Annotated in this window: 101 protein-coding genes and 1 pseudogene (1 of these 102 cut by a window edge); 64 read left to right on the top strand and 38 right to left on the bottom strand. The window is 61.3% G+C overall.

Annotated elements, in window-relative coordinates; genetic code table 11:
• Positions 1 to 277: 277 nt before the first annotated feature.
• Both FHK92_RS06025 and FHK92_RS06030 read right to left on the bottom strand, forming a co-directional pair.
• Positions 278 to 1771: a CoA-acylating methylmalonate-semialdehyde dehydrogenase gene (locus FHK92_RS06025; RefSeq protein WP_181287272.1), complete on the bottom strand. Its 1494-nt coding sequence runs from the start codon at positions 1769 to 1771 to the stop codon at positions 278 to 280.
• 60 nt (positions 1772 to 1831) lie between these two features.
• Positions 1832 to 3181 (bottom strand): aspartate aminotransferase family protein, encoded by a 1350-nt coding sequence (locus FHK92_RS06030; RefSeq protein WP_181287273.1) that lies wholly within the window; start codon positions 3179 to 3181, stop codon positions 1832 to 1834.
• Between the two features lie 122 nt (positions 3182 to 3303).
• Here FHK92_RS06030 and FHK92_RS06035 point away from each other — a divergent pair, with 122 nt between their 5' ends.
• From FHK92_RS06035 to FHK92_RS06055, 5 genes are all read left to right on the top strand, one after another.
• Positions 3304 to 4224: a LysR family transcriptional regulator gene (locus tag FHK92_RS06035; RefSeq protein WP_181287274.1), complete on the top strand. Its 921-nt coding sequence runs from the start codon at positions 3304 to 3306 to the stop codon at positions 4222 to 4224.
• Positions 4225 to 4329: 105 nt separating this feature from the next.
• Complete coding sequence (locus FHK92_RS06040) at positions 4330 to 4980, top strand: TetR/AcrR family transcriptional regulator (protein ID WP_181287275.1); 651 nt, start codon at positions 4330 to 4332, stop codon at positions 4978 to 4980.
• A gap of 6 nt (positions 4981 to 4986) precedes the next feature.
• The gene (locus FHK92_RS06045; RefSeq protein WP_181287276.1) at positions 4987 to 5577 is read left to right on the top strand and encodes an IMPACT family protein; all 591 of its coding nucleotides are present in this window, start codon (positions 4987 to 4989) and stop codon (positions 5575 to 5577) included.
• A gap of 429 nt (positions 5578 to 6006) precedes the next feature.
• A complete protein-coding gene (locus tag FHK92_RS06050; protein WP_181287277.1) occupies positions 6007 to 6693 on the top strand; it encodes an SDR family oxidoreductase in 687 nt (228 codons plus the stop codon).
• A gap of 155 nt (positions 6694 to 6848) precedes the next feature.
• A complete protein-coding gene (locus tag FHK92_RS06055; RefSeq protein ID WP_181287278.1) occupies positions 6849 to 8207 on the top strand; it encodes an 8-oxoguanine deaminase in 1359 nt (452 codons plus the stop codon).
• Between the two features lie 121 nt (positions 8208 to 8328).
• On the opposite strand, the gene FHK92_RS06060 is transcribed toward FHK92_RS06055, so the two are convergent.
• Positions 8329 to 9420, bottom strand: a complete 1092-nt coding sequence (locus tag FHK92_RS06060) for a calcium:proton antiporter (RefSeq protein WP_181287279.1) — start codon at positions 9418 to 9420, stop codon at positions 8329 to 8331.
• 199 nt (positions 9421 to 9619) lie between these two features.
• Here FHK92_RS06060 and FHK92_RS06065 point away from each other — a divergent pair, with 199 nt between their 5' ends.
• Entirely contained in the window at positions 9620 to 10573 is a 954-nt protein-coding gene (locus tag FHK92_RS06065; protein WP_030138058.1) for an adenosine deaminase, read from the top strand.
• Between the two features lie 117 nt (positions 10574 to 10690).
• On the opposite strand, the gene FHK92_RS06070 is transcribed toward FHK92_RS06065, so the two are convergent.
• The gene (locus FHK92_RS06070) at positions 10691 to 12073 is read right to left on the bottom strand and encodes an MFS transporter (protein ID WP_181287280.1); all 1383 of its coding nucleotides are present in this window, start codon (positions 12071 to 12073) and stop codon (positions 10691 to 10693) included.
• Between the two features lie 86 nt (positions 12074 to 12159).
• Complete coding sequence (locus FHK92_RS06075; RefSeq protein ID WP_181287281.1) at positions 12160 to 12894, bottom strand: ArsR/SmtB family transcription factor; 735 nt, start codon at positions 12892 to 12894, stop codon at positions 12160 to 12162.
• 399 nt (positions 12895 to 13293) lie between these two features.
• Here FHK92_RS06075 and FHK92_RS06080 point away from each other — a divergent pair, with 399 nt between their 5' ends.
• Entirely contained in the window at positions 13294 to 14307 is a 1014-nt protein-coding gene (locus FHK92_RS06080; protein WP_181287282.1) for a zinc-binding alcohol dehydrogenase family protein, read from the top strand.
• A gap of 156 nt (positions 14308 to 14463) precedes the next feature.
• Entirely contained in the window at positions 14464 to 14634 is a 171-nt protein-coding gene (locus FHK92_RS06085) for a hypothetical protein (RefSeq protein ID WP_181287283.1), read from the top strand.
• A gap of 1 nt (position 14635) precedes the next feature.
• On the opposite strand, the gene FHK92_RS06090 is transcribed toward FHK92_RS06085, so the two are convergent.
• On the bottom strand, positions 14636 to 15838 hold the full coding sequence (locus FHK92_RS06090; RefSeq protein WP_181287284.1) for a multidrug effflux MFS transporter: 1203 nt from the start codon (positions 15836 to 15838) through the stop codon (positions 14636 to 14638).
• 95 nt (positions 15839 to 15933) lie between these two features.
• The gene (locus tag FHK92_RS06095) at positions 15934 to 16131 is read right to left on the bottom strand and encodes a heavy-metal-associated domain-containing protein (protein WP_181287285.1); all 198 of its coding nucleotides are present in this window, start codon (positions 16129 to 16131) and stop codon (positions 15934 to 15936) included.
• Positions 16132 to 16278: 147 nt separating this feature from the next.
• On the opposite strand from FHK92_RS06095, the gene FHK92_RS06100 reads away from it, so the two are divergent.
• From FHK92_RS06100 to cueR, 3 genes are all read left to right on the top strand, one after another.
• Entirely contained in the window at positions 16279 to 16662 is a 384-nt protein-coding gene (locus FHK92_RS06100; RefSeq protein ID WP_181287286.1) for a hypothetical protein, read from the top strand.
• A gap of 193 nt (positions 16663 to 16855) precedes the next feature.
• On the top strand, positions 16856 to 19249 hold the full coding sequence (locus FHK92_RS06105; protein WP_181287287.1) for a heavy metal translocating P-type ATPase: 2394 nt from the start codon (positions 16856 to 16858) through the stop codon (positions 19247 to 19249).
• Positions 19246 to 19644, top strand: a complete 399-nt coding sequence (cueR, locus tag FHK92_RS06110; protein WP_181287288.1) for a Cu(I)-responsive transcriptional regulator — start codon at positions 19246 to 19248, stop codon at positions 19642 to 19644. The genes FHK92_RS06105 and cueR overlap by 4 nt, the downstream gene beginning before the upstream one ends.
• A gap of 180 nt (positions 19645 to 19824) precedes the next feature.
• On the opposite strand, the gene FHK92_RS06115 is transcribed toward cueR, so the two are convergent.
• Both FHK92_RS06115 and FHK92_RS06120 read right to left on the bottom strand, forming a co-directional pair.
• Positions 19825 to 20718, bottom strand: coding sequence for a PA4780 family RIO1-like protein kinase (locus tag FHK92_RS06115; protein ID WP_181287289.1), 894 nt, complete (start codon positions 20716 to 20718; stop codon positions 19825 to 19827).
• 209 nt (positions 20719 to 20927) lie between these two features.
• Positions 20928 to 21719 (bottom strand): AraC family transcriptional regulator, encoded by a 792-nt coding sequence (locus FHK92_RS06120; RefSeq protein WP_181287290.1) that lies wholly within the window; start codon positions 21717 to 21719, stop codon positions 20928 to 20930.
• 79 nt (positions 21720 to 21798) lie between these two features.
• Here FHK92_RS06120 and FHK92_RS06125 point away from each other — a divergent pair, with 79 nt between their 5' ends.
• Positions 21799 to 22827, top strand: a complete 1029-nt coding sequence (locus tag FHK92_RS06125; protein ID WP_181287291.1) for a bile acid:sodium symporter family protein — start codon at positions 21799 to 21801, stop codon at positions 22825 to 22827.
• Here FHK92_RS06125 and FHK92_RS06130 read toward each other — a convergent pair.
• Complete coding sequence (locus FHK92_RS06130; RefSeq protein WP_181287292.1) at positions 22814 to 24091, bottom strand: acetyl-CoA C-acetyltransferase; 1278 nt, start codon at positions 24089 to 24091, stop codon at positions 22814 to 22816. The two genes, FHK92_RS06125 and FHK92_RS06130, sit on opposite strands and share 14 nt — an antisense overlap.
• Positions 24092 to 24237: 146 nt before the next feature.
• Here FHK92_RS06130 and FHK92_RS06135 point away from each other — a divergent pair, with 146 nt between their 5' ends.
• Positions 24238 to 25590, top strand: coding sequence for a 3-oxoacyl-ACP reductase (locus FHK92_RS06135; RefSeq protein WP_181287293.1), 1353 nt, complete (start codon positions 24238 to 24240; stop codon positions 25588 to 25590).
• A 2-nt stretch (positions 25591 to 25592) separates the two neighbouring features.
• Complete coding sequence (locus FHK92_RS06140) at positions 25593 to 26447, top strand: MaoC family dehydratase (RefSeq protein WP_181287294.1); 855 nt, start codon at positions 25593 to 25595, stop codon at positions 26445 to 26447.
• Positions 26448 to 26564: 117 nt separating this feature from the next.
• On the opposite strand, the gene FHK92_RS06145 is transcribed toward FHK92_RS06140, so the two are convergent.
• From FHK92_RS06145 to FHK92_RS06160, 4 genes are read right to left on the bottom strand one after another with little or no spacing between them, the layout of a single operon-like run.
• Entirely contained in the window at positions 26565 to 27122 is a 558-nt protein-coding gene (locus FHK92_RS06145) for a DUF4136 domain-containing protein (protein ID WP_181287295.1), read from the bottom strand.
• A 20-nt stretch (positions 27123 to 27142) separates the two neighbouring features.
• Positions 27143 to 27751, bottom strand: a complete 609-nt coding sequence (locus FHK92_RS06150) for a DUF4136 domain-containing protein (RefSeq protein ID WP_181287296.1) — start codon at positions 27749 to 27751, stop codon at positions 27143 to 27145.
• 24 nt (positions 27752 to 27775) lie between these two features.
• Complete coding sequence (locus FHK92_RS06155) at positions 27776 to 28525, bottom strand: methyltransferase (protein ID WP_181287297.1); 750 nt, start codon at positions 28523 to 28525, stop codon at positions 27776 to 27778.
• Entirely contained in the window at positions 28518 to 28826 is a 309-nt protein-coding gene (locus FHK92_RS06160; RefSeq protein ID WP_181287298.1) for a MazG-like family protein, read from the bottom strand. Before FHK92_RS06160 ends, FHK92_RS06155 begins: the two co-directional genes overlap by 8 nt.
• A 165-nt stretch (positions 28827 to 28991) precedes the next feature.
• Between FHK92_RS06160 and FHK92_RS06165 the strand changes: the two genes are divergently transcribed.
• Entirely contained in the window at positions 28992 to 29285 is a 294-nt protein-coding gene (locus tag FHK92_RS06165; protein WP_030138039.1) for a hypothetical protein, read from the top strand.
• Positions 29286 to 29481: 196 nt separating this feature from the next.
• Positions 29482 to 30831, top strand: a complete 1350-nt coding sequence (locus FHK92_RS06170) for an MATE family efflux transporter (RefSeq protein WP_181287299.1) — start codon at positions 29482 to 29484, stop codon at positions 30829 to 30831.
• A 3-nt stretch (positions 30832 to 30834) separates the two neighbouring features.
• On the opposite strand, the gene FHK92_RS06175 is transcribed toward FHK92_RS06170, so the two are convergent.
• The 6 genes from FHK92_RS06175 to FHK92_RS06200 all read right to left on the bottom strand — a co-directional run bounded on the left by FHK92_RS06175 (position 30835) and on the right by FHK92_RS06200 (position 37461).
• Positions 30835 to 31632, bottom strand: a complete 798-nt coding sequence (locus FHK92_RS06175) for a DUF4123 domain-containing protein (protein WP_181287300.1) — start codon at positions 31630 to 31632, stop codon at positions 30835 to 30837.
• Entirely contained in the window at positions 31629 to 32936 is a 1308-nt protein-coding gene (locus tag FHK92_RS06180; RefSeq protein ID WP_181287301.1) for a contractile injection system protein, VgrG/Pvc8 family, read from the bottom strand. The genes FHK92_RS06175 and FHK92_RS06180 overlap by 4 nt, the downstream gene beginning before the upstream one ends.
• Before the next feature lie 229 nt (positions 32937 to 33165).
• A complete protein-coding gene (gene speA, locus FHK92_RS06185) occupies positions 33166 to 35079 on the bottom strand; it encodes an arginine decarboxylase (protein WP_181287302.1) in 1914 nt (637 codons plus the stop codon).
• A 210-nt stretch (positions 35080 to 35289) separates the two neighbouring features.
• The gene (locus FHK92_RS06190; RefSeq protein WP_181287303.1) at positions 35290 to 35661 is read right to left on the bottom strand and encodes a translation initiation factor Sui1; all 372 of its coding nucleotides are present in this window, start codon (positions 35659 to 35661) and stop codon (positions 35290 to 35292) included.
• A gap of 171 nt (positions 35662 to 35832) precedes the next feature.
• Complete coding sequence (locus tag FHK92_RS06195) at positions 35833 to 36390, bottom strand: NUDIX hydrolase (RefSeq protein WP_181287304.1); 558 nt, start codon at positions 36388 to 36390, stop codon at positions 35833 to 35835.
• A gap of 3 nt (positions 36391 to 36393) precedes the next feature.
• Positions 36394 to 37461, bottom strand: coding sequence for a DUF2333 family protein (locus tag FHK92_RS06200; protein WP_030138032.1), 1068 nt, complete (start codon positions 37459 to 37461; stop codon positions 36394 to 36396).
• Positions 37462 to 37889: 428 nt separating this feature from the next.
• On the opposite strand from FHK92_RS06200, the gene FHK92_RS06205 reads away from it, so the two are divergent.
• From FHK92_RS06205 to accC, 5 genes and pseudogenes are all read left to right on the top strand, one after another.
• A complete protein-coding gene (locus tag FHK92_RS06205; RefSeq protein ID WP_181287305.1) occupies positions 37890 to 39560 on the top strand; it encodes a GGDEF domain-containing response regulator in 1671 nt (556 codons plus the stop codon).
• Positions 39561 to 41052: 1492 nt separating this feature from the next.
• Positions 41053 to 41559: pseudogene (locus FHK92_RS28100) on the top strand (methyl-accepting chemotaxis protein); the annotation flags it as partial.
• 421 nt (positions 41560 to 41980) lie between these two features.
• On the top strand, positions 41981 to 42433 hold the full coding sequence (aroQ, locus tag FHK92_RS06215) for a type II 3-dehydroquinate dehydratase (RefSeq protein ID WP_018605716.1): 453 nt from the start codon (positions 41981 to 41983) through the stop codon (positions 42431 to 42433).
• Between the two features lie 48 nt (positions 42434 to 42481).
• Positions 42482 to 42946, top strand: coding sequence for an acetyl-CoA carboxylase biotin carboxyl carrier protein (gene accB, locus FHK92_RS06220; protein WP_053118072.1), 465 nt, complete (start codon positions 42482 to 42484; stop codon positions 42944 to 42946).
• 17 nt (positions 42947 to 42963) lie between these two features.
• Positions 42964 to 44319 (top strand): acetyl-CoA carboxylase biotin carboxylase subunit, encoded by a 1356-nt coding sequence (gene accC / locus FHK92_RS06225; protein WP_181287307.1) that lies wholly within the window; start codon positions 42964 to 42966, stop codon positions 44317 to 44319.
• Between the two features lie 81 nt (positions 44320 to 44400).
• Here accC and FHK92_RS06230 read toward each other — a convergent pair whose 3' ends face one another.
• Complete coding sequence (locus FHK92_RS06230) at positions 44401 to 48390, bottom strand: dermonecrotic toxin domain-containing protein (RefSeq protein ID WP_181287308.1); 3990 nt, start codon at positions 48388 to 48390, stop codon at positions 44401 to 44403.
• A gap of 205 nt (positions 48391 to 48595) precedes the next feature.
• Here FHK92_RS06230 and prmA point away from each other — a divergent pair, with 205 nt between their 5' ends.
• From prmA to FHK92_RS06270, 8 genes are all read left to right on the top strand, one after another.
• A complete protein-coding gene (gene prmA, locus FHK92_RS06235; protein WP_181287309.1) occupies positions 48596 to 49474 on the top strand; it encodes a 50S ribosomal protein L11 methyltransferase in 879 nt (292 codons plus the stop codon).
• A 30-nt stretch (positions 49475 to 49504) separates the two neighbouring features.
• Entirely contained in the window at positions 49505 to 50731 is a 1227-nt protein-coding gene (locus tag FHK92_RS06240; protein WP_181287310.1) for a DUF3426 domain-containing protein, read from the top strand.
• Positions 50732 to 50916: 185 nt separating this feature from the next.
• Positions 50917 to 51924 (top strand): tRNA dihydrouridine synthase DusB, encoded by a 1008-nt coding sequence (dusB, locus tag FHK92_RS06245; protein WP_181287311.1) that lies wholly within the window; start codon positions 50917 to 50919, stop codon positions 51922 to 51924.
• Entirely contained in the window at positions 51921 to 52241 is a 321-nt protein-coding gene (fis, locus tag FHK92_RS06250; RefSeq protein WP_025211617.1) for a DNA-binding transcriptional regulator Fis, read from the top strand. Before dusB ends, fis begins: the two co-directional genes overlap by 4 nt.
• 83 nt (positions 52242 to 52324) lie before the next feature.
• On the top strand, positions 52325 to 53932 hold the full coding sequence (gene purH, locus FHK92_RS06255; RefSeq protein WP_181287312.1) for a bifunctional phosphoribosylaminoimidazolecarboxamide formyltransferase/IMP cyclohydrolase: 1608 nt from the start codon (positions 52325 to 52327) through the stop codon (positions 53930 to 53932).
• 148 nt (positions 53933 to 54080) lie between these two features.
• A complete protein-coding gene (gene purD, locus FHK92_RS06260; RefSeq protein WP_181287313.1) occupies positions 54081 to 55373 on the top strand; it encodes a phosphoribosylamine--glycine ligase in 1293 nt (430 codons plus the stop codon).
• Between the two features lie 102 nt (positions 55374 to 55475).
• Complete coding sequence (locus FHK92_RS06265; RefSeq protein WP_181287314.1) at positions 55476 to 58250, top strand: hybrid sensor histidine kinase/response regulator; 2775 nt, start codon at positions 55476 to 55478, stop codon at positions 58248 to 58250.
• Positions 58251 to 58313: 63 nt separating this feature from the next.
• Entirely contained in the window at positions 58314 to 58910 is a 597-nt protein-coding gene (locus FHK92_RS06270; protein WP_181287315.1) for a MarC family protein, read from the top strand.
• Positions 58911 to 58914: 4 nt separating this feature from the next.
• Here FHK92_RS06270 and FHK92_RS06275 read toward each other — a convergent pair whose 3' ends face one another.
• A complete protein-coding gene (locus FHK92_RS06275) occupies positions 58915 to 59739 on the bottom strand; it encodes a hypothetical protein (protein WP_181287316.1) in 825 nt (274 codons plus the stop codon).
• Between the two features lie 227 nt (positions 59740 to 59966).
• Between FHK92_RS06275 and FHK92_RS06280 the strand changes: the two genes are divergently transcribed.
• Positions 59967 to 60617 carry a hypothetical protein gene (locus FHK92_RS06280; protein WP_181287317.1) on the top strand — a complete coding sequence of 217 codons (651 nt, stop codon included), beginning with the start codon at positions 59967 to 59969 and terminating at the stop codon, positions 60615 to 60617.
• A 66-nt stretch (positions 60618 to 60683) separates the two neighbouring features.
• Here the strand turns inward: FHK92_RS06280 and FHK92_RS06285 are convergent, their stop codons facing one another.
• The 5 genes from FHK92_RS06285 to cobG form a co-directional block, all read right to left on the bottom strand.
• Positions 60684 to 67760 (bottom strand): TcdA/TcdB pore-forming domain-containing protein, encoded by a 7077-nt coding sequence (locus tag FHK92_RS06285; protein ID WP_181287318.1) that lies wholly within the window; start codon positions 67758 to 67760, stop codon positions 60684 to 60686.
• A gap of 373 nt (positions 67761 to 68133) precedes the next feature.
• Positions 68134 to 69834 carry a precorrin-3B C(17)-methyltransferase gene (gene cobJ, locus FHK92_RS06290; RefSeq protein ID WP_181287319.1) on the bottom strand — a complete coding sequence of 567 codons (1701 nt, stop codon included), beginning with the start codon at positions 69832 to 69834 and terminating at the stop codon, positions 68134 to 68136.
• Positions 69831 to 70562, bottom strand: a complete 732-nt coding sequence (locus tag FHK92_RS06295; protein WP_181287402.1) for a precorrin-2 C(20)-methyltransferase — start codon at positions 70560 to 70562, stop codon at positions 69831 to 69833. Before FHK92_RS06295 ends, cobJ begins: the two co-directional genes overlap by 4 nt.
• Positions 70562 to 71188 (bottom strand): precorrin-8X methylmutase, encoded by a 627-nt coding sequence (locus FHK92_RS06300; protein ID WP_030138016.1) that lies wholly within the window; start codon positions 71186 to 71188, stop codon positions 70562 to 70564. The genes FHK92_RS06295 and FHK92_RS06300 overlap by 1 nt, the downstream gene beginning before the upstream one ends.
• Complete coding sequence (cobG, locus tag FHK92_RS06305) at positions 71181 to 72500, bottom strand: precorrin-3B synthase (protein ID WP_181287320.1); 1320 nt, start codon at positions 72498 to 72500, stop codon at positions 71181 to 71183. Before cobG ends, FHK92_RS06300 begins: the two co-directional genes overlap by 8 nt.
• 415 nt (positions 72501 to 72915) lie before the next feature.
• On the opposite strand from cobG, the gene cbiE reads away from it, so the two are divergent.
• The 24 genes from cbiE to ureC all read left to right on the top strand — a co-directional run bounded on the left by cbiE (position 72916) and on the right by ureC (position 95600).
• Positions 72916 to 74127 carry a precorrin-6y C5,15-methyltransferase (decarboxylating) subunit CbiE gene (cbiE, locus tag FHK92_RS06310; protein ID WP_181287321.1) on the top strand — a complete coding sequence of 404 codons (1212 nt, stop codon included), beginning with the start codon at positions 72916 to 72918 and terminating at the stop codon, positions 74125 to 74127.
• A complete protein-coding gene (locus tag FHK92_RS06315; RefSeq protein ID WP_181287322.1) occupies positions 74120 to 75217 on the top strand; it encodes a cobalt-precorrin-5B (C(1))-methyltransferase in 1098 nt (365 codons plus the stop codon). Before cbiE ends, FHK92_RS06315 begins: the two co-directional genes overlap by 8 nt.
• A gap of 11 nt (positions 75218 to 75228) precedes the next feature.
• On the top strand, positions 75229 to 75951 hold the full coding sequence (locus tag FHK92_RS06320; RefSeq protein ID WP_181287403.1) for a cobalt-precorrin-6A reductase: 723 nt from the start codon (positions 75229 to 75231) through the stop codon (positions 75949 to 75951).
• A 59-nt stretch (positions 75952 to 76010) separates the two neighbouring features.
• Positions 76011 to 76346: a type II toxin-antitoxin system RelE/ParE family toxin gene (locus tag FHK92_RS06325; RefSeq protein ID WP_181287323.1), complete on the top strand. Its 336-nt coding sequence runs from the start codon at positions 76011 to 76013 to the stop codon at positions 76344 to 76346.
• Positions 76347 to 76350: 4 nt separating this feature from the next.
• On the top strand, positions 76351 to 76674 hold the full coding sequence (locus FHK92_RS06330) for a helix-turn-helix domain-containing transcriptional regulator (protein ID WP_181287324.1): 324 nt from the start codon (positions 76351 to 76353) through the stop codon (positions 76672 to 76674).
• 190 nt (positions 76675 to 76864) lie between these two features.
• Positions 76865 to 77263: a DUF2946 domain-containing protein gene (locus FHK92_RS06335; RefSeq protein WP_181287325.1), complete on the top strand. Its 399-nt coding sequence runs from the start codon at positions 76865 to 76867 to the stop codon at positions 77261 to 77263.
• A 46-nt stretch (positions 77264 to 77309) separates the two neighbouring features.
• Positions 77310 to 77789: a copper chaperone PCu(A)C gene (locus FHK92_RS06340; protein ID WP_181287326.1), complete on the top strand. Its 480-nt coding sequence runs from the start codon at positions 77310 to 77312 to the stop codon at positions 77787 to 77789.
• Positions 77790 to 77843: 54 nt separating this feature from the next.
• On the top strand, positions 77844 to 78233 hold the full coding sequence (locus tag FHK92_RS06345; protein WP_181287404.1) for a DUF2946 domain-containing protein: 390 nt from the start codon (positions 77844 to 77846) through the stop codon (positions 78231 to 78233).
• Positions 78234 to 78316: 83 nt separating this feature from the next.
• Complete coding sequence (locus FHK92_RS06350; RefSeq protein ID WP_181287327.1) at positions 78317 to 80443, top strand: TonB-dependent copper receptor; 2127 nt, start codon at positions 78317 to 78319, stop codon at positions 80441 to 80443.
• 192 nt (positions 80444 to 80635) lie between these two features.
• The gene (locus tag FHK92_RS06355; RefSeq protein WP_181287328.1) at positions 80636 to 82015 is read left to right on the top strand and encodes a PepSY-associated TM helix domain-containing protein; all 1380 of its coding nucleotides are present in this window, start codon (positions 80636 to 80638) and stop codon (positions 82013 to 82015) included.
• Positions 82016 to 82217: 202 nt separating this feature from the next.
• A complete protein-coding gene (locus tag FHK92_RS06360) occupies positions 82218 to 83006 on the top strand; it encodes an ABC transporter ATP-binding protein (protein WP_181287329.1) in 789 nt (262 codons plus the stop codon).
• Positions 83003 to 83950: an ABC transporter substrate-binding protein gene (locus tag FHK92_RS06365; RefSeq protein ID WP_181287330.1), complete on the top strand. Its 948-nt coding sequence runs from the start codon at positions 83003 to 83005 to the stop codon at positions 83948 to 83950. Before FHK92_RS06360 ends, FHK92_RS06365 begins: the two co-directional genes overlap by 4 nt.
• Complete coding sequence (locus FHK92_RS06370) at positions 83947 to 84957, top strand: FecCD family ABC transporter permease (protein ID WP_181287331.1); 1011 nt, start codon at positions 83947 to 83949, stop codon at positions 84955 to 84957. The genes FHK92_RS06365 and FHK92_RS06370 overlap by 4 nt, the downstream gene beginning before the upstream one ends.
• Before the next feature lie 383 nt (positions 84958 to 85340).
• On the top strand, positions 85341 to 86606 hold the full coding sequence (gene urtA, locus FHK92_RS06375) for an urea ABC transporter substrate-binding protein (RefSeq protein ID WP_181287332.1): 1266 nt from the start codon (positions 85341 to 85343) through the stop codon (positions 86604 to 86606).
• A 165-nt stretch (positions 86607 to 86771) separates the two neighbouring features.
• Positions 86772 to 88274: an urea ABC transporter permease subunit UrtB gene (urtB, locus tag FHK92_RS06380; RefSeq protein ID WP_181287333.1), complete on the top strand. Its 1503-nt coding sequence runs from the start codon at positions 86772 to 86774 to the stop codon at positions 88272 to 88274.
• Entirely contained in the window at positions 88274 to 89353 is a 1080-nt protein-coding gene (urtC, locus tag FHK92_RS06385) for an urea ABC transporter permease subunit UrtC (RefSeq protein WP_181287334.1), read from the top strand. Before urtB ends, urtC begins: the two co-directional genes overlap by 1 nt.
• Positions 89350 to 90210, top strand: coding sequence for an urea ABC transporter ATP-binding protein UrtD (urtD, locus tag FHK92_RS06390; RefSeq protein ID WP_181287335.1), 861 nt, complete (start codon positions 89350 to 89352; stop codon positions 90208 to 90210). Before urtC ends, urtD begins: the two co-directional genes overlap by 4 nt.
• Positions 90211 to 90346: 136 nt before the next feature.
• Positions 90347 to 91045, top strand: coding sequence for an urea ABC transporter ATP-binding subunit UrtE (gene urtE, locus FHK92_RS06395; protein ID WP_181287336.1), 699 nt, complete (start codon positions 90347 to 90349; stop codon positions 91043 to 91045).
• A 30-nt stretch (positions 91046 to 91075) separates the two neighbouring features.
• Positions 91076 to 91918 (top strand): urease accessory protein UreD, encoded by an 843-nt coding sequence (locus FHK92_RS06400; RefSeq protein ID WP_181287337.1) that lies wholly within the window; start codon positions 91076 to 91078, stop codon positions 91916 to 91918.
• Positions 91919 to 92070: 152 nt separating this feature from the next.
• Positions 92071 to 92373, top strand: a complete 303-nt coding sequence (ureA, locus tag FHK92_RS06405) for an urease subunit gamma (protein WP_003197350.1) — start codon at positions 92071 to 92073, stop codon at positions 92371 to 92373.
• A 9-nt stretch (positions 92374 to 92382) separates the two neighbouring features.
• The gene (locus tag FHK92_RS06410; protein ID WP_181287338.1) at positions 92383 to 92916 is read left to right on the top strand and encodes a GNAT family N-acetyltransferase; all 534 of its coding nucleotides are present in this window, start codon (positions 92383 to 92385) and stop codon (positions 92914 to 92916) included.
• 5 nt (positions 92917 to 92921) lie between these two features.
• Positions 92922 to 93455, top strand: coding sequence for a GNAT family N-acetyltransferase (locus tag FHK92_RS06415; protein ID WP_181287339.1), 534 nt, complete (start codon positions 92922 to 92924; stop codon positions 93453 to 93455).
• A complete protein-coding gene (locus tag FHK92_RS06420) occupies positions 93452 to 93757 on the top strand; it encodes an urease subunit beta (RefSeq protein ID WP_181287341.1) in 306 nt (101 codons plus the stop codon). Before FHK92_RS06415 ends, FHK92_RS06420 begins: the two co-directional genes overlap by 4 nt.
• 142 nt (positions 93758 to 93899) lie before the next feature.
• Positions 93900 to 95600 (top strand): urease subunit alpha, encoded by a 1701-nt coding sequence (gene ureC / locus FHK92_RS06425; protein WP_181287342.1) that lies wholly within the window; start codon positions 93900 to 93902, stop codon positions 95598 to 95600.
• Positions 95601 to 95774: 174 nt separating this feature from the next.
• Here ureC and FHK92_RS06430 read toward each other — a convergent pair whose 3' ends face one another.
• Complete coding sequence (locus FHK92_RS06430) at positions 95775 to 96074, bottom strand: chaperone modulator CbpM (RefSeq protein ID WP_181287343.1); 300 nt, start codon at positions 96072 to 96074, stop codon at positions 95775 to 95777.
• Positions 96075 to 96127: 53 nt separating this feature from the next.
• Positions 96128 to 97066, bottom strand: a complete 939-nt coding sequence (locus FHK92_RS06435) for a DnaJ C-terminal domain-containing protein (RefSeq protein WP_181287345.1) — start codon at positions 97064 to 97066, stop codon at positions 96128 to 96130.
• A gap of 294 nt (positions 97067 to 97360) precedes the next feature.
• Here FHK92_RS06435 and FHK92_RS06440 point away from each other — a divergent pair, with 294 nt between their 5' ends.
• Positions 97361 to 98635, top strand: coding sequence for an Hsp70 family protein (locus FHK92_RS06440; protein WP_181287346.1), 1275 nt, complete (start codon positions 97361 to 97363; stop codon positions 98633 to 98635).
• Positions 98636 to 98770: 135 nt separating this feature from the next.
• On the opposite strand, the gene FHK92_RS06445 is transcribed toward FHK92_RS06440, so the two are convergent.
• The 4 genes from FHK92_RS06445 to FHK92_RS06460 all read right to left on the bottom strand — a co-directional run bounded on the left by FHK92_RS06445 (position 98771) and on the right by FHK92_RS06460 (position 102181).
• A complete protein-coding gene (locus FHK92_RS06445; RefSeq protein WP_030140118.1) occupies positions 98771 to 99784 on the bottom strand; it encodes an AI-2E family transporter in 1014 nt (337 codons plus the stop codon).
• 234 nt (positions 99785 to 100018) lie between these two features.
• Positions 100019 to 100318, bottom strand: coding sequence for a PsiF family protein (locus FHK92_RS06450; RefSeq protein WP_181287347.1), 300 nt, complete (start codon positions 100316 to 100318; stop codon positions 100019 to 100021).
• A gap of 231 nt (positions 100319 to 100549) precedes the next feature.
• Positions 100550 to 101440, bottom strand: a complete 891-nt coding sequence (locus tag FHK92_RS06455) for an esterase/lipase family protein (protein WP_181287349.1) — start codon at positions 101438 to 101440, stop codon at positions 100550 to 100552.
• A 102-nt stretch (positions 101441 to 101542) separates the two neighbouring features.
• Entirely contained in the window at positions 101543 to 102181 is a 639-nt protein-coding gene (locus FHK92_RS06460) for an FMN-dependent NADH-azoreductase (protein ID WP_181287350.1), read from the bottom strand.
• Between the two features lie 128 nt (positions 102182 to 102309).
• Here FHK92_RS06460 and FHK92_RS06465 point away from each other — a divergent pair, with 128 nt between their 5' ends.
• A complete protein-coding gene (locus FHK92_RS06465) occupies positions 102310 to 103251 on the top strand; it encodes a LysR substrate-binding domain-containing protein (protein WP_181287351.1) in 942 nt (313 codons plus the stop codon).
• 57 nt (positions 103252 to 103308) lie between these two features.
• Positions 103309 to 103839 (top strand): ferritin-like domain-containing protein, encoded by a 531-nt coding sequence (locus FHK92_RS06470; protein ID WP_030140123.1) that lies wholly within the window; start codon positions 103309 to 103311, stop codon positions 103837 to 103839.
• Positions 103840 to 103965: 126 nt separating this feature from the next.
• On the opposite strand, the gene FHK92_RS06475 is transcribed toward FHK92_RS06470, so the two are convergent.
• Entirely contained in the window at positions 103966 to 106041 is a 2076-nt protein-coding gene (locus tag FHK92_RS06475) for an AsmA family protein (protein ID WP_181287353.1), read from the bottom strand.
• A 390-nt stretch (positions 106042 to 106431) separates the two neighbouring features.
• Between FHK92_RS06475 and FHK92_RS06480 the strand changes: the two genes are divergently transcribed.
• From FHK92_RS06480 to FHK92_RS06510, 7 genes are all read left to right on the top strand, one after another.
• On the top strand, positions 106432 to 106941 hold the full coding sequence (locus FHK92_RS06480) for a hypothetical protein (protein WP_181287354.1): 510 nt from the start codon (positions 106432 to 106434) through the stop codon (positions 106939 to 106941).
• A 155-nt stretch (positions 106942 to 107096) separates the two neighbouring features.
• The gene (locus FHK92_RS06485) at positions 107097 to 107729 is read left to right on the top strand and encodes a TetR family transcriptional regulator (protein WP_181287356.1); all 633 of its coding nucleotides are present in this window, start codon (positions 107097 to 107099) and stop codon (positions 107727 to 107729) included.
• A 268-nt stretch (positions 107730 to 107997) separates the two neighbouring features.
• The gene (ureE, locus tag FHK92_RS06490; protein WP_181287357.1) at positions 107998 to 108498 is read left to right on the top strand and encodes an urease accessory protein UreE; all 501 of its coding nucleotides are present in this window, start codon (positions 107998 to 108000) and stop codon (positions 108496 to 108498) included.
• Positions 108495 to 109169, top strand: a complete 675-nt coding sequence (locus tag FHK92_RS06495; RefSeq protein WP_181287359.1) for an urease accessory protein UreF — start codon at positions 108495 to 108497, stop codon at positions 109167 to 109169. The genes ureE and FHK92_RS06495 overlap by 4 nt, the downstream gene beginning before the upstream one ends.
• 9 nt (positions 109170 to 109178) lie before the next feature.
• Positions 109179 to 109793, top strand: a complete 615-nt coding sequence (ureG, locus tag FHK92_RS06500) for an urease accessory protein UreG (protein WP_181287361.1) — start codon at positions 109179 to 109181, stop codon at positions 109791 to 109793.
• Between the two features lie 33 nt (positions 109794 to 109826).
• The gene (locus FHK92_RS06505; protein ID WP_181287362.1) at positions 109827 to 110399 is read left to right on the top strand and encodes a HupE/UreJ family protein; all 573 of its coding nucleotides are present in this window, start codon (positions 109827 to 109829) and stop codon (positions 110397 to 110399) included.
• A gap of 224 nt (positions 110400 to 110623) precedes the next feature.
• Complete coding sequence (locus FHK92_RS06510) at positions 110624 to 111757, top strand: AGE family epimerase/isomerase (protein ID WP_181287364.1); 1134 nt, start codon at positions 110624 to 110626, stop codon at positions 111755 to 111757.
• 125 nt (positions 111758 to 111882) lie between these two features.
• Here FHK92_RS06510 and FHK92_RS06515 read toward each other — a convergent pair whose 3' ends face one another.
• From FHK92_RS06515 to livM, 4 genes are all read right to left on the bottom strand, one after another.
• On the bottom strand, positions 111883 to 112647 hold the full coding sequence (locus tag FHK92_RS06515; protein WP_072412002.1) for an SDR family oxidoreductase: 765 nt from the start codon (positions 112645 to 112647) through the stop codon (positions 111883 to 111885).
• 849 nt (positions 112648 to 113496) lie between these two features.
• Positions 113497 to 114213, bottom strand: coding sequence for an ABC transporter ATP-binding protein (locus FHK92_RS06520; protein ID WP_181287365.1), 717 nt, complete (start codon positions 114211 to 114213; stop codon positions 113497 to 113499).
• Positions 114210 to 115082 (bottom strand): ABC transporter ATP-binding protein, encoded by an 873-nt coding sequence (locus tag FHK92_RS06525; protein WP_057448281.1) that lies wholly within the window; start codon positions 115080 to 115082, stop codon positions 114210 to 114212. The genes FHK92_RS06520 and FHK92_RS06525 overlap by 4 nt, the downstream gene beginning before the upstream one ends.
• Positions 115079 to 115097: the 3' end of a high-affinity branched-chain amino acid ABC transporter permease LivM gene (gene livM, locus FHK92_RS06530; protein WP_181287366.1), read on the bottom strand. The gene runs 1262 nt beyond the window's last position; 19 of the gene's 1281 nt are visible here — the last part of the coding sequence; its start codon lies beyond the right edge, outside the window — the gene reads right to left on this strand; its stop codon occupies positions 115079 to 115081. Before livM ends, FHK92_RS06525 begins: the two co-directional genes overlap by 4 nt.

A 115097-nucleotide genomic window follows, 5' to 3' on the forward strand; every position in this document is an offset into this window, starting at 1 on the left:
TTCGACCGAGAAGATCGAATCGCCGATAGAGCCAAACAACACCGCTCTATCAACTCCTTCAGCGCTTCGATGAACTGAAGCACCTGACCTATCGAAACCTACTTAACTCATTGAAACTCAAGGAGTTTTCCGTTTCGACTGCGCCGGAAGTGGGGCGAATTATAGACATCCAGAATCTGCCGTCAACCGTTATTTTCATAATTCTGTCATATCAGTCAAAAAGCCCCTGTAAACGCAGAAGCCGACACCCAAGGGCGCCGGCTTCTTCATTTATCAATTACAGACTGGGGAATGCGAACTGTGAAGCCTCATGGCTTGCACGCTGCGGCCAGCGCTGGGTAATCGCCTTGCGACGGGTGTAGAAGCGCACTCCATCCGGGCCGTAGGCATGCAGGTCGCCAAACAGCGAACGCTTCCAACCGCCAAAGCTGTGATAAGCAACAGGCACTGGCAATGGAACGTTGACGCCTACCATGCCGACTTCAATCTCATCACAGAACAACCGCGCAGCCTCGCCGTCACGGGTAAAGATGCAGGTGCCGTTGCCATACTCGTGATCGTTGATCAGTTGCATCGCCTCTTCCAAGCTGTTGACCCGGACAATACACAGTACCGGCCCGAAGATTTCTTCTTTATAGATGCGCATCTCGGGTGTCACGCGATCGAACAGACAGCCGCCCAGGAAAAAACCTTCCTCATGCCCGGCCACACTCAAGCCGCGACCGTCGACAATCAGCGAGGCCCCCGCTGATACGCCGTCTTCTATATAGCCACTGACCTTGTCGCGATGCTGGCCAGTAACAAGCGGCCCCATGTCCAGCCCACACGAAGTCCCCGCACCAATCTTCAGTGCCTTGATCTGAGGCACCAACTTGGCCACCAGCGCATCCGCCACCTGATCACCGACACACACCGCCACCGAAATCGCCATGCAACGTTCGCCGCACGAACCGTACGCGGCGCCCATCAACGCGCTGACGGCGTTGTCCAGGTCAGCATCAGGCATCAGCACCGCATGGTTCTTCGCCCCACCCAATGCCTGCACACGCTTACCGCGGCGAGTACCCTCGGCATAGATGTATTCGGCAATCGGCGTCGATCCGACAAAACTCAGCGCTTTCACTTCCGGTGCCTCGATCAATGCGTCCACCGCCGTCTTGTCACCGTGGACCACGCTCAACACACCCTTGGGCAAACCGACTTCCAGCAACAACTGGGCGATCAACAATGTCGAACTCGGATCGCGCTCGGAAGGCTTGAGGATGAAGCAGTTGCCACAGACGATAGCCAGTGGATACATCCACAACGGCACCATCGCCGGGAAGTTGAACGGCGTGATACCCGCCACGACACCCAAAGGCTGGAAGTCTGACCAAGCGTCAATATTGGGTCCTACGTTGCGACTGTATTCGCCCTTCAGGATTTCCGGCGCGGCACAGGCAAACTCGACGTTTTCAATACCGCGCTTGAGCTCACCGGCGGCATCTTCCAGAGTCTTGCCATGTTCTTCGCTGATCAACTGTGCGATGCGCGACTCGTTCTGCTCCAGCAACTGCTTGAAACGAAACATGACCTGGGCGCGCTTCGCCGCCGGCGTATTGCGCCAGGCCGGAAAAGCCGCCTTCGCAGCGTCAATGGCGTGTTGAATGGTTGCCCGATCCGCCAACGGCACCTTATGGATCGCCTGTCCGGTGGAGGGGTTGAACACATCGGCGGTGCGCGCGCTGTCGTTCAACAGTTCGCCGTTGATCAAATGGGGGATGAGGCTCATGGGGGCTCCAGACAAATCGGTCACCGGACGCCCAAAGGGGCGTCCTTATATGAAGAGGAATCAGTCGACTTTGTTCAGCACTTCGCCAACCGCATCGAACAGTCGATCAAGGTCCTGCGGCTTGCTGTTGAACGTTGGCCCGAACTGCAGCGTGTCACCGCCGAATCGCACATAGAACCCAGCCTTCCACAGCGCCATGCCCGCCTCGAATGGGCGAACGATCGCGTCGCCATCGCGCGGTGCAATCTGGATCGCGCCAGCAAGACCAAAGTTGCGAATGTCGATGACGTTTTTCGAGCCCTTCAAACCATGCAAGGCGTTTTCAAAATGCGGCGCGACTTCGGCCACGCTCTGTACCAGGTTTTCTTTCTGCAACAGGTCCAGGGCCGCCAAGCCTGCCGCGCACGCCACCGGATGCGCCGAATACGTATAGCCATGGGGAAATTCCACCGCGTACTCGGGCGTCGGCTGGCTCATGAAGGTCTGATAGATTTCGGAACTGGCAATCACTGCCCCCATCGGAATCGCGCCATTCGTGACTTGCTTGGCGATACACATCAGGTCCGGCGTCACACCGAAACTGTCAGCGCCAAACATCGAACCGGTACGACCAAAACCCGTAATCACTTCGTCAAATACCAGCAGGATGTTGTGCTGATCGCAGATTTCCCGCAGGCGCTTGAGATATCCCTCTGGCGGCACCAGGACCCCGGCGGACCCTGCCATAGGTTCGACAAACACCGCGGCGATATTCGAAGCGTCGTGCAGTTCGATCAGCTTCAACAGTTCATCGGCCAAGGCGATGCCACCCTCCTTCGGCATGCCACGGGAGAACGCATTGCCAGCAAGCAGGGTGTGGGGCAAATGATCGACATCCATCATGGCCTGGCCGAACAACTTGCGGTTACCGCTGACGCCGCCCAGGCTGGTGCCGGCGATGTTCACGCCGTGATAACCGCGGGCCCGGCCGATCATCTTGGTCTTGGTGGCCTGCCCCTTGAGGCGCCAGTAAGCGCGAACCATCTTCACAGCGGTATCGGCGCATTCGGACCCTGAGTCGGTAAAGAACACATGGTTGAGGTTGCCCGGGGTCAGGCCGGTGATTTTTTCCGCCAACTGAAACGACAGCGGATGACCGTATTGGAAACCCGGCGAGTAATCGAGGGTGCCCAATTGCTTGGCGACCGCTTCCTGGATTTCTTTGCGGGTGTGCCCGGCGCCGCATGTCCACAATCCCGACAGCGAATCGTAGACCTTGCGCCCCTTGTCGTCCGTCAGCCAACTGCCTTCGGCGGCGACGATCAGCCGGGGGTCGCGTTGGAAATTGCGATTGGCCGTGTAAGGCATCCAGTGGGCATCCAGCTTGAGCTGGCTGGCCAGGGAACCGACAGCGTGTTCGGGCATGTTCATCGACAAAACCTCGCAAGACATAAGCGATATGAAATCAGAAGCGTTCTTGCGGCTAAGTTGCCACGACGATAAAGTCGGTGAAATCCAGCTTTTCTAACCTTCAGTCAGCGGATCACTAAACTATGAGCGTTCGTCGTCCCGATCCGCTGGCCCAAGTCAGCGACTTCGATATCCGCTTGCTGCGGATCTTTCGCAGCGTGGTGGAATGCGGTGGTTTTTCAGCCGCCGAAACGGTGCTTGGCATCGGCCGCTCGGCCATCAGCCAGCAGATGAACGATCTTGAACAACGCCTTGGGCTGCGCTTGTGCCAGCGTGGCCGTGCGGGTTTTTCACTGACCGAAGAAGGCCGTGAGGTCTATCAATCTGCCCTGCAACTATTAAGTGCGCTGGAAAGTTTCCGCACCGAGGTGAACGGTCTTCACCAACATCTGCGCGGTGAACTGACCATCGGCTTGACGGACAACCTGGTCACCCTGCCCCACATGCGCATCACCCACGCATTGGCCCAGTTGAAAGAACGCGGGCCGGACGTGCAGATCCAGATTCGCATGATCGCCCCCAACGAAGTCGAGCAAGGCGTGCTGGATGGTCGCCTGCATGTCGGCGTGGTTCCCCAGGCCAGTGCGCTTTCCGGGCTTGAATACCAACCGCTCTACAGTGAACGTTCACTGCTGTATTGCGCCGTAGGGCACCCGCTGTTTTATGTAGATGACCAGCAACTGGAAGACGCCCGCCTTAATAGCCAGGACGCCATCGCGCCGACGTTCCGTTTGCCGGCCGACATCCAGGCCCATTACCAGGCGCTGAACTGCACCGCCAGCGCATCCGATCGCGAAGGCATGGCGTTCCTGATCCTGACCGGCCGTTATATCGGTTATCTGCCGGACCACTATGCCAATCTCTGGGTTCAGCAAGGACGGTTGCGAGCCCTCAAGCCCTTGGCGCGCTTCTACGACCTGAGCCTGGCGTCGGTCACGCGAAAGGGACGTCGTCCGCACTTGGTGCTGGAAAGTTTTCTCGAAAGCCTGGCGGCAACACGCTGATTCTCCGCCACCGCATGGCTTTTATAGCCGTACCACTTGTCGGATCGGCGCCGGTGCGCTATGAACGCATTTGCCCGCCCCCACAGACCCAGCCCGGAAATGTCCATGACCTTTGAAGTTCCCGCCCATGGTGGCAAGCCTACCGGCCGCATTCGTCAACAGAACGAAGAGACCATCCTCAGGGCCGCCGAGGATGAGTTTGCCCGTCACGGTTTCAAGGGCACCAGCATGAATACCATCGCCTTGAAGGCCGGATTGCCCAAGGCGAACTTGCATTACTACTTCACCAACAAGCTCGGGCTCTATGTGGCGGTGCTGAGCAACATCATCGAGTTATGGGACAGCACGTTCAATTCCCTGACAGCCAACGACGATCCGGCAGAAGCATTGACCCGGTATATTCGCGCCAAAATGGAGTTCTCGCGCCGCCAACCCCAGGCGTCGCGGATCTTTGCCATGGAAGTGATCAGCGGTGGCGAGTGCCTAAGCGAGTATTTCAACCAGGACTATCGCACTTGGTTCAAGGGCCGGGCGGCTGTTTTCCAGGCCTGGATCGATGCGGGCAAAATGGACCCGGTCGATCCAGAGCACCTCATCTTCCTGCTCTGGGGCAGCACCCAGCATTATGCTGACTTCGCCACCCAGATCTGCCGCGTGACCGGTCGCAGCAGGCTGACCAAGCAAGACATGATCGACGCCGGCGACAACCTCATCCGTATCATTCTCAAAGGCTGCGGCCTGACACCGGACCTCTAGGATTACATGCCTTATACCCTCGTCGGATTTTGCGAATACCGTGAAGAGATTCGCAAAAGCCGTTTCATTACCCTCGCCGCGCCCATCACCAGCCCTGCCGAAGCCCAGGCCTTTATCGAGCAGCACAGCGACCTCGATGCCACCCACAATTGCTGGGCATGGAAACTCGGTGACCAATATCGCAGCAGCGACGATGGCGAACCGGGCGGGACTGCCGGGCGTCCGATCCTGGCAGCCATCCAGGCCCAGGCCTGCGACCAGGTCGTAGTGCTGGTCATTCGCTGGTACGGCGGAATCCAACTGGGTACCGGTGGGTTGGCCCGGGCCTACGGCGGCGGAGCAAACAAATGCCTGCAAAACGCTGAGAAAGTTGAATTGATCAGCCGCGTGTCGCTGCACTGTGTTTGCGGGTTCGCGGAGCTGGCCCTTGTAAAACTGCGCACAGCCGAATGCGCTGGCGTGGTGAATGCCGAGCGCTTCACTGCCAATGGTGTGGAACTTCAATTAGCGGTGGGCGAAGAACACATCGAAACCTTGCAGGCGCGGCTGGCCGACCTGAGTCGCGGGCAGATACGCCTGGAGCGTGAAACCCCATGATGTATGTCCTCGACTTGCCCACATGCGCTGTGCACCCGCTTGTGGATAACCTGGGCGCATCGTGCTGTAACCCTTCTGTCATGCGGCTTTCAGAGGTTTGCTCATCTTTCGTACAGGGAAATCAAGATTGTCCAAATCCACACCAAAAACAAATGGTTGCGGCGCTTTATCACCTTTAGGAGAAAGCCGCACAGGGCTTATGCCTGACGATAAAGCTTGCACACAATTACTGTGGAGCAACCTGTGGATAACCCGTTCATGGCTACGGCATCCCCAAGAGCAGCATGCCTCGCAGCCGCTTGTTCATTTTTTAACCAGGCGTTACGGGCCAGCATGGGCAAATCCGACGCGTGGCGTCGCACGTTGAAACAACGGCTCAAGAAACGCTGTCCATTAAATCCGTGACTTTTTCTTCTCAAGGAAGCACTCATGAATTCGGCAAAAAAAGCATTGATCATCGGCGCGTCCCGAGGCCTGGGCCTTGGCTTGGTGAAGACGCTTCTGAGTGATGGCTGGCAGGTAACCGCCACCGTGCGCAACCCGCAAGGTGCAGAGACCTTGAAAGCGCTGGGTCCGGTACGCGTCGAGAAGCTCGACATGGACGACCAGCAAGCCGTCATCGCCCTGAGCCAGCAGCTCAAAGGCGAAACCTTTGATCTGCTTTTCGTCAATGCAGGCGTCAAGGGCCCCGCGAACCAGAGCCCGGGCGGCGCGACGCTGGCGGAGGTCGGCCAGTTGTTTTTCACCAACGCTGTGGCCCCGATCAACCTGGCTCAGCGTTTCGTCGGGCAAATCCGCGAAGGCAGCGGCGTATTGGCCTTCATGAGTTCCGTGCTGGGCAGCGTCACCATGCCCGACGCGCCGGAACTGGCGCTGTATAAGGCAAGCAAAGCCGCGCTCAATTCGATGACCAACAGTTTTGTCAGCCAATTGGACGGGCAGTCATTGACCGTGTTGTCGCTGCATCCGGGTTGGGTGAAAACCGATATGGGCGGGGAAGATGCGCAAATCGATGTGGAGACCAGCACCCGCGGACTGATCGATCAGGTCAATGCCTTCGCCGGCAAGGGCGGGCATCACTTCGTCAATTACAGAGGCGAGACGATTCCCTGGTAAACACCGCTCCCACAGTAGAACTTAACTGGGCACTGGAAATGCGTCCGGCAACCTGAGTAAACTCCAAACCGCGCCCTCCACGGCGCCCCTGGATCAGCAGACAGGGCATCACTGAGCTGGCTAACCTGAACCCATTTTCAGAGGAGCCGGCCACCATGCCTGCGACCCGTACCTGGTTGAAAAACCCCCTCGCCATTTTTACCGCCAACGATCTCGATGCCCGTGGTGGCCTGGTGCTGCAGGACGGCGTGATCGTCGAGCTGCTGGGAGTCGGCCAGCAACCTGCCCGGCCGTGCGACAATATTTTCGATGCCCGCGAGCACGTCATCCTGCCAGGACTGATCAACACCCATCATCATTTCTACCAGACCCTGACCCGCGCCTGGGCGCCTGTGGTCAATCAGCCGCTGTTCCCATGGCTGAAGACGCTTTACCCGATATGGGCGCGACTCACTCCGGAAAAGCTCGCCCTGGCCAGCAAAGTGGCACTCACCGAGCTGTTGCTGTCGGGCTGCACGACGGCGGCTGACCACCACTACCTGTTTCCGCAAGGGCTGGAAAACGCGATCGACGTGCAAGTGCAAAGCGTCCGCGAGCTAGGCATGCGCGCGATGTTGACCCGCGGTTCGATGAGCCTTGGCGAGGCCGACGGAGGCTTGCCGCCGCAGCAGACCGTGCAGCAGGGACAAGTGATTCTCGACGACAGCCAGCGGCTGATCGCTCAATACCATGAACGCGGTGCGGGTGCGCAAATCCAGATTGCCCTGGCGCCGTGTTCACCGTTTTCGGTCACGACCGAAATCATGAGCGCCAGCGCCGAGCTCGCCGAAGAGCTCGATGTACGCCTGCACACACACCTCGCCGAAACCCTCGATGAAGAAGATTTCTGCCTGCAGCGATTCGGCCTGCGCACCGTGGACTACCTGGACAGTGTCGGTTGGCTCGGCCCTCGCACCTGGCTGGCCCACGGCATTCACTTCAACCCGGATGAGATCAGCCGCCTCGGCGCCGCCGGTACCGGCATCTGCCACTGCCCGAGTTCGAACATGCGCCTGGCCTCCGGCATTTGCCCTACGCTTGAATTGACGGCCGCCGGCGCACCGCTTGGCCTGGGCGTGGACGGCTCGGCGTCCAACGACGCTTCGAACATGATCCTTGAAACCCGCCAGGCGCTGTACATCCAACGCCTGCGCTATGGCGCCCAAGCGATCACCCCGGAACGGGTGTTGGGCTGGGCAACACGAGGGTCGGCGCAGCTGCTGGGACGCAGCGACATCGGCGAACTGGCGGTGGGCAAACAGGCCGACCTGGCGCTGTTCAAGCTCGATGAGTTGCGCTTCTCCGGCAGCCACGACCCGATCTCGGCCCTGCTGCTGTGCGGGGCGGATCGGGCGGATCGGGTGATGATCGCCGGTGAATGGCGAGTAATCGACGGACAGGTCGAGGGCCTGGATCTGAAAGGGTTGATCGCCGATCACAGCCAGGCGGCGCGGGAGTTGATCGCGGGAATCTGACGCGCCACTAATCCCGCTGTGGGAGCGAGCTTGCTCGCGATATCGGCCTGACATTCAACATTGATGTTGACTGACCCGGCGCTATCGCGAGCAAGCTCGCTCCCACAGGAACTATGAAAAATTAAAGACCCAGCAACGACAACATCACAAACGTCGAAAACAACACGAAGTGGGTCATGCCCTCGATGGCGTTGGTTTCGCCGTCGTTGAGGTTGATGGCGCTGACGATCAAGGTGATGAAGATCATCACCGTCTGCACCGGGGTCATTGCCATCTGGAATGGCTGGCCGGTGTAGAGTGCCATCGCCTCCATCACCGGCACGGTCAGGATCACGGTGGACAGCGACGCCCCCAGCGCGATATTGACCACCGACTGCATGCGATTGGCCAGGGCTGCCCGCAGCGCAGTGAGAATTTCCGGCGCGGCGGAGATGGCCGCCACCAGGATCGCCGTGACAACCGGTGGGGCGCCTGAGCCCTCCAGCCCCAAGTCGATGGCCTTGGACATGATCTCGGCGAGCGCACCGATCACGATCACACCAAACACCAGCGCACCGATGGAAAAGGCCAGGCTGATGGGTTTTGGCTCGGTTTCCACCGGCTCTTTCCTGCGGCGTTTTTCCGGGTAGCTGTAGCTGAAGAAATAACTGTGGGGCCCCACTTGCATGCGCAGGAACAGGGCATACAGCACCATCATCGCGCCGATGGTAAACGCCGAATAGGTTTTCCAGCTTTCCCGAGGAATGAACTCCGGCACCACCATCGATACCCCCATGGCGGTGAGGATCATCACACTGTAGGTCCGCGCCGAATCGTCGTTGTAAACCTGCTCGCCATGCTTGAGCCCGCCCATCAGCGCCGCGAGGCCGAGAATACCGTTGATGTCGAGCATGACCGCCGAATAAATCGTGTCGCGTACCAGGGTCGGCGACGCCTCGTTGCTCATCATGATCGCCAGGATCACCACCTCCACCAGCACCGCCGACAAAGTCAGGATCATGGTGCCGTAGGGATCGCCCACTTTTTCCGCGAGCAATTCCGCGTGATGGGCAACACGCATGGAGGCTGCGACGATAAAACCAATCAGCACCAAGCCGCCAACCAACGCAACGAGCTGCCCGCTGCCCAGCAGCCAATGCTCGAGCGGGTAAGCGGCGAACGCGGCGAGCAGGGCCAGCAAAAGCAGTTTTTCTTGCTTGATCAACGAGAGCATCGTGAGCCTATAACCATGGACGGGTCATGAGCTACTAGACTGTGACGGACCGGGAACGTTTCGTCCGAATGTGGCGTATCCGTTGCTCGAAGATTATTGCCGGGACGAGGTCGTAGTGGATCAGCCGGTCAGGTTTTACTCAGACATCGGCGCCCGCCCCTGTAGAATGCCGCCATCGATTCGCTGATGAGAAAAGAACATGTACGACTGGCTGAACGCCTTGCCCAAGGCCGAACTGCATCTGCACCTGGAAGGTTCGCTGGAGCCCGAACTGCTGTTCGCCCTGGCTGAACGCAACAAGATCGCCCTGCCGTGGAATGACGTGGACACCCTGCGCCAAGCCTACGCCTTCAACAATCTGCAAGAATTTCTCGACCTCTATTACCAAGGCGCCGATGTGCTGCGCACTTCCCAGGATTTTTATGACCTGACCTGGGCTTACCTGCTGCGCTGCAAGGCGCAGAACGTGATCCACACCGAACCGTTCTTCGATCCGCAGACGCACACCGATCGCGGGATTCCATTCGAAGTGGTGCTCAACGGCATCGCCGCCGCGCTCAAGGACGGTGAGCAGCAACTGGGTATTACCAGCGGCCTGATCCTGAGTTTCCTGCGTCACCTTAGCGAGGAACAAGCCGAAAAAACTCTCGACCAGGCACTGCCGTTCCGCGACGCATTCGTCGCCGTCGGCCTGGACAGTTCCGAAATGGGCCATCCACCGAGCAAATTCCAGCGGGTATTCGACCGCGCTCGCAACGAAGGCTTCCTGACCGTCGCCCACGCGGGTGAGGAAGGCCCGCCCGAGTACATCTGGGAAGCCCTCGACCTGCTGAAGATCCAGCGCATCGATCATGGTGTGCGCGCCATCGAAGATGAGCGGTTGATGCAACGAATCATTGACGAGCAGATTCCGCTGACGGTGTGCCCGCTGTCCAACACCAAGCTGTGCGTATTCGACGACATGTCTCAGCACAACATCCTCGACATGCTCGAGCGCGGTGTGAAGGTCACGGTGAACTCCGATGATCCTGCCTATTTCGGCGGCTACGTCACCGAGAACTTCCACGCATTGCACACACATCTGGGCATGACCCAGGACCAGGCCAAGCGGCTTGCGCAAAACAGCCTGGATGCGCGGCTGGTAAAACCTTAAGCCCGGTGATGCCCCCATGTGGGAGCGAGCCTGCTCGCGAAGGCGATTGATCAGTCAGCATTAATGTTGAATGTCGGACCGCTATCGCGAGCAAGCTCGCTCCCACAAGGGATGTGTTTAGTCAGCGACGCTCGCTTCGCTTAGCTCCTCCAGCGTCTTGCCTCGCGTCTCCATTCCAAACAGCCAGACCACGCCCGCCGCCACGGCAAAGCACAAGGCACCCAGGGCGAACACGCCACCCTGGCCGGTGATGGGAAAAACCAGCCCGGTGACCAGGGGGCCCAGCAGCGAACCGATGCGACCGACCGCCGAGGCAAAGCCTGATCCCGTGGCCCGCGCCGAGGTGGGGTACAACTCAGGCGTATAGGTGTAGAGCACTGCCCACATGCCGAACAGGAAGAACTGCATCAGCAGTCCGGTGCCGACCAGCAGGCCAACGTTGCCGCCAAATACCGCGCTCTGGCCATACAGGAACGCCATGCCCCCACCACCGAGCAGAGTGATGACGCATACCGGCTTGCGCCCCCAGCGCTCCACCAGCCAGGCCGCCATCAGGAAACCGGGAATCCCGCCCAGGGAAATCAGCACGGTGTAATAGACCGACTGCGTCACCGCGAACCCGGATTGCTGCAGCAACGCACTGAGCCAGGACGTCAAGCCATAGAACCCAAGCAACGCAAAGAACCAGACGCTCCAGATCATCATCGTGCGTTGGCGATATAGAGGAGACCAGATCTGCACCAGGGCGGAAAAAAAATTGCCCGGTTGGGTCGCCAGTTTCGGCAGACGGATTGGCTCGGGCAGTTCCTGACGTCCCAGCGAGGCCCGGACCTTCTCTTCGATCCGTTGAAGCACGGCATCCGCTTCATCGCCTCGCCCGGCCTGTTCAAGCCAACGCGGTGACTCCGGGATGAAAAAGCGAATCACCAGGACAAAAACGGCCGGCACCGCCAGCACCAGGAAGATGTCACGCCAGCCGACCACCGGCAGCAAGAAGTACGACAGCACACCGGCAGCCACGAAACCCAAGGGCCAGAAGCCGTCCATCAACGCAATGTAGCGCCCGCGACGCTTTGCCGGGATCAGCTCCGAAAGCATGGATTGGGCAATCGGAAACTCCATGCCCATGCCGATGCCCAGCAGTATGCGAAACAGTATCAGTGCTTCGATGTCCTGAGCGGTGGAGCACAGATAACTGGCAAGCCCCCACAACACGATGCTCCACTGGAACACCGGCTTGCGGCCGAAACGATCGGCCAGCATGCCTGACAGCGACGCCCCCAGCACCATGCCGAAGAAGCTGGAACTGGCCAGCAACCCGGCCTGGGCGGTGCTCAGGCCAAACTCGGTTTTGATCGAGCCCAGCAGGAACGTCATCATGGCCAAGTCCATGGAGTCAAAGAAAAACGCCAGGGCAATGATGATGAAAATGACCCGGTGATAGCCGCTGATGGGCAGCCGTTCCAGGCGCTCAGCCGCGCTGTAGACGTGAGTGTCCATTTACCTTCCCCCAATCCGATAGATCCCCGGACCGAGTGTGCGCGAACCGCGCCGGCGACGATTGCTGATTACGACCTGTCTTAGCGCTAGAGCGCCATTTCCAAGTCTTCCTGCCTGGCGAAACGATGAATTTCCTGCTGACCTAGAGCCGTCACCTGCAACGCCCTGGAATCATTAGGCAAGCTCAGCCAGCCCGATTGCATGAAAAGTTGCAGCAATCCGGCCCCCAAGGCGCCCCCCAGGTGTGGGCGACGCTCACTCCAGTCGGGGCAGGCGCACGCGGTGCGAGCGTTGCGATGGGCCAGTGCCTGGATGAACAAGCCGCGCCCGGCGAACTCGTTAGAGCCCTTGTGGGTAACGATCACTCGCTGCTCGCATTGCTCGAGCCAACCGGAATCCAACAGTCGCTGATACAGATCCGCCGCCAACATGCCGCCCAGATGATCATCGCAAAGCCTTGCCCGCATTAGCGAGACGGGGGCCGTCGGCGCTTTGGTCGGCATGAGACCGCGTTTGAGAACCTCTGGAACCTGGCGCGGTGTACTTGCCAGGGTTGCGCTCGCCAAGGCCTCGACAGCGGCACCGATCTCGGGGGCTGCCAGGCGAAAAAACCGTTTGCGGCCCCGGGTCTCGACCTTCAACAGCCCACCGGAGCACAACCGCCCGAGATGGGCGTTGGCCGAGGATGGCGATAATCCGGCCAGCAATGCCAACTCATCAGCCTGTCGGGCCGTACCGTCCATTAATGCCCACATCATTGCGCTGCGCTTGGGGTCAGCCAGCAGCGTGGCGATCTGGCTGATGCAAGGTGCATGTTCCATGTATTCACTCCCTGTTGAATCATTCGTCTATCGCTCTGGAGGCATATTGGCCCCGGACCTCAGGTACCGCCCGGACGAACGGCATGCCGGCTTGTGCCGCAGCCATGTATCAGCGGAGTCGGCAGGACCCAGCACCGTTGAAACCGCGCCGATACGTGCGGCCGCTAGTATAAGCGTGTGGCTCACGGTTTCCTGTCCTCCGGAAACCTTTGGAGGCGATAGTTCCTGAGGGAAAAATCTCTATTTGCCAGCGACTATTGCCCGGTAACGTCCCTTGAGCGAAAACAGCGCCTTTGATTATCAAAAAATCATTGAAAGAGCCTGTTGTTACAGGCGCTTTCATCCAGGCCATCAATAGCTAAACATGGGCGCCATCGAATTCATTCACGGAGCCACCTCATGAAAGCCATCGCGTATTACCAATCGTTGTCCATCACCGATCCAACATCGCTGCAGGACATCGACCTGCCCGCCCCCATCGCCGGCCCTCGGGATCTGCTCGTGGAAGTCAAAGCCATTTCCGTCAACCCTGTCGACACCAAGGTCCGCCAGAACGTGCAGCCCGAAGGGGGAGCCGCCAAGGTGCTGGGCTGGGACGTGGCCGGCGTAGTCAAGGCAGTGGGCAGCGAAGTCACTTTGTTCAAGGCCGGTGACAAGGTGTTCTACGCAGGCTCGATTGCCCGGGCAGGCGGCAATAGCGAATTGCATGTGGTGGATGAACGCATCGTTGGCCACATGCCGAAGACCCTCGGTTTCGCCGAAGCGGCCGCGCTGCCGCTGACCGCCATCACCGCTTGGGAATTGCTCTTCGATCGCCTGCAAATAAAGGAAGGCCAGAGCAACCAGGAGCAAAGCCTGCTGATCGTCGGCGCCGCCGGTGGCGTGGGTTCGATCCTGACGCAACTGGCCAGCCAGCTCACCGGCTTGAAAGTGATTGGCACCGCCTCCCGGCCGCAGACGCAGGAATGGGTGCGCGGCCTGGGTGCCGATCTAGTGATCGACCACAGCCAGCCACTGAGCGAAGCACTCAACAAAGCGGGCCAGCCCCAAGTGACCCACGTGGCCAGCCTGACCCAGACCGACCAGCATCTGGATCAACTGGTCGAGGCCCTGGCACCGCAAGGCAAACTGGCGCTGATCGATGATCCAAAGTCGCTGGACGTGACCAAGCTCAAGCGCAAGAGCCTGTCGTTGCATTGGGAGTTCATGTACACCCGTTCCCTGTTCGAGACGGCTGACATGCTTGAGCAGCATAAACTGCTCAATCGCGTAGCCGAGCTGATCGACGCAGGCACGCTGAAGACAACGGTTGGCGAGCACTTCGGCACCATCAATGCCGCCAACCTGCGCCGGGCTCACGCCTTGCTTGAAAGTGGAAAGGCCAAGGGCAAGATCGTGCTCGAAGGGTTCTGATCAACCTGGCTTGTCGATCGTGGCGAGGGATTTGCTCCCTCGTCACAAAAAAGCTGCACCGTCAGTCCGACAATTGACCGTTGTCACAATTGCGCTTGCATTCCGGTCTACACTCGAGGCCTTTGCAACGCAGTCTTTTACGTGAGGAGGTCAGCAATGAAGATCCTGATAAAAGAAGTGGCAAAATCGCAATGGCAAGTGCGCCTTGACCAGCACGTCGTGACTTTTCGCACCGAGGCCGAAGCCCAGGCTTTCGCCACCACCCTGCAAGCGCGTATTCACGCACCGCATCATTTCCCCGAATATCAGCAGCGCGCGGCTGGATGAATCATTCCTGCCGACCCGCCTGAGCAAGCGCCCGGGCGTTTTGCAAACGGCGGGTCAGCATCGCGGCGCTCACCACCAATAACCCACACAGGCTGATGACGATTGCCATCGGCACGGCCGTGCCGTCATGCAATGCCGCCACCAGCGCAGCGGCCCCTGCGGCGACGGAAAACTGCAGGCATCCCAACATGGCCGAAGCACTCCCCGCCCGGGCGCCCTGCCCGTTCATGGCGCAGGCCGAGGCATTGGGAATGATGCAACCCAGGCTGGCGATGCAGATGAACAACGGAATCAACAACGGCCATAAGCGCTCCGGCTGCAAGGCGCTGACGGCCAACAGACTGAGCCCGGCAAGCCAATACACCCATACCGCACGCGCCAGCAGGAATGCCGGGCCGCGCTTGGACAACAGCCGGGCATTGACCTGAGCCACGAGTATGAAACCCGCCGCGTTCGTGCCGAACAGCCAGCCGAAATGCTCAGCGGGGACGCCGTAGAGCTTGATGAAGACGAACGGTGAACCCGCGATGTAGGCGAACATCCCGGCGATCGCGATGCCTCCCGTCAGGGCATGACCGAGGAAGACCGAGTCTGTCAGAAGACGACCGTATTGGCGCAACGCGCCGGATAACGGTTGGCGGGGCACATGATCCGGCAGGCTTTCCGGCAGCCACAAGGCAACCGCGGTGGCTGCCAGTGCGCTGAATAACGTCAGGCCCACGAATATCGATTGCCACCCGTACAGGTTCACAAGCAAGCCGCCCAGCATCGGTGCAAGGATTGGCGCCAGCCCCATCACCAGCATCAACTGCGAGAACACCTTGGCCGAACCCACCGCGTCGCATTTGTCGCTGACCACTGCCCGCGAGATCACCATCCCGGCACAACCGCCCAGGGCCTGGACGAAGCGGGCGCCGATCAGCCATTCGAGGCTCGGCGCATAGGCGCAGGCCAAGGACGCCACGGTAAACAAGCCGACCCCCGTCAGCAGCGGGATGCGCCGCCCAAAGCGATCCGCCACCGGCCCATAGGCCAACTGTCCGAGGGACAGCCCTAGAAAATACGCCGCCAAGGTCAATTGGATATGTTTTTCGTCGGTGCCAAAGGCCGTGGCCATCGCCGGGAAGGCGGGCAAATAGAAATCGATCGCCAAGGGACCGAAAGCGCTCAAGGCGCCAAGAATCAGAATGGTACGAAGGTTCATCAGGCGTCCAGTTCAAGCGTCAGTCGGCAGCCCAACAGTCTAGCCGGGCCGCGCACGCTTGAACATTCCGATAGGTCGCTAACGATTAAAAAACTTCAGGCAGGACTGACTTCGTACCCCTCCTCCTTGATTGCCGCGATCAGGGTATCGGTCGGCAACGCACTTTCGACCTTGACGGTCTTGCTGCCGAGATCAATCTCAACCTCGGCTTGCGAATCCTTGGCGTGGAGCGCTTGGGTGATGGCCTTGACGCAATGTCCGCAAGACATGCCCTGAACGTTGAAGATTTGCATGAAATGACTCCTTGGGATTGGGTTGCCCGCAGTTTCAAGCTTGCCATCATGGCAAGGTCAAGTTTTGCCATAAACTGCCGGGCTGGCAATCGGCGCCGCGCTCGGCCAAGCTGCACTTATCAAAGATTTCACACCGGAGGTTCAGCCATGCGCTGGTCAGCGTTCAGCCTGTTTTGCATGCTCGGTTTTTCAGCAGTAGTCCCCCAGGCATCGGCGGCCGGCGAAGACTACGGCGTGCTGATCATTTCCCGCGAGCGCCTGGAAGTGGCGACATCCTGCGAAATCGGCATTTATATCCAGGACCAACTCACCGCCCGGCTGTTTCAAGAGGACAGCACGTCCTTCAATCTGCCGCCGGGCCGGTTCTCCTTGCGGCTGAAGTTGCTACCCGGCCAGGCGCCAGGTTGCAATCCAGGCATGCTCGCCCCCGGGTCGCAGGAGATTACGCTCAAGGCCGGCGACGTTCTGAAATACCGCATCGCGATGAATGACCAAGGCATGTACCTCAAGCAGGCTGGGCTCGGTTACTGAGCTTCTGGTTGCCCCCTGTGGGAGCGAGCTTGCTCGCGATAGCGATAGATCAGCCGACAGATCTGTTGACGGGTACACCGCTATCGCGAGCAAGCTCGCTCCCACATGATTGTTTCTGATTTCTCGATGGCGCTTGACCTTGCCAGCATGGCAAGGTTGAACCTGTAGTCATCCACTACAGGGAGCCTGACCCATGTCCGAATCCACTACCTTCGATCTGCCAATCTCCGGCATGACCTGCGCCAGCTGCGCCGGACGGGTCGAGCGAGCGTTGAGCAAAGTCACCGGTGCCAGCGCCGTCAGCGTGAACCTGGCGACCGAACAGGCACGAATCCAGGCCCCGGCGGACAGCCTGCCGGCGCTGATGCGAGCCGTTGAACAGGCCGGCTACAGCGTCCCTGTCCAAACCATGGAGCTGAGCATTGAAGGCATGACCTGCGCGTCCTGTGTCGGTCGTATCGAACGGGCGCTGGGTAAAATCGCCGGAGTGAACCGAGTCAGCGTCAACCTCGCCAACGAGCGGGCGCACCTCGAACTGCTCGGACACGTTGATCCACAAACACTCATCGATGCGGTCAAGCGCGCCGGCTACGACGCCGGTGTGTGGCAGGCCGAGACGCCTGAAAAAAACCAAACCGATCACCTGCACCGCGAGCGGCTGGCCTTGCTGATGGCGATCCTGCTGTCCATCCCGCTGGTCCTGCCGATGCTGTTGCAGCCGTTCGGCGTCCACTGGATGCTCCCAGCCTGGGTGCAATTCGCGTTGGCGACGCCGGTGCAGTTCATTTTCGGGGCGCGTTTTTACGTCGCGGCTTTCAAGGCAGTTCGCGCCGGAGCCGGGAACATGGACCTGCTGGTCGCCCTGGGAACCAGCGCCGGCTATGGCTTGAGCCTCTACGAATGGGCGATTGCCCAGCCCGGCAGCATGCCGCACTTGTATTTCGAAGCCTCGGCCGTGGTGATCGCCCTGGTATTGCTTGGCAAATATCTGGAAAGCCGCGCCAAACGACAAACCGCCAGCGCCATTCGCGCCCTCGAAGCCTTGCGGCCGGAGCGTGCAATCCAAGTGATTGACGGCGAAGAACGGGACGTCGCCATCAGCGCCCTGCGCTTGGATGACCTGGTGTTGGTCAAGCCCGGCGAACGTTTCCCGGTGGACGGAGAGGTGATCGAAGGCCAGAGCCATGCCGACGAGGCGCTGATCAGCGGCGAAAGCCTGCCCGTGCCCAAGCAGCCCGGCGATAAAGTCACCGGCGGCGCGATCAACGGTGAAGGCCGCTTACTGGTGCGCACCCAGGCCCTGGGCGCCGAGACGGTCCTGGCGCGCATTATCCGCCTGGTGGAAGACGCCCAGGCAGCCAAGGCGCCCATCCAGAAGCTGGTGGATAAAGTCAGCCAGGTATTCGTGCCGGTCGTATTGATCCTGGCCCTCGCCACGTTGATTGGCTGGTGGCTGTACGGGGCACCGCTGGAAACCGCGTTGATCAATGCGGTCGCCGTGCTGGTGATCGCCTGCCCATGCGCCCTGGGCCTGGCGACGCCGACGGCGATCATGGCCGGTACCGGCGTGGCCGCCCGCCATGGAATTCTGATCAAGGATGCCGAGGCGTTGGAGCGCGCTCATGAAGTCAGCACGGTGGTCTTCGACAAGACCGGGACCCTGACGTCCGGAACGCCGCGCATCGCTCATCTGGCCGCCCTCGATGGAAACGAAGAAACCCTGCTGAGCTTGGCCGGTGCCTTGCAACGCGGCAGCGAGCATCCCTTGGCCAAAGCGGTGCTGGACGCCTGCACGGAGCATGGCTTGACCGTACCGGCCATCAGCGATAGTCAGTCCCTGACAGGGCGCGGCATTTCCGGCAGCCTCGACGGACGCCGCCTGGCCTTGGGTAATCAACGTCTGCTGGAGGAGCTGGGCCTGACGCCCGGTTCGCTGGAACAATCGGCGCAAGCCTGGGAAGCCGAAGGCCGAACCCTGTCCTGGTTGATCGAACAAGGCGCCACTCCTCGGGTCCTGGGGCTGTTCGCCTTTGGCGATACCCTGAAGCCCGGCGCCAGCGCCGCCGTGCAGGCGTTGAATCAACGCCATATCGCCAGCCACTTGCTCACCGGGGACAACCGTGGGAGTGCCCAGGTGGTCGCTCAAGCGCTGGGGATCGCCAATGTCCACGCGCAAGTGTTGCCGGCTGATAAATCCGCCATTGTCCAAGCATTGAAAAAGAACGCCGTGGTGGCCATGGTCGGCGACGGCATCAATGACGCCCCAGCGCTGGCCGCCGCTGATATCGGCATTGCCATGGGCGGCGGCACGGACGTGGCGATGCACGCCGCCGGCATCACGCTGATGCGCGGTGATCCTCGGCTGGTGCCGGCGGCATTGGATATCAGTCGCAAGACCTACGCAAAGATCCGCCAGAATCTTTTCTGGGCCTTCGTCTACAACCTGATCGGCATCCCGCTGGCAGCCTTCGGCTGGCTCAATCCGGTACTGGCCGGCGCAGCGATGGCGCTGTCCAGCGTCAGCGTGGTGAGCAATGCATTATTGTTGAAGTTCTGGACACCCAAGCACTTGGAGGACAAGCGATGAACATCGGCCAAGCGGCCCGCCAGAGCGGCCTTAGCGCGAAGATGATCCGGTATTACGAATCCATCGGCCTGCTCAGGGCGGCGCATCGCACCGACAGCGGCTACCGCATCTACAGCGGCGATGACTTGCATACGCTGGCGTTCATCAAGCGCTCCCGGGACCTGGGCTTTTCATTGGAGGAAGTCGGTAAGTTGCTGGCGCTCTGGCAAGACCGCGAACGCGCCAGCGCCGACGTCAAGGCGCTCGCTCGACAACATATCGACGAGTTGAACCAGAAAATCCGCGAACTGGCGGAACTGCGCGACACCCTTCAGGAGCTGGTGGAACATTGCCAGGGCGATCATCGTCCCGACTGCCCGATTCTCAAGGAGTTGGCGTCGGGATGCTGTAATTAAAGTTCATCATTGCGGCCGTGTGGGAGCGAGCTTGCTCGCGATGACGGCAGCCCCTTCGACATCGATGCAAGCTGATCCACCGCTATCGCGAGCAAGCTCGCTCCCACAGGGTTGAGCTTCCCCACAGGCTGGGGCTGGCCATTAAAAAACCCGGCCTGGGCCGGGTTTCTGGTCAACCGATCACTGCATCCAAGGCGGAGGCGGTTCCTCGGTCTTGCCTGGCGGCGCATCATCGGCAGCGCGTACAGCTTGGCGTCGTTCCTCGTCCAGGCGCGCGGCCTCGATCTCGCGCATGATCCCGCCAACATCCGCCAACTCTTCCGGCTCGTCGAACTCTCCGGTCAACACACTGCCCGGATGCAAGGTGCCGGCTTCATACAACGCCCACATCTCCTTGGCGTAGCGGGTGCGTTTCAGCTCCGGCGCAAACCGACCGAAGTAGGACGCCATGTTGCCAACGTCCCGCTCCAGCATGCTGAAGGCGTGGTTGTTGCCCGCAGCATCCACCGCTTGCGGCAAATCGATGATGACCGGGCCTGTCGGCGTGAGCAGGACGTTGAACTCCGACAGGTCGCCATGCACCAGACCGGTACACAGCATCAAGACGATCTGGGAAATCAGATAGGCGTGGTACTCACGAGCCTGATCCGGCTCCAGCACCACATCGTTCAGGCGCGGCGCGGCATCGCCATATTCGTCGGCCACCAGCTCCATCAGCAGCACGCCTTCCAGGAAGTCGTAAGGCTTGGGTACTCGAACGCCAGCGCCAGCCAACCGAAACAGCGCAGCGACTTCAGCGTTCTGCCAGGCATCTTCGGTTTCCTTGCGCCCGAACTTCGAGCCTTTCGCCATCGCGCGGGCCTGGCGGCTGTTACGGACCTTGCGACCTTCCTGGTATTCGGCCGCCTGGCGAAAACTTCGCTTGTTCGCCTCCTTGTAGACCTTGGCGCAACGCAGCTCGTTGCCGCAGCGCACCACATAAACAGCTGCTTCTTTACCACTCATGAGAGGGCGCAGCACCTCGTCGACCAGACCGTCCTCGATCAGGGGTTCAATGCGTTTTGGAGTCTTCATCAGCTTTTATTCTGGGTCCTTTATTACCAAACACGCGAATGACAGGTCGTTATACGGCAATCCACTCTTTACGGGGAGGGGTTCCGACCTATGAACCCTGAATGCACACAATGTGCCGGATCAGCTCAGCCGAGCCAAATCATAACCGAGACTGGATATGACGCCGTTCAGAGCGCCGGCGGGCTTCGGCGAAGCGAGCAAACCACCGGTCAGTGCTTGAACAACTCGCCCGGGGTAAAACCGAACAGGCCCTTGAATGCCGCAATAAAGGCTGACGTCGAATCATAGCCACAGGACAACGCCGCGCTGGTCACGCTATCGCCCTTTTCCAGTGAGCCCAGGGAAGACAGCAGCCGCATGCGCTGGCGCCAGGCGCGAAAACTCAGGCCGGTTTCCCGCTGGAACAATCGCATCACGGTTTTCTCCGACGTGCCCAAGCGGGCAGCCCAGGCGTGTAGCGTCACGTTGGCTTCGGGCTGTGCGATCAACTCGCTGCACAGCTCCAGCAGGCGCGCGTGTCGGGGCAGTGGCAGGGAAAAACCCACTTCCGGCAGCGCTGCCAGTTGATCCAGCAGCACCTGGACCAGGCGCGCCTCCTCAGTATCGCCCTGTGGATAGGTGGCGGGAAATTGGCAGAAGACCTTGATCAGCTCCCGCGCCAGCGGGGTGACTTCCAAGACCCGACAGCGCACCTCGGCCCACTGGCAAGCCTGGCGATGTACATAAAGACTGCGCATTTCCGCGCGGGTAGACGTCACGACCTGGTGCTCAAGATCGGCCGGGATCCAGATGCCCCGTTGCGGCGGCGCAAAGAAACTACCCTCGGCGGTGTGCACGCCCAGCACACCGCTGATGGCGTAGGAAAATTGCACCCAATCGTGACGATGAGCCTGGGTCCACGAACCCGCGTTCAGGCTTTCAACCCGGGCATAGAGTGGCCGGGGCAGTTCCGACAGGTCGGGAATGCGTCGCTCAAGCTGCAGGTGTCCGTTAGTCGGCATTGATTGGCCTTATATCGCAAGACGACTGTGTTGAGCGACGTTAGGCTAAGTCGACTTCTCTTACAACTTGCGGTGCCCTATGCACATCTTCAGACACCTCAAACGCATGGTGACCGACTGGTTCCTGTGCGGCATGTTGCTCGCCACGCTGCTGGCGTATTTCTTCCCCCGCTTTGGCGCCTCGGGTGGCGCGATGCATGCGGAATGGGTCGTGAACATCGGTATCTTCGTGGTGTTTTTCCTCCATGGGGTCAACCTGTCCGGCGAACAGATCCGCCACGGTCTGAGGAACACGCGGCTGCACCTGATGGTGCAAGGTTTTACCTTCGCAGTGTTTCCGTTGATCTGGCTGATCAGCGAATGGACGTTGGGCAGCCACGTGCCGTCGCTGTTGATGCTGGGGTTCTTTTATCTGTGCGCCCTGCCTTCGACCATCTCTTCATCGGTGGCCCTGACCGGCAGCGCGGGAGGCAACGTGCCGGCGGCGATTCTCAACGCCAGCCTGTCCAGTGTGCTGGGGATTTTCCTGACACCGCTGCTGGTCAGTTTCGTGGTGGGCAGCGGTGCCGGCGGCATCGACCTGGGCTCGACACTGCTCGACCTGTGCCTGATGCTGTTGCTGCCGCTGGTGCTCGGGCAGTTCCTGCGGCGTTGGTTAGCCGGCTTTTTCGCCCGATACAAGCGCTACACCAGCGTCATCGACAAACTGGTCATCCTGCTGCTGGTCTACGCGGCGTTCTGCAATTCCATGGTTTCGGGGATCTGGCAGCAACAAGGCAATGGCGTGCTGTTCAGCGCCGTGCTCGGCAGCGCGGTTTTGCTGGCGATCATTCTCTGGATGACCACCCGCACCGCGCGTGCGTTGCGGTTCAGCAATGCCGATGAAATTGCCGCGGTGTTCTGCGCAAGCAAGAAATCCCTGGCCGCCGGGGTGCCGATGGCGGCGTTGATTTTTGGCAACAACCCCGGCCTTGGGCTGATCCTGTTGCCGATCATGATCTATCACCCACTGCAACTGATCGTCTGTTCGATCCTTGCCGAGCGGTACGTCAGCCGTCAGCGCGCCCAGGTCGCTCGACAAAACGAGGCCATCGTCAGCGCTCGATAATCACCGTGACGCCTTGGCCGGCGGCGGCGCAGATGGATATGAGCCCCCGGCCCTTCCCCGCCGCGTCCAGCAATTTCGCCAGGTTGGCGACGATGCGCCCGCCGGTGGCGGCAAATGGATGTCCGGCGGCCAGCGAACTGCCTTTCACATTCAACCGGCTGCGGTCGATGGCGCCCAGCGGCGCATCAAGACCCAGTCGGGTCTTGCAGTAGTCGGGGTCCTCCCAAGCCTTCAACGTGCACAGCACTTGGGCGGCGAATGCTTCGTGGATTTCGTAGTAATCAAAATCCTGCAACGTCAGGCCATTGCGTGCCAGCAACCGCGGCACGGCATAGACCGGCGCCATCAGCAGGCCTTCGGCGCCGTTGACGAAATCCACCGCAGCGGTTTCACCGTCACGCAAGTAAGCCAGGATCGGCAGCCCGCGAGCCTTGGCCCATTCTTCACTGCCCAACAGCACCAGCGAGGCGCCGTCGGTCAGCGGCGTCGAGTTACCCGCCGTCATCGTCCCCTTGGCGCTTTTCTCGAAGGCTGGCTTGAGGGAGGCGAGTTTTTCCAGGGTCAGGTCCGGACGCAGGTTGTTATCGCGGGTCAGGCCGAGAAACGGCGTCATCAAGTCGTTATGCCAACCTTCGGCGTAGGAAGCGGCCATTTTCTGATGACTTTCCAAGGCCAACTGATCCTGTTCTTCCCTGGGAATCTGCCAGGTCTGCGCCATCAATTCGCAGTGTTGGCCCATGTTCAGGCCGGTGCGCGGTTCGTTGATGCGTGGCAGGTCGGGGATCAGGTGCCGAGGGCGTAACTGGAGGAAGGTCTTGATCTTGTCGGCGGTGTTCCTGGCCCGATTGGCTTGCAGCAGGATCTTGCGCAGCCCTTCATTGACCGCGATAGGCGCGTCGGAAGTGGTGTCGACGCCGCCGGCGATGGCGCTGTCGATCTGGCCCAGGGCGATTTTATTGGCCACGAGCAGTACGGTTTCCAGACCCGTGCCGCAAGCCTGTTGTACGTCATACGCAGGTGTGCTCGGCGACAGGCGCGAGCCCAGCACGCATTCGCGCGTCAGGTTCATGTCCCGGGAAAACTTAAGCACCGCACCGGCGGCCATTTCGCCGATGTGCACACCGTGCAGGTTGTAGCGCTCGATCAAACCTTCAAGCGCGGCCGTCAGCATCGCCTGGTTGCTGGCGGTGGCATAGGGCCCGTTGGAACGGGCGAAAGGAATGCGGTTACCACCAATGATCGCAACGCGGCGTAGCTGTGCCATGAAGAACTCCCCTGTATGCGCGAAAGGTGCGAATTAAGCCTGCTGTAACATGCCCAGCCACAAGCTTAGGCTTTAAACCCGGCGATCGAACGACTGATTGCCAAACATGGTCCACACTTGGAACCTCATCAGCCGGAGTGTGTTCCATGTCAGACCGTTACATAGACTTCGCCAATTCGCCCATTGGCCTGCGTCTGGTTGGCGCTCTGGGCTTGCCATCACCGGTGCGCCTGGAGCGCTGGCAAGCCGGGCGGTTGCGACCGATCGAGGGCGCCCTGTTGCTGGGCGGCGGTCCCCTGACCGAACAGGTCGGCACGTTCGCCAAGCGCCTGACCGATGCGATCTTCATCTACGGGGGCGAACCAACACTGGCGACCGAGTGGATTCCCGGCCACGGCCCGAAAATCAAGGCAGTGGTGTACGACGCCAGCCATCTGGTGCAGGTTGATCAGCTCAAACAGTTGCGCGAATTTTTCCAGCCATTGATGAAAAATCTCGACCACAGCGCCCATGTCGTCATCCTCGGCCGCGCCCCGGAAAACTTCGATGATCCGTTTGCCGCCAGCGCCCAGCGCGCCCTGGAAGGCTTCAGCCGCTCCCTGGCCAAGGAACTTCGCTACGGTGGCACGCTGCAGTTGCTGTACGTAGGCGAAGGTGCCGAAGCGCAGTTGGAGGGAGCGCTGCGGTTTTTCCTGTCGCCCAAGAGCGCCTACGTTTCCGGACAGGTGATTCGCCTCAAGGCCTGTGGGACACAGGTCCAGGATTGGACCCGACCGTTGACTGGGCTGAAAGCGCTGGTCACCGGCGCCGCACGCGGCATCGGCGCCTCGATTGCCGAAACCCTCGCCCGCGACGGCGCCGATGTGATCCTGCTGGACGTGCCACAGGCCAAGGCCGACCTCGACGCCTTGGCCGCACGCTTGAGCGGGCGCAGCGTAACGCTGGACATCTGCGCTGAGGGCGCCGCTGCGCAATTGATCGAACACCTGCCCGACGGTGTCGATATCGTGGTGCATAACGCGGGCATCACGCGCGACAAGACCCTGGCGAACATGACCCCGGAATTCTGGGACGCCGTGCTGGCGGTCAACCTCAATGCACCACAAGTCCTGACCAAGGCGCTGCTCGACAGCGGCACCCTTCGGGACAATGGCCGGGTCGTCTTGCTGGCCTCCATCAGCGGCATCGCCGGCAATCGCGGCCAGACCAACTATGCCGCGAGCAAGGCTGGGCTGATCGGCCTCGCGCAGGCCTGGGCACCCATGCTTCAATCGCGGGGAATCAGCATCAATGCCGTGGCGCCAGGGTTCATTGAAACGCGCATGACCGCCGACATCCCCTTCGCTCTGCGTGAAGCCGGACGGCGCATGAGTTCCCTGGGCCAGGGCGGCTTGCCCCAGGATGTCGCCGAAGCGGTGGCCTGGCTCGCGCAACCGGGTACGGGCGCCGTGACCGGACAGGCGCTGCGGGTCTGCGGGCAAAGCCTGTTGGGGGCGTGAGCATGACGATCCAATGGCATGAAATAAACACCGCACCGTCGATGTCCGGGCTGTACGCCAAGGCCGCGACACGCCGCAAGATAACCGGCACGATCCTGCCTGACCTCGGGCTGCGCCAGGTGATCCAGGTCGACCCGCAACGCCTGGCGGCGTATCGCAAGGTCTGTGGCTTCGCCGAAAGCGGGTTGCTGCCACCGACCTATCCCCATGTCCTGGCGTTCGCCCTGCAAATGCAGTTGCTGACCGCCCGGGAGTTCCCGTTCCCCTTGCTGGGACTGGTTCACCTGAACAACCGCATCCGTGTGCTGCGGCCCATGGGCGGCGTCAGCCAGGTGCGAGCCAGCGTCAACGTCGAAAACCTGCAACCTCACGCCAAGGGTGCGGTGTTCGATTTGGTGACCCGTATCGAAGATCAGTTGGGACCACTGTGGGAAGCCGAGAGCCAGATGCTGTGCAAAGGTGTCCAGCTCGATGGTGCGCTGGTCGAGGAGCCGCCGTCCTCGCCCCTCGATTTGACCGAGGTGGCGCCCTGGACAGCGCCCGCGGACATTGGCCGGCAATACGCCAAGGTCTCCGGCGACTACAACCCGATCCACCTGAGCGGCGCCAGCGCCCGTTTGTTCGGCTTCCCCACCGCCATCGCCCATGGGCTGTGGAACAAGGCGCGGGCCCTGGCGGCGCTGGATGACCATTTGCCCGAGGCCAACATCGAAATCGACGTAACCTTCAAGAAACCGGTGCGCCTGCCCAGCGAGGTGACATTGCTGGCGAGTGCGGCGGGGTCAAACGGGCATTTGCGACTGGAGGGGGCTGGAGCGCTGGAGCATATGCAGGGAAGCTGGCAGCCGGTTGCCTGAAAAGTCCCCGCCATCCTGTGGGAGCGAGCTTGCTCGCGATGACGGCGGCACATTCAACACATGTGCAAACCGATCCATCGCCATCGCGAGCAAGCTCGCTCCCACACGGTTCTTCATTCAGCGCGGTGGGTAGTTGGACAAAATCCGCCCCACCGTCTCACGCACCTTCGTGCTGCGTTCCGCCGGGTTGGGCGAATCGCTGAGCAACTGCTCGTCGCTGCCACGCCACACCAGCTTGCCGTCCTTGCCATCAAGCAGGTCGATCTGCACCGTGGCAACCTTGTAGCTGACATTGCGGGTCTCGTTGTACATCGGCCCGCCCCAATAGCCATTCCACGGGCCACCCCAACCGCCGCCATAGTTTGTCGTCACTTGTTGCTGACGGTCTTCGACGATCAGATAGGCCTGGACCTGCATGTCGCCCCGAGCACCCGCCTGCGCCGGACGCAAACCGCGCTGGTCAAGCTGCTCGGCGACCGCCTGGCGGATCCGCTGCTCAGTCAGATCGCTCTTGATACGCGGGTCATCCGGACGGTATTGCAGGGCCGGTTCTTTCCAGCTCCAACTGCGGTAGGCCGCGAAATCCCGACTGGTGTCGAAGTCGTGATTGACCTGGCTATTGGCGCAGGCGCCGAGCAGCAGGACAAGGGCAAACGGAACAAGACAGCGAAACATGGTTTTTCTCCGTTGCGTAATCAACTGGGAGGGTAAGCCGACATGGCCTTTTCCACGGCTTCACGAATGGCATCGGTGCGCTCGCTTTGGTGGCCCCGCTGATTGGCCTCGGCACTGGCGCTCCACACCGGCTGGCCGTTGCGGGCGTCGAACAGATCCACTCGGACCACCACGACTTGCTCCTGATAAGTACGCACCACCGGAACGGTGTTGTACATGCCGTAACCCGGTCCATAACGGTTGTAACCGCCGTAGTATCCCGAGTCGTAATCGTCCCGGACCTGACGGATGCGGGTCTCCAGGCGCAGCTCGGCACTGACGAAGAGGTCCGCGGGGCGGCTGTCATGCAGTGGACGCAATCCACGTTGGTCCAAGGCATCGCTCACCGCTTCGGCCACCTGGGCCGAATCCGCCCAGGCGGTGCCCGGTGGCAGCCGGCCGTTGAGCCAGGCCCAGCTGCGATAGCGTCCATAATCACGGGGCGGCGCGGGGTAAGCGCTGCGATCGAACACGGTGGCGGCTTCGGGTGGTGCCGGCGGCAATGGATTGGACGTGGCGACGTACGGGTTGCTGCCCTGGCAGGCTGCGAGTCCGAGGCATAACGCCAATAATCCTGAACGACCTTTCATTTCGCTCTCCGATGGCTCTTCAGGTCAGAGCGGCCGACACACCCAGTGTAGATAACGTCCCAAACCGGCAAAGGCCGGATGGCGACGGTGGGCCAGTTCCATTTCCAACAGCTGCGCAAGCTCCACGCGTCCTTGGAACTCCACGGGCATATAGTCATGAAAAACCCGCACGCCACTTTGGCTTTCGACCTGCCACAGGTCTTCAAGTTGCGCCGCCAATTCCCGAGGATCAAGGGGTTGTTGCGGCGTCAGGCTTTGTTTTTCACCGGCCATGTCGTTTTTGCGCAGCTTGCGAAAATGGCCTTTGAGCAGGTTGCGATAGATCAGCGCGTCACGGTTGTAGAAGGCCAAAGACAACCGGCCCCCAGGCTTCGTGAGCTGATGCAGCACCGGCAGGATCGCGTGGGGCTCGGCCAGCCATTCGAGCACCGCGTGGCACAGCACCAGATCGTAAGGCTCGGTGAGCTGGCCAAGCAGATCCTGCCACGGCGCCTGGATGAACGTTGCGTGCTGGCCGGCCTCGGCGAAGCGTTGGCGGGCGCCTTCGAGCATGGGTTCGGCCGGCTCGGCCAAGGTGACCTGATGACCGCGCTCGGCCAGCCACAGCGACATATGGCCCAGGCCCGCGCCGATGTCCAATACGCGCAGCGGCCGCTCCGGCAGGCTTTCCAGCAAATCGGCCTGGAGCACGGCTAGGCGGATCGCCCCCTTGGCCCCGCCATAGATCTTTTCCGCGAAGCGCGTGGCGAGCTGGTCGAAATGACGGTCACTCATGGGCGAACCGCCGCTCGCTGTCGGCCAGCTTGCTGCGTACCACGGCGTCCATGTCCAAGCCCAACTCACTGCACAGCAGCAACAGGTACAACACGATGTCACCCACCTCTTGACCCGCGTGGGCCAGCTTATCCGCCGACAACTGCCGCGATTGGTCCTCGGTCAGCCATTGGAAAATCTCGACCAGCTCAGCCATCTCTACGCTGGCGGCCATGGCAAGGTTCTTCGGGCTGTGGAATTGCCGCCAGTCGTTACGGTCACGGATGGCGTGCAGGCGTTCGGTCAGTTCAACAAGGTTCATCGGGCTCTCCTGAATGCGCATAGCTTCGGGGGGATGAAGGGGGAAAGGCAAGCGTCTCGGTACGAAGCGGCGAATTGCCTCATAATCGAACGATCGCAGCCGGCGCAGCTCCTACAATCAGAAGCCAACGGCTCGATTTCGGTTCCTCTTCATCAGGATGCACACATGCAGGCAGAAAGCTTTTTCGAATGGCTCGGCCAGGCGCTCGGTTCGGTGATCCGTTTCATCGTCGACCTGCTCAGCGGCCTGTTCAACACCTTGGCCAATGCGGGCGGCAATTTTGTCGACGGACTATCCCGCACGCTGGGCATGGACACCTCGATCATCAGCATCGTCGCGCTGATCCTCGGGCTGATGCTGCTGTACTCGGCGATCCGCGCCTTCATGCGCGCGTCGATCGTCATGGGCATCATCTGGCTGGTGCTGGGGTTGTGGTTGTTGAGTTGGATCATTCACTAAAGTCTCCAGCGTCCCCTTGCCTGACACACCCCGTGGCGAGGGAGCTTGCTCCCGTTGGACTGCGCAGCAGTCCCCCCAAAAGCAGGGCCGCTACGCGCCCCAGTGGGAGCAAGCTCCCTCGCCACAATGAATCCAAGTTCCGCAGGGAACGATCAAACAATAACCCGCTACAATCGCGCTCCATCAAGGAGCCCGCATGTCCAACCTGATCGCCGACTGGCGCGACCGCCTCACCCATCGCCGGGTCTGGGCGCTCGCCGCACCGATGATTCTCTCCAACATTTCCGTGCCGTTGGTAGCGCTGGTCGACAGCACCGTCATCGGCCACTTGCCCCATGCCCATCAACTGGGCGCGGTGGCGGTCGGCGCAAGTCTGTATACGGTCCTGGCGTGGGCCATGGGTTTTTTGCGCATGGGCTCCACCGGGTTCGCCGCCCAGGCCGCCGGGCGTGGTGACGGTGCGGCGTTGCGACAGGTCTTGCTGCAAGGATTGCTGCTGGCGATGGGGCTGGCGGTGATGCTCGGGGCTGTCGGGGTGCCCTTGAGCAATGTGGCGCTGCATTTCATGCAGCCGTCGGCCGAACTCAATCAACTGACCCGGGATTTCTTCCACACCCGCCTCTTCGGTTTGCCTGCGGCCCTGGCCAGTTACGCACTGGTCGGATGGTTCCTTGGTGCCCAGAACGCACGGGCGCCGCTGGCGATCCTGTTGGTGACCAACCTGGTGAACATCGCCCTTAACCTCTGGTTCGTGATTGGCCTGGACTGGGGTGTGGTCGGTTCGGCCCGGGCGTCGGTGATTGCCGAGTGGACCGGCGCGCTGGTCGGCCTGGCCCTGGCGCGCAATACACTGCGCGCCTGGCCGGGACAAATAGCCTGGGCAGCCTTGGGCTTGTGGAAAAGCTGGCAGCCGCTGTTGGCGGTGAACCGGGACATTTTCATTCGCAGCCTGGTGCTGCAATCGGTGTTTTTCCTGATCACGGTGCAGGGCGCGCGCCTGGGGGACGCAACCGTGGCGGCCAACGCCCTGTTGCTGAACGGCCTGCTGCTGACCGCCCACGCGCTGGATGGCCTGGCCCATGCTGTCGAAGCGCTGTGCGGCCACGCTATCGGCGCCCGCGATCGCCTGGCCTTGCGCCGTTCCCTGGTGGTCGCTTGCGGCTGGTCCTTGATCGCCAGCGTGGGGTTTGCCCTGCTGTTCCTGCTCGCCGGCCATTTGTTCATCGACCTGCAAACCAACATCGCCGTTGTTCGCGACACCGCCTACCGTTACCTGCCTTACCTGGCGGCCCTACCACTGATTGCGGTCTGGAGCTATTTGCTCGACGGGCTGTTCATCGGCGCCACCCGCGCTCGGGAAATGCGCAACGGCATGCTCCTGACCTTGTTGCTCGCGCTGCCGTTCGCCTGGGTTTTGCAAGGTTTGGGCAATCACGGGTTGTGGATCACCTTCCTACTGTTCATGTCATTGCGTAGCCTGACCCTGGGTACCGTCGCCTGGCGCTTGCAACGCAGTGACGGCTGGCTCGAACCCCGCAGCACATGAGGTTCAGCGATGCTTGCCCTGCCATAGCCGTCGCAGATGATCGAGACGTTCGCGCTGCGACTCACCCGGCAGGTTCGATACTGGCCGCGCGTCAGGGTATTGCAAGCGCAGCCACAGCCAGCCATCGAGCACAGCCTGTTCGCTGAAGCCAAGGGCCAAGCCTTGCTGCAGATAGCCCCAGAGCAACCAATAGTCACGCCCCGTGGAGCGCGACCATCGCCAGACGTGACGCTCCAGCAGACACACCTGCAACTTGCCCTGCTGCCTGTCGCTAAGCCCCTGTTCATTTTCCAGCGCCGACACCGGCAGCCCGGGGTTGGAGAGTTGTTGCCAGCCCTGACACCCCATCGACCAATCAGCCCAGGTGCCGCCGAACCAGCGCAGCTGGTTGATCGGCCCCAGCCAGCGGCTGAGTTCCCGGGGATCGCAACCATCGAAGAAATAGCTGGCGGTATGGGGGTTGTAGTAACTCAACAAGGCTTTGTGATGCAGGCCCAGCGTCACCGTCAACATCCTTCGAAGGTGCATCAGGAGATGCTCGGCGGGCGTGGCGGTGACTAACAGCAAACCCGGCCAGGATCGCGCATCCAGATGACACAGGCTGGCCAGGGCGGGCGATCGCCGCAAATCCACCAACAGCGGACCGTGCATTCGCAACGCATGAAATTCTGTGCCTTCGAACAAGGCAAAGTGCCTGGCCTCCGAAAACTGTGCCCGCAGGAGCTGCGCAGCGTCGGGGGTCTGCGGCACATCGAGCAATAGCCATTGAGGCGCGGAGCCAGGCATGACGGCGGCATTCATGGCGCCGCGCCCGTGATCATGCGACAGGTACATATCGACTGGGTACAGGGGCTGAAGCGCCCGCCTCCGGGCAGTAGGCAGAGCAGGATCAGTGGCTCGCCCTTCTGGATCGCGCAGAGCAACGGCGAATCGACGTCGGGCAGCAAGGGCAGTTCTTCCAACGTTTCGCTCGGAAGCAAGTCGCTGGCAGTCGCCGCGCTGGCGGGGAAACCGAGGAACGCACTGATCAAAGGACGATCCGGATCGCCTTCGATAAAGCTCACCAACACCTCGACGCCCTCGCGGATACCCTCCACCGCACACGCTGCCAGCTCCGGTGCCAAGGGCAACCAGCAGTGACTGGGGCTGGCCCCTTCTCCCTGATAAACCCAGTCGAACTGCACCGCCACCCGCCCGGCCAGCTGTTCCGCCGGTGCCTCGACGTCCACCACCCATCCACGTTGCCGACTCACCATGACAGGTTTTTCGGGAACCCTGCTCGCCACGAACGGCAACCCCCACGGGGCGGCTCGAAACTGGTTGCTGTACGCCCCGCCCTGTCCCCGATGTTCAACCTCGGTCAATAACCAACGCTGGTTCCACTCTTCATAGGGATGCGCCGTCAACGACAGGATCTGGCCGCCGTACAGATGTCTCAAATCGCTGCTTCCACGCGCGACGTGCCTTCTCGAAGCGTCGATATCGACCCTGAACGCATGCACTGCCGAAGCCTGTATTTCACTGCTGTAAACAGCTTTGCCAGCAGGAACAGCGCCGCCCACGGTATCGGCGAACACCACGCCGTGTCCGTCTCGGCCCTGCTCGAAATGAAAATGAATGCCCGCTTGGGCGCACACCCGCTGGAGAAATTGCAGGTCGGATTCACGATATTGGGTACAGAAATCCTGCACGGGATAGTCGCAACTCAGGTCCAGGCAAACGTCGCGGCCGTTGATGCCGTGTTCCTTGAGCACTTGGCGGATAATTTGCGGCACCGAGCGTGCATTGAACACGCGCTGGCTGAAGCGCAGTGCAAGGCATGCCAGCTTCGGCCCGATACGCACACGGCAACCGCTGCCATGTCGGTCTTGCACGAGTTCATGAAGCTGCCCGTGAATGCCTCGACCGGGAGCGCCAAAACTCAACCAGACGCTTCGGTACAACAGACTCGCCAAATCCAGGGCCGGGTCGCCGGTCAGCACCTGAGCCTCAAAAACGAAGGGCTCGCTGATGGCTTCACTGCCCGTGAAGGCCACGACGACGAAGGGTTCAGGCAGACCGGCTATCTCCAGACGAAATGACTGCTCGCAGGCTGGATCGGACATCGGCGTTTCTCTACAGGAGGGGCGACCGGGCATTCTCGCTGAGAGCTTTGGTCGAGTAGAGAGCTCAAGGACAAATTAGGAAAGGGACTACAGGAAATAAGGACCCCGCCCGGTCAAACGCATCAAAGTACGTAGCCGAATACGCGAAAAATCCTTCCCACGCAAAACAAAATGGCGAGGAAGCACGCTCCCTCGCCATATTCAATAACGCAACCGCTGCACGGTCCTGTCAGGAAGACAGATACGACGAACGCGTCAGTCCCAGGCGCAGCGCATCCAGGAATTGCGTGCGCTCGGCGGCGGTGATACGGGCACTGGCGCACTTGTCGCGGTAGTGCGTCATCAACTCCTCCGGCGACAGGTGCACGTAGCGCAGCATGTCTTCGATGGTGTCGTGGGTTTCGATACCGGCGTGGTAAACACTGCCGTCGGCGTTCTGGTAGATGTTCACCGAGTCGGTGTCGCCGAAGAGGTTGTGCATGTCGCCGAGAATTTCCTGGTAGGCACCCACCAGGAAAATACCCAGCAGATAATCTTCACCCGGATTGAGCGAGTGGACCGGCAAGCTGGTCTCGATGCTCTGTTCGTCGACGTACTGCTTGATCTTGCCGTCGGAGTCGCAGGTCAGGTCTTGCAGCACGGCACGGCGCAATGGCTCTTCGTCAAGGCGATGCAACGGCAGGATCGGCAACACTTGGCCGATGGCCCATGTGTCCGGCAGGCTCTGGAATACCGAGAAGTTGCAGATGTACTTGTCGGCCAGCTTGTCATTGAGCTCGTCCAGCACCTGGCGGTGCGAGCGCTGACGGGCCTTCAGCGAGTTGTGCAGGCGGCGGCACACCGCAAAGTAGCACTGCTCGGCCAGGGCTTTTTCCGCCAGGGTCAGCTTGCCGTCGGCGTACTGGGCAGCCACGTCGCTCATGTAGTGGGTGGCGCGCCAGTAGGTCTCGGTGACCATCTCGATGTCAGTCGGGCCCAGCAGGTCTACCAGCCATTGCACGGTTTCCGGCAGGCTTTCCTTGTTTTCGATCACCGGCACGTCATCGTGATGTTTCTCGACGTCGGTCACCTGCACCACCAGCATGGCGTGGTGGGCAGTCAGCGAGCGGCCACTTTCGGAGAAAATGTGCGGATGCGGCAGGCTCTGCGCATCGCAGAACTCCTTGAGCATGCCCACTACGACACCGGCGTAATCATCCATGTCGTAGTTGATCGAGCTGGCGTTGCGCGAGTGCGTCCCGTCGTAGTCCACGCCCAGGCCGCCGCCGACGTCGATGTGATCCACCGGCAGGCCAAGGTTGCGCAGCTCGCCGTAGTAACGGATCGCTTCCTTGAAGCCATGCTGGTAGTCCGCCAGGTTGGCGATCTGCGAACCCATGTGGAAATGCAGCAGGCGAATACCCTGGTCCAGGCCGGCGGCGCGGAAGCGCTCGACCACCGAGAGCAATTGCGCGGCCGACAAGCCGAACTTGGATTTCTCGCCACCGGTATCGGCCCACTTGCTCGACGCCAGGGACGACAGGCGCACCCTCAGGCCAACCTGTGGCTTGACCTTGAGCGACGCGGCTTCTTCGATCACCAGGCCGACTTCGGATTCTTTTTCAATCACGATGAAGACATTGTGGCCGAGCTTCTGGCCCATCAGCGCGAGGCGGATGAACTCACGGTCCTTGTAGCCGTTGCAGACGATGGTCCCGCCCTTCGGCGCCAGGGCCAGCACGGCCAGCAGCTCGGGCTTCGAGCCAGCCTCAAGGCCGATGGAGACGTTCTGGGTCGCGATGATGTTCTCGATCACCGCTTCCTGCTGGTTCACCTTGATCGGGTAAAGCGCGGTGTACTGGCTCTGGTATTCCAGGCGCGCGATGTTGCTGTCGAACGCGCCGGTGAGCTGACGCACCCGGTCTTGCAAGATATCCGGGAAGCGCACCAGCAACGGCAGCGAAAGGCCGCTCTGGCGCAACTGATCGACTTGCTCATACAGATCGATGGGCGAGCTGTCGGGGCCGTTCGGACGGACTTCGACGCGACCGGCGTCGTTGATCGCGAAATACCCGGCCCCCCAATGGCGAATCCCGTAAACACTGCGGCTGTCCGCAACTGTCCATTGGCTGCCATCGTCTTTGCGTGTGCGTCGTACGGACATCGAAGTCCCCTATAAAGAAGTCAAAAAGCACCATCCGATCGGAGGCTGGCGCAGTCTAGAGAATGGAAATGACGATTTGCCTGTAAGCAAGGTAGACCCTGCCCGCAGCGCTGAGTTTAAAACCCGTTCAGAACAGGCTCTGTGAAAACCATGCGGGCGACTGGCGAACCGGGGGTTCGGATCAAGCCGGGGTGGTTTTCACAGAGGCTGCTAGCCGCCGGATTTCTTAGCCTTGAAGCCGTGTTTGGTGAGTTCCGCCAGCAGCAGCTCGACGTGATCGCCCTGGATCTCGATGACGCCGTCCTTCAGCGCGCCACCCGTGCCGCAGCGTTTCTTCAACGTCGTCGCCAGCTCTTTGAGGGCGTCTTCGGCCAGCGGCACGCCAGTAATCGTAGTCACTGTCTTGCCACCGCGACCTTTGCTTTCGCGGCGCACGCGCGCGATGCCGTCGCCGACGGGAACGGCGGTCTGTTTGCAGATGCAGGCATCCACCGGTTGGCGGCAATCAGGGCAATGACGACCGGCGTCGGTAGAAAATACCAGGCCGCCCAGGGCGGCGAAGGATGCGGCTTTTTTGGCCACCGGCAATCCTCTTGGGAGGACAAAGACTGGTCGAGGGGCGAAAGTGCCTCGACCGCGAAGCCCCACTCAGGCAGGGGCAGCGCAACTGGGCCGAACGATGTCGGCCAAGCTTGAAAAGTCGCGCAGTGTAACGACAAAAAGGCGACTTGCTAAGGGCCAATCGGCGCCAATTTACAGCTTCTTTGCGACACCGCCCTCCCGGGCTCGCAAATAACGTCCGAGCGCTGCCAGGGAGTCCGGGCAATAAGGCTTGTAGCGGATTTCCTCCAGCACCTGTTCGACGGGCAGGAAACGCGCCTCCAGCACCTCTTCCGGCTGCAGGATCAACGGACCGTCCCACACTGCCGAAAACGCCGAGCACCACAGGCGACTGCCGGTGTCCTCGAAATAGAAATGGTCATGGGCAACCAATTCCACACCGCTCACACCCAGTTCCTCTTCGAGTTCACGGGCTGCCGACTCGGCGTACGTCTCGTGCGCCTGCACCATGCCACCCGCTGCAACGTCCCAATAGCCGGGATAAATGGCTTTGCTCAGCGTCCTGCGATGAACGCACAGCTCACCGGCCGAATTGAACAGCATGATGTAGGTGCCGCGTCCGATCAGGCCGCGCTCGCGCAAGTCCGAACGCACCAGGCTGCCGAGCAGGTTGTCATGCTCATCGACCCAAGCGATCAGCTCGGCATCCGAGGCCGCTCGGTGAGCGTCCTCCCGAGTGCTTTCGTCCATCGGTCAGCCCTGGTTCAGCAATTGCCGCAGGTCAATCACCGCCGCATTGGCACGGGAAATATAGTTGGCCATGACCAGCGAATGGTTCGCCAACACACCGAAACCGCTGCCATTGAGGATCATCGGACTCCAGACCGGCTCTTGCGAGGCTTCCAGCTCGCGAATGATCTGCCGCACGCTGACCGTGGCGTTTTTCTTCGCCAATACATCAGCGAAGTCCACTTCAATGGCGCGCAGCAAATGGGACAGCGCCCAGGCCTGGCCGCGTGCTTCGTAGAACACGTTATCGATTTGCAGCCATGGCGTCTCGACCACTTCTTCATCCACCTGCGGTACCTGACCTGGAGCCGGGACCTCGGTTTTCAGCGAAGTGTTGAGTTTCACCCGACCCACGCTGGCGGACAGCCGCTGGGACAGCGAGCCCAGACGAGTGCCGACATCGCCCAGCCAGTTGTTCAGGTTGTCGGCGCGGGCATAGAACAAAGCGCTTTTTTGTGCCGGATCGGAGAGACGCGCCTGATAACGGCTAAGGGAATTGATGCCTTCCTGGTACTCGGATTCACTGGAGGGCAGTACCCAGCTGCGGTTGTCGAAGTTGAAGCGCGGCTCGGCCTTGGCAAGGTCGGCGTCCTCTGCGGACTGTGATTGGGAACGGGCAAAATCCTTGCGCAGGGCACGGCTCAAATCGCGAACCTGAACCAGGACGCCGTATTCCCAACTCGGCATGTTGTCCATCCACAGGCCTGGGGGGAAACGGTCGTTGGAAATATAGCCGCCCTGCTTGGTCAGCAGGGTTCCGGCCACGGTCTTGAGGGTTTCGACGGTGGTGTAGCCCACCACCATTTGCTTGCCATCCTTCTCGGCCGCTGCCTGGGCATTCTGCTGCACCGGAAACAGCGCCGGCTCCTGGCTCCAATACCAGCCCACCGCAATGGTTACCAGCAGATACAAACCAATGAGCGTGGCCAGTGCCCGGCTGAAAAACAGCCCGCCCAGGTAGCTGCGGGTGTCCGATTTCGGCTCGGCGGCGCGTTCAGGCGCGCTGCCCGCGCGGTTTTTCCAGTCCAGCATGGCGATGTCCCTTCAATCACTTGAGTTCACGGTTCGACCACAACCTTACATCAACGTGCCTTGGCCGGCATCCGTCGTTGGGCTTATCGGAGAATTGCCACCAGCAGGCCAGGCGACTTCTAAGGGTTTCCCTTAACTGCGCCGGCCGAGAATTCGGAGCGGTCCTATCCACAAACACCCAACGTGCGGACGGATCAGGGCTTTTTAAACAACGAAACCGGCATGCGAATTGGATCCAAAGAAACCGCTACATCCCTTGTTTTACGGACGTTCACGGACAGCGGAGAGCCGATTGAAAACCGCTCGGTCAGAAACTGAATGGCTTCTCTTGGCAGTTTATTGACGTACGACACTCATGTAAGGGAAAAGAGGTGCTAGCATAGAGCCACCAGTCGATCTCAGCATGCCCCCTAACTAGTAGTCAGGATATGACCGAGTCAGAAGACCCCAGCCGTGAGCGCCTCAAGCACCACTTTGCCCAGCGGGTAATTCACCAGGCTCGCCAGATCCTCGAGATATGGCAGCGCCTGCAACGCAGCGAGTGGTCGAGTAACGACCTTTCCGAGCTCAGCGAAGCCAATTTGCGCCTGCTGCGCTTTGCCGAGCGTTTCGAACAGCCCGAGCACTGCCAGCTTGCCCAAGGCATCAGCCAGTCGCTGCAGGCAGTGGACGCCAATCGTGGACGCCTCAGTAGCCACCTGATCACCGAGATCAATCGCTTGATGCAGCGCCTGTCACGCACCGGCCTGCGCCATGGCGACCAGCTCGAGCAAACCTTCCTGCCGCCGCTGCGCAAGCCGATCTACGTGATGCTGCAAGACCACGACCGCGCTGAACGGCTGGCCAAGCAATTGGAATTCTTCGGCCTCACCGCCCAGGCGCTGGACAGTGTCGCGGCGTTCCGGGCTTCGATGATCGAGCGCCTGCCCGCGGCGATCGTCATGGATGTGGATTTCAGCGGCCCCGGCGCAGGCCTGACATTAGCGGCCCAAGCCCAGGAAGGGCTCGACCAGGCCATTCCACTGCTGTTCTTCAGCCTGCTTGAAACCGATACGCCCACCCGCCTGGCAGCGGTGCGCGCCGGCGGCCAGGAATTTCTCACCGGCACGCTCGAAGCCTCGAGCCTGTTGGAAAAGATCGAAGTGCTGACCTGCGTTGCCCAGTACGAACCCTATAAAGTGCTGATCATCGATGACTCCCGTGCCCAGGCCTTGCACACCGAGCGCCTGCTCAACAGCGCCGGCATCGTCACCCGCACGCTCATCGAGCCGATCCAGGCCATGGCCGAACTGGCGGACTTCCAGCCCGACCTGATAATCCTCGACATGTACATGCCCGCCTGCACCGGCACGGAACTGGCCAAGGTGATTCGCCACAACGACCGTTATGTCAGCGTGCCGATCATTTACCTGTCCGCCGAAGACGACCTGGACAAGCAGCTCGACGCCATGAGCGAAGGCGGCGATGACTTCCTGACCAAACCGATCAAGCCCCGGCACCTGATCACCACGGTGCGCAACCGCGCTGCCCGGGCGCGCAATCTCAAGGCGCGGATGGTCCGCGACAGCCTCACCGGCCTTTATAACCACACCCACATCTTGCAACTGCTCGAAGACTGCAGCTTCCGCGCGCGCCGCGAAGGCAAGCCCCTGAGCTTCGCCATGCTGGACATCGACCATTTCAAGCGAGTCAATGACAGCCATGGCCACCCCATGGGCGACCGGGTGATCAAGAGCCTGGCGCTGTTCCTCAAGCAGCGCCTGCGCAAGACCGATTTCATCGGACGCTACGGCGGCGAAGAGTTCGCCATCGTCATGCCCGATACCGACATCGACGCGGCCTGCAAGGTGCTGGATGAAATCCGCCAGCGCTTTGCCGAAATCCATTACCCGGCCCAACCGCAAGACCTGTGGTGCACCTTCAGCGCCGGGGTGGTGGAGATGAGCGAGGAGTCCGACAGCCTGATGATGGCCAGCCAGGCAGACGAAGCCCTGTATCGCGCCAAGCACGCGGGGCGCAACCGGGTACAGAGCGCCAGGCAATCAAAGCAAAGTGCCACTTTTTCATCGGAATCCAATGATTCGGTCATAAACGTGTAACGCAGACGCAATAACTTCAGGCACTTACGATTCTGCCCCCGGTAGACCCTTGATGCGCCTGAAGCTGCTGACCAATCTCAACACCCTTCTTTTAGTTGCCGTGTGCCTTGGCCTTGGCGCCACCCTTTGGTGGTCGCAGGTCGCCTTGGAACGTCCGTATCTGCTGATGGAGCGCTACCTCGGCCTGTCGCGGCAGTTCCAGGGCGAAGTGGCACGCAACATCGAGGATTACCTGGCCAGCGGCGACGCCCTGCGCCTCAGCGCGGCCACCCAAGCGCTGGAAAACCTGCAAAAAGAGCTGGACCAGTTCCCGCCGGACCTGGCCAAGACCCTGCGCCCGAGCCTGGCGAACCTCGATAGCTTCAGCAAGACCGACCTGCTGGCCGCCGGAAAATTGGCCGGCGATCCCCAGGCCCTGTTGTTGCAGGCCGAACGGGAACTGAGCGCCAGCCTCGATCAACTGGCCCAGTACGCCAACGGCACGCCAGCGTATCTGCCGCCGCTGTTCGCCGCGTCGCAACATCTTGGCCGGCTGTCCCTCGCCCGAGACAAACTCGTCAGCAGCGGACGCAGCGAATTGGCCGCCGATGTCGAGCGGGAACTGGCGAGTATCCGCGCCCAGGCCCAACTGCTCGATAGCCTGCCATTGCTAGGCGTCACCGCCAGCAGCGAATCGGGCAGCGATGATTTCGCCGCCATGATGGGTTTGGAGTCTCAGGAAAAGGCCGCTACCGAAGACGCCGGTATCGCGCTCAAGCGTGAGCTCAACAGCCTGCTCGGGCGTTACCCTGCGGAATTGGCCCGCACCCGCGAATTGATTCAGAAACGCACGGAACTGAGCGATGCCTCGCATTTGAAAACCACCGATGTGCAACAAGCAATCGACGCCATGGAGCCTGCGGTGCGCGCCCAGCACGGACGGATCCAAGGCGAAGTACGCATGATCCAAGGCCTGATGATTGGCCTGATCCTGCTGATCGCACTGCTCATCGATACCCTGCAGCGGCGCCTGGCCCGGACGTTGACCCGCCTCGCTCCGGCCTTATCGACCTGGGCAGAGGGAGATTTCAGCGGCGATATCCATGTGGGCGCCAGCAACCGTGAACTGAAGGATATCGAAGCCTCTCTCAACCGCCTGCGGGCTTATCTGGTGGACCTGGTGGGCGCCATCCGCCAGAACGCCGAACAGGTGGCAGGCAGCAGCCGCGCCTTGGCCGAACTGAGCGGCGAGCTGCACAGCGGCGCCGAACACCAGGCGGGCGATACCGCGCTGATTCGTGACTCCCTCAGCGAACTAGAGGCGACCATCCAGCAGGTGGCCGGCGATGCCAGCCAGGCCGCAGATGCCAGTCGCAGCGCCGGGAACGCCGTGGAGCACGGCCAGAAAGTCATCGGCCTGAGCCTCGCCGGCCTCCATGCGCTGGTGGGCGAGGTGCAAGGCAATGCGCAGATGATCGAACAACTGGCCGAGGAGTCGGCGACCATTGGCGGTGTGCTGACCGTCATCCGCTCGATTGCCGACCAGACCAACCTGCTGGCCCTCAACGCCGCCATCGAAGCCGCCCGCGCCGGGGAAATGGGTCGGGGCTTTGCGGTGGTGGCCGAGGAAGTCCGCTCCCTGGCCCAACGCACGGCTGGCGCCACCTCGGAAATCCAGGCGCTGATCGCCCGCTTGCAACTGGCCGCGCGCCAATCGGTGGACGGCATGCGTGCCCAAGTCGAGCATGCCGAAGCCACCGCCAACCAGGCACAAGCAGCCGACGGCGCGCTGGACACCATTGTCGGCGCCATCCAGACCATTGCCGATACGGCCGTGCGCATCGCCGATGTCACCGCCCAGCAAAGCGACGCCGTCAGCGAGATCCGCGATCACAGCGAGCGGATACATCAATTGGGTGGCGACAATCTGCAGCGCATCGGCCAGGGCCGAGAACAAGGCGACAACCTGCTGGTGCTCGGCGGACGGCTGCACACGGCGGTGCAAGCGTTTCGGGTTTAACTCCAACAATCACCCAGGACCCACTGTAGAAGCGAGCCTGCTCGCGAAAGCGGTGTGTCAGATTGCATCGATGTCGAATCTGCCGCCGTCTTCGCGAGCAAGCTCGCTCCCACAGGGTTTGGTGGTGTTCTCAGATGTTGCGTGCTGCCTAAGTCCATTGTAGGAGCGAGCTTGCTCGCGAAAGCGGTGGGTCAGCTTGCCTCTATGTCGGATGTACCGCCGTCTTCGCGAGCGGGCTCGCTCCCACAGGGTCCGGCGCCAGTTTTCCGAGCGCGGGTGACCGGATCCATGGGCATGGTCACAAATTTCGCGCAAACATCGGTCAACGTGCCGGCTATTGCCGAGAACTGGACAGTCATAAAGGCTTTGCGGCATAGTCTCCGGGTTCTGACACCTGCTCACGGATAACAAGGAACAGCAGATGGCGACCCTATTGGTCCTGCACGGACCCAACCTGAACCTGCTGGGCACCCGCGAACCGGGCGTCTACGGCGCGGTGACACTGGCCCAGATCAACCAGGACCTGGAGCAGCGGGCCCGCAACGCCGGCCACCATTTGCTCTATCTGCAAAGCAACGCCGAATACGAATTGATCGACCGCATCCATGCCGCGCGCGGCGAAGGGGTGGACTTCATTTTGATCAATCCAGCAGCTTTTACACACACAAGTGTCGCATTACGTGACGCGCTGCTGGCGGTGAGCATCCCATTCATCGAAGTGCATTTGTCCAACGTGCACAAACGCGAACCTTTCCGCCATCACTCCTACTTTTCAGATGTAGCGGTGGGAGTGATCTGCGGCCTTGGCGCCAGCGGTTACCGACTGGCCCTGGAGGCCGCTCTAGAGCAGCTTGAAAAACAGGCAACAGCTTGAACAACAAGCGTTAAACGCCCCTGACCGACCCTTGGGAGTTGATGATTCATGGATATCCGTAAAGTTAAGAAATTGATCGAATTGCTGGAAGAGTCCGGTATCGACGAGCTCGAGATCAAGGAAGGCGAAGAGTCCGTACGCATCAGCCGCCACAGCAAGACCCCGGCCCAGCAGTTCTATGCACCGGCCCCGATGCAAGCCCCGGCTGCCGCGCCTGCTCCGGCAGCCGCGCCAGTAGCCGCTGCAGCGCCAGCCGCACCTGCGGCGCCAACGCTGAACGGCACCGTGGCCCGTTCGCCAATGGTGGGCACGTTCTATCGCAAGTCCTCGCCATCCTCGCCGTCCTTCGTTGAAGTCGGCCAGACCGTGAAGAAAGGCGACACCCTGTGCATCGTCGAAGCCATGAAGATGATGAACCACATCGAAGCTGAAACCAGCGGTGTGATCGAATCCATCCTCGTCGAAGACGGCCAGCCGGTTGAGTACGACCAACCGCTGTTCACCATCGTTTGAACCGCGGAGAGCCTTTGATGACTGCGAAGTTGGAAAAAGTTCTGATCGCTAACCGCGGTGAGATCGCCCTGCGGATTCTGCGTGCCTGCAAAGAGATGGGCATCAAGACCGTCGCCGTTTACTCCAAGGCCGACAAAGAACTGATGCACCTGGGCCTGGCGGACGAATCCGTCTGCATCGGTCCGGCGTCGGCTGCGCACTCCTACCTGCACATCCCGGCGATCATCGCCGCGGCCGAAGTGACCGGTGCCACCGCCATTCACCCTGGCTACGGTTTCCTGGCGGAAAACGCCGACTTCGCCGAACAGGTCGAAAACTCCGGTTTTGCCTTCATTGGTCCGAAAGCCGAAACCATCCGCCTGATGGGCGACAAGGTTTCCGCCAAGCACGCCATGATCGCTGCCGGCGTGCCGACCGTTCCGGGCTCCGACGGCCCGCTGCCTGAAGACGAAGAAACCGCGTTGCGCATCGGTCGCGAAGTTGGTTATCCGGTGATCATCAAGGCCGCTGGCGGCGGCGGTGGTCGCGGTATGCGTGTGGTGCACAAGGAAGAAGACCTGATTTCCTCGGCCAAACTGACCCGCTCCGAAGCAGGCGCGGCGTTCGGCAACCCGATGGTGTATCTGGAAAAATTCCTGACCAACCCACGTCACGTCGAAGTCCAGGTATTGTCCGACGGTCAAGGCCATGCCATCCACCTGGGCGACCGCGATTGCTCGCTGCAACGCCGTCACCAGAAGGTCCTCGAAGAAGCACCGGCACCGGGCATCGACGAGCAGGCTCGCGAGGAAGTCCTGGCGCGTTGCGTCAAGGCTTGCATCGACATCGGCTACCGTGGCGCCGGCACCTTCGAGTTCCTCTACGAAAACGGTCGTTTCTATTTCATCGAAATGAACACCCGTGTTCAGGTGGAGCACCCGGTTTCAGAAATGGTCACCGGTATCGATATCGTCAAGGAGATGCTCAGCATCGCCGCCGGCAACAAGCTGTCGTTCACCCAGGATGACGTGGTCATCCGCGGTCACTCGCTGGAGTGCCGGATCAACGCCGAAGACCCGAAGACCTTCATGCCAAGCCCAGGCACCGTCAAGCATTTCCACGCACCAGGCGGCAACGGCGTTCGCGTCGATTCGCACCTGTACAGCGGTTATGCGGTTCCGCCGAACTACGACTCGCTGATCGGCAAGCTGATCACTTACGGGGCGACCCGTGACGAAGCCATGGCGCGCATGCGCAATGCGCTGGATGAAATCGTGGTAGACGGGATCAAGACCAATATCCCGCTGCACCGCGACCTGGTCCGCGACGAAGGCTTCTGCAAAGGTGGCGTCAACATTCATTACCTGGAACACAAGCTGGGCAACCAGCATTGATGCCTTGGTGATGTAAAAGGACCCCGGCCCGTTTGGTCCGGGGTCTTTTTTTGCCTGGCTGAATAAAAAAAACGCAGCGTGTCACACCCAATGAATCGTAAACATCTGCGCGTCTATTTCTTCCCGGCTCGCTGCCCTGGATTGCAACGGAATGCGAACTTCCCCACTGGCACGCTGTACGACAGGATCACCGCGAAACCGCTTTTCGAATCGCTGCAGCCGCTCGAAAAACTCGCCCCTGCTACCTCTGCGTAGCGCCTGTTGCAAAGGAGAGTAGAAGCCCTCCACTACCGTCAGCGGTGTCTTGAACACAGAAGTGATACCACTCTTAAGATCCAGTACGGCGCCATAAGTATTCCCAAAACAAGAAGAATACGACCAGTAGTCCCAACGGGGCTGCAAGCGTTTACGCCTCATTACCGACCTGACAGCCGTTCCGATATCGCCGCCCAATGAAAGCCACTCCCCTCCTATAAGCGTGACGCGAATATCCTTTGCAGGTCCGTTCAAGTGCCTGATCACATTCTCGACGCTGCGATTGATAAGCGAAGTGACATTGTGGTCGAAATGAATGATCGCCCCGATCCTGGTGGCCGGGTTGTACACAGAGGCGATGACGCACGTCTGTGCGTTCAGCGAGAAAAGATAATTGGTCTCCGCGCCGGGAATGAACTTCGCAACGACGCCTTCTCCTTGTAACGCTCCCCTTTTGGGCACCGGAACGTCGTGAGTAGGGAAGGCCCTGCGCAAATCCGTTACGTCATCGATTCGCCCCAGGTTGCGCACTTCATCATTTCCGCCTCGCAAGCCAACTTTGTTATGGACCCACCTGCCATCCGCCATTCTGCGTATGGGCACCTTGTACAACGCGCCGGGACGGCTGGCATCCGCCAGGCACAAGCCGCCGAAGTAGGGGTCTGGCTTCACCTGGAAATAGCGCCCTTGGCTCCGAATGTAATAAGTCGCTTGAGGTTGCGATGCGCTGGGCGGGCTGCGGTAGGTGCCGTAGAAAATGCCGTCGTCGGCCACGGGCAGCAAATTTTCAGGGGTTGTCGTAACCGCCTGTCTTGCCTTCAAGCGTATCGGTCGGATCAGCGGACCGGCTTCCTTGGCTGCGACCGTTGTCGCCTTCCTCAAGCGCTGCGCCGACAAGGACTGAGGCCTGAGTATAAGTTTCAGGCTCATTGCCGACCGCCCGAGCAGTGCAGCCACGCTGGCCGCCCCGAGCACGACGAACAGTGATCCCCAGGACGCGACCAGCCAATGCTCAAGCGCCTCCTGCGTATCGCCTCGCGCATGTGCCTCGATTGCCTGCGAGGCGCTAATGCCGATAAAGGCAATGTCCAAAAGCACGGCAAACGGCGGATAGATCATGCATACGGGCGCAGCCGCAAAGAGCAGCCCCTTGACGACCTGATGCTTGATGACCTCGGCACGACTGGTGGTGATGTCCTTCACATCGGTAATAGCGCGCTCGATAAAAGCGTCGAACTCGGCGCCGATATCAACCACCCGATTGAACTCACGCAACGTATCGACCGGCGACGCGTCGGCCGCCAAGGCCAGCAGCGAGCGCGCCACTGAGGCTCGCGCGGTCAATGCCACTCGCTCCAGGACGTAGTCATGCAATTGCACTGCAGTGCGTCCACGAAACGCTGCGTAGTTGCGAAACAACAGGCCGTCCGGAGCATCGGGCGTGTACAGCCAGTAGACGCCCTTCGGGTCGAAGTAAGTGAAGAGGTAGACGCCCAGGACAACATGGCCATTGACGGTGAGCCTGTGCACACCCTCTCGCGCCACAACAGCTGATGGAGACACCGGGCCGCCAGCGGGCGTCCTGTCGCCCAATAACGTGAACTGTCGGGTGAGCCAGCGAAACGCATCGATGCTTAACGCCGACTGGCCGTAGGCGATGCGCAGGTCGCGTTCCATCCTGGCCAGCAACATGTAGCGGTAAACATCGCGACGCTTCAGATACGCGGGATCATTGGCATCAAGGAACTTGCTGCGAACCTCCCTGGCGTATCGCTCCCCCAGGTAGGCACTTCGAATGTAGCGCGCCAGATCGGCGCTGCGAACTCGCCCCAGGTCCTGGCCAACCGTGGAGCGGACGCCCCGTGCAGGGTGGTCGATTCCCGCGTTGTCGTCGTAGCCATAAATTGCAAGCTCCAGCAGGCTGGCGACCTTTTTTTCGCCTGTCAGGCCTGGGTAGAACTCGATGAGAACCGTCGAAGGATCCACCGATTCGTACACGCCCTTGCTGCGCATATAAGGCGCAATAGCTTGCGTGACAGTACGTTTGGCGAAGTCCATGAAGACTTCATAACCGGCCAACTGCTCACCGAAAAGCTGCTGATGGACCAGAAGTTCTTGGCCCAATCCACTGATGGTCCTGCGCGATTCAAGCGGCAGCCTTGAGTACCAGCGAGGCGACTCGCTCATTTCCACCTGCATCAGGTTATTGCTCAGCCCTGTCAGCACCGCCTGTTCAATACAGGTCTTGAAACCACTCGCCGGCCCTCGGGGATCCTTGCTCAAGTTCCATGACGTCGGTTTCTGCATGACATTGACGAGATATTCCCGAGCCCGGACCCGGTCGCCTGGAGCAATTTGCTGCAACAGATATTCACGGCCGGCTTCGCTAGCGGCCCACCCGCCTATCTCTGCGCTCACTGCACGAAGCGAAGGCAAGGAAATCCACTCCTGGCCATCCGGTTTGCCGGGGGCGTACAGCAACACTTCGGTGGAGCCCTGTCGCGGGCCTTCGCGGTAGAACACCATCAAGTCCACACATCCGGACCTGTCCGGCAACTCGATAGTGGAGACTCGCAGCCCATCGATGGCCTGGCCCGGCGATTCGCTACTCCACGCAGCACTGAGATGATAGTGGCTGGCTGTCGACATGTGACCGGCGCACCGCGCGACAAACGCGCTGTGCTGCAATCTCGCCAAAAACCAATCGAACATGGCGTCCTTGAGGTCCGCCTGGTGATATCGGGTCGCGAGCGCGGGTAAATATTCGGCCGGGGCATCCACGCTCGCCAACAGTTGCGCCATGAACAGCGGTGAAATGGGCTCGTTGCGGAGCATCGTGCCGTTTTCAACCAGGACCACCGATATCGCGTCCGGCCTGATCGGCCCCCCAGCCACCAGTTCGCTCAGCCTGTAGGTTCGCATTGGCTGCCCCATTATGGTTCGCCACTGTAATTTCACGCGGATGCCATCCGGCTCGACCTCCATGTCCAATTCACGCCTGACATAGTCCCTGGCCAAGCTTCGGGCAAAATCCTTCAGCGAGCCCAAGCCGTCGAGCTGTTCATCGACCAATGCCTGTGCTTGCAGGGCCTCCTCATGCAGGTCCTCCAGCCGTTTACGGTCAGCTTCGCCCAGCCCGCGCAACCAATCAGGTAACTGCCGGCTCGCCAGCGCCGCTAACTCATGACGTTCCTTGCGGGTTGCCAGCGCGCTCGATTGCCCCATGCGATGCCACGCGTCTTCCAGCGCTGTAATTGCTTCGCGCAGTTCGTCCACGCCTCGCCCAGCCAGGCGACCCGGCTGGAAAATCGCCACGACTTGCGCAATATGGTCTTCAACTTTTTCGCGAAGTACATCTTGGAGCCAGGCATCGTACCCCGACAGTTTCCAATGCCGGCGCAGATAGCCCTCGTAGTGATCGATAAAGCCGAAGGCTGTGCTTTCCACTGCCTGGGTAACGACATCCCTGCGCTCGGCCGGAAAGCTCAAATCAGCTCCCCCAGGCCAGCGGTAGGGTGCATCTCGCTCCGCGTCATAGGCTTCGAATGCCTGGCCGCTCATCCGGAGCAGCGCGGTATCGAGCAAGGTGCCGAGAAAGTGAACGTCTACGTTACCTTGATAATAATGAGTGCGCAGTTGGACCAACAGAAACTCCTCCAGCACTTCAAGCAGGGTCATCTGCGCTTGCAATCGGGCGTCGATAACAGCCTGCCAACGCGCCAGCTTTTCCAGAACCGCTTGAGCAGTGGCCTCTTGCGAGGCCGATACCGCCCCCATGCCATCCCTGTTTCGTTGCCATTCGGCCGCATTGTCCATACACATTCCTCCCTGTTGTGTGGACGCGCACCTTATCCGGCCTGCAACCCGCCGATGCCATACATATTTATATCGAAACTTTATATCGGAACACCAACCGGACCGGCCAGGACTCGCTTATCCACTTTGATAGCGACCTGGCGTACACTGCGCGCCTTTGCAGCCCCGCGCTGCCCCCTGTCGATTTTTTTCAAAGGTGCCCGCCATGCCTTGGCTGCAAGTACGCCTGGCCATCAGCCCGGAACAAGCCGAAACCTACGAAGACGCCTTTCTTGAAGTAGGCGCCGTTTCGGTGACTTTCATGGACGCCGAAGACCAGCCGATCTTCGAGCCTGAGCTCAACACCACCCCACTGTGGTCCCACACCCATTTGCTGGCGCTGTTCGAAGGCGGCACCGAGGCGGCCAGCGTGCTCGCCCACCTGGAGCTGCTGACCGGCAGCCCGTTGCCCGAGCATCACAGCGAAGTGATTGAAGACCAGGACTGGGAACGCAGTTGGATGGACAATTTCCAACCGATGCGTTTTGGCCAGCGCCTGTGGATCGTGCCGAGCTGGCATGCCGCGCCGGAACCTGACGCGGTGAATCTGCTGCTGGACCCGGGCCTGGCATTCGGCACCGGCACCCACCCCACCACCGCGCTGTGCCTGGAATGGCTCGACGGCCAGGACCTCAAGGGCTGCAACGTGCTCGACTTCGGCTGCGGCTCGGGAATCCTGGCCATCGCCGCGCTGCTGCTGGGCGCCAACGAAGCGGTCGGCACCGACATCGATGTCCAGGCCCTGGAAGCATCCCGCGACAACGCCGGGCGCAACAACATTGCCGAAGAGCTGTTCCCGTTGTACTTGCCGCAGGACCTGCCGAACGTGCAGGCCGACGTGCTGGTGGCCAACATTCTTGCTGGCCCGCTGGTGTCCCTGGCGCCGCAACTGTCGAGCCTGGTCAAGCCCGGCGGACGCTTGGCGTTGTCGGGCATCCTTGCCGAACAGGGCGAAGAAGTCGCCGCCGCTTATGCTGCGGACTTTGACCTGGACCCGATCGCCAATCGTGATGGCTGGGTGCGCATCACCGGACGTCGGCGCTAGAATGTCCGCCTGTATCAACCGGATTGCCGCATGACCGACAGCTTCGTCACCCAGTGCCCGCATTGCCACACCAGTTTTCGCGTCAGCCATGCTCAATTGAGCGTGGCCCGCGGAGTGGTTCGCTGCGGCTCGTGCCTGCAAGTGTTCAATGCCGCGCGGCAATTGCTGGAGCAACGCACAGGCAATAGCGGCGCGCCCCCGCTGGCTCCGCCCCCCAAACCTGCCGCCGACGCACCGCCCCGCGCCATCAGCCAGAAACAATGGACAGCCGCCGAGCTGGATCTCGATGACCTCGACAAAGAACTGGCCCGCCTGGAAAGGCGTGACAAGCGCGCTCCGGACACCTTCGGACGGCGCCGGGAAGACAACCTGAGTGCCCAGCGCGAGCACCCTTCGAACGAGCAAGAGCCATGGGTCGACAGCCTGTACAGCGAATCCGCCGTCGAACGCGCCGAAGCCGCGATCCAGCCACCTGTCGAGCCGTTCGAGCCCCACGAGCCCGCGCGGCCACCGCGCACCGAACCGTCCTTGTCCCTGGCCCTTGAACCGCTGGAACCGGACGACACGCCTGTCGCCGCGCTAAGCCTCACGCCGGATGACGAGCCTCACGAACATCTCGAACGCCTTTCAGCCACTGATGACCTGGACGATGAACCGGAGCCACTGGCAGCGTCATCCAGGAAACGCGAACGCCAAGAGCCCGGCATACGCGCCGAAGCCCTTCAGGACCTGGATGACGACCCGCTACAACTGGATTGGCGCAAGCGCCGCTCGCCCTGGGGCCGGCGCCTGCTCTGGAGCCTGTTGATATTGCTTGGCGCCGTGGCCTTGGCTGGCCAGTACGTTGCCTACCACTTCGAGGAACTGGCCCGCCAGGACCAGTATCGCCCGTGGTTCCTGCAAATCTGTCCGGCCATTGGCTGCGACGTACCGTCCAAGGTCGACATCGCCAAGATCAGAAGCAGCAACCTGGTGGTGCGCAGCCATCCGGAATTCAGCGGCGCGCTGATCGTCGATGCGATCATCTACAACCGCGCGCCCTTCTCCCAGCCCTTCCCGCTGCTGGAGCTGCGTTTCGCCGACCTCAACGGCCACCTGATCGCCAGCCGGCGCTTCAAGCCCGGCGAGTACCTGGGCGGCGACCTTGAAGGCCTGGGGGAAATGCCACCGCAGACGCCGATCCATATCGCGCTGGACATCCTGGACCCTGGCCCGAAAGCGGTGAACTACAGTCTGAGCTTCCATTCGCCTGAATGAGACGCGCCAGGGTCGATCCGTTGACGGCAGCTTTCTGACTCACCCCGCCCGGACCAAACCGCTGGCGATAACAAAATAGCTGTTCAGATTTTATCCAATTCGACCTTTATCCAGTCATCGAGAGCGGGTATCATGCCAACCCTTTTTCGAAGTCTCATGATCCGGCCCCACTTCAGGGAAGTCCTATGTCGGCGGTACGCATCGGCCCTTATACATTGCAGAACGGTCTGGTCCTCGCCCCCATGGCGGGCGTCACCGACCAGCCCTTTCGTCAGTTATGCAAACGATTGGGTGCCGGTCTCGTGGTGTCGGAAATGGTGACCAGCGACATGAGTTTGTGGAACACCCGCAAGTCGCGCCTGCGCATGATCCACGAAGGTGATCCCGAGCCGCGCTCGGTACAGATCGCCGGAGGTGATGCGCAGATGCTGGCGCAAGCGGCCCGGGCCAACGTAGAGCTGGGGGCGCAGATTATCGACATCAACATGGGCTGCCCGGCGAAAAAGGTCTGCAACAAGGCCGCAGGCTCGGCACTGTTGAAGGACGAAGCGCTGGTCACCGAGATCCTGCAGGCGGTTGTCGCCGCAGTCGATGTGCCGGTGACATTGAAGATTCGCACCGGGTGGGACCGGGAGAACAAGAACGGCCTGACGGTGGCGAAGATCGCCGAACAGGCAGGCATCACGGCGCTGGCGGTCCATGGCCGCACCCGTGCCGACCTGTACACCGGCGAGGCCGAGTACGACACCATCGCCGCGATCAAACAGGCGGTGTCGATTCCGGTCTTTGCCAATGGCGATGTCGACTCGGCCGAGAAGGCCCGGTACGTGCTGGACGCGACCGGTGCCGATGGCCTGTTGATCGGCCGGGCCGCCCAAGGGCGACCATGGATTTTTCGTGAAATCGAACACTATCTGCGCACCGGCGAAAAGCTCGCTGCGCCGTTGTTGTCCGAGGTGGAACGTATTCTGCTAGAGCATCTGGCCGCGCTGCATGCCTTCTATGGAGAAGTCATGGGCGTACGCATCGCTCGCAAGCATGTGGGCTGGTATCTCGCAACCCTGCCGGGCGCCAGGGAGTTTCGCGCCCGTTTCAATCGTTTGGATGGTACGCAAGCACAATGCGCCGACGTTCAGGCGTTCTTCGCCGAACGTTACAAGAGCCTGACAGGGGACGAAGGGGTGGCCGCATGACGATGATGACCGAGACTTTAGTGAGTGGAATAACACCCGTGAGCGACAACGTGAATTTGAAACAGCACCTCAACACCCCCAGCGAAGAAGGCCAGACCCTTCGCGGGAGTGTCGAGAAGGCGCTGCACAATTATTTCGCCCACCTTGAGGGCGCTGCCGTCACGGATGTGTACAACCTGGTGCTTTCCGAAGTCGAGGCGCCTCTGCTCGAAAGCGTGATGAACTACGTCAAGGGCAACCAGACCAAGGCCAGTGAGCTGCTGGGCCTGAACCGCGGCACCCTGCGCAAGAAACTCAAGCAGTACGATCTGCTGTAAGCATTCAATCAAACCAGAAAGGCGCCCGCGTAAAAAACGGTCGCCTTTTTTGCTGACTTCCCTTGCTTTTGATGGAACTTGAAATGACCGACCAGACCACCCGCCTGCCGATCCGCCGCGCCTTGATCAGCGTCTCCGACAAGACCGGGATCCTTGAATTCGCCCGCGAGCTGCAACAGCTGGGCGTCGAGATCCTCTCCACCGGCGGGACCTTCAAGTTGCTGCAGGACAACGGCGTCGCCGCAGTGGAAGTCGCGGACTACACCGGTTTTGCGGAAATGATGGACGGTCGCGTCAAGACCCTGCACCCGAAAATCCACGGCGGCATCCTCGGTCGTCGCGGCATCGACGACGCCATCATGAACGAGCACGGTATCAAGCCGATCGACCTGGTTGCGGTCAACCTCTACCCGTTCGAAGCCACCATCAACAAGCCTGGCTGCGACCTGCCGACCGCCATCGAGAACATCGACATCGGCGGCCCGACCATGGTCCGCTCGGCAGCCAAGAACCATAAAGACGTGGCGATCGTGGTCAACGCCAGCGACTATGCCAGCGTCCTGGAAAACCTCAAGGCCGGCGGCCTGACCTACGCCCAGCGTTTCGACCTGATGCTCAAGGCCTTCGAACACACCGCTGCCTACGACGGCATGATCGCCAACTACATGGGCACCGTGAACCAGGCGGCCGACACCCTGAGCACCGAAGGCCGCAGCGAATTCCCGCGCACCTTCAACAGCCAATTCGTCAAGGCGCAGGAAATGCGCTACGGCGAGAACCCGCACCAGAGCGCGGCGTTCTACGTGGAAGCCAAGCCTGCCGAAGTCGGCATCGCCACCGCCACGCAATTGCAAGGCAAGGAACTGTCGTTCAACAACGTGGCCGACACCGATGCCGCGCTGGAATGCGTGAAGAGCTTCGTCAAGCCAGCCTGCGTGATCGTCAAGCACGCCAACCCGTGCGGCGTGGCCGTGAGCCCGGACGCCGAGGGCGGCATCCGCCAGGCCTACGAACTGGCCTACGCCACCGACACCGAGTCGGCCTTCGGCGGCATCATTGCCTTCAACCGTGAGCTGGACGCCGAGACCGCCAAGGCCATCGTCGAGCGCCAGTTCGTCGAAGTGATCATCGCCCCTTCCGTCAGCGAAGAAGCCCGCGCCATTGTCGCCGCCAAGGCCAACGTGCGCCTGCTGGCCTGCGGCCAATGGTCGGCTGATCGTGCGCCGGCGTGGGACTACAAGCGCGTCAACGGCGGCCTGCTGGTCCAGAGCCGCGACATCGGCATGATTGGCAGCGCAGACCTCAAGGTCGTGACCCAGCGCGCTCCGAGCGAGCAGGAAATCAACGACCTGATCTTCGCCTGGAAAGTCGCCAAGTACGTCAAGTCCAACGCCATCGTCTACGCCAAGAACCGCCAGACCATCGGCGTCGGCGCCGGCCAGATGAGCCGCGTGAACTCGGCCCGCATCGCCGCCATCAAGGCTGAGCACGCCGGTTTGCAGGTGCAGGGCGCGGTCATGGCTTCCGATGCGTTCTTCCCGTTCCGTGATGGCATCGACAATGCGGCCAAGGTGGGCATCACTGCGGTGATCCAGCCGGGCGGCTCGATGCGTGACAGCGAAGTGATTGCCGCCGCAGATGAAGCCGGCATCGCAATGGTCTTTACGGGTATGCGTCACTTCCGCCACTGATCCAACCTGATCGAAGTGTGGGAGCGAGCCTGCTCGCGAATGCAATCTACCGGCAACGTCGACGTTGACTGGTACACCGCTTTCGCGAGCAGGCTCGCTCCCACATAAAGCGCCCCAGCGGCGCCTTACAGAATTTGAGGTTTTTGAAATGAATGTTTTGATCATTGGCAGCGGTGGCCGCGAACACGCCCTGGCCTGGAAAGTGGCTCAGGATCCGCGTGTGCAAAAGGTTTTTGTCGCACCGGGCAATGCCGGTACCGCCATCGAAGCCAAGTGCGAAAACGTTGCCATCGACGTATTGGCCCTGGAACAGCTGGCTGATTTCGCCGAGAAAAACGTCTCGCTGACCATCGTTGGTCCGGAAGTACCGCTGGTTGCAGGTGTGGTCGATCTGTTCCGTTCCCGTGGCCTGGACTGCTTCGGCCCGACGGCCGGCGCAGCGCAGCTGGAAGGTTCCAAAGCTTTCACCAAGGATTTCCTGGCACGTCACAAGATCCCGACCGCCGACTACCAGAACTTCACCGAAATCGAACCGGCCCTGGCTTACCTGCGCGAAAAAGGCGCACCGATCGTGATCAAGGCAGACGGCCTGGCCGCCGGTAAAGGCGTGATCGTAGCCATGACCCTGGCGGAAGCCGAGGACGCCGTGCGCGACATGTTGGCCGGCAATGCCTTCGGTGACGCTGGCTCCCGCGTGGTGATCGAAGAGTTCCTCGACGGAGAGGAAGCCAGCTTCATCGTCATGGTCGACGGCAAGAACGTTCTGCCAATGGCCACCAGCCAGGACCACAAGCGTGTCGGCGATGGCGACAGCGGCCCGAACACCGGCGGCATGGGTGCTTATTCCCCCGCCCCAGTAGTGACCGCCGACGTGCACCAGCGCGTCATGGACCAGGTCATCTGGCCAACCGTGCGTGGCATGGCCGAGGAAGGCAACGTCTACACTGGTTTCCTCTATGCTGGCCTGATGATCGACAAGGCTGGTAATCCAAAAGTCATCGAATTCAACTGCCGTTTCGGCGATCCTGAGACCCAGCCGGTCATGTTGCGCCTGCAATCGAGCCTGGTGCTGCTGGTGGAAGCCGCCCTGGCCCAGGCGCTGGATAAAGTTGAAGCTCAATGGGATCCGCGTCCGAGCGTCGGCGTTGTATTGGCCGCTGGTGGTTACCCGGGCGACTACGCCAAGGGCAGTGCGATCAAGGGCCTGGAAGCCTCGGCTCAATTGGAAGGCAAGGTGTTCCACGCGGGTACCGCATTGAAGGATGGCCAAGTGGTTACCACAGGCGGTCGCGTGTTGTGCGCCACCGCCATGGGCGACAGTGTCGGTGCCGCTCAAGAGCAGGCCTACAAGCTAGCCGCACAGATTGATTGGGAAGGCTGTTTCTATCGCAAGGACATTGGCTACCGCGCCATTGCCCGCGAGCGTGGCGAAAACCTGTAATAACCTGGCCATTCAGCCGGGCAAGGGTCCATGGCCCTTGCCTGTCGGCTCAGGCGCCGCGCATAGTTATAATCTGGCATCAACCTACGAAGGGATTTCGCCGTGCGCTGGCTCAGGATTGCCATAGGCTTGACCGTTACCCTGCTGACGCTGCTCTGCGTGCTCCCGGCCCAGGCCGCGCCGGGCAGCGCCTGGGCGGTATTGCTCGATGAACAGGGCGATCTGAAACTGAGCGACATTCGCTCTGCCCGCTACACCAATCAATTCAGCCCCATCGACCTTGATCACCTCAAGGCCGCCGAACCTGGCGGCGCATTGTGGCTGCGCTTCCGGCTGGCACCCGACAAGCATGAACAGATCCTGCGCATCTTCGCGCCGGACCTCTCGCGCCTGAATCTTTATGTGCTGGACGGCGATACCCTGGTCGACCAGCAGATCAGCGGCAACGCCACGGCAGGCGCCGAACAATCCGTGCCCAGCAGCGATCTCATGCTGGCGCTGCCCCGCAGCGATAAGCCACTCGACGTCTACCTGCGCTTGGCCTCGCGATACGAACTGCGCCCGTTCGTCTCACTGCAGCCGGCGGTGATGGCAGCCGCCAACCAGAACCAGACCCTGGTTTATGGGCTGCTTTTCGGCTGTATCGCAATGCTGATCCTGCACAACCTCACCCGCTACGCCTACACCCGCTCACGCAGTTGCCTGTGGCTGGCAGCCTGCGAAGGGCTGTTGATGCTCAGCCTGATATTGCTGTTGAACCTGGCTGGGGCCTGGTTTCCGGACTGGCCGGCGATCCAAACCCCGGGGGCCTACCTGGCGCTGTTGCTGACAGCACCCTGCGGCTTGATGTTCGCCTATCGCTATTTCGCGCCGCTGGGGCCGCACCCGCTGAACCGGCTGCTGCTGGGCGAAATCGTCTTCATCATGCTGTGCAGCCTGTTGCTGCTGTTCGTCAACACGCTGCCTCTCAACATCATGACCTACACATTGGTGGCACTGGCGGGCCTTAGCATGCTGTTCGTCAGCGCTTGGCATTGGCAGAAGGGCTACCGCCCGGCACGGCTGTTTGTCGCCGCAATGGTCGTGTTCAACCTGGGCACGCTGATCATTCTGCCGGCGTTGCAAGGGCTGACGGAAGTCGCGCCCCAAGGGCTGATCATCACCCTGCTGGTGTTCATCTGCATCAGCGGCCTGCTGATGAGCGTTGCCCTGGGTGAACGACAGCGATCGATTAACGAGAGCCGTTTCAGCATCAGCCGCGACCTGGCGGCAAGCAACGCAGAGATCAATGCCAAGGCGGAGTTCCTGGCCAAGATCAGCCATGAGATTCGCACCCCGATGAACGGCGTGCTGGGCATGACCGAACTACTGCTGGGCACGCCACTGTCGGTCAAGCAACGTGATTATGTGCAGACGATCCACAGCGCAGGCAATGAACTGCTGACCCTGATCAACGAGATACTCGACATTTCCCGCCTAGAATCCGGCCAGATCGAATTGGATGACGTGCAGTTCGACCTCAACGCGCTGATCGAGGATTGCCTGAGCATCTTCCGCGCCAAGGCCGAACAGCAGAACGTCGAGTTGATCAGTTTCATCCAGCCCCAGGTGCCGCGCGTGATCAGCGGTGATCCGACAAGGCTGCGCCAGGCGCTGCTGAGCCTGCTGGAGCATGCCCTGAAGAAAACCGACGAAGGCGAAGTGCTGATCGTCGTGGCCCTCGATGAACGCAGCAACCAGCCTCGCCTGCGCATCGCCGTGCAGGACAGCGGGTCGCCCATGGACGCCGAGGAGCGCGATACGCTGATGCATGCGGAACTGCACAGCAAGAATTTCCTTTCGGCCACGCGCCTGGGGGGCAATCTGGGCCTGGTCATCGCTCGTCAGTTGATCATGCTGATGCACGGCGAATTCGGCATCAAGAGTGGCAGCAGCCAGGGCAGCACCTTATGGCTGACCTTGCCGCTGGATCCTGATCGCCTTGAACACCCGACCTCCGACCTCGATGGTCCGCTGCAAGGGGCACGGGTGCTGGTCGTTGACGACAACGATACCTGCCGCAAGGTGCTGGTCCAGCAATGCAGCGCCTGGGGCTTGAACGTCAGCGCCGTACCATCGGGCAAGGAGGCGCTGGCGCTGCTGCGTACCAAGGCCCACTTGCGCGACTACTTCGACGTGGTACTGCTTGACCAGAACATGCCCGGCATGACCGGCACGCAATTGGCCGCCAAGATCAAGGAAGACCCGAGCCTGAACCACGACATCCTGTTGATCATGCTGACTGGCATCAGCAACGCCCCGAGCAAGATCGTGGCGCGCAACAGCGGCGTCAAGCGCATCCTCGCCAAACCGGTGGCCGGCTATACGCTCAAGACCACCCTGGCGGATGAACTGAACCAGCGCAACAAAGGCCAGGCGCCTAACGTCCCGGTCAGTGCCGGCGTTCCCGCTCCCGTGAAAGTGCCCGCCGACTTCCGCATCCTGGTGGCTGAAGACAACACCATTTCCACCAAGGTCATCCGCGGCATGCTCGGCAAGCTCAACCTGCAACCCGACACGGCCAGCAACGGCGAAGAAGCCCTCAAGGCCATGAAGGAGCAACGCTACGACCTGGTCCTGATGGATTGTGAAATGCCGATCCTCGACGGGTTTTCCGCCACCCAGCAACTTCGCGCCTGGGAAGTCGGCAACCAGCGCACCCGTACCCCGGTGGTTGCGCTCACGGCGCATATCCTGGCCGAACATAAGGAGCGCGCCCGCCAGGCAGGCATGGACGGGCACATGGCCAAGCCGGTCGAATTATCGCAACTGCGCGAGCTGATCGAGCATTGGGTGGCCCAGCGCGACCAACAGAACCGAACAGCACATACGTCCTGAGCCGACAGGCGCCAAAACGCCTGATAGACTCCGCTCGTCTTCCTCCGTCCCGAGCCCTCGATCATGCTTCACGTGCTGTTCAGCGTTTACCTGAAAATGTTGGTGCTCTACAGCCCCTTCTTCGTTCTGTCGTGTTTTATCGGCCTGACGCGTGGCTATTCACGCAAGGAACAACGTCGCCTGGCGTGGAAGGTCGCGACGGCGACACTGGTTTCCAGCGTATTGCTGTATCTGTTCGGGCGGGTGATTTTCAGTGTGTTCGGCATTACTGTGGATGCGTTCCGGATCGGCGCCGGCAGCGTATTGTTCATTTCGGCGCTGGGCATGGCCCAAGGCAAGTCAGCGGTACAGACCGACAATGTCCAGCAGGACGTGACCATCGTCCCGCTGACCATTCCGTTGACCGTCGGCCCCGGCACCATTGGTGCCCTGCTGGTGATGGGCGTGAGCCAGCCCCACTGGGACGACAAGCTCATGGCCATCATCAGCATCGCCCTGGCCAGCTTCACCGTTGGCGTGGTGCTGTACCTGTCCAGCCGCATCGAACGGATTCTCGGCGACCAGGGTTTGCAGATTGTGAGCCGACTGATGGGCCTGTTTGTTTGTGCCCTGGCAGCGCAGATCATCTTCACCGGGGTGAGAGGCTACCTGGTGCAGTGACGACTCAGGCGCGCTTGCGACGGCTGAAGCGCTTGCTCAACACTTCCCGGCGATGTTCGCCCAGGTAATCTTCAATGTCTTGCCTGAAGTCTTCATAGCGCGCCGGGTTGAAGGTCACAAACGACTTGCCCCGGAAAATTTCTCGCGCCGAACATCGCCAGTTCACAAATAGAACGCCACCGTTATTCGAAGTACCGGTCTGTTTTATCGAACTGGAAGAGGCAATCAGAACACCATTGGATAATTGCTCGCAGGGAATGACGGATAAGCGTGCACCATCGGCCGACTTGGCTTGGGTGCCGAACAGATCGAGGGTTTTCTTGTCCTGCTTCAAGCCATCAATTGTCGTGTTGACCACGGAACCCAACACCGTCGCCGCCGGGACACTGGCTTTCACGCCATCAATGATTCCTTTGACGATATCGCTGATCACCAAATCCATATCCACCTGCAGGGAGCTCTCGGTATAACGGGAGTAGCCGTCATCCGCCACGAAACATCCAAGTTCTTGCAGGCACTTGATGAACTCCATGTACCACCCATGGGTATTTTTCCCGCCAGGCACCAGATAGTTGGCCTCCATGATTGCCATGGTCATGACGTTCTCCATGATCGCCATGTTATTGAGCGACATGTTATTGCCATAGCCTAGCAACGCATCGCCCAGCATGACCGCATCCATGTCCTTGGTGGGGCTGTCCTGTAGCACCGATACGGCGGACCTGCGGACACGCCGACCTGCCAAGACTTGCGCCTTGCGCCTGCTGATACGTGCGCCGATGAATTCGATACTTTGCGCGGTGCTGATATCACTCTCAAACGTTTCCATACTACTTCCTTAGTTAGATAAATGACCGCTCCTGCGGACAAGCGACAATCTAGAACACGTCGAAGAAAAATAACAACCCAAACCAGATACAACATATGTAGCGCAACCCATCCCAATAAAAACACCACACATCCAGACGCCAACTAACCAAACGAGCCCCTTGAATCTTTTTGGAATTGTTGTTGCTCTAGAGCAACACTACAACCCAAACGGACGAGAAACTTCAAATGGACTTTCAATCATTAACCGGCCTCGTCACAGGCCCCAACTTGTTCTCTTACATCGAGACACCTTCCCTGCAAGATTACAATGACATTGCCGACTGCAATAACATCGCCACCCGATCGGCTGACCTTGGCCATCATCGCTACGGCGATGCCCAAGGCTGGTTTGAAGAATATGCGCGCACATTGAATTTCCTCGGTTGGTCGTTGTATGGCGACTCCATATTTACCACCACGAGACATATCATCTCCGGCTCCGTGGCGGACTTCCTGGTGGAAAGCGCCCATGGGATGCGCGACACCCGGCAGGCCAATGCGATGATCGATACGCTGGACACTTTGAAGACAAATCACCCGGCGATGTTCTCGCTAGATGCAGAAAGCCGAGACGGCGAGTCTTTTCAAGTTATCCCGGCGCGCTACGATTTGCAGGGCAACCTGAACATCGCCCTGTATAAGCTCGAACTGGATGTCCACGTTAAAAAACACGGTTTTTTGTTCTGGGAATGGGAGAAGAGCTCCGCCAGAATCATTCAGCGCAAGGCCTACCTGAAACTGGACAGAAGCGAACTGGACAGTAAAAGAGCTTTGATGAAGAAAAAACTGGATGAAAGCCTGATGAGGCGATTTACGTTGCGAAACGACCGCTCTTGAACGACTGGCTTCCAAGGTTGCAGGCGCAAACCTGCAACCTTTTTCTGCCTCTCAACCAATGGGTGATCAACTCACCAGGTTGGTCTCCACAGGCGACAATGCTTTCGACAGCTCCTTGAGCGTGGTTGCGCCCTGGGCACTTGGCACATCGCCCAAGCGCGCGATCAATGTCGAGACCGCGTACTGTCGATTCCCACCAAAACTGAGCATGACGTCTCTACTGAAGTCGAAACCTGTCGCATATGCTTCACGGAAAATCACACCGTGTCCGCTATTCGAATCAATAATTACCAAGTGTTCATCGACATGGTCCAACAGCAGTTCGTCCGGCTCATCGAGCTCCCAGATCAATTCGCCAGGAATCTGCGCCGCCCCAGCCAATGAATGTCGACAATCCAGGATCACTGAGTTGACCCGCAACCAGGCCGCTCTGGACAGACGGTAACTCATCGCCCCCTCGCCCATGCGCAAGACCAGCGTCGTGACATCGTCCGGTATCAGCGGCAGGAGATTCTCGATCCTCATTCCCTGGCCCTCGACAACCAACACTTCGCCCTCACGCTGGGCATAACTGAGCGTCCCCACTTGTCCTGCCCCCGGAAAGGTCAGCAATTTTCCGTTCTCGCTTGCGTGAAGCAATACGCTGGTCTGCCGCTGGGTTCCCAATACCTCGTAGGACTGGGGGATGGCGGCCTTGGGAACGCGGATCATGCGTCCCGTCTGCGCAACAAACCATTTCAGGTTCCCGGGCTCTTCCACCGTCAGCAGAGCGCTGCATAACGGCTGGGTCGCCAGTTGCTCAAGCGCCTCTTGTTCCCGACCATCTTGCAGGGCGACCCACTCCTGGGTGACGCCAACGATCCGTACCGGTTCATGGTCCCGCAGTGCGACCACAACGCCTTCGACGCTGACGCCTCGCAGCCCCGGTCCTTCGACTGACAGTTCAACAAACTGCCAACGCTCCCACTCACGCGTTGCGACCGGTATCGCGCCAGCCTGCAGCAACCGGGAGCCTTGACCAAACGCGGCCTCCAGTTCCTGCGGATCGATAAACGCCTGACGGTAGACTTTCCCGTTGGAGACATCGAACAGCCAAGCGGCTTCGCCATCGGGCGTTACGCTCAACACGCGGACCTCCCCTTTCAGTCCCAGGTCAGCCAACAGCAGCCTGTCGCCGATATGCCAGGCGCACAGCCTGGCAGCGCCGGTGGCGTTGGTCAGACCGACAAGGGCAAGCTTTTCAGCGCCGTATCGGCGGGCCAACGGCTGCAAAGCGGACCACCAATGCACTCGATCCTGGAACCATTGTTCGTTTACACCACCGAGCATCGGAACGCCTCGGCGGGTCAGGCTGAAGAACAAGCCATCAGACGTCAGGATGACGTATCCGCCTTCGGTAGCAATGATATCCTCGAGATTTTCGGGCTGCTTCCACTGGGTCGACCAACTTGCCTTGCCCGCCACCACGGTCCGCTGCCTACGGGATAAATCTTTCCTGCTTCGGTCATAGATCATGAAGATGTCGCCTTGCTCCGCCAGCGGCAGCAATGTCAGGTCGGTCATGTTCTTGATCGAGTCGGGCCAGCCGCGGTAATGCTTCGGTCTTGGCGAAGGGCGGATGATCAGCCGATCGCTGCGGCGAATCCAGGCCATGTCCCGGGACGTATCATCGATCTTCCAGCAGATCGACACGAAGGGAGCCGGTTGCCAAGTAACGGTATCAAACGTGTTTTCGCTGCCGAGGGAAGGTGAATAGACATAACCGTCGCCAAGCACTTGTGCCCAATCGCCCAGGAATTCGCTGGCGCTGAGGAGCGGCTCCAACTCGGCATCCAACTTCTTGATGATTGAACTGAGCAGCAATTGCTCCTCATGAATGACATAAGCCGCCTCGTAGCCACCGCCGCCCTGGCGGGTCGTTTGCTGTACGACGTGGATCACGCCCTGCGCGTCCGCCTCGATGCTTTTAATAACGGTAGTCGCACTCAGTGAATCCCAGAGCCAGTAGTGTCGGATCAACAACCCGGTCGTAGCGTCGACCTGCCAGATCCTCACATCCTGCGGGTTGTAGAACCAGGCATAGCCACCCGCCACCGCCCCAAGCACCGCTTCATCGGCACCCGGTATTTCTTCGCGAATGCAAAGGAAGCGATCTTCCCGGGCGTCGTACCAAGCCGTGATGTATCGGGGCTCGCCCGGTTTCTCGAAAGGAACCTGGTAGTCGTGAACCGGTGTATAGGGCATCACCAGACGGTGCTGTCGAGCGAGGGTCTTGAGGTGCTCCCTCAATGCCTGGCGATCCATGCCCGATGGCACCGCATCTTCGACGACGTTGAGCTGGCGTGTACCCAGATCCGCTTGGAACGTTCGTTGGTCGGCGGCCCGGAGCAGGACGTCATGGCGTCCCGTTCCGGTGAACGCCATCTGGACATCGCCGATGAACAATTTGCCGTAACGCTCGATCCTGATATCGCTTTCCCGAGCCCATGCGGCGTCCAGCACCCAAGTCGAGTCCAGTGATCGCGACGCATCGAGGGTCAGGCTCACCCCCGGATTGAGCAGCAATGTGCATCGCTTGCCGGCTCCCTGGATCCGATAAGCGATTTTTCCATGCCAACTGGCAGGCAGAACAGGCACCACCAGCGAACGATCGGTCCCGTCGAGCAGTACTTCAATTGCGGTTGGGCGATAGTCCGGGTCGAAAAGGCGATGGAGAATGTATTCACTCGGAAACGAATAGAAAGAGAACAGAAACAGCCATCCGCCATCCGCGTTCTTTTTCTCCAGGCGCCGTGCAATGTCGAAACCGGTATCGTGCCGTTGGTTGGCAAACGGCAGCGCCTTGTATTCATAGCGATAGCAGGTTTGCGGCGTGCAGGGCAGCATGATGGCCTGGCCGGGGCCCGGCGTGAAGCTGACCCGACGTGGCAGGTTCAGCTCCCGACCGATGTCGATCGCCCTCTGGTAATCGTTAGCAAATGTCGGCACACCGAAATGATCACGCAGCGGATAAAGCTTGGGGCTGTCCATCGTCAGCACGGCGTTGACCAAGTCCACGGTCTGGACGATCAGCGAGGGGCGCGGCATCCAGGTGCCATGGACAGTGTTGAACTGGTAGGCCTGAAGATGAGCGTTCGCCACTTCGTCGAAAAACAGCCCGACCTGCTTGGCCTCCTCGGCAATGGTGGCAAACCCCTGAGCCAGTGCCGCCGCGCCCACCGCCAATCCTCCAAGCATCACCGAGGCACCACCGAGCACCGCCCCCACCGTGGTGGCGCCGGCAACATAAGCGCCGACCGACAACGCCAGGCTGGCCGAGTCGAAAGCCAGTTGAGTACCGAACTGAGTCCGTTCAACTTCGTTTTGTGCCGTGGATAATTGATAAATGTCGAACCCGACATTCGCCAACTGCAGCAGCCCCCCTGTCGCTTCGTTCAAACTGATCCCTACTGAAGCCTTGACCACAGGCGCGACCGTACGGGCGATCAACTTCTCTTCCGCCAGCGCCTGCCGGACCAATGTCACCAGCCCCGCGATATCCACGACGTTGCCATGCACCAGCTGCGCGTAATTGACATAGGCATGCAGCCGGACCGCCCAGCTGAGGCGACGGCCAGCGTCTTCCCGCCCCCGTAGAGCGTTCATCAGCGCTTGTATGGCAAAACCGGCATTCAGGGTATGGACGCTGCCCACTTCAGTGGGATCGCTTGAAACGGCAGGACGGTTGGCCAAGACCGAAAACAGCTCCGACAAGTAGCTTTTTATCCGCAGGAGCCGGTGGTCTCGAGTGTTTATCCTTATCGCTCGCTCGGGATGGGCGGGATCAACCATGGACATCCGGTACGACCCATCCGGCATGATCTCCAAGGTATCGAACAGCGGCACAAGGTCCGAGGGCAATGCGTTCGCCTGCTCCAAGTGAGTCGTCACCTCAGCGATCTGCTGCGCCAACCAGTGGCCATCCAATGCCGACAGGCAACTGCCGAGCCGAGGATTTTTCTGGAGTGATTGCCCTCGGGCGCTGGCAATTCGCTGCTTTAAAGGAACGGACGGCTGCCCAGGCAATGCGCCCGGCTTCAGCAGTCGCGAGACCTTCATTTCGCCCGGCAATGCCAGGTCCGCGACCCGCGCGCCATCCAATTCGACCAAGTCGAAAGTGGGACGCGTCGCATCGCCATACGCGGCGTAATAACGCGCCATGTCCTGCTCAAGAAAGAACTGCTCCAGCGCCTGCTTGAACACGGTCGAGTCTGCGAATTCAAATACGCCAAAATTCGGATCGTAGAAGTGATAGGTATCGCGCTCGCTCTCAAACGTCTTGGCCACCAGCATGGCGTGGTTGTCCGAGTTGAGCATCAGCGTAGCGGTGGTGGTCCTGGCCGCCAGCCTCTGGACCACTTCGCCCAGGTCCGAGCGTGCCAGCGCGCTGCCTACATCAGCGACCTGAACGTCACGCAACGACTCCATCAGGCTCAGGAAAGACACCGAGTCGCTTGCCTCAGGCTCGATAACCCCGAGGAAGAATCGTTCTCGCAAGGTATTGGCCGCAGCCTTGTCCACCGACAGGGCTGCCGCCATCGCCAGGGCGAGGGGATAACAACGCCCGCCCACCCGGTCGCCCTCGCCCTGAAGCAGCAAGTCCTGCGGCACGAGCTTGGCCGTGCCGGCTTCAAAAACGTCCAGGACGAGACCGATGCGCTCGATGATCCCGACACGGTGCTCCAATTTCGCCGCCTGCTGGATCCGCGCCACATATTTGCCCAACTGGCGCAATGTCAGCGGCTTTTGCAGCGCGACCTTCTTCAACGCCAGCGCTGTTTCGTCATGCTTCGATGGATAATCGGCCGCACTGGCGAGTCCGGCCAGGAAAGCGGGCGCCCGCTGCTGATATAACGCGCGCTCGATTGTCGCGTACCCCCCGGCGGTGCCCGATTTCCTGAAAGTGTTGACCAGGTTCTCCAGCCTCGGACGAGCCGCATCGAAAGTGCGGTTGTCCACCGCCTCGGCGCCGGTCAACGCAGCCAGCAGCAGACGTTGCAAGGGACTCAACTGAGCGATGTCGAAATGATCTTCGGCGAGCCGGTTCAAGAGCTCGGCGGTAGACAACTGTTGCGTCTGTGGATCGCTCAATGACGCAGGGGGCAACACAGCAGCGCTTTGGGCGAGGATCGACTGACGCTCATCAAAGCCCAGGGGGATGGCCTTCTTGAACGTCACCACGCCGCTGTGGCCGCGATTCATCGCTTGCATGAAGGGCTCACCCAACTCATCGGCCAGGTGTTGCAGCAGATCGGTGGACAAGACGTGGCGGCCCTCGATCACCGGCCAGCCCTCGTCGAATTGCAGGGTACGGTATTTGAGCAGCTCGGCCATCTCACCCGCATAACGGGCCTTGAACTGACCTTCTTGCCAGCGTTGCTTCTCGTTCTCGAGCCATTGCCCGAGGTCGCTCTCGTTCTCCTTCCAGGAGTGATCCAGCTCCTCTTCGGTGGCCCGATTGACGGTAGCGAAGTCCGGAATGACAGCTGCCACTTGCCACTTCTCAGCGATGCCAGGCGTGAAATGCGCTCTTTGATAAGCCGCCATCCCCTCGCGCATGGCGCTGGGGCCGGTCAGATAGATTGTCACTTCGCTCTGGGGCCGAATGCCGTCGCTGTAGTAGGTGGCGGCAGCCTCCACCAGAAAAGCCGCGGCCAATTCCACTTCCGGCGCCAGCTCATGAAAAGCACCGAGCGCCTTCGTGGCCGCCTGCTGTGCAAGATCAATCATGGCCTTGACGTCGGTCAGGGCAACGTTTTGCTCATCAGCCAGGCGCGCGGTGGCGTCGACGATTTCGTAATTGAGCCGGAACCGATCGAGCACAGCCTGGAGCATCGCGGACCCAGGGTGGGCTATCAGGAATGCGTTACTCAAGGAATTCCGTACGGCAACCGCTCGCAGTTCGTCCGGGCGCGCCAGACGCTCCACCGGCGTACGGAAAACACGCTCCAACCCGGGTTGGCTATTGGCGAAACGCTCGAGCGCTACGCGATGCTCCGACGGGATCATCTCGAAATAATTCGTGTATCGATCACGCAACGCCTGCCGGCCAGGCATCCACTCGGGGTTTCGATCAAGCATCAACTGCAGCACCCCCAGACGCGCATCCGCCTGGAATTCACGGATGTCCACCCCGCCTAACGCTTCCAACAAGGGCGGCAGGTTATCGACATCGGTGTAACTGCCGCCTTCGGCGAACAAGGCTTCGATGCGCACCACATCGGAGGCTGCGGCAAAGTTGCCGCGCAGGCTGATTTCACGCTCGTAGATGTCCTTCAACTGCAGGGATACTTCACCGCCGGCCAGGTCGCGCAGGGCCAGGTGATCTCCAGCCAGCGCCTGCAGGCTGAGCTGGTTCGTGTTCCTCAGTACCGTCAACCGAGCCTTATCCTGACCATAGGCCCGCACCAACAAATCGATTCTCGCCTCGTCGGCGCTACCACCGTTTTCCACGGCCTTCTTGATATGCGCGTACATCTGCTGTTTCAGAACAATGACCCGTTCTTCATAACGGTCGCCCAGCACCAACCCATCGACACTGCTCTGCCCGCCATGGAGCATGGCATCGGCCTTGGCGGCCTCGACAATGATCCGATTGGTTTCATAAGCGAGCAACGCATCGCTGTCATGCCAAAGGCTGAGGCGATAACCCTCCGCACCCATCACCTGTTTCCAGATATTGATGTAGTCACGCTGAATCGCCCCGACACCGCCGCCAAGCCAGACGAAATGCAGGTTCTTCGGCACTTCGGTGGCGGGCTGTTTCAACTGCACAATGCTGTTGGACAGGCGCGCTTCGAAGTGCTCTATGGTGCTGTAGATGTGTGCAACGTCCGCGGCCGCTCCGGGGCTCGACGGTGGTTCAGCCGCACGACGCCGTCGGCTGGCGCCCTGCAAGGTTCCCAAGGCTTGCTTGAGCAAGCCCAGCGGCTCGAGCATTTGTGGGGAGTCCAACAAGGCAATACAACCGAAGTAGTACCGAAGCACCGCATCATAAGTGGCAGTGTCTTTGTACGAAATCAATGCCCGTTCAAGATCCTTCAGTTTCAACAAACCCATAAAATCGACGTAGCTGTCCGTCGATGAAAACTTAGATTCACTCATTAACAACACATCCATTTATTGTAGAGGAACAACTGGGGCGGCTGGCCAGATAACCGGCAAACAACCAAACATCAAAATTTGCTAACCATTCCCAAGAATAAAGTTATTCCCAGACAAAGTTACACCCATCGAAAAAACTACTTAAGTTCAAAACGAAAAAGAAAATAACCCACTTCTTTATCAACACACAACTAACAAGCCAGCCCAACAATTTCCAAATAAAACCCACGGCCATTATTACGCGCCAAGCACTTATACCGAGCACTCCAACTATTAAAGAAACTTCATCACATCAACTTAACAGGCGGCGCGCAATGGCCTTGGCCATTGGAAGTATCCAATTGACGGCGGTCCGAACAGACCGCCGGGTTCATCAAAGCGGTTTGTCGCCATACCAGCGCGGTGTGTACACCCATTCCCCCCCTTCGGCGCGAGGAAATACGCAGGTCGTAGAGGAGCCGACCAGCACCATGGTGCGCATGTCGACCTGCTCTGGGGTCAGTTGCCCCAAGGTGGTGACACGCAGGGTCTGGCCAGGCCGGCCGATATCGCGCCCCAAGACCACGGGTGTCTCGGGAGTCCGATGTTGCGCGACAATCTCCAGCGCCCGCCCCAATTGCCACGGGCGGGAACGCGAGATCGGGTTGTAGAACGCCAGGGCCAGGTCGGCTTCGGCCGCCAGGTCCAGGCGCTTCTCGATGATCGACCACGGTTTGAGGTTGTCCGACAGCGACATCACGCAGAAATCATGCCCCAGCGGTGCGCCGGCCTGGGCGGCCGTGGCCAGGGAGGCCGAGACGCCCGGCAGGATTTGCAGGTCGACGCTGTGCCAGCGCGGATCGCTGGACTCATGTAGCGCTTCGAGTACCGCCGCCGCCATGGCGAATACGCCTGGGTCGCCCGAGGAAACCACCACGACGGATCGCCCCTCGGCGGCCAGCTCGAAAGCATGTCGGGCGCGCTGCATCTCTTCACGATTGTCGGTGCAATGTTGCACCTGGTCGGCACGCAAAGGCCCGGCCATGCGCACATAGGTCTCATAACCCAGCACGTCGTTGGCACGGTCAAGTTCGGCGCGTACGGCCGGCACCATCAGCTCGGCCGCGCCGGGGCCAAGACCGATCACCACCAAGCGCCCTCGCGCACGGCCGATCTGTTGTGGATCGAGGGGTTGTGCAGCCACGGTAATGACAACGTCGCCCGAGACCTGAGGGGATACCCGTTGGCCCATGGCATCGCCCAGCCACTGCGCCACATTGTCGTTGGCCGTAACGAAGCGCAGCGGCACGCCCAGGGCCGACGCAGCTTGCTGCAACTCGGAGCGCGCCATGTCGGTATCCGCCGCCAACAGGCACGCCACCGATTGCATCGCGAGTCCGGCCTGGGCCAGCGCTTGCTCAATGGAGGCTAATACATCCGTCGCGCCGGCGCTCACTGCGACCACGATATTGCGCGGATAGATGCGCAACTCGTTCACCGCCGGCACTCCCGCCGTACTGTCGATACGAATCGCCAACCGTGCCTGTGCATCTTGCGGCAACTGCGCCTGGTCCAGCCACGGCGCCGCGCCTTCGATACGCACCGGTTCACCGGCCAGCAGGTCGGAGACGAAACGCTTGCCCTGCTCCAGGTCGCCGAGGCGGTAGCCGCTTGGCGGATTGAGCAGGCACGTGCCGAAACGCAATTCGCCGCTGGTAGTGATGGCCGGCGCGACTTGCAGCGCCGCCGCGATTTCACGGGCCATGGCATTCACACCGCCCAGACCGCCCAACAGCGGCACCACGGCGCTGCCATCCGCGGCTACCGCCAGCACCGGCGGCTCGGCGCCTTTTTCCAGCAACAGCGGCGCCAGGGTACGGATGACGATGCCCGCCGCGCACAGGGCGATGATCGGTGTGTCTTGCTGATAGAGCTCGCGCAATGTTGCGCCGAACTCAGTGTATTGCCGGTCACTGCCCTCGACCCGGCCGGCGAGGCCGTGGATCAAGGCTTCGGGATAACACTGCTGGATTCGCCGGGCCGTCGCCAGGCTGCCCTGGCCGAGGATGACAATTGCCGGAACCGTTGAAGTCATCCCTGCCACCGTTCGCCAGGGACAATGATCAGCGAGAAATATGGGGAAGACATCGGTTCGACTTCATCCAACGGCACGATCTTTTGATTGGCCATGGTTGCCCGTTCGACGTACAACGCTCGTCCGTCCATGCCCAGCTCCTGAAGCACCTGGCGAACCTTGGGGAAATTGCGCCCCAGCTTCATGATGACGGCGGCGTCGGCGTCGGCCAGGCGGCGCTTGAGTTCTTCGTGGGGCAATACGCCCGAAAGCACCGACAGGCTCTGGTTGCGATAGACCAGCGGCGCACCGAGCACAGAGGCACCACCAAGCATCGAGCAGACGCCCGGGATGACTTCGGCATCGTAGCGCTCGGCCAAACGATCGTGCAGGTACATGTAGGAGCCGTAGAAGAACGGGTCGCCCTCGCAGATCACCGCTACGTCGCGACCGGCATCCAGGTGCACGGCCAATTGCTCGGCGGCGGTGTCGTAGAAATCGGCGATCACTTGCTCGTAGGACAATGGCGCCGGCAGTACCTCAGTCGTGACCGGATAGACCAACGGCAGCAATGTCTGCGCTTCCTGCAAATGGGCCTCGATGATGCCGAAGGCGTTGCCCTTCTTGCCCTTGGCGACGAAGTACGCCACGACGGGCGACTCGCGCAGCAAGCGCAGGGCCTTGACCGTAATCAGTTCCGGGTCACCGGGGCCTACGCCGAGGCCGATCAGACGTCCAGGCTGCTGCATCATTCAATCTCCGTAGCGAGGGCGTTGACGGCGGCGGCGGCCATGGCGCTACCGCCCAGGCGGCCTTGCATGATCACGAACGGCACGCCACGGCTGTCGGCCGCCAGCGCCGCCTTGGATTCGGCAGCCCCGACAAAACCCACCGGGAAGCCAAGGATCAGGGCCGGTTTTGGCGCGCCGGCGTCGAGCATTTCCAGCAAATAGAACAGCGCGGTCGGCGCGTTGCCGATGACCACGACGCTGCCTTCCAGATGCGGTCGCCACAGCTCCAGCGCCGCCGCCGAGCGGGTGTTGCCCAGCTCGCGGGCCAACGCCGGCACACTGTCGTCGCGCAAGGTGCAGATCACCTCATTATTGGCTGGCAAACGGGCCCGGGTCACACCCTCGGACACCATCCGCGCGTCGCACAGGATCGGCGCACCGGCGGCCAGCGCCTGGCGTCCAGCCGTGCCCGCGCCTTCGGAAAACTGCAGGCCGTCGATGGCCTCGACCATGCCGCAGGCGTGGATCACCCGCACGGCGAGCTTCTCCAGATCGGCCGGAATGCGCGCCAGGTTGGCTTCGGCGCGGATGATCGCGAAGGAATTGCGATAGATCTCCTGACCGTCGCGGATGTAATCAAGCATCTAGGGGGCTCCGGGGATGAGCGTCGAGCCAGGGGTCGAGCGCTTCGATAGTCAGATTGCGTGCCTGCAACGCGCCGAAACCCGGCAGCGTGGCATCGCGGAAATACAGGTCATAACGACCAGGGGCGACCGCCAGCAAGGTGACGGGCGCGACATGCGCCGCCGCGCAGGAGCGCGGGCAGCCGGAAAAATGGACCTTCAATGCCTGGCCTCGGCGTTGCAGTCGCTCGGCCAGTCGGCGGGCGTCGGCCTTGGTGTCGGCCAAGGCTTTGCCGCAGCCACTGGAACCGGTACAGGCGATGAGTTGTGCGAGGGGCTGAGCGACCGAAACCAACAGACCCAGCGCTTGAAGCCGCGCCAGCACCTCATCGGCATTCTCAACGCGCACGTTTGGCAGCATCAGGCTTTGCCAAGGCGTGAAACGAAGACTGCCGTCGCCCTTCTCCCGCGCCAATTGCGCCGCTCCTCGCAGCATTCCGGCATCGAGCCGGCCAAGGGCAGCCGCCGCGCCGACGTAGACGCGGTCGTCGTGCTGGGAATGGACACCGAGGTGCAACCCATCGATGGACGCATCCCGCTGCCAATCCGGGCAAGCTTGCAGGGGTACACGGCCAGCCAGCCGGGCCATGAATTCATCCGCGGGGAGTTCAGCCAGCACGTCACGCATGCGGATCTGGTCCGGACGCGCCAAGTCCAGAAACAGCTCAAGCACCGCCACCACCAAGGCGTGCCCTTGGGCCAGGGGCACCCGGCCCGCTGGTCTGTCCAGCGGGGTGCCGGCCAAGCCGAAGGCCAGCCAGGGCTCACCGTCGCGGACCAGGGCCGACAGCCACAGGTCGTGGTGATGTTCGAGCATCGCCAGCGCTTCCCCACCGTCCAGTTGCACGGCGAACTTGGCCGACAACTCATGGAAACGTTCGTGGGTTTGCAGGGTGACGAGGATTTGCTCGGCCAATGGGCGGGTGTCGAACAACATTTGCCGATCGATGCCAGCCGAAGGGCTGAGCATCAGGTTGCGCACGTCATCGCCGGACGGTTTACGAGGACCAAGCCCGGCGGCCAGCAATGGCTCGACCAGCGCGTCATGCTCAGGGCCAATCCCACGGATTTGCAGGTTGGCCCGGTTGGTCGCCTCGATCACCCCACCGGCGAATCGCTCGGCCGCCGAGGCCACGGCATCGGCCTGATCCGCCAGGATGGAACCGCCATCAAGCTTGATTCGACAGATTCCCCCGTCCAACGCCTGGACGACACGCAGCAACCCCGGGCAACCGGAGGGGCGAATGACGTTTGAGGATGGATGTTCGTTCAAGGCAGAACCGGCAAAGTAAAAAACGCCACGACGGCGAGGGCCGTCATTATGCCTGCTTTGCCAGGGGTCATGAAAAGCATGCTGGTCGGAATGCTGATGACGGGCACACAATTTGCGGACGTCCCATTCCAAACTGTGGGAGCGAGCTTGCTCGCGAAAGCGGTCTCCCTGGGAAGATGATATTGAATGGACCACCGCCTTCGCGAGCAAGCTCGCTCCCACAGGGATTTGTAGTGAATGCAGAATCTGTGCACAACCTGACCAAAACTGTGGGAGCGGGCTTGCTCGCGAAGGCGGTCTGGCAGACACAATGATGTGGCGCCAGGCGCCTGATCCGCCGGGGCGCGGTATGATGGCGGCCCGTTCGCGGACGCTACCCGTGCGCCGATTCAACCTATTCATTCGAGGAACAGAGATGACCCCCTGGCTGACCGTAGTGGGCATCGGTGAAGACGGCTTCAAGGGCCTGGGCCGAACCGCTCGCCATGCATTGCTGCAGGCGCCGCGGATCCTGGGCAGCGCTCGCCAGTTGGAATTGCTGCCGCTGTGCATCCGTGGCGAAAGAGAATCGTGGCCCAGCCCGTTCTCCCTGGAACCGCTGCTTGCCCGCCAGGGCGAACCGGTGTGCGTGCTGGCCAGCGGCGATCCGATGTTCTATGGCGTGGGCGCCAGCCTGGCCAGACAGGTGCCGAGCGAACAGATGCAGATCATCCCCGCGCCCTCCTCCTGTTCGCTGGCCGCCGCGCGCATGGGCTGGCCGCTGCAGGACGTGGTCACGCTGTCATTGGTGGCGCGCCCCATGACGGCGCTCAATGCGCATTTATCCACAGGCGTCAGGCTGTTGTTGCTGAGCAATGATCGCCAGACCCCTGCCGCAGTGGCCGCGTTGCTGCGTGAGCGAGGGTTCGGCCCAAGTGTCATGACCGTGCTGGAGCATCTGGGCGGTGCGGCCGAACGACGGATCGAAAGCACCGCGACACAGTGGTCCGATGAACCCGTCGCCGACCTGAACCTGATTGCCATCGAATGCCGCGCCGAACCGTCGACGCGCGCCCTGTCACGCCTGGCCGGTCTGCCAGACTCCGCATTCGAGCATGACGGCCAGTTGACCAAACGCGACGTGCGCGCCATCACTCTAGCCCGTCTCGCCCCCACACCCGGCGAGCTGTTGTGGGACGTCGGCGCGGGCAGCGGCTCCATCGGCATCGAATGGATGCGCACCCACCCCAGTTGCCGGGCCCTGGCCATCGAAGCCGACGAAGGCCGCCAAGGCTTGATCGAACGCAACCGCGACACCCTCGGCGTACCGGGCTTGCAACTGATTCGCGGCAGCGCCCCGCAGGCGTTGGAAAACCTTGAGCGGCCGGACGCGGTGTTCATCGGCGGCGGTGTCACCCGCGAAGGCGTGCTCGACGCCTGCTGGGCCCAACTCAAGCCCGGCGGCCGACTCGTCGCCAACGCCGTGACCCTGCAAAGCGAAATGACCCTCATGCACTGGCGCGAACGTCACGGCGGCGAGCTGACCCGTATCCACATCGCTCAAGCCCAACCGCTGGGCGAATTCGACACTTGGCGCCAGGCCTTGCCAATCACCTTGCTGGACCTGACGAAACCTCTCGATGCGTGACGAAACCGCCGAACAACCCGCGCCCCTGCGCAGCGGCCTGACCACCGGCAGCTGCGCCACCGCTACCAGCCTGGCGGCTGCCCGCCTGCTGCTGCGCGGCATCGAGGCCGATGCCGTGGAAATCGTCTTGCCCAAGGGCAAGCACGTGCAGATGCGCCTGGAGTTCTGTCGATTGACCGAACAAGGCGCCGAAGCCGGCACCATCAAGGACGCCGGCGATGACCCGGACGTGACCCACGGTGCCCTGCTGTTCTCCCAGGTGTGCTTGATCGCCGAGCCCGGCGTGCGCTTCGTCGCCGGGCGCGGCGTTGGCACGGTGACGCGACCGGGGTTGGTGCTGGGGGTCGGTGAGCCGGCGATCAACCCGGTGCCACGCAAAATGATCAGCGATCACCTGGGCCGGTTGGCCGAGGAAAGCGGTTATGCCGGTGGTTTCGAAGTCACGGTCAACGTCGAGGGCGGCGAAGCCCTGGCGTTGAAAACCATGAATCCGCGACTGGGCATCCTCGGCGGCCTCTCGATCCTCGGCACCAGCGGTATCGTCCGGCCGTTTTCCTGCGCGGCCTACATCGCCTCGATCCACCAAGGCATCGACGTGGCGAAAACCAACGGCTACCTGCACATCGCCGCCTGCACCGGCAATGCCAGCGAAGACACCATGCGCCGGGTCTACAACCTGCCGGAAATCGCCCTGATCGAAATGGGCGACTTTGTCGGCGCCGTGCTCAAGCATGTGCGCAAGGTCCCGGTGAAAAAACTCAGCCTCTGCGGCGGCTTTGGCAAGATCAGCAAACTCGCCGCCGGCCACATGGACCTGCACAGCCGCCACTCGAGCATCGACCTGCCGCAATTGGCTGAATGGGCCGCCGCCATCGGTGCCGACGAACGTTTGCAGCAAGACATTCGCCAGGCCAACACCAGCCAGCAAGCTTTGGCAATGGCCAGCGCCGCCGGCATCTCCCTCGGTGACGCGGTGTGCGAACACGCGCTGGCCTTCGCCCGCAGCGTGGTGCCGGCCCAGGTCCAGGTCGAAGTCTTCGCGATCGACCGCCAGGGTGGAATCGTCGGCCGCGCGGGAGCGTTGTCATGAAGAGTTTTGAAATGAAACGCATCCTGCTGCTGGGCGGGGTCACCGAGGCCCTGGCCATCGCCCGCACCCTCGGCCCCCAGCACATCTACAGCCTGGCCGGCATCGGTCGCGTCCCCACCGACCTGAGCTGCCAAGTCCGCGTCGGCGGCTACGGCGGCGCCGAAGGACTGGCGCAGTTCATCCGCGCCGAAGGCATCGACCTGCTGCTGGACGCCACCCACCCCTACGCCGCGCAAATCAGCCACAACGCCGCCCACGCGGCCCGCGCCTGTGGCATTCCCTGCTGGGCGCTGCGCCGTCCAGCCTGGCAACCCCGGGCCGGCGATGATTGGCGCGAAGTGGCCGACTGGGCCGAACTGATCCACGCCCTGCAGCCCTTCCACCGCCCCCTGTTCACCCTCGGGCGTGAGCCGCTGCAACACTTGGATGAAATTCCGCCAGAGCAATTCTGGACCTTGCGCGCCCTGGACGTTTACCCCGGTAACGAACGCTGCGAAGTGATCGGGGCCCGAGGGCCATTTCGCATCGAGGGCGAGCGAGAGCTGTTCGAACGGCGGCGGATCGATGTGCTAGTGAGCAAGAACAGCGGCAGTACGGCTACTGAACCGAAACTGGACGTGGCACGGGAGCGAGGGGTGCCGGTGTTGGTGTTGAAGCGGCCGGTGTTGCCGGGGGTGGATCGGGAGTTCGAGAAGCTTGAAGAAACACTTGAGGCGTTGGCGCTTTCGACCTGATGAGACAAGATCACTACCTTGCATGAACAGTAACCTATTTGTTACCTTCAGGGCCGCATGTGATCACACTCGAAGAATATCTACAAGACAACGATACAAGCCCATTCAAGCGTTGGTTTTCCACTCTGGATGCCCAAGCGGCTTTCAAGGTCTCCAACGCACTGATGCGTTTGGAGTTGGGCAACACCTCAAACATCAAATGGTTTGATGGCTTGGGCGAGTACCGTATCAACTGGGGCCCAGGTTATCGGGTGTACCTGACCCAGGAGGGCAAGCGCCTGATCATCTTGTTTGGTGGGGGTGACAAGTCCACTCAGAAAAAGGACATCAAACAGGCGAAAATGCTTGTTGAAGAATTCCGAGCTCGGAAAAAAGTAGAAAGGAACATGAGGTAACGCAATGGCTCTCACACGCAGCTACAAACATACGATTGCCGAACGCGCCCAGCGAGATCCTGAGTTTGCTCAGATTCTGCTGGACGAAGCCGCTACTTTGTTTTTAAACGGAGAACCTGAGATGGCGAGGATGATTCTTCGTGATCTTGTTAACGCCACCGTGGGATTCGAAGAGCTGGCAAAGGAAACGTCCAAACCCAGCAAAAGCCTGCACCGGATGCTTTCAGCCAAAGGTAATCCAAGCATGGATAACCTGGCCGCAATATTTGCGGTCATCCGCACGACTCTGGGCGTCGACATGCGGGTACATGCCGTACCGGCGCATTGAGTGTGCGAACGGGAAGCATCCGGGTGCATTCCCAAACAAGGCTCCTTCTCACAAAGGCGCCTACTTGAAAATCTATTGCTACTGTTAGTAGCCAGCCCTGCGACCCTACACCGCACATGGCTTTTTTACTTATCCACCCCGATCAGGCTAAATACCGCCACCTGATCGCCCAACCGAGCGGATTGCCCCCATGTCCCGACAACGGCTTGCATTTGCCTGGATCGCCTGCTTCGCAGTGCTGTTCAACATGCTTGCCATGCCGCTTTCCAACAGTGGGAGCGCGACCGCCAGTTCGCCAGCCGAACAAGTGCTGTGGAGCAGTTTCTGCTCCTCCAGCGGCACGAAGATGATGGCTGTTTCGCTGGGTAAATTCGAACAGGGCACGCCACAGAAAGACAATCACTCGACGATGCAGCATTGCTGGTGCTGCTCAGGTCCGGCGCCATTGGTGGCGCTTACCGGCCATGCTCCGCAGTTGTACCTGGACGCACAACAGGCCCATCGTGCCGCAACTCATTCCAAGCTCGACAGCCCTACCCCGCGCCAGCAATGGCCCAGCCTCAATCCCCGCGCTTCCCCTCTGGCTTGACTCTTCCCGCATCAAACTGCGCCCTGAATCGTTCCGGAGATTTACCATGTTGAACAAACTTATCTTGCTGGCCGCCCTGCTGCTTCCCGTCGGCATCGCCCAAGCTCACCAATACAAGGCGGGCGATCTTGAAATCGCCCACCCGTGGTCTCAAGAGTTGCCGCCCAACGCGCCGACCGTGGCCGCGTATTTCGTGATTCACAACAGCGGCACGACCGCCGACAAACTGCTCAGCGTCGACTCGCCCATCGCCGGCAAGGCCGAGCTCCATGAGCATGTAATGCAAAACGACCTGATGAAAATGCAGCCGGTGCCCGTCGTGGATGTGGCTCCCGGTGCGACCGTCACCTTCGCGCCGATGGCGTATCACGTGATGCTGCTGGACCTGAAGGACCGCAGCCTGCTTAGCGACGGCAAACGCTTCCCCATGACCCTGCATTTCGAGAAGGCAGGGGATGTGATGGTGGACGTCGCGGTGCAGAAAAAAGCACCCGATGGCACCAAGACGCATATGCACGACCAGTAAGACGTCGCCATGCAACCTCGTCGCGCCAGCCTGTCCACCCGCCGCCGTCAGCCCATGAGCCTGACCCGCGGTAGCTGGATCAGCCTGTTCGCCATGCTGATGATTTTCATCGGTCCGCTGGTTTCCCAGTCGATGCCGATGGATCAGCGCATGTCCATGCCTATGTCCATGAGCATGGAAATGGAGATGGGCACGGACATGACGGCGCACGAAGCGCCGGCAGCCGAACATTGTCCGCCCCAGAGCGAGCATCATGCGCTGTGGGAAAAATGCGGTTATTGCAGCCTGCTGTTCAATTGCCCTGCGCTAGCCGGCGGCCACACCTTCGCCGTCTTCGACATACCTCACACCAACACCTACACCAGCCTCTCCCCACGCCTGGGTCATGCCCGGCCTGCGTCATTCCCGGGTGCCCGCACCCGCGCACCGCCCTTCGCAGCGTAGCTCCCGACATTTACTCACCCGGTCGCACAAGACAGCCCCAGGCTGCCCGACCGTGTCGTCTACGTCTGTTCGATGGAATCACCATGTCCAGGTTTTCTGCTGGCATCGCTTTGGGCTCTGCCCAGGTTCGCTGCCCTCTGAACGATCCACGGGTTCGTTCGCACCACACCATCGCCGCCCTGTGCGGCTTGCTGCTCACCCCGCTCGCGCTGGCCGATGAGCACAATAATCACGACCATCAGGTCGAGGAACTGAGCCCGACGGTCATCACCGCCATCGCCCCCAGTTCGCCGCTGACCGTCGTCACCAACCCCAAGGACCCGCGCCAACCGGTGCCGGCCAGCGACGGCGGCGACTACCTCAAGACCATTCCCGGCTTCGCCCTGGTGCGCAACGGTGGCACCAACGGTGACCCGGTGTTGCGCGGCATGTTCGGCTCGCGGCTGAACATCCTCACCAACGGCAGCATGCTGCTGGGTGCATGCCCGGGCCGGATGGACGCGCCGACGTCCTACATCTCGCCGGAAACCTACGACAAGCTCACCGTCATAAAAGGCCCGCAAACCGTACTCTGGGGCCCAGGCGCCTCGGTCGGGACCGTGCTGTTCGAGCGCGAGCCGGAACAGTTCGGCGAGCTGGGCACCCGGGTCAACGCCAGTGTGCTGGCCGGTTCCAACGGTCGTTTCGACAAGGTCGTGGATGCCGCCGCCGGTGGGCCGCTGGGTTATGTACGGGTGATCGGCAACACCGCCCATTCGGACGATTACCGTGACGGAAACAACGACACCGTGCCGTCGCGCTATGACAAGTGGAACGGCGACGTCACCCTCGGCTGGACCCCGGACGCCGATACCCTGCTGGAACTGACCGCTGGCAAGGGCGACGGTGAGGCACGCTACGCCGGGCGTGGCATGGACGGTTCGCAGTTCAAGCGCGAAAGCCTCGGGCTGCGTTTCGAGCGCTCGAACATCGGCGAGGTGCTGGACAAGATCGAGGCCCAGGTCTACTACAACTACGCCGACCATGTGATGGACAACTACACCCTGCGCACCCCGTCCGGCACCGGGATGATGGCCGGCCCCATGGCCTCCAACGTCGACCGCCGCACCCTCGGCGCCCGCATCAAGGCCACCTGGCGTTGGGCCGATGTGCAATTGATCAGTGGCCTGGACGCGCAGACCAACGAACATCGCCAGCGCAGCAGCATGGGCGTGGACACCTATAAGGACCTGCCGTACACCAAGGACGCCGACTTCCACAATTACGGCGTGTTCAGCGAGTTGACCTGGTACGCCGCCGACCGCGACCGCGTGATCACCGGCGCCCGCCTCGACCGTGCCTCGGCCAAGGATTACCGCCAGAGCATCGGTTCCGGCATGACGGCGCGGCCCAACCCCACCGCCGACGACACCCGGGCCGACACGCTGCCCAGCGGTTTTGTCCGCTACGAACACGACCTGGACGACAGCCCCACCACCCTCTACGCAGGCATCGGCCACTCGCAACGCTTCCCGGACTACTGGGAGCTGTTCTCGCCGAACACCGGTCCCAACGGTTCGCTGAACGCCTTCGACGCGATCAAGCCGGAGAAAACCACTCAGTTCGATTTCGGCCTGCAATACAAGACCGACACCCTCGAGGCCTGGGCATCGGGTTACGTCGGGCAGGTACGCGACTACATCCTCTTCGATTACACGCCCGGGATGATGGGCACCACCTCCCGGGCCGAGAACATCGATGCGCGGATCATGGGCGGTGAACTGGGCGCGACCTACAAGCTGACCGAGCGCTGGAAAGCCGACGCCACCCTGGCCTACGCCTGGGGCAAGAACAGCAGCGATGGCAGCGCCCTGGCGCAGATGCCGCCGCTGGACGCACACCTGGGCCTGACCTACAGCGAAGACCGCTGGAGCGCCGGGGCGTTGTGGCGGGTGGTGGCAGCGCAGCACCGCGTCGATGAAAACAAAGGCAACGTGGTCGGCAAGGACTACGGCAAAAGCTCGGGCTTCGGGGTCTTCTCGCTCAATGGCGCCTATCGCATCAATCCGAACTGGAAGGTCAGCAGCGGCGTCGACAATCTGTTCGGCAAAGCCTACGCCGAGCACTTGAACCTGGCCGGCAACGCCGGGTTCGGCTACCCCGCGAGCGACCCACAGGCCATCAACGAACCGGGGCGAACGCTCTGGACCAAGGTGGATATGAGTTTCTAACCGGCACCGGATATCTGTCAGCAAGGACACAAACTGTGGGAGCGAGCTTGCTCGCGATGGCGAAGGCACATTCAACATCGATGCAAGCTGAACCACCGCTATCGCGAGCAAGCTCGCTCCCACAATGGTTCGTTTCCACCTTGACTGACCGCACAACATAACAACCCCATTTGCCCTGCGGAGCGCTTTGCAATGAGCCAACCGAAACCGAATTTCTATAACCTGGCCTGGCGCTGGCATTTTTATGCCGGGCTGTTCGTCGCGCCGTTCATGGTGATGCTGGCCCTGACCGGCATCATTTACCTGTTCAAGCCGCAACTCGATCCATTGATGTACGGCGACTTACTGAACGTGCCGGCCAGTCATCACGCCCTGGCGGCGGACGACCTGCTCAAGCAGGTCCGCCAGGACTACCCTGAAGGCCAGGTCAAACAGTACCTGCCGCCGGTCAACGCCGAACGCAGCGCGCAATTCGTGGTGGTCGACAAGGGCCGGGAACTGAATGTGTTCATCGACCCGTACCACGGCGACATCCTTGGCGAGCAGGACGCGAAGAACAATCTGCAAGCCATGGCCCGGGCGATCCACGGCGAGTTGCTGATCGGCACGGTGGGTGATCGATTGGTGGAAATGGCCGCCGGCTGGGGCGTGGTGCTGGTGGTTTCCGGCCTGTACCTGTGGTGGCCGCGCGGGCAATCATCGGCCGGCGTGCTGTGGCCGCGCTGGAGTGCGCGCGGTCGGCTGTTCTGGCGTGACCTGCACGTTGTCGTCGGTTTCTGGGGCGCGGCGTTCCTGTTGGTGATGCTGCTCAGCGGCATGACCTGGACCGGCTTCTGGGGCAAGCAATACGCCGACCTCTGGAACCGCTTCCCGGCGGCGATGTGGAGTGACGTGCCCAAGTCCGACGTCGAGGCCGGCAGCCTCAACAACGCCCACCGCCAGACCGTGCCGTGGGCCATGGAAAATACGCCGATGCCGATGTCCGGCGACCATGCCGAACACATGGCCCACGGTGGCATGCACGAAGGCCCCGCGGCGCCGAACGTCAGCCTGCAAGCGGTGCAGGATATCGCCACCGAGCGCAAGGTCGAACCCGGCTACAGCATCACGCTGCCAACGACCGCTTCGGGCGTGTTCACGGTCGCCGTGTTCGCCGACGACCCGCGCAACGACGCGACCCTGCACGTAGACCAATACACCGGCAAGGTCCTGGCCGATGTGCGCTGGGAGCATTACAGCGTCGTGGCCCGTGCCACCGAGACCGGCGTGATGTTGCACGAGGGCAAGATGTTCGGCCCGCTGAACCAGATCCTCGTACTGCTGGTTTGCCTGACGATCCTGCTCAGCGCGGTGAGTGGCCTGGTGATTTGGTGGAAACGCCGCCCCCAGGGCAAATTCGGCGTGCCGCCACTGCGGCATGACCTGCCGACTTGGAAGGGCGGCGTGTTCATCATGCTGGCGTTGGCGGTGGTGTTTCCGCTGGTGGGGGCGTCGCTGGTGGTGGTGTGGTTGCTGGACCGGCTGGTTACCCGCTTGAATCGCCAGTCTGAAGCCGTCTCATCTTCAAGCTGAAGACAGCGCGTTAACGGAGGGCGGCGCGAAACCTCTACAATCGCGCCCGCCTTCCAAACGGTGAACACCATCCATTGTGGGAGCGAGCTTGCTCGCGATTGCAGTCGGTCAGTCACATCTCTATCGACTGACACACCGCTATCGCGAGCAAGCTCGCTCCCACAATGGACTGGGGTCCCGATCCGATAACTTGAGTGAATGCATGACGTCGCTAACCCTCTCCCACCTCGCCTGGACACCCCTGGGCCATGGCCATTGCCATCACCAGTTCCAACTGCGTGATGCTTCGTTGCAGGTCGCGGCCGGGGAGTTCGTCGGGTTGATCGGCCCCAACGGCAGCGGCAAGACCAGCCTGTTGCGCTGCGCCTATCGCTTCAGCCGGCCGGAACATGGCGAGGTCAGACTCGAACATCACGACCTTTGGAAACAATCTTCACGCTGGTGCGCCCAACGTATCGCCGTAGTGCTGCAAGAGTTTCCCGACGCCTTCGGCCTGACGGTGGAAGAAGTGGTCGCCATGGGCCGCACGCCTCACAAAGGTCTGTTCGATGGCGACAACGAAGAAGACCGGAGATTGGTGCTACAGGCATTGGCATCGGCAGGGCTCGAAGGCTTCGGCGATCATGCTTTCGCCACGCTCTCGGGCGGTGAGAAGCAACGGGTAATCCTCGCCCGCGCCCTGGCCCAGCAACCGCAATTGCTGATCCTCGACGAACCGACCAACCACCTCGACCCGCGCTATCAATTGCAACTGCTGCAACTGATCAAGGGCCTGGGCATCGGCACCCTCGCCAGCCTCCACGACCTGAACCTGGCTGCCGCTTTCTGCGATCGCCTGTACGTGATCGAACACGGGCGCATCGTCGCCAGCGGCACGCCCAAGGATGTCCTCACCGCCGAACTGTTGCGCGAAGTGTTCGGCGTCGAAGCCCTGGTGGACGAGCATCCGCTGTCCGGCTACCCACGAATCACCTGGATAACCCAACCATGACCTTGCGTTTCCTGTTGTTGCTGCCCCTGCTGCTGGGCAGCGCCCATGCCCTGGCCGAAGCCACCCGCTACCCGTTGACGGTCCAGAGCTGCAACCGCCAGGTAGTGTTCAACGAGGCCCCTCGCCATGCCGTCAGCCACGACATCAACATGACGCAGATGATGCTCGCCCTGGGCCTCAAGCCGCGCATGGTCGGCTATAGCGGCATCAGCGGCTGGAAATCGGTAACGCCCGAGATGGCCAGGATTCTCGACGGCCTGCCGGAACTGGCCGCCAAATATCCCTCGGTGGAAACCCTGCTCAATGCCGACGTCGATTTCTTCTTCGCCGGTTGGGACTACGGCATGCGGGTGGGCGGCGACCTGACGCCGCAGACCCTGCAACCGCTGGGCATCAATGTCTATGAGTTGACCGAATCCTGCGCCTTCGTGATGAAGCGTCCGGCGGCCTCCCTGGAGGACACCTATAACGACCTGCGCAACCTCGGCAAAATCTTCGATGTGCAGGACCGCGCCAACGCGCTGATCGCGACGATGCAGGCCCAGGTTGCCGACGTGCGCAAGCACCTGCCCGCCCAGCAACCGCGGGTATTTTTGTATGACAGCGGCGAAGACCGCGCCATGACCTCCGGCCGCCTCGGCATGCCCCAGGCCCTGATCGACGCCGCCGGCGGACGCAACATTCTCGATGACGTGGAAACCAGTTGGACCCGGGTGAACTGGGAGAACGTGGTCGAGCGCAACCCCGAGGTCATCGTGATCGTCGACTACGGCGAAGTCAGTGCCGAGCAGAAGCAACAATTCCTGCTGGATAACCCGGCCCTGCAATCGGTGGATGCAATCAAGCATCGGCGCTTCATCGTGATCCCTTACGTGCAGGCCACCCCGGGCATCGATAACGTACTGGCGGTGCAAGCCCTGGCGCGGGGCTTCCACAACCGATGAACAGTCGTCGCTACGCCGCCCTGCTGACGGTCCTCGGCGCGCTCCTGCTGGTGTCGTGCGTGGTCTCCCTCGGCTTCGGCCCGGCGCGGGTGCCGGTGGCCGTGGTCTGGGACATCCTGCTGAGCAAGGCCTTTGGGGTCGGCGAAGTGCATTGGACGCCTGGCCAGGAACACATCGTCTGGCTGATCCGTGTCCCGCGCCTGTTGCTCGGTGCCCTGGTCGGTGCAGGGCTGGCGTTGATCGGCGCGGTGCTGCAAGCGGTGACGCGCAACCCGCTGGCCGATCCACACCTGCTCGGCGTCACCTCCGGCGCGACACTGGGAGCGGTCATCGTGGTGTTGCACGTCGGTGAGGTCATCGGCCTGCTGACCCTGCCCCTCGCCGCCTTCATCGGCGCACTGCTGAGCATGTTGCTGGTGCTGGCCATCGCCGCCCGCCAGGGTCGTCTGGAAAGTGATCGGTTGTTGTTGTGCGGCGTGGCGGTGTCCTTCGTGATGATGGCGGCGGCCAACCTGTTGTTGTTCCTCGGTGATCATCGTGCCAGCTCGGCGGTGATGTTCTGGATGCTTGGCGGCCTGGGCCTGGCACGCTGGGAACTGCTGGCCGTACCGGCCGCCAGTGTGCTGCTGGGGTTGGTGTTGCTACTGGGCATGGCCCGGCCGTTGAACGCGCTGATGGCCGGCGAGCAGACCGCCGTGACCTTGGGCCTGAACGCGGCGAAGGTGCGGCTATGGATCTTCCTGATTGCGTCGCTGATGACCGGCGTGCTGGTGTCCATAAGCGGCTCGATCGGTTTTGTCGGGCTGATGGTGCCGCACATTGCCCGGCGCCTGGTGGGCGCCGAGCATCGCCGGTTGCTGCCGGCCTGCGTGCTGCTCGGCAGCCTGTTCCTGGTGTGGGTGGACGTGGCGGCCCGTACGCTGATCGCGCCGGAGGACTTGCCGATTGGGGTTGCTACCGCAGCCATTGGCGGACTGTTTTTCATCGGTCTGATGCGCCGCCGCTGATATTGATCAATTACCAGATTCCCCCTGTGGCGAGGGGATTTATCCCCGCTGGACTGCGAAGCAGTCCTAAAACCTGACGCTGCAATTGCTTGAGAACTGCATGCTCCGCTCTTGGGGCCGCTGCGCAGCCCAACGGGGATAAATCCCCTCGCCACAGTTAAATCTGACTCCGACGGATTATCTTCAGTCTCCCGCCCCAATGTGGCGCACCTCCTCGCACCAGTCTCCGCAACGCGGTCGCTCATGGTGCATGCGCTCGCACAGAACCCGCGCCAACCCCGTATTCCAAAGCCTTTCCCCCGACCGGGCACACCCCTTGCAAAAGCCCCTTCAGCGTCTGCATCTGCCATCCAGAAAAACATAAAGACCACGGAGATCGCACCATGAAGCGTCGTAGCTTGATCAAGGCTTTTACACTTTCGGCAAGCATTGCCGCGATGGGCATGACCTGGACCGTCCAGGCCGCCGAGACCATCAAGGTCGGCATTCTGCATTCGTTGTCCGGCACCATGGCGATCTCCGAGACGTCCCTCAAGGACATGGCGCTGATGACCATCGACGAGATCAACGCCAAGGGCGGTGTGAATGGCAAGAAGCTCGAAGCGGTGGTCGTTGACCCGGCGTCGAATTGGCCGCTGTTCGCCGAAAAGGGCCGCCAGTTGCTGACCCAGGACAAAGTCGCCGTGGTGTTTGGCTGCTGGACTTCGGTGTCGCGTAAATCCGTATTGCCGGTGTTCGAAGAGCTCAACGGCCTGCTGTTCTATCCAGTGCAGTACGAAGGTGAAGAGATGTCACCGAACGTCTTCTACACCGGCGCGGCGCCGAACCAACAGGCGATTCCGGCGGTGGAATACCTGATGAGCGAAGAAGGCGGCAGCGCCAAACGCTACTTCCTGCTGGGCACCGACTACGTCTACCCGCGCACCACCAACAAGATCCTGCGTTCGTTCCTGCACTCCAAAGGCGTGGCGGACAAGGACATCGAAGAGGTCTACACCCCGTTCGGCCACAGCGACTACCAGACCATCGTCGCCAACATCAAGAAATTCTCGGCCGGCGGCAAGACTGCGGTCATCTCCACGGTCAACGGCGACTCCAACGTGCCGTTCTACAAAGAGTTGGCGAACCAGGGCCTGAAGGCCACCGACGTGCCGGTCGTGGCGTTCTCGGTGGGCGAAGAAGAACTGCGCGGCATCGATACCAAACCGCTGGTGGGCAACCTGGCGGCGTGGAACTACTTCGAGTCCGTGGATAACCCGGCGAACAAGAAATTCGTCGATTCCTGGAAAGCCTACGCCAAGGCCAAGAACCTGCCGGGCGCCGACAAAGCGGTAACCAACGACCCAATGGAAGCCACCTACGTCGGTATCCACATGTGGGCCCAAGCGGTGGAAAAAGCCAAGTCCACCGACGTCGACAAAGTCCGCGAAGCCCTGGCCGGCCAGACCTTTGCCGCACCGTCGGGCTACACCCTGACCATGGACAAGACCAACCACCACCTGCACAAGCCGGTGATGATCGGCGAGATCCAGTCCGACGGTCAGTTCAACGTGGTCTGGCAGACCGAAGGGCCGATCCGCGCGCAACCGTGGAGCCCGTTCATCGCCGGCAACGACAAGAAGCCTGACTACGCGGTGAAGAGCAACTGAGCCCATGGGTGTCGGGTTTGAGCATGACGCTCAGGTCCGACACAAATCCCTTGTGGGAGCGAGCTTGCTCGCGATAGCGGCGGATCAGCCAGAAGACATGTGACTGACACACCGCTATCGCGAGCAAGCTCGCTCCCACAAAAAGCACTGCGCAAGGCCTAGCTTATGCCCACCGCCCTTTACCGCCTCATCCTCGCCCTGGTGCTGCTGTTGCCACTGGGCGCCAACGCCGGCGACGCTGAAGACTTCGTCGCCGCCAACCCGACCCAGCAGGCCAAGCTCCTGGAAACCTGGGCCGCGCAGCCGGAGCCTGAGCGCGTCGAACTGATCAACGCCCTGCAACAAGGCCAGTTGACCGTCGATGGCCAGCCCAAGACCCTGCGCCTGAACAACCGCTTGCGCGGATTGATCGAAACCGCACTCGCCAGCCACCAGCTACTCGCCGTCGATGCCCGCGTACGCCTGGGCGCCGCGCAACAACTGCAAAAAAGCGCCCGCCCGGCGCAACTGGCGTTTCTCGATCGGCAACTGGCCGGCGAGCAGGACGAAGACGTCCACGCCGCCCTGAGCCTGGCTCTGGCAAACCTGCAACTAGTGGACAGCAACCCGAGCGTGCGCCTGGCCGCCGTGCGCCTGCTGGGGGAAACCGGCGACCCGCTGGCCCGCACTCGCCTCGAAAGCCTGCTCGAACCCGGCGTCGAAACCGATGCCGCCGTGCGCACCGCCGCTGAAACCAGCCTCGGCCAGGTCAAGCGCAAACTCCTCATCGGCGAATTACTGGGCCAGGCCTTCAGCGGCATGTCCCTGGGCTCGATCTTGCTGCTCGCCGCCCTCGGCCTGGCGATCACTTTCGGCTTGCTTGGGGTGATCAACATGGCCCACGGCGAGATGCTCATGTTGGGCGCCTACTCCACTTACGTGGTGCAGATGCTGTTCCAGCGCTTCGCCCCGAACGCCATCGAGTTTTATCCTCTGATCGCCCTGCCGGTGGCATTTTTTATCACTGCCGCCATCGGCATGGCCCTGGAGCGCACGGTGATCCGTCACCTCTATGGACGGCCGCTGGAAACCCTGCTCGCCACGTGGGGCATCAGCCTGATGCTGATTCAACTGGTGCGCCTGGTGTTCGGCGCGCAGAACGTCGAAGTCGCCAACCCGGCCTGGCTGTCGGGCGGGATCCAGGTGCTGCCGAACCTGGTGCTGCCGTACAACCGCATCGTGATCATCGCCTTCGCCCTGTTCGTGGTGGTGCTGACCTGGCTGCTGCTGAACAAGACGCGCCTGGGCCTGAACGTCCGCGCGGTGACGCAAAACCGCAACATGGCCGCTTGCTGTGGCGTGCCCACCGGGCGCGTGGACATGCTCGCCTTCGGCCTCGGCTCGGGCATCGCCGGCCTCGGTGGCGTGGCCCTGAGCCAGATCGGCAACGTCGGCCCGGACCTCGGCCAGAGCTACATCATCGACTCGTTCCTGGTGGTGGTGCTCGGCGGCGTCGGCCAGTTGGCCGGTAGCGTGTTCGCCGCGTTCGGCCTGGGCATCGCCAACAAGATCCTCGAACCGCAGATCGGCGCCGTGCTCGGCAAGATCCTGATCCTCGCGCTGATCATTCTGTTCATCCAGAAGCGTCCGCAAGGCCTCTTCGCGCTCAAAGGACGGGTAATCGACTGATGAACCAGCCCCTGATGCTCACGGCCACGCAAAAGGCCGGTCCCAAAGTCACCCTCGCCGTCGCCGCGGTGATTCTCGTCGTGCTGCTGAGCTTGCCGTTGCTGTCGTTGTTGGCAGCGGACAATCCCCTGCACGTTTCGGCCTACACCCTGACCCTGGTGGGCAAGATTCTCTGCTACGCCATCGTCGCCCTGGCACTGGACCTGGTCTGGGGCTACGCCGGCTTGCTCTCCTTGGGCCACGGTTTGTTCTTCGCCCTGGGCGGCTACGCCATGGGCATGTACCTGATGCGCCAGGCCGCCGGCGATGGCCTGCCGGCGTTCATGACTTTCTTGTCGTGGACCGAGCTGCCCTGGTACTGGGCGGGCACCGACAGTTTCTTCTGGGCGATATGCCTGGTGGTGCTGGCGCCGGGTTTATTGGCGCTGGTGTTCGGTTTCTTCGCCTTCCGCTCGCGGATCAAGGGCGTGTATTTCTCGATCATGACCCAGGCCTTGACCTTCGCCGGAATGCTGCTGTTTTTCCGCAACGAGACCGGGTTTGGCGGCAATAACGGCTTCACCAATTTCCGTTCGATCCTCGGTTTTGGTATCACCGAGCCGGGCACTCGCGCGGTGCTGTTCCTGGCCACGGTGTTGTTGCTGGTAACGAGCCTGCTCATCGGCTGGCGCCTGGCCCGCAGCAAGTTCGGCCGGGTGCTGACCGCCCTGCGCGACGCGGAAAACCGGCTGATGTTCTGCGGTTACGATCCCCGTGGCTTCAAGCTGTTCGTCTGGGTGTTGAGCGCGGTGTTGTGCGGCCTGGCCGGGGCGTTGTACGTGCCGCAGGTGGGCATCATCAACCCCAGCGAAATGTCGCCGACCAACTCCATCGAGGCCGCTGTGTGGGTGGCCCTCGGCGGGCGCGGCACGCTGATCGGGCCGTTGCTCGGCGCCGGCGTGGTCAATGGCATGAAGAGTTGGTTCACCGTGGCGTTTCCTGAATATTGGCTGTTCTTCCTTGGGGCCTTGTTCATCGTCGTGACCCTGTACCTGCCCAAGGGCGTGATCGGGCTGCTGAAGAAAAGGGGCGAACAATGAGAATCACACCTACGGCGGATTTCATGCTCGAACCCATCCTGGAGCCCAACAAAGATCAGGGCAGCAGCCGCGACGCCATCGGCCTCGGCCAGGCGGCCGGCGTGGGCCTGAACACCCGCCACGGCACCATCCTGACCCTGGAAGACATCAGCGTCAGCTTCGACGGCTTCAAGGCCTTGAACGATCTGAACCTGTACATCGGCGTCGGTGAATTGCGCTGCATCATCGGCCCCAACGGCGCGGGCAAGACCACCTTGATGGACGTGATCACCGGCAAGACCCGTCCCAGCCACGGCAAGGCCTGGTTCGGCGAAACCCTCGACCTGACAACGATGAGCGAAGTGGAAATCGCCCAGGCCGGCATCGGCCGCAAGTTCCAGAAACCGACGGTGTTCGAAGCCCTGAGCGTGTTCGAGAACCTGGAGCTGGCGCTCAAGACTGACAAATCGGTGTGGGCCAGCCTGCGGGCAAGACTGACTGGCGAGCAGCACGACCGCATCAACGAAGTGCTCGAGACAATCCGCCTCACCACCTCGGTCAACCGCGCCGCCGGGCTGCTGTCCCACGGCCAGAAACAATTCCTGGAGATCGGCATGCTGCTGGTGCAGGACCCGCAATTGCTGTTGCTCGACGAACCGGTGGCGGGCATGACCGACGCCGAGACCGAGTTCACCGCCGAGCTGTTCAAGTCCTTGGCGGGCAAGCATTCGCTGATGGTGGTGGAGCACGACATGGGCTTCGTCGGCGCGATCGCCGATCACGTCACCGTGCTGCATCAGGGCAGCGTGCTCGCCGAAGGGTCGTTGGAACAGGTGCAGGCGGATGAGCGGGTGATCGAGGTTTACCTCGGTCGCTGAGGCGAAAGCAGTTGGCTTTTATGTGGGAGCGAGCTTGCTCGCGATAGCGGTGGATCAGCCGGAATGAAATGTAACTGACCCACCGCTATCGCGAGCAAGCTCGCTCCCACAAAGGGATTTGAGGAGAACCTGGAACATGCTGCAAGTCGAAAAGCTGCACCAGTACTACGGCGGTAGCCACATCCTGCGCGGCCTGTCATTCGACGTGAAGGTCGGCGAGGTGACGTGCCTGCTCGGTCGCAACGGCGTGGGCAAGACCACCCTGCTCAAATGCCTGATGGGCCTGTTGCCGGCCAAGGAAGGCGCGGTGAATTGGGAAGGCAAAGCCATCACCACGTTCAAGCCGCACCAACGAGTGCATGCCGGCATTGCCTACGTACCCCAGGGCCGGGAGATTTTCGGACGGCTGACGGTGGAAGAAAACCTGCTGATGGGCCTGTCGCGCTTTCCGGGTTCCGAAGCCAAGGAAGTGCCGGCCTTCATCTACGAACTGTTCCCGGTGTTGCTGCAGATGAAGCAACGCCGAGGCGGTGACCTGTCCGGTGGTCAGCAACAGCAGCTCGCCATTGGCCGGGCCCTGGCCAGCCGACCGCGGCTGTTGATTCTCGACGAGCCCACCGAGGGCATCCAGCCGTCGGTGATCAAGGAGATCGGTGCGGTGATCAAGAAACTGGCGGCACGGGGCGACATGGCGATTCTGCTGGTGGAGCAGTTCTACGACTTCGCCGCCGAGCTGGCCGATCAGTACCTGGTGATGTCCCGGGGCGAGATCGTGCAGCAGGGTCGCGGAGAAAACATGGAAGCCGAGGGTGTGCGCGGGCTGGTTACGATCTAGTCTTAACGTCCCGACGATAATCAGAAAAACATGAATCTACCTGTTACGTCTTCAGCCCTGTTCACCCCCAGCTGGCACGCCGAGCTGGACTTGGGCTATGCCCGATTCGGTGATTGCACGCGCCCGGTACAGCGCCGGCACAAAGGCCCGCTGCGGGTGCAGAAGCACCTGTACGCCGAAGGTCCCGAGGTGTGCCAGCACATCATCGTTCACCCGCCCGGCGGAATTGCCGGTGGGGATCGGCTGGATATCTCGGCCCACGTCGGCCCCGACGCCTGGGCGCAATTGACCAGCCCCGGCGCGGCCAAGTGGTATCGCGCCGCCGGCCCGGCGTACCAGCAACTGACGCTGAGCGTGGCTCCCGGCGCGACCCTTGAATGGCTGCCCCAGGAAACCATCGTGTTCAGCGCAGCCCAGGCCGAACTCACCACAAGCATCGACCTGCAGGGCGATGCCCGGTTGTTCTACTGGGACATGGTTGCCCTCGGCCGACCGGCCAGCGGCGAGCGGTTTGACCAGGGACATTTTCAGTCACGGCTGGACATCCGCCGCGACGGCCAATTGTTGTGGCATGAACGCCAACGCATTGTCGGTGGCGATGGACTGCTGGATTCACCCATCGGCCTGGGCGGGGACCCGGTGTTTGCCACGTTGCTGGTGACCGGCGAGATCGACAGCGAACTGTTGGATCGCTGCCGATCCCTGGACCATGCCGTGCGCGGCGACCTGACCCAACTGCCCGGTTTGCTCGTGGCGCGTTGCCTGGCGAGCGAGGCGTTGTTGGCGCGGGGGTGGTTGATTGAGTTGTGGCGCTTGCTCAGGCCTGCGTTGCTCGGAAGAGAGGCCATGCCACCCAGAATCTGGAGTACCTGAATCTGCTTTTCCTGTGGGAGCGAGCTTGCTCGCGATAGCGGTGTATCAGCCGACGATTATGTTGAATGTTCGATTGCCATCGCGAGCAAGCTCGCTCCCACAAGGGATCGGTGTTTACTGCGAAAAAAATTATCTGCCCTTATGGATTGCACATGGACCTGACCCCACGCGAAAAAGACAAGCTGTTGATCTTCACCGCCGGCCTCGTCGCCGAACGACGACTGGCCCGTGGCTTGAAGCTCAACTACCCGGAGGCCATGGCCTACATTTCCGCCGCGCTGCTGGAAGGTGCTCGTGACGGCCAGACCGTCGCCGAGCTGATGCATTACGGCACTACGCTGCTGAGCCGCGAGCAAGTGATGGAAGGCATCCCGGAAATGATCCCGGAGATCCAGGTCGAAGCGACGTTTCCCGACGGCACCAAACTGGTCACCGTCCACCAACCCATCGCCTGAGGCCACGCCATGACTGCACACATTCGTGACGCCCAGCCCAGCGACCTGGCGGCGATCCGCGATATCTACAACGACGCCGTACTCAACACCACGGCGATCTGGAACGAGCAGGCCGTGGATCTCGGCAACCGCCAGGCCTGGTTCAGCGCCCGGCAAACCCAGGGCTACCCGGTGCTCGTCGCGGTCGACGCCGAAGATAACGTGCTCGGCTACGCTTCCTTCGGCGATTGGCGGCCGTTCGACGGCTTCCGCCACACCGTCGAGCATTCGGTGTACGTGCGTAGCGACCAGCGCGGCAATGGCCTTGGTCCATTGCTGATGGCAGCCCTGATCGAGCGCGCCAGGGCCTGCGGCAAGCACGTCATGGTCGCTGCCATCGAAAGCGGCAACGCGGCGTCGATTCGCCTGCACGAGCGGGCCGGTTTCGTCACCACCGGGCAAATGCCACAGGTGGGTACCAAGTTCGGCCGCTGGCTGGACCTGACATTCATGCAGTTGGTCCTCAATCCCGGCGCGCCACCGCCCGCCATCGACAAGGAGTGATACCGATGAACGCCGCCCAGTTGCGTCGAGTCTACGCTGAAAGCTTTGCGCACTATCGCCAGGGCCTGATCGATCTGTTGCTCGACGCCGTGGGTTATGGCGCCAGCGTCGGGTTCATGGCCGACCTCGATGCGGTCCAGGCCCGGGCCTATTTCGACGAGGTCCAGACCAGTCTCAACCAGGGCCACCTGCTGTTGTGGGTGGTGGTCAAGGATGAACAGGTGCAGGCCAGCGTCCAGCTTGCCCTGTGCCAGAAGCCCAACGGTCGCAACCGCGCCGAAGTGCAAAAGCTGTTGGTGCGCGGCGAGGCCCGCCGCCGAGGCCTCGGCCAGCAATTGATGAGCGCCCTGGAACTCGGCGCCCGCCAGCACAAGCGCGGCCTGTTGTACCTCGACACCGAGGCCGGTTCCGAGGCCGAGGCGTTCTACCGTGCCATGGGCTACACCCGCGTCGGCGAACTGCCCGACTACTGCCAGAGCCCGGACGGGACCTACACCCCGACCGCCATCTACTACAAGCTTTTGGGGCAACCGCAATGATTCCAGGCCAATACCAGGTCCGGCCCGGCGACATCGAACTCAACGTCGGCCGCCGTACCCTCACGCTGAACGTCGCCAACAGCGGCGACCGGCCGATCCAGGTCGGCTCGCACTATCACTTTTTCGAAACCAACGACGCCCTGACCTTCGACCGCGCCGCCAGCCGTGGCATGCGCCTCAACATCCCGGCCGGCACCGCCGTGCGCTTCGAACCGGGCCAGAGCCGCGAGGTGGAACTGGTGGACCTGGCCGGGCATCGCCGGGTGTTCGGGTTCGCCGGAAGAATCATGGGCGACCTGTAAGTCAGAGGGTGCCTGCACTGGCCTCATCGCGAGCAAGCTCGCTCCCACAGTTTGATCGCGGTCCCCTGTGGGAGCGAGCTTGCTCGCGATGAGTGAGCGCAGCGAACGGTTGCAAAATCCAATTGAATCTCAAGGCAAGCACATGAAAATCTCCCGCCAAGCCTACGCCGACATGTTCGGCCCCACCGTCGGCGACAAGGTTCGCCTGGCCGACACCGAGTTGTGGATCGAAGTGGAAAAGGACTTCACCACCTACGGCGAAGAAGTGAAGTTCGGCGGCGGCAAGGTGATTCGCGACGGCATGGGTCAGAGCCAGTTATTGGCCGCCGAGGTCGTCGACACGCTGATCACCAACGCGCTGATCATCGACCACTGGGGCATCGTCAAGGCCGATGTCGGCCTCAAGGACGGGCGCATCGCGGCGATCGGCAAGGCCGGCAACCCGGACATCCAGCCCGACGTGACCATCGCCATCGGCGCCGGCACCGAAGTGATCGCCGGCGAAGGCATGATCCTCACCGCCGGCGGTATCGACACCCACATCCACTTCATCTGCCCGCAGCAGATCGAAGAAGCGCTGATGAGCGGCGTCACCACCATGATCGGCGGCGGCACGGGCCCGGCCACCGGGACCAACGCCACCACCTGTACGTCCGGGCCGTGGCACCTGGCGCGCATGCTCCAGGCCGCCGACGCCTTCCCGATGAACATGGGTTTCACCGGCAAGGGCAACGCCAGCCTGCCGGAGCCACTGGTCGAGCAGGTCAAGGCCGGCGCCATCGGCCTGAAGCTGCACGAAGACTGGGGCACCACCCCGGCGGCGATCGACAACTGCCTCAGCGTGGCCGACCAGTACGACGTGCAGGTGGCGATCCATACCGACACCCTCAACGAATCCGGTTTCGTCGAGACCACCCTGGCCGCGTTCAAGGGCCGCACCATTCACACCTACCACACCGAAGGCGCCGGTGGCGGCCATGCGCCGGACATCATCAAGGCCTGCGGTTTCCCCAACGTGCTGCCCAGCTCCACCAACCCGACCCGGCCGTTCACCCGCAACACCATCGATGAGCACCTGGACATGTTGATGGTCTGTCACCACCTGGACCCGAGCATTGCCGAAGACGTGGCCTTCGCCGAAAGCCGCATCCGTCGCGAGACCATCGCCGCCGAAGACATTCTTCATGACCTCGGTGCCTTCTCGATGATCAGTTCCGACAGCCAGGCCATGGGCCGCGTCGGCGAAGTCATCACGCGCACCTGGCAGACCGCCGACAAGATGAAAAAGCAACGTGGCGCCCTGCCCGGCGACGGTGAAGGCAACGACAACTTCCGCATCAAGCGCTACATCGCCAAATACACCATCAACCCGGCGATCACCCATGGCATCAGCCATGAAGTGGGCTCCATCGAAGTGGGCAAGTGGGCCGACCTGGTGCTATGGCGCCCGGCGTTTTTCGGCGTCAAGCCGACGTTGATTCTCAAGGGCGGGGCGATCGCCGCCAGTCTGATGGGCGACGCCAACGCCTCGATCCCGACGCCGCAACCGGTGCACTACCGGCCGATGTTCGCCAGTTATGGTGGTTCGCGGCATGCCACCAGCCTGACCTTCATCAGCCAGGCCGCCGCCGAGGCCGGGTTGCCGGAACAGCTTGGGTTGAAGAAAAGAATTGCCGTGGTCAAGGGTTGCCGCGACGTGCAGAAGACCGACCTGATCCACAACGACTACCTGCCGAGCATCGACGTCGATCCGCAGACCTACCAGGTCAAGGCCGATGGGGTTTTGTTGTGGTGTGAACCGGCTGAAGTGTTGCCGATGGCGCAGCGGTATTTTTTGTTTTGAGGTGATAACTGGCCGAACGCATCCCCCGTGGCGAGGGAGCTTGCTCCCGCTGGACTGCGAAGCGGGCCCCGGCGTTCTGTCTGACGCACTGTGGTGATTGGTATATTTTTTGGGCTGCTGCGCAGCCCAGCGGGAGCAAGCTCCCTCGCCACAGGTTTTATGTCCGGACCTGCCTCATTCCACCAACCGCCCCAGCCGCTGCTTGAGCATGCGGTTTTCGTTGCGCAGTTGCTGGACCTCTTCCAGCAGGTCCAGCGCCAGGGCGACGCCTTCCCATTCCAGCTCCAACTCGCGGCGCAACTTGGCTGCACGGCGGGCCAGGACCAACTCGTAATCGGTGAAACGCCAATCCGTGGGGGCCGTGCCGTGAGGTTCGAGGATGCCGTGTTCGACGATTTCAATTACATGGACATCGGCTAACGCGGCGGCTTCACAGAATTCCATCAGGTCCAGTTCGATGATCGGGTTGTTCATGTTCTGCTTCTCCCAATGCTCCTACCGGCTTCTACAACAGAGACCGGCCGCTGTCAGAAATTCTCCCGCGGATCGAACGCGGCTTTCTTCGCCAGCTCCGCCCACAATGCCTTGACTGACTCGTCGCTGGCCTTGGGCATCACGGCCTTGAGCTGCACGAACAGGTAGCCGCGCTCGCCGGCCTTGTTGCGCAGGCCGTGGCCCTTGGCGCGCATGCGCTGGCCATTCTGGCTGCCGGCCGGGACCTTGAGGTTGATCTTGCCGGTGAGGGTTGGCACTGCCACTTCGGTGCCCAGGGCCAATTCCCACGGGGCCAGGGGCAAGGTGATGATCAGATCCTGCCCTTCGACGTCGAACTTGGGGTGCGGCGCGAAACGAATGGTCAGGTACAAGTCGCCATTCGCACCACCGCCGATGCCCGGCGCGCCCTGGCCCTTGAGGCGGATGCGCTCGCCGTCGGTCACGCCCAACGGAATCTTCACGTTCAGGCTTTTGCTGGTGTTGCTCACGTGCTGGCCGGCCGCGTTGTATTGCGGCACTTGGAACGTGACCTTCTTCGACTCGTTCGACAGGGTTTCTTCCAGGAAAATCGGTAATTCCATTTCCACGTCTTGCCCCCGACGGCCGGCGCTGCGACCCGATTGCCCGCCGCCGAAACCCGGCCCGCGATTGCCAAAGATCGAACTGAAGAAGTCCGAGAAATCGCCAGTGTCCTGGCCGCCAAAACCGCCACGGCTCTGCCAGCCCGGCGGGCCTTGGAACGGCTGGCCGTGCTGGCCGTAGCGGCGCAGATCATCGTACTCAGCGCGCTTGTCGGCGCTTTTCAGCGCTTCATAGGCTTCGGAGACGTCCTTGAACTTGGTCTCGGCGTCTTTTTCCTTGCTGACATCCGGGTGGTATTTACGCGCCAGCTTGCGGTAGGCAGCCTTGATCGTGCTGTCGTCCGCCGTAGGCTCCACGCCCAGGATCTTGTAGTAGTCTTTGAAGTCCATCTAAGCATCACCATCCGTTATCGATGTCGCGCCGCCACACACAGCCTGCCCGAATGACCGGACAGCGGGTTGACCGACCTCAAGATTGGGACCGGGCGGCACGTCAGAAGTTTATCGGCAGCAGGTGGCGGTTCTTTTATCCGCCTAGCGCTACCAGGCTCATGCCAGCAAGTTTGGGGGTACATGGCCCGCTTTCAAGGCCAACGATTACGAATTAGCGGACAACCGGCCTTCGAATCCGCGGCGCACTGGCATACACTGCGCGGCCGTTTTTTCGACCGGAACCTGATAGACATGAAAAACGCATCCCCGGCCCGTGCCTGCGGCATCGACTTTGGCACGTCCAACTCCACCGTCGGCTGGCTGCGCCCCGGCATGGAAACGTTGATCGCGCTGGAGGACGACAAGATCACCCTGCCTTCGGTGGTCTTTTTCAATCAGGAAGAGCGCCGCCCGGTTTACGGTCGCCTGGCCCTGCACGAATACCTGGAAGGCTACGAAGGCCGGCTGATGCGCTCGCTCAAGAGCCTGCTGGGCTCCAAGCTGATCAAGCACGACACCAGCGTCCTTGGCACGGCCATGCCATTCAAGGACTTGCTGGGATTGTTCATCGGCCAGTTGAAGAAGCGCGCCGAAACCGCCGCCGGTCGGGAATTCGAGGAAGTGGTGCTGGGCCGCCCGGTGTTTTTCGTCGATGACGATGAGCTGGCCGACCAGGAAGCCGAGAACACCTTGGTGGATGTGGCACGCGCCATCGGTTTCAAGGAAGTTTCCTTCCAGTACGAACCCATCGCGGCGGCCTTCGATTATGAATCGACAATCGAGAAAGAAGAGCTGGTGCTGATCGTCGACATCGGCGGCGGTACCTCGGACTTTTCCCTGGTGCGCCTATCGCCCGAACGACGCATGCACGACAACCGTCACGCTGACATCCTGGCGACCGGCGGCGTGCACATCGGCGGGACCGACTTCGACAAGCAACTCAGCCTGCAAGGCCTGATGCCGCTGTTCGGCTACGGCAGCCGCATGAAAAGCGGCGCCTACATGCCCACCAGCCACCACATGAACCTGGCGACCTGGCACACCATCAACGCGGTGTATTCGCAGAAATCCACCCTGGCCCTGGGCAGCATGCGCTACGACATCGAAGACACCGGCGGCATCGACCGGCTGTTCAAGTTGATCGAACAGCGCGCCGGGCATTGGCTGGCGATGGAAGTGGAAGAAACCAAGATCCAGCTGACCCACGCCGACCAGCGCCACGTGCCCCTGGACCGGATCGAGCCGGGCCTGAGCGTCGACTTGAGCCGGGCCTTGTTCGAGTCGGCCATCGATGGCCTGCTTGAGCGGGTACGCGGCAGCGTCACGCAGTTGCTCAACGATGCCAACGTGCGGGTTGATCAGGTCGATACGGTGTTCTTCACCGGCGGTTCCAGCGGCATCCCGGCGCTGCGCAACAGCGTCTCGGCAATGCTGCCCCAGGCGCGGCACGTGGAAGGCAATATCTTCGGCAGCATCGGCAGCGGATTGGCGATCGAAGCGATGAAGCGGTATGGCACCCAAGTCTGATCCCAGACCGAGGCGCCCCCTTCGCGAGCAGGCTCGCTCCCACAGTTCGATCGCATTTCTTCTGAAGGAACTTGGTCAAACGGTGGGAGCGAGCCTGCTCGCGAAAGCGGTAGACCAGGCAATGCACCTACCGGATCAAACCATCCCCACCTGCTTCAACTCACTCTTGAGATACGCATAGTAGATCGGCCCCGCCACTACTCCCGGCAGGCCGAATGCGGCTTCGAACACCAGCATCGCCATGAGCAATTCCCACGACTTGGCGCTGATCTGCCCGCCGACGATGCGGGCGTTGAGGAAGTATTCGAGCTTGTGGATCACGATCAGGTAACCCAGCGCCGCCACCGCTACCCAGATCGACAGCGACAGCGCGACGATGGTGATCAGCGTGTTGGACATCAGGTTGCCGATCACCGGCAACAGTCCCAGCAGGAACGTCATCACGATCAAGGTCTTGGTCAGCGGCAGGTGGATGCCGAACAGCGGCAGCACCACCGCCAGGAAGATCCCGGTGAAGAACGTGTTGAGCATGGAAATCTTGATCTGGGCAAATACGATGTTGCGAAACGCCTTGACCAGCAGGTTCAAACGGTCGAACAGCGCGGCGGCCAGGGGTTTGCGCTTGGTCAGGTCGGGGATGCGCTGCAAGGCAATGATCGCTCCCAGCACCATGCCGATCAGCAGCGTCACGAACATGTGGGCCGCGTCCTTACCCACCAACTGCAAGTCGCTCAGGTGCTTGCTCACCCAATCACTGATCGCCACCCGAAACTCGGCCGCGCTGGCCGGCAGGTAGGCGTCGATAAAGGGCGGCAATTGGCCGCGGGCGCGGTCGACCACGCCCATGAATTTATCGAGGGATGCGCCCGGGTTTTCTGCTTCATGCAGCAGGAAGCTGATGGCTCCGGCGAAGATCAGCGACAGCACACTTACCACCAGCGTGCCCAGCAAGGCCACCGCCAGCCAGCGGGCACGCCGGCCTTCGATCAGTCGTTGCAACTGCGGCGTGAGCATGTTGACCAGTTCGAACACCAGCAACCCGGCCAACAGGCTCGGCAACAGGCGCAGCGGCAACACCAGCAACAACCCACCGAAAATGATCACCCAACTGATCACCAACAACACATGACGCTGAGAAAACGTTGGCATACAGCCCCAGGACAAAAAACGGCTTGAAAGGATTGGCAGTCTGCCAGCGATCCACTGGCAGCACTAGAGATTGTATCGGCCGACCTTGGTCGCAGTTCAGGTGTTTTTTTGCAGTGGCTGTGCCGGCCCCATCGTCGGATCGCCGCCCGGAGCAAGCTCGCTCCCACAGGGATTGGCGTAGCCCGGTCCATTGTAGGAGCGAGCCTGCTCGCGATAGCCGCCCCACGAATTCGATTATTTTTTCTTCAGGCACTCGCTCATGAACGTCTTGCGAGCGTCCCCCTTCAGCGCCTGCTCGGTGGCAATGGCGTTGCAGGTCTTCATGCGTTCTTGCGGCGTGCTGGGGGTAGCGGCGGCGGCCGGAGCGGCCTTCAGGCAGTTGCTCATGAATGCTTTGCGTTCATCGCCCTTGAGCGCCTTGGTGGTGGCCTCGGCGTTGCAGGTGGTCATCTTGGTTTGCTGGGCCGTGGCGGCGAAGCCTTGGGAGCAGAGCAGCAAACCGATCATCAACAAAGGCACACGGAGCATCTTCATGGTGTTTCTCCTGGTTGCCGCCCGAGGAGGACGGCGGTGAGGTGCAGTGTAGACAAAGCCTGTTACACCTTCATCTATCTGATTCTCAGGTGCCAGATCCAGCGATTTCGTCGGATCGCCGCCCGGAGCAGGCTCGCCCCCACAGTTCGATTGCGTTTTTCCAGGCAGAACGCGGTCAAGTGTGGGAGCGAGCCTGCTCGCGAAGAACGATAACGCCGTCCTCCTGACGATCTACACCCCAGCAGCCTTCAACCGCTCCGCATGCTCGACAAACAACCGGATCGGCTCCGCCCCCCGGCCCACCAACCCCAGCGACTGATTGACGATGTCGAAATGGTCCAGCGGATAGTCGTCACGAATCACCGTGCCCAGGTGCGAACTGTAGCGCCCGACCATGCCGTCACACTGTCCCGCCTCGCGCACGAAAGTCCGGGCGAACAACCGGCAGCTTCGGTTCGTGCCATCGAGCAGGTTGCGGCCCCTGTCGGTCTTGCCCGGCTGCAACGTTCCGGACCAGGAGTAATAACGCACCCCATTGACCTCTTCCGGACCATGGCCGCCCCAGGTGGAAGGCAAGCCCTGTGGATAACGTTCATTGAACAGCGCCACCCCGGCCGTCGTCAGTGAGGCATGGGAAGCATCGAGGTCTGCCGGCAGTCGTGGCCCGCGATAGCCAGTGTCCAGCAAGCACATCAGCACGTTGATCAGCCGCAGCAGGGCACTGAGCAACCGTCCCTTGGCGCTGTCGGCCGGGTAGTGGGTTTGCAGGTAGTCGGCCAATTCGGAACCGTGGTTGGTGCCGGCCACCGACGTGACCGACGCCACCAGGTCCGGACGCTTGGCGGCGGCATAACGAGCGGTCAGACTGCCTTGGCTGTGACCGATCAGGTTGACCTTCTGCGCACCGGTTTGCTGCAGCACCTCCTCGATCCGCGCCAACAACTGCTCACCGCGCACCTCGGATGAATGCAGAGGCGAGACCTTAACCGGGATCACCACCGCCCCGCCCCGGCGCAACGCTTCCACGATGCCATACCAGTACGGATACAAGACCAGGCGAATGAAACCGAGCATGCCCGGGACCAGTACCAGCGGGTAGCGAGTGGCGCAGCGTTGCGACATGGCGACATCCTTGCGGTCAAGAGGGGGTCAGCATCGGTACCGATGATGACCAGTCTATGACAGCTATGTCACTTCAGCCCGATCACGGCAGGACCCAGGCCATCAGAACGTCCGGGCCAGCGCCAGCAAGCGCTGCTCGGCCTCGGCGCAGGACCGCGCGAAGCTGTGCTCGGCCGACTCCTCGCCTTCGGCCGCCACCACCGTCACGTCATTGATGCCGATAAAACCCAGGACGGCTCGCAGCCACGTGTCAGCATGGTTCATGGCTTCCAGTGGACCGCCGGGACCGAAACCAAAATCGCCACGGCTGGTCACGATCAGTGCCTTCTTGCCCAGCACCAGCGGCTCGTACTGCGAAACTCCATTGTCCAGGCTGTGATTGAACGTCAGGCCGATGCGCACGATCTGGTCGATCCAGGCCTTCACACCGCTGGGCACGCCAAAGTTGTGCATGGGCGCCGAGATTACCAAGCGGTCGTGAGCCTTCAGCTCCGCCACCAGACTGTCGCTCAAGGCCAGGTCGGCCTGCATGGTCAGCGGCCGCGCTTGGGGCTCGGGATAAAACGCCGCGGCGATAAAGGCTTCGTTGACGGCCGGAATGACGGTGCGCCCCACTTCGCGACGGGTCGGCAAGGGCTGAGGGTTGGCAGCCTGCCAGGCTGTTATGAACGCTTCCGTCAACCGCCGGGAATGGGAACGCTCGCCGCGCGGGCTGCCGTGTACGACAAGAATACTGCTCATCTGTAACTCCTTCATTGCGACTACAATCGGAATTGCTTGTGGCTCGCAGTCTTGGGCCTCGTAGCGCTTGAGTTCAAATGAGCGTTAATTGATCAGGATGAACTGTATTCATCCATTGGAGATGTCCGATGTTTGCCACCCTGCCCCTCAACGCCTTGCGAGCCTTCGAGTCCGCAGCACGGCTGCTCAGCTTCAAGGCAGCGGCCGAAGAGCTGTCGGTCACGCCAACGGCGATTTCCCACCAGATTCGCTCGCTGGAAACCTGGCTGGGGTTGCCATTGTTCGAACGCCTGCCGCGCCGGGTGCGTCTCACCGACGCCGGGCAGCGTTTATTCCACAGCTCGCATGGGGCACTGCTGGACGTTGCGCAAAGCATCGACAGCCTGCGCCCGCAACGCAGCACGACCCACCTGACGATTTCCACCACCGCAGCGTTTGCCGCCCTGTGGCTGGTGCCGCGCCTGGGTCGGTTCTATGCGCGCCACCCGAACATCAACGTGCGGCTGGATACCCATTGCGACGTCATCGACCTGCACCAGGACGCCAGCGTCGATCTGGTGGTGCGTTACAGCCTGGACACCTACTCGAACCTGTACGGGCTGTGCCTGTTCGATGAAAGCTTCGGCGTGTATGGCTCGCCGGAACAAGTGGCGCTGGCAACCCGGCAACCGCCGACGTTGATCAGTGTGCGTTGGCACAATTCCAAGTTGTACGCCCATGGCTGGGAAGGGTGGTGCGCGCGGGCCGGCGAAACCTGGCTGACCCGCGAGCCGTGCATGCGTGAATACGATGAAGAGCACTACGCCCTGCAAGCGGCAATTGCCGGGCAAGGGCTGGTGCTGGCGAGCAATATCCTGGTTTCAGAGAGCGTCGCCAGTGGCTTGCTGGTGGGCTATCGACCGCAGATCCAGATCGACGGCGCAGGCTACAGCGCGCTGTGCGTCCCTGGCCGTGAACGGCATCCGCCGGTGCGGGCGTTTTTCCAATGGGTGGAGGAGGAAGCGCGCTTGTCCGGGCACGCCCTGAAAAATCCGGTAAAACTTTTTCAGGATCGCGTCACTCAGAACTAGAGCGATCACGCCAGCAGAGCGTGGCGCCCTACCGGATCAAGCCTCCAGGAGAACGAGATGAGCGACATGCACTTATCCGACGTCACCACCCTGCGCGAACGTGCCCGCCAGAACGTCCAGAACGGCGCCGTCACCGAAGGCTACAACGCCGATCGCCAGGAAATCATCCGCCTGCTGAACGAAGCATTGGCCACCGAATTGGTCTGCACGCTGCGCTACAAACGCCATTACTTCATGGCCACCGGGCTGAAGGCCAGCGTCGCGGCGAGCGAGTTCCTCGAACACGCCAACCAGGAATCCGAGCACGCCGACCGGCTCGCCGAACGCATTGTGCAATTGGGTGGAGAACCGGAATTCAACCCCGACCTGTTGACCCGGCACTCCCATGCCCAGTACGTCGCGGGCAATACGCTCAAGGAAATGGTGTTCGAAGACTTGGTGGCCGAACGGATCGCCATCGACAGCTACCGGGAAATCGTGCAGTACATCGGCGAAAAAGACCCGACCACGCGGCGCATCTTCGAAGACATCCTGGCCCAGGAAGAAGAGCACGCCGATGACATGGCCGATATCCTGGCCGATCTCTGATACGCCTTTGGGCCTCATCGCGAGCAAGCTCGCTCCCACATTGATCGGATTTCTTTCGAAACATGCGATCCCATGTGGGAGCGAGCTTGCTCGCGATGAGGTCAGTTGTCCTACCGCACAATCTGCCTATCGGGTGGGCTTGACCGTCACCGGCGCCTTACCCGCCTTCATCTGCTCAAGCAACGGCGCGCACTGGTTCGGCTCCCCACCGCTCGGTGCCACCAGGGCCAACAGGCCTGCCGCCGGCGCGGCGATAACACCCAGGGCAACCATCCCCGCACCACGAAGCATCAGCGGTACGGCCTTGACCCCGGCGGCGGGCTTGCCAAACGTGCCCCGCACGTACAGCGGCGAGCGCAGGGAAATCAACCGCCAGCCCTTGGATTCCGGGGTGACGGTCAGGTCCAGCTGCTCGGTCGCCATATTCGCCGTACCGTCGATATAGATGATCGCGTTCTCGGTGTCGAACACGAACAGGCGTGTGGTTGCCAGGCCGGTCTTGATATCGAAGTCAGCCGCTGCGCAGTTGATCTTTACTTCCTTGTCGCCAAAGATTTTTCCCACCACGTAGTTGCCGACGTTGAGGCCCGCCAGCTCCATCAGCTCGCGGCTGATGGCGCCGTCATTGATCAACATCTTCAAGCTGCCGTTGGATGTGCCCAACAAGGCCGCCACCGAATTGCCGCGCCCGGAAATATCCGCGTCACCGTTGAGTTCACCGAAACTGGTCTTCATCGGTTCGAAGCCCGGGAACAACTGCTTGAGCTTGAAGCCACGCGCGGTCAATTTCGCCTGGCCTTCGAGAGGATGGGTGTGGCCATTGAGGCGGATTTGCGCATCGAGCCGGCCGCCGGCCACACCAAAGCGCAAGGGCTCCAGGCTCAACTGGCCATCGTTGAGCACCAAGTGGGTATAGAGATCGGTAAAGGGCAACTGCTCGCTGTGGACGATACGTTTACCGGTGAATTCAACGTCGGCGTCCATCACGCTCCAGCGCTCGGTGCGAAATTCCTCCACTGGCAAGACCTTGTCGGACGGCTGTTTGCTGGCGCCGCCGCGGGCTTTTTGTTCGGCATTGGAATCCGCGCCGATCAGCGGGGCCAAATCGCTGAACAATAATTGGTCGGACACCAGTGCTCCGCTGAGTTTTGGCCGGGGCTGGCTGGCGACGTAGGCCAGGTTGCCATGGATGTCACTGTCGCCGATCTTGCCGTTGAACCCTTCATAGCGAAACTGGGCGCCGTCTGACTCATGAAGCTTGGCGATCAATCGACCGTCCGTGGAATACGGGGGCGAATCCGGCAAGGTCACGCCCGTCAGCGGATAAAGATTGGCCAGGCTGTTGCCGGCCAGTTTCAAGCGCAGGTCCAACGCGCCGAGATTCTTCGGATCGGTCAGGGTACCGGCCAGTTCGACGCGGGTGTCGCCGACCTTCGCCTGGGCCTGCAATGGGAAAGGCTGCGACGCATCTTGCAGAGCGAGCAATCCGCCAACCTTGCCGGACCCGCCGAGATTCTGCCCGTGGTATTGCCCGTTGACCTTGAAGGCGAAGGCATAGTCCTGTGGCGTCGCCCCTTGTTCTCGAACTTTGCTGGCGGCTTTCTCACCCACGATATCGCTGAACGGAATGGGTTTGCCCAGCGGATCGATCACCAGGTCGAGACGGGTCTTGAGTGTCTGATCATCAAGGGTGACGTGGCCCTTGTCGAAGCCGATGGCGCCGATGTCCACCACCCAGCTGGACGGTTCGGCGTCCGGGTCATTTGGATCGAACTGGAACGTCCAATTGGCGCGACCATCGGCCAGGCGCTGCAGGCTGGCGTCGGGTCCAGTCAGGTCGATGCGTGGGATGGACACGCGCCGGGCCAGCAGCGCCAGGGGCGAAATACGCAACTCCGCGCGCTTGAGCGTGGCCATCTGCGGGGTCTTCGACCAGTCCGGATTGCCCAGGCTCAAATCCTCCGCCACCACATGGGGCCACGGCACAAAGGCTCGCCAGCCACCTTCCTGCGGTTCGCGCTGCCAAACCACCGCCAGGTTGCCATTGATTGCAAACGGACGATGCAGCTCCTCGGAAACCTTGGCGTTGAGCGTGGGCTTGAGGCGATTCCAATCGAAGAACGCGATGACCAGCACCAGCACAGCCAACAGGGCGACGAGGCAGGCAAAGCCCCAGGCAAAGATTTTTGAGGTGCGCGTCATGCACAAGGCTCCTGAGGCAGATTGGCGTCCAAACCGCGACGCCGGGGATAACACGAACCTGTGGCCGGCTCGTTGCGGATGATTGTTGGACAGGCGAAACGGCCGACAGGTTTACCATCAAGGACGACGAACGGCACTAAAAAATGCGCAAGAACCTGACCGATTCGACAGCTACCTGTTACCGCGCCCGCACATTTGCAGGGCACAAGTGAGTACAAACTACCCACTCCGGGGCGAAAATGCTCCTCTGAAAGCCGCGTCCTAGAGCCTTTCCCCAGAACAATCAATTCCGTTGATTATTACCATTGTGTTTATGAACTTTTATATCGACTTATCGAGAGTAGCATTGCCCTCGTACCCACTTTTCAGCCCTCCCAAGGAGCAACGATCATGAAACGCCAATTACTGATGAGCCTGTCTCTTTCACTGCTTGCCTCGACCGCTTTTGCCCTGCCAGCTTCCGAACAAGCCACGCCACAGATCAAGGACAGCCATTCTGTCTATAGCCAGACCGTAGCCGAAGGTGGCCGTGATCGCCTGGAAGAAAAAGGCCTGGTCGAAGGTGGTTCAGACCGCACCCCACAAGGTCAAACCCTGGCGGCTGACGGTGCTGATCGCACCCCACAAGGCCAAACCCTCGCCGCTGACGGTTCCGATCGCACCCCACTGGGCGAAACCCTCGCCGCCGACGGTTCCGATCGCACTCCACTGGGCGAAACCCTCGCCGCCGACGGTTCCGATCGCACTCCACTGGGTGAGACCCTGGCAGCTGACGGCTCCGACCGCACTCCACTGGGCGAGACCCTGGCAGCTGACGGCTCTGATCGCACTCCACAAGGCCAGACCCTTGCCGAGGGCGGTGGTGACCGTGTAATCGAACGTAACAGTGCAGTGAGCTGAGCCCATGGTGGCCCAGAAAAAAGCCCGATTCCTCGAATCGGGCTTTTGATTTTCAAAGCACCTCGTTTCCCGCCTCTACCTGCCCTACCGTTCGACGACGCCAAAGCCTATTTGCTAGAGTGCATCGCTCCCATGACTCGGAAGTCAGTCCTGCAATGCTGCCTCGCGCCGAACAGAAACAACAAACCCGAAACGCCCTGATGGATGCAGCCCGTCATTTGATGGAGTGCGGCAGGGGATTCGGCAGCCTGAGCCTGCGCGAAGTCGCCAAGACCGCCGGCATCGTCCCCACCGGTTTCTATCGGCATTTCGACGACATGGACCAACTGGGCCTGGCGCTCGTCAGCGAAGTCGGCCAGACCTTCCGCGAAACCATCCGACTGGTGCGCCACAACGAATTTGTCATGGGCGGCATCATTGATGCCTCGGTGCGGATTTTCCTCGACGTGGTCCACGCCAACCGGTCGCAGTTTCTGTTCCTGGCCCGCGAGCAATACGGTGGTTCGCTGCCGGTGCGCCAAGCCATCGCAAGGCTGCGCGAGGACATCAGTTCGGACCTGGCCGCCGACCTGGCACTGATGCCGAAACTGCAGCACCTGGACCTTGCCGGGCTGAACGTAATGGCCGATCTCATCGTAAAAAGCGTTTTCGCCACCCTGCCGGACATCATCGACCCACCCGCCGCAGCCCTTCCCGAACACCTCACGCCCCAAGCGAAGATTACCCAGCAACTGCGATTCATCTTCATAGGCCTCAAGCATTGGCGCGGATTGGGTAGTACTGAGTAACCGCGAAACGCCCTTTTGTAGGAGCGAGCCTGCTCGCGAAGGCGGTGTATCAGATACATGAATGTCGACTGAGCCGCTGCTTTCGCGAGCAGGCTCGCTCCCACAATGCCGCGCCAGCCGCAAAACGGTGCATCCCGCCGCGACACGCACCAACATGGCACGCCCAAGACCTCATCCGGCAACGCCACGCCAGCCATTTCCTACCTCCCCTTCGATTGGCAAGGCCCTTGCTCTAAACACAGCATTGTTCATGGCTGGAAGCACTCCGATGCTGGTGATTCACCGCAGAATCGATATTCAACCGGGCTGGGACGCCGAGTTGCACCTGACCTTCGATGCCCGCAGCAAAAGCCGCCTGCGCTGTTTCAGTGCCGAAGGAGAAGACGTCGGGCTGTTTCTCGAGCGAGGCCAACCGCCGTTGCATGACGGCGAATACCTGCAAGCCGAGGATGGGCGCATCGTGCGGGTCTGCGCCCGCCCCGAGCAATTGCTGCATGTCACCTGCGCCAACGCATTCGAACTGACCCGAGCGGCCTACCACTTGGGCAACCGCCATGTCGCCCTGCAAGTGGGCGATGGCTGGCTGCGCCTGTTGGACGACTACGTGCTCAAGGCGATGCTCGAACAACTGGGCGCCATCGTCGAATCCATCGAGGCTCCGTTCCAGCCGGAACACGGCGCCTATGGCGGCGGTCACCATCATTCCCGGCACGGCGACGAGGACTTCAACTACGCGCCACGCCTGCATCAGTTTGGCGTGCGCACATGAACCCGGCCTGGGCGCTGCTGCGTCTGGCCAGTCCACAACTGCCGATTGGCGGCTACAGCTATTCCCAAGGGCTGGAAATGGCGGTGGATAACGGCCTGATCAAGACGCCCGACGACGCACGCCGCTGGATCAGCGACCAGATGCTGCTGAACCTCGCGCGGTTTGAAGCGCCCTTGCTCCTGGCCCATTGCACCGCAGCCGCGGCGAACGATTGGGACGCGCTGTTACGACTGTGTGAACAGCACCGTGCCAGCCGGGAAACCCGCGAGCTGTACCAGGAAAGCCGGCAGATGGGCTACTCGTTGCAGCAACTGTTGGCGGGCCTGCCGGAACTCGACCGTGCGGCACGCGATTTTCTCGAACAGCGCAGCGAGCCACACCTGGCCCTGTGCTGGGCCCTTGCGGCGCGCGCCTGGAGTATCACGCCAGAAGATGCCCTCGCCGCCTGGTTGTGGAGCTGGCTGGAAAACCAACTGGCGGTGCTGATGAAAACCCTGCCCTTGGGCCAGCAAGCCGCCCAGCGTCTGACCAGCGAACTGCTGCCGCTGCTGCAACAAGCCCAGCACAGCGCCTCGACCATCGACCCCGACCATTACGGCAGCGCCGCGTTTGGCCTGTCCCTGGCGTGCATGGCCCATGAGCGCCAGTACAGCCGTCTGTTCCGTTCCTAGGAGACACACATGAATACACAACCCTTGCGCGTAGGTATTGGCGGCCCGGTGGGTTCCGGCAAGACCGCATTGACCCTGGCCTTGTGCCTAGCCCTGCGCGAACGCTACAACCTGGCGGTGGTGACCAACGACATCTACACCCGCGAAGACGCCGACTTCCTGGTGCGCAACGAAGCCTTGGCGCCGGAGCGGATCATTGGCGTTGAAACCGGCGGCTGCCCGCACACGGCGATTCGCGAAGACGCCTCGATCAACCTGGAAGCGGTGGACCAGTTGAACCGGCGCTTCCCCGGCCTGGACCTGATCCTGGTCGAGTCCGGTGGCGACAACCTGTCGGCCACCTTCAGCCCCGAGCTTTCCGACTTGACGATCTATGTGATCGACGTCTCGGCCGGCGACAAGCTGCCGCGCAAGGGCGGGCCCGGGATCTGCAAGTCCGACCTGCTGGTGATCAACAAGATCGACCTGGCACCGCTGGTGGGGGCGTCCCTGGACATGATGGACAGCGACACCCGGCGGATGCGCAACGGCAAGCCGTTCGTGTTCAGCAACCAGAAGACCGGCCAGGGCCTGGACGACATCATTGCCTTCATCGAACGCCAGGGCCTGCTGACCGCAGCCTGAATTTTTTCTAACGGATAACAAGGAAGCTCATTCATGACACTCAAACGCCTCTTCGGCGCCCTCGCGCTACTGCTCACCCCGGCCCTGGCCTTTGCCCATCCCGGTCATGGCGACAACGGCCTGATCGCCGGCCTCGGCCACCCTATCGGCGGCCTTGACCATTTGCTGGCGATGCTTGCAGTCGGCTTGTGGGCCGCACAACAACAAGGCGCCGCGCGCTGGGCGCTGCCGTGCACCTTCGTCGGCACAATGCTGCTCGGCGGCCTGCTGGGCTTCGAGGGCCTGGACCTGCCAGCGCTGGAAAGCGGAATTGCCGCCTCCGTGCTCGCCCTCGGCCTGGCGGTGGCACTGGCAGTACGTCCGCCGCTGGGCCTGGCGGTCGGTGCGACGGCGCTGTTTGCGCTGTTCCACGGCGTGGCCCATGGCTTGGAATTGCCGGACATGTCGAGCCCTTGGACCTACGCCATCGGGTTTGTCGCAGCGACAGCAACGCTGCATGGCGCAGGCTTTGCGCTGGTGCGGCTTCTGCCACGCGCGGCGGCGCCATTGGTGCGGTTGGCCGGGGCGGCTTCGGCTGCGACTGGGGTTTGGTTGTTGGCGAGCTGATTATCTAGCGTCCACGTGGGCCTCATCGCGAGCAAGCTCGCTCCCACATTTTGATTGGTGTACACCTGCGGGAGCCACAGCCTGCCCCACACTATGATTGGTGTACACCGAACCCTGTGGGAGCGAGCTTGCTCGCGATGACGGACTTACAGGCGCCATCTCTCTGGAGTCGGCCACTCTGCTACCATGTCGCGCATTCGCCCCCGCTGTGACGACGTCCGCCAATGCCCGATGCTTCCCGCTCCGCCTCTTTGCCTGAACTGACCACTTTGTTCACCACGGTGCGCCAGCATTTTCACGACGTGATCGTGCCGATGTGGCAAGGCCCGGGCTGGAATGCAGAGTTGGCGTTGCCCTATGAATCCCTGGATGCGGAACACACACCGCTGCCGCCCCAGCGCTACCGCGCCATGGCCTGTGCACGACAGTTGTATGTGTTCGCCAGTCTGATTGGCGAAGTGCCCCAAGCCGAAGAACGGGCAAGCGCGCTGTTCCGCTCGCTGCAGCGGCATTTCCACGATGCCGAGCATGGCGGCTGGTTCTACAGCATCGACCCGCAAGGTGCTCCGCTGGACACCGGCAAAGACCTCTACACCCACGCGTTCATCCTGTTCGCCTGCGCCCACTACTGGGGCAAGGTTCGCGAGCCGTTGGTGGAATCAACGTTGAATGCCGCGCTGGAAGTGGTCACCCGACGTTTCGCCACCGGCGACGGCTTGTACGAGGCCAGCCTCGGACGAGACTGGTCGACCTGCCAATCCGGCCCGCTGCAAAATCCGCTGATGCACTTGGCAGAAGCCTTCCTTGCAGTCCTTTCGGTGCGCGACGACAGCCATGTCCGCCAAGCCTTGCTGAGCCTGTGTGATGCCATGTCCAGGCAGTTCGTGGACCCTGGGCAGAAGGTCATGATGGAAAAACCGCTCAAGGCTGTGGATAACTGGTTCGAGCCGGGCCACCAGTTCGAATGGTATTTCCTGCTGGCATCATCGCCCTTGTTACAGGGCGGCAAACTTCACGCGGCGCTGGAGCTCAGCTTCAGCCTTACCGAAGAACACGGCGTCGATCCGGATGGCGGCGCAGTGTGCGCGATGCTGAGCCTGGAGCCACAAACAACCCCACGCGACGCCACCCAACGCATCTGGGCCCAGGCGGAATACCTGCGGGCATTGACGTTGCGTTCTGGAAGCGACAGCGCCTTGCTGCGACAGCTGCAAGCATTGCAGCAGCAGTTCCTGCATCCCCGTGGCTGGAATGAATGCCTCGACGCCAATGGCAATGTCAGTCGCAGGGACATGCCGTCCACCACGCCGTATCACCTGTTGACCTGCTATCGCGGCCTGGCCGACTATCTGGCGTAACACGTTCCGTGGCGAGGGAGCTTGCTCCCGCTGGGTCGCGCAGCGGCCCCAAAAAGCCTACGACTGCTTCGCAGCCGAGCGGGGGCAAGCTCCCTCGCCACAAAAGCTCGTTTCTAGAACACCCGTCAGGCCTTGTTGCGCTCAATGGCAAACCCGGCCCATGTCTGGCTCACCGGCATCAGCTCCAAGCTGTTGATGTTGATGTGCGCCGGCGTGTTGAGCACCCAGAAAATCGTATCGGCGATGTCCTGTGGCTGAATCGGCTCCGCGCCCGCGTACGTCGCGTTGTAGCGTTCCTGGTCGCCGCCAAAGCGCACCAGGGAAAACTCGCTCTCGCACAGGCCCGGCTCGATGTTGCTCACCCGCACGCCCGTGCCTTGCAAGTCGCAACGCAGGTTGAGGGAGAACTGTTTGACGAACGCCTTGCTCGCGCCGTAGACGTGGCTGCCCGGATACGGGTAGTTGCCGGCAATGGAGCCCAAGTTGACGATCCCCGCCCCACGGCCATGGGCGATCAGGCGCGGCAGCAACAGGCGCGTGCTGTAGATCAGGCCTTTGACGTTGGTATCGACCATGGTGTCCCAATCGTCGAGGTCGCACTTGGGCGCCGGGTCGACGCCCAAGGCCAGGCCCGCGTTGTTGATCAGCCCGCGCAGCTTGGCGAAGGATGGCGGCAGGTTGGCGATGGCCTCCTCCATGGCCTTGCGATCACGCACATCCAATACCAGGCCATGGACTTCGGTCTGCTTCGACAGCTCGGCACAGAGGGCATTGAGGCGCTCTTCACGACGGCCGGTCAGCACCAGCTTCCAGCCTGCCTCGGCAAAACGACGGGCACAGGCCTCACCAAAACCGGACGTCGCGCCAGTGATAAACAGGGTGTCAGACATCGTGTTCTCCTTGCTTGGGCTTCAAACAGCCATTGAATGGAAATCGGCCCACAGCATGCCCGGCCTGGCCCGCCAGGGGCAAGGCTTGATCAACCGCTTTAGCGCCTTGCTGTACAAAAAACAATCAACCAGACCCAGGCCTTGCCCAACAAGGGCCGCAGCGGATTGCCCGCACGTTATCCACAGGCACGTCCACAGTAATCGGGGGCAACTGCAAATGCTGGAAGCCGCTGTGCATAAGGCTTTGCGGCGGCTTTTGAAAGTTTTTTCGCTTGACCTCGCAAGTAAGGTTGTGCAGCTGTAGTTATCTGCTATAAGCCTGCGCTCCATGCTAGATGGCTCCAAGCCAGTAACGACGGCCTTCAGCGCGGTCTTTCCAGAGTTTAATCACAGACTTATCCACAGGCCTGCCCATAGGCTTTCCAGCCCATTCCCCTGCCCATAAAACGGTTGACAACAGCCACTCCCGCTCGACCAAAAACACCTGATCAAAAAACGATCACAGCCTTGAAAGCCACGTATTCAAAGGGCTCCAGCCAGCTACTCCCACGTTATTCACAGCCAGCTCCACAGCAAACGGGGACAAGTCAAAACCGTGACAAAACAACTGTTTGCGGCGACTTTATGTCGCGGTTTCGCAGGGGCTCGAGATTGTTGTCCACAATTCCAAAAAACACACAGAACCCTTGTGGGAGCGAGCTTGCTCGCGATAGCGGTCTGTCAGCCGAAATTGGTTTACTGAACCGACGCTATCGCGAGCAAGCTCGCTCCCACAGGGAATTGCGGTGATATTGGAGATATAAAAAAACCGGCGATCACTCGCCGGTTTTCTTCATTGCAACAGCCGCCTCAATGCCCGCCCAGATACGCGTTGCGCACCTCTTCGTTGGCCAACAGTTCCTTGCCGGTGCCGGTCAGGCGGATTTCGCCGTTGACCATCACATAGGCCCGATCCGACAGCTTGAGCGCGTGGTTGGCGTTCTGCTCCACCAGGAAAATGGTCATCCCGGTGGAGGCCAGCTCACGCAGGGTGGCGAAGATCTGCTTCACCACGATCGGCGCCAACCCCAGGCTTGGCTCATCGAGCAGCAACAATTTGGGCCGACTCATCAAAGCCCGGGCAATGGCGAGCATTTGCTGCTCGCCGCCGGACATGGTCATGGCCCGCTGGTTGCGTCGCTCCTTGAGGCGCGGGAACAACTCGAACATGCGCTGCATGTCTTCGTTGGCGTATTTGTCACCGATGGGGATGGTACCCATCAGCAGGTTTTCCTCGACGGTCATGTCCGGGAATACCCGCCGCCCTTCCGGCGATTGCGCGATGCCGTTGGAAGCAATGTAGTGGGACGATTTATGCGTGATGTCCACGCCCTGGTAGATGATCTGCCCGCTCGCCGCCCGGGGCTGGCCGAAGATCGACATCAACAGCGTGGACTTGCCGGCCCCGTTGGAGCCGATCAGGCTTACGGTCTCGCCTTCGCCAATGTGCATCGAGACTTTCTTCAGGGCCTGGATCGGCCCGTAGAACACGTCCAATTCCTTGAGCTCGAGGATAGGTCCACTCATACCAATTCCTCTTCATCGGCACCCAGGTAAGCCGCGATCACTTTCGGATCGTTGCGAATCGCCTCGGGACCGCCCTCGGCGATCACGTTGCCGTGGTCCAGCACCACGATGTGGTCGGAAATGCTCATTACCATGCCCATGTCGTGTTCGATCAGCACCACGGTCAGATCATGCTCGTCGCGCAGCAGCCGGATCATCGCGCTCAGCGCTTCGGTTTCCTGAGGATTGAGGCCGGCGGCCGGTTCGTCGAGGCAGATGATCTGCGGACGCGTGCACATGGCCCGGGCGATTTCCAGGCGCCGTTGCTGGCCGTAGGAAAGCTCCCCTGCCAGGCGGTTGGCGCAATCCACCAGGTCCACCACTTCCAGCCAGTAGAAGGCGTGGTCGAGGGCGTCACTTTCAGCCTTGCGGTAGCCCTTGGTATTGAGGATGCCCGCCACCAGGCTGCGGTTGACCCACATGTGCTGGGCCACCAGCAGGTTTTCCAGCACCGACATTTCCTTGAACAGGCGAATGTTCTGGAAGGTACGCGCCAAACCGGCGCGGTTTACCAGGTGGGTGCCGCCGAACATCTTGTAGTACAGGCGGCTGGCGAAGGACTTCGGCGAGACGAAGTCGGTCGGGCGGAATGCTTCGCCCAACAGCTTGATCACGTTGGTCTGTTCACCACGGACATTGAGCTCGATTTTGCCACCCGAGGCTTTGTAGAAACCGGTCAGGCAGTTGAACACCGTGGTCTTGCCCGCGCCGTTGGGGCCGATCAGGGCAAAGATCGAGTTGCGCTTGACCTGGAGGCTGACGTCACTGAGAGCCTTGATGCCACCGAACTGCATCATCAGGTTTTCGACTTTGAGTACGACTTCGCTCATGGCGCTACCCCCTTG

This window comes from Pseudomonas brassicacearum subsp. neoaurantiaca (assembly GCF_013608025.1).
Classification (GTDB): Bacteria; Pseudomonadota; Gammaproteobacteria; order Pseudomonadales; family Pseudomonadaceae; genus Aquipseudomonas.

What these genes read in the sequence shown, in the direction of transcription:
- FHK92_RS06025 (WP_181287272.1), bottom strand. Translation starts at nt 1,771, where the DNA reads ATGAGCCTCATCCCCCATTTGATCAACGGCGAACTGTTGAACGACAGC.
- FHK92_RS06030 (WP_181287273.1), bottom strand. Translation starts at nt 3,181, where the DNA reads ATGAACATGCCCGAACACGCTGTCGGTTCCCTGGCCAGCCAGCTCAAG.
- FHK92_RS06035 (WP_181287274.1), top strand. Translation starts at nt 3,304, where the DNA reads ATGAGCGTTCGTCGTCCCGATCCGCTGGCCCAAGTCAGCGACTTCGAT.
- FHK92_RS06040 (WP_181287275.1), top strand. Translation starts at nt 4,330, where the DNA reads ATGACCTTTGAAGTTCCCGCCCATGGTGGCAAGCCTACCGGCCGCATT.
- FHK92_RS06045 (WP_181287276.1), top strand. Translation starts at nt 4,987, where the DNA reads ATGCCTTATACCCTCGTCGGATTTTGCGAATACCGTGAAGAGATTCGC.
- FHK92_RS06050 (WP_181287277.1), top strand. Translation starts at nt 6,007, where the DNA reads ATGAATTCGGCAAAAAAAGCATTGATCATCGGCGCGTCCCGAGGCCTG.
- FHK92_RS06055 (WP_181287278.1), top strand. Translation starts at nt 6,849, where the DNA reads ATGCCTGCGACCCGTACCTGGTTGAAAAACCCCCTCGCCATTTTTACC.
- FHK92_RS06060 (WP_181287279.1), bottom strand. Translation starts at nt 9,420, where the DNA reads ATGCTCTCGTTGATCAAGCAAGAAAAACTGCTTTTGCTGGCCCTGCTC.
- FHK92_RS06065 (WP_030138058.1), top strand. Translation starts at nt 9,620, where the DNA reads ATGTACGACTGGCTGAACGCCTTGCCCAAGGCCGAACTGCATCTGCAC.
- FHK92_RS06070 (WP_181287280.1), bottom strand. Translation starts at nt 12,073, where the DNA reads ATGGACACTCACGTCTACAGCGCGGCTGAGCGCCTGGAACGGCTGCCC.
- FHK92_RS06075 (WP_181287281.1), bottom strand. Translation starts at nt 12,894, where the DNA reads ATGGAACATGCACCTTGCATCAGCCAGATCGCCACGCTGCTGGCTGAC.
- FHK92_RS06080 (WP_181287282.1), top strand. Translation starts at nt 13,294, where the DNA reads ATGAAAGCCATCGCGTATTACCAATCGTTGTCCATCACCGATCCAACA.
- FHK92_RS06085 (WP_181287283.1), top strand. Translation starts at nt 14,464, where the DNA reads ATGAAGATCCTGATAAAAGAAGTGGCAAAATCGCAATGGCAAGTGCGC.
- FHK92_RS06090 (WP_181287284.1), bottom strand. Translation starts at nt 15,838, where the DNA reads ATGAACCTTCGTACCATTCTGATTCTTGGCGCCTTGAGCGCTTTCGGT.
- FHK92_RS06095 (WP_181287285.1), bottom strand. Translation starts at nt 16,131, where the DNA reads ATGCAAATCTTCAACGTTCAGGGCATGTCTTGCGGACATTGCGTCAAG.
- FHK92_RS06100 (WP_181287286.1), top strand. Translation starts at nt 16,279, where the DNA reads ATGCGCTGGTCAGCGTTCAGCCTGTTTTGCATGCTCGGTTTTTCAGCA.
- FHK92_RS06105 (WP_181287287.1), top strand. Translation starts at nt 16,856, where the DNA reads ATGTCCGAATCCACTACCTTCGATCTGCCAATCTCCGGCATGACCTGC.
- cueR (WP_181287288.1), top strand. Translation starts at nt 19,246, where the DNA reads ATGAACATCGGCCAAGCGGCCCGCCAGAGCGGCCTTAGCGCGAAGATG.
- FHK92_RS06115 (WP_181287289.1), bottom strand. Translation starts at nt 20,718, where the DNA reads ATGAAGACTCCAAAACGCATTGAACCCCTGATCGAGGACGGTCTGGTC.
- FHK92_RS06120 (WP_181287290.1), bottom strand. Translation starts at nt 21,719, where the DNA reads ATGCCGACTAACGGACACCTGCAGCTTGAGCGACGCATTCCCGACCTG.
- FHK92_RS06125 (WP_181287291.1), top strand. Translation starts at nt 21,799, where the DNA reads ATGCACATCTTCAGACACCTCAAACGCATGGTGACCGACTGGTTCCTG.
- FHK92_RS06130 (WP_181287292.1), bottom strand. Translation starts at nt 24,091, where the DNA reads ATGGCACAGCTACGCCGCGTTGCGATCATTGGTGGTAACCGCATTCCT.
- FHK92_RS06135 (WP_181287293.1), top strand. Translation starts at nt 24,238, where the DNA reads ATGTCAGACCGTTACATAGACTTCGCCAATTCGCCCATTGGCCTGCGT.
- FHK92_RS06140 (WP_181287294.1), top strand. Translation starts at nt 25,593, where the DNA reads ATGACGATCCAATGGCATGAAATAAACACCGCACCGTCGATGTCCGGG.
- FHK92_RS06145 (WP_181287295.1), bottom strand. Translation starts at nt 27,122, where the DNA reads ATGTTTCGCTGTCTTGTTCCGTTTGCCCTTGTCCTGCTGCTCGGCGCC.
- FHK92_RS06150 (WP_181287296.1), bottom strand. Translation starts at nt 27,751, where the DNA reads ATGAAAGGTCGTTCAGGATTATTGGCGTTATGCCTCGGACTCGCAGCC.
- FHK92_RS06155 (WP_181287297.1), bottom strand. Translation starts at nt 28,525, where the DNA reads ATGAGTGACCGTCATTTCGACCAGCTCGCCACGCGCTTCGCGGAAAAG.
- FHK92_RS06160 (WP_181287298.1), bottom strand. Translation starts at nt 28,826, where the DNA reads ATGAACCTTGTTGAACTGACCGAACGCCTGCACGCCATCCGTGACCGT.
- FHK92_RS06165 (WP_030138039.1), top strand. Translation starts at nt 28,992, where the DNA reads ATGCAGGCAGAAAGCTTTTTCGAATGGCTCGGCCAGGCGCTCGGTTCG.
- FHK92_RS06170 (WP_181287299.1), top strand. Translation starts at nt 29,482, where the DNA reads ATGTCCAACCTGATCGCCGACTGGCGCGACCGCCTCACCCATCGCCGG.
- FHK92_RS06175 (WP_181287300.1), bottom strand. Translation starts at nt 31,632, where the DNA reads ATGAATGCCGCCGTCATGCCTGGCTCCGCGCCTCAATGGCTATTGCTC.
- FHK92_RS06180 (WP_181287301.1), bottom strand. Translation starts at nt 32,936, where the DNA reads ATGTCCGATCCAGCCTGCGAGCAGTCATTTCGTCTGGAGATAGCCGGT.
- speA (WP_181287302.1), bottom strand. Translation starts at nt 35,079, where the DNA reads ATGTCCGTACGACGCACACGCAAAGACGATGGCAGCCAATGGACAGTT.
- FHK92_RS06195 (WP_181287304.1), bottom strand. Translation starts at nt 36,390, where the DNA reads ATGGACGAAAGCACTCGGGAGGACGCTCACCGAGCGGCCTCGGATGCC.
- FHK92_RS06200 (WP_030138032.1), bottom strand. Translation starts at nt 37,461, where the DNA reads ATGCTGGACTGGAAAAACCGCGCGGGCAGCGCGCCTGAACGCGCCGCC.
- FHK92_RS06205 (WP_181287305.1), top strand. Translation starts at nt 37,890, where the DNA reads ATGACCGAGTCAGAAGACCCCAGCCGTGAGCGCCTCAAGCACCACTTT.
- aroQ (WP_018605716.1), top strand. Translation starts at nt 41,981, where the DNA reads ATGGCGACCCTATTGGTCCTGCACGGACCCAACCTGAACCTGCTGGGC.
- accB (WP_053118072.1), top strand. Translation starts at nt 42,482, where the DNA reads ATGGATATCCGTAAAGTTAAGAAATTGATCGAATTGCTGGAAGAGTCC.
- accC (WP_181287307.1), top strand. Translation starts at nt 42,964, where the DNA reads ATGACTGCGAAGTTGGAAAAAGTTCTGATCGCTAACCGCGGTGAGATC.
- FHK92_RS06230 (WP_181287308.1), bottom strand. Translation starts at nt 48,390, where the DNA reads ATGGACAATGCGGCCGAATGGCAACGAAACAGGGATGGCATGGGGGCG.
- prmA (WP_181287309.1), top strand. Translation starts at nt 48,596, where the DNA reads ATGCCTTGGCTGCAAGTACGCCTGGCCATCAGCCCGGAACAAGCCGAA.
- FHK92_RS06240 (WP_181287310.1), top strand. Translation starts at nt 49,505, where the DNA reads ATGACCGACAGCTTCGTCACCCAGTGCCCGCATTGCCACACCAGTTTT.
- dusB (WP_181287311.1), top strand. Translation starts at nt 50,917, where the DNA reads ATGTCGGCGGTACGCATCGGCCCTTATACATTGCAGAACGGTCTGGTC.
- fis (WP_025211617.1), top strand. Translation starts at nt 51,921, where the DNA reads ATGACGATGATGACCGAGACTTTAGTGAGTGGAATAACACCCGTGAGC.
- purH (WP_181287312.1), top strand. Translation starts at nt 52,325, where the DNA reads ATGACCGACCAGACCACCCGCCTGCCGATCCGCCGCGCCTTGATCAGC.
- purD (WP_181287313.1), top strand. Translation starts at nt 54,081, where the DNA reads ATGAATGTTTTGATCATTGGCAGCGGTGGCCGCGAACACGCCCTGGCC.
- FHK92_RS06270 (WP_181287315.1), top strand. Translation starts at nt 58,314, where the DNA reads ATGCTTCACGTGCTGTTCAGCGTTTACCTGAAAATGTTGGTGCTCTAC.
- FHK92_RS06275 (WP_181287316.1), bottom strand. Translation starts at nt 59,739, where the DNA reads ATGGAAACGTTTGAGAGTGATATCAGCACCGCGCAAAGTATCGAATTC.
- FHK92_RS06280 (WP_181287317.1), top strand. Translation starts at nt 59,967, where the DNA reads ATGGACTTTCAATCATTAACCGGCCTCGTCACAGGCCCCAACTTGTTC.
- FHK92_RS06285 (WP_181287318.1), bottom strand. Translation starts at nt 67,760, where the DNA reads ATGAGTGAATCTAAGTTTTCATCGACGGACAGCTACGTCGATTTTATG.
- cobJ (WP_181287319.1), bottom strand. Translation starts at nt 69,834, where the DNA reads ATGACTTCAACGGTTCCGGCAATTGTCATCCTCGGCCAGGGCAGCCTG.
- FHK92_RS06295 (WP_181287402.1), bottom strand. Translation starts at nt 70,562, where the DNA reads ATGCAGCAGCCTGGACGTCTGATCGGCCTCGGCGTAGGCCCCGGTGAC.
- FHK92_RS06300 (WP_030138016.1), bottom strand. Translation starts at nt 71,188, where the DNA reads ATGCTTGATTACATCCGCGACGGTCAGGAGATCTATCGCAATTCCTTC.
- cbiE (WP_181287321.1), top strand. Translation starts at nt 72,916, where the DNA reads ATGACCCCCTGGCTGACCGTAGTGGGCATCGGTGAAGACGGCTTCAAG.
- FHK92_RS06315 (WP_181287322.1), top strand. Translation starts at nt 74,120, where the DNA reads ATGCGTGACGAAACCGCCGAACAACCCGCGCCCCTGCGCAGCGGCCTG.
- FHK92_RS06320 (WP_181287403.1), top strand. Translation starts at nt 75,229, where the DNA reads ATGAAACGCATCCTGCTGCTGGGCGGGGTCACCGAGGCCCTGGCCATC.
- FHK92_RS06330 (WP_181287324.1), top strand. Translation starts at nt 76,351, where the DNA reads ATGGCTCTCACACGCAGCTACAAACATACGATTGCCGAACGCGCCCAG.
- FHK92_RS06335 (WP_181287325.1), top strand. Translation starts at nt 76,865, where the DNA reads ATGTCCCGACAACGGCTTGCATTTGCCTGGATCGCCTGCTTCGCAGTG.
- FHK92_RS06340 (WP_181287326.1), top strand. Translation starts at nt 77,310, where the DNA reads ATGTTGAACAAACTTATCTTGCTGGCCGCCCTGCTGCTTCCCGTCGGC.
- FHK92_RS06345 (WP_181287404.1), top strand. Translation starts at nt 77,844, where the DNA reads ATGAGCCTGACCCGCGGTAGCTGGATCAGCCTGTTCGCCATGCTGATG.
- FHK92_RS06350 (WP_181287327.1), top strand. Translation starts at nt 78,317, where the DNA reads ATGTCCAGGTTTTCTGCTGGCATCGCTTTGGGCTCTGCCCAGGTTCGC.
- FHK92_RS06355 (WP_181287328.1), top strand. Translation starts at nt 80,636, where the DNA reads ATGAGCCAACCGAAACCGAATTTCTATAACCTGGCCTGGCGCTGGCAT.
- FHK92_RS06360 (WP_181287329.1), top strand. Translation starts at nt 82,218, where the DNA reads ATGACGTCGCTAACCCTCTCCCACCTCGCCTGGACACCCCTGGGCCAT.
- FHK92_RS06365 (WP_181287330.1), top strand. Translation starts at nt 83,003, where the DNA reads ATGACCTTGCGTTTCCTGTTGTTGCTGCCCCTGCTGCTGGGCAGCGCC.
- FHK92_RS06370 (WP_181287331.1), top strand. Translation starts at nt 83,947, where the DNA reads ATGAACAGTCGTCGCTACGCCGCCCTGCTGACGGTCCTCGGCGCGCTC.
- urtA (WP_181287332.1), top strand. Translation starts at nt 85,341, where the DNA reads ATGAAGCGTCGTAGCTTGATCAAGGCTTTTACACTTTCGGCAAGCATT.
- urtB (WP_181287333.1), top strand. Translation starts at nt 86,772, where the DNA reads ATGCCCACCGCCCTTTACCGCCTCATCCTCGCCCTGGTGCTGCTGTTG.
- urtC (WP_181287334.1), top strand. Translation starts at nt 88,274, where the DNA reads ATGAACCAGCCCCTGATGCTCACGGCCACGCAAAAGGCCGGTCCCAAA.
- urtD (WP_181287335.1), top strand. Translation starts at nt 89,350, where the DNA reads ATGAGAATCACACCTACGGCGGATTTCATGCTCGAACCCATCCTGGAG.
- urtE (WP_181287336.1), top strand. Translation starts at nt 90,347, where the DNA reads ATGCTGCAAGTCGAAAAGCTGCACCAGTACTACGGCGGTAGCCACATC.
- FHK92_RS06400 (WP_181287337.1), top strand. Translation starts at nt 91,076, where the DNA reads ATGAATCTACCTGTTACGTCTTCAGCCCTGTTCACCCCCAGCTGGCAC.
- ureA (WP_003197350.1), top strand. Translation starts at nt 92,071, where the DNA reads ATGGACCTGACCCCACGCGAAAAAGACAAGCTGTTGATCTTCACCGCC.
- FHK92_RS06410 (WP_181287338.1), top strand. Translation starts at nt 92,383, where the DNA reads ATGACTGCACACATTCGTGACGCCCAGCCCAGCGACCTGGCGGCGATC.
- FHK92_RS06415 (WP_181287339.1), top strand. Translation starts at nt 92,922, where the DNA reads ATGAACGCCGCCCAGTTGCGTCGAGTCTACGCTGAAAGCTTTGCGCAC.
- FHK92_RS06420 (WP_181287341.1), top strand. Translation starts at nt 93,452, where the DNA reads ATGATTCCAGGCCAATACCAGGTCCGGCCCGGCGACATCGAACTCAAC.
- ureC (WP_181287342.1), top strand. Translation starts at nt 93,900, where the DNA reads ATGAAAATCTCCCGCCAAGCCTACGCCGACATGTTCGGCCCCACCGTC.
- FHK92_RS06430 (WP_181287343.1), bottom strand. Translation starts at nt 96,074, where the DNA reads ATGAACAACCCGATCATCGAACTGGACCTGATGGAATTCTGTGAAGCC.
- FHK92_RS06435 (WP_181287345.1), bottom strand. Translation starts at nt 97,066, where the DNA reads ATGGACTTCAAAGACTACTACAAGATCCTGGGCGTGGAGCCTACGGCG.
- FHK92_RS06440 (WP_181287346.1), top strand. Translation starts at nt 97,361, where the DNA reads ATGAAAAACGCATCCCCGGCCCGTGCCTGCGGCATCGACTTTGGCACG.
- FHK92_RS06445 (WP_030140118.1), bottom strand. Translation starts at nt 99,784, where the DNA reads ATGCCAACGTTTTCTCAGCGTCATGTGTTGTTGGTGATCAGTTGGGTG.
- FHK92_RS06450 (WP_181287347.1), bottom strand. Translation starts at nt 100,318, where the DNA reads ATGAAGATGCTCCGTGTGCCTTTGTTGATGATCGGTTTGCTGCTCTGC.
- FHK92_RS06455 (WP_181287349.1), bottom strand. Translation starts at nt 101,440, where the DNA reads ATGTCGCAACGCTGCGCCACTCGCTACCCGCTGGTACTGGTCCCGGGC.
- FHK92_RS06460 (WP_181287350.1), bottom strand. Translation starts at nt 102,181, where the DNA reads ATGAGCAGTATTCTTGTCGTACACGGCAGCCCGCGCGGCGAGCGTTCC.
- FHK92_RS06465 (WP_181287351.1), top strand. Translation starts at nt 102,310, where the DNA reads ATGTTTGCCACCCTGCCCCTCAACGCCTTGCGAGCCTTCGAGTCCGCA.
- FHK92_RS06470 (WP_030140123.1), top strand. Translation starts at nt 103,309, where the DNA reads ATGAGCGACATGCACTTATCCGACGTCACCACCCTGCGCGAACGTGCC.
- FHK92_RS06475 (WP_181287353.1), bottom strand. Translation starts at nt 106,041, where the DNA reads ATGACGCGCACCTCAAAAATCTTTGCCTGGGGCTTTGCCTGCCTCGTC.
- FHK92_RS06480 (WP_181287354.1), top strand. Translation starts at nt 106,432, where the DNA reads ATGAAACGCCAATTACTGATGAGCCTGTCTCTTTCACTGCTTGCCTCG.
- FHK92_RS06485 (WP_181287356.1), top strand. Translation starts at nt 107,097, where the DNA reads ATGCTGCCTCGCGCCGAACAGAAACAACAAACCCGAAACGCCCTGATG.
- ureE (WP_181287357.1), top strand. Translation starts at nt 107,998, where the DNA reads ATGCTGGTGATTCACCGCAGAATCGATATTCAACCGGGCTGGGACGCC.
- FHK92_RS06495 (WP_181287359.1), top strand. Translation starts at nt 108,495, where the DNA reads ATGAACCCGGCCTGGGCGCTGCTGCGTCTGGCCAGTCCACAACTGCCG.
- ureG (WP_181287361.1), top strand. Translation starts at nt 109,179, where the DNA reads ATGAATACACAACCCTTGCGCGTAGGTATTGGCGGCCCGGTGGGTTCC.
- FHK92_RS06505 (WP_181287362.1), top strand. Translation starts at nt 109,827, where the DNA reads ATGACACTCAAACGCCTCTTCGGCGCCCTCGCGCTACTGCTCACCCCG.
- FHK92_RS06510 (WP_181287364.1), top strand. Translation starts at nt 110,624, where the DNA reads ATGCCCGATGCTTCCCGCTCCGCCTCTTTGCCTGAACTGACCACTTTG.
- FHK92_RS06515 (WP_072412002.1), bottom strand. Translation starts at nt 112,647, where the DNA reads ATGTCTGACACCCTGTTTATCACTGGCGCGACGTCCGGTTTTGGTGAG.
- FHK92_RS06520 (WP_181287365.1), bottom strand. Translation starts at nt 114,213, where the DNA reads ATGAGTGGACCTATCCTCGAGCTCAAGGAATTGGACGTGTTCTACGGG.
- FHK92_RS06525 (WP_057448281.1), bottom strand. Translation starts at nt 115,082, where the DNA reads ATGAGCGAAGTCGTACTCAAAGTCGAAAACCTGATGATGCAGTTCGGT.